The following is a 109,116-nucleotide window of genomic DNA, read 5'->3' on the forward strand; positions in this document are numbered from 1 at the left end:
TCCGGAATCAGCGCGCCCAATCCGGCACCCGACTCGACCACCACGTCGACGCCCTTGGCGATCAACGACGCCACAATTTTCGGCACCAACGCCACTCGACGCTCACCGTCGTTCGACTCCCGAACGACGCCGACCGTCGGGCGCGCAGTGGACGCGCTCTGCGATGTATCCATGTATCGACTTCCTGCGGTAGATGGTGTGTGTGCCGCGACGAGCGGCGATCAACCGATGATGAGCGGAAATATTTCCCCCGACTCGACTGAGTTAGCTGATAGTAGCCAGAGAAAGCGTGACGTAGGGAACAGAGAAGTCCGTGGGTAGGCGTCTGAATCGAGTCCGAACAGTCGTTCTCACAGATCTTTCTGCTCGTTTGTGAACCCGGTCACAGGGTGTTTGGTCGTAGTCTGACGGTAGACAGCCGCAAGGAAGCGGAGGTTCGGCCATGAGCAAACCGAAGGAACGGAGCGCGGAGGACGTCACCGCGGATCCGCCGGTCGTCGTCGAGCGGGTCTACGACCATCCGACCGAGGGCGACGGACTGCGACTGTTCGTGGACCGGCTCTGGCCGCGGGGGCTCCGCAAGGACGCGTTCCATTTCGACGACTGGGCCAAGGACCTCGCTCCGTCGACGGAGTTGCGTCACTGGTACTCGCACGACGTCGCCGCATTCAGTGAGTTCCGCGAGCGGTACGTTCACGAGCTCGATTCGCCGACCGGCCGGAAGGCCGTCGCGCGGGTGCAGGAACTCGCACAGGGTCGGCCGATCGTTCTTCTGACCGCGACGAAGGACGTCAGTCACAGTCACGCCGAGGTGCTCGCCGAATACATGCTGGATCGGTTGTGACCACCGACCGCTACGAGGCCCGGCCGATCGCAGAGCCGGACGACGACCTCGGCGGCGACCCCGTCTGCTGGCTCGACCGCGTATGCCCCGACTGCGGGTTGTTCCTTACCGATCACGCCGCGAGCACCTGCCCGCGCTGCGGTTCGGCGCGGGACTGGTGACGTGCGCGAATTCAGCGGGAATTCATCCGGCATTCAGGTACCGGGCACGGAGTTTGTGCTTGACGAGTTTGCCCGTGGGGGTTCGCGGCAGGTCGTCGGAGAAGTCGATGCTGCGCGGCGCCTTGAAGTGACTCACCCGGTCGCGGACGTAGTCGAGTAACTCGCGGGCGACGGCATCGGACGGCTCCACCCCTTCGACGAGTTGCACGACGGCTTTGACCTGTTCGCCCATCTCCTCGTCGGGCACGCCGATCACCGCGACGTCGAACACCTTGGGATGCATGGTGAGAACGTTCTCCGACTCCTGCGGGTAGATGTTCACCCCACCCGAGATGATCATGAACGCGGCGCGGTCCGTGAGGTAGAGGAAGCGGTCGGAGTCGATGTACCCGATGTCGCCGCTCGTGGTCCACGTCGGATGGTCGGGGTGCGTCGCAGATTCGGTCTTGGCCGGGTCGTTGTGATATTCGAACGGCCGTTCCTCTCTCTCCCAGTAGACGGTTCCGATGTCACCGACGGGTACGTCCGCACCGTTGTCGTCGCAGATGTGCACGATGCCCATGACGCCGTCGTGGCCGACCGATCCCGGCTTCGCGAGGGCCTGGGCGCTGTCGATGAACGTGGCACCGGCACCCTCCGTGGACGCGTAGTACTCGTGGATCACCGGGCCCCACCACTCGATCATCGAACGCTTCACGTCGGGCGGACACGGCGCCGCCGCGTGGATCGCCACCTTCAGACTCGACACGTCGAACTTGTCGCGAACGTCCTTCGGCAGCTTGAGCATCCGGACGAACATCGTCGGCACCCACTGACTGTGGGTCACCCGGTACTCCTCGATGAGCCGCAGCGATTCCTCGGCGTCGAATCGGTCCATCAGGACGATCGTGCCGCCGACGGAGGTGATGGTGCCGCAGAAGCGCAGCGGCGCTGCGTGATACAGGGGTGCGGGACACAGATAGACGGTGTCGGAATCGAATCCGTACATCGGGGCGAACACGGCGGTGTACGGATCCATCGTGGTGTCCACCTCGCCCTCGGGGAGGGCGGGTTTGATCCCCTTCGGCCTGCCGGTGGTACCCGACGAGTACAGCATGTCCTGCCCGCGGGGCTGCGAATCGAGCGGTTCGGCCGACTGCGCCGCCACGGCGTCGTCGTAGCTGTCGAATCCGTCGAGTTCGCCGCCGTACACGAGACGGTGGCGGACGCGGGGAAGCTGGTTCGGGTCGCGCGGCACGGCGCCGCCCGCGTCGGCGGACACGATGAGCACCTCGGCTCCGCAGTCGTCCACGACGTAGCCGGCTTCCTCCGGGGTGAGGTGCCAGTTCACCACCGTGATGTACAGCCCGGATCGCAGCGCCGCCCAGTACACCTCGAGGACCCGGAGGTCGTTGCTCGACACGAGCGCCAGGTGGTCGCCGACCTTCAGGCCGAGCGAGCGCAGGTGCCGCGCGAGGCGGGTGGACCGCTCGTCCAGCTCCCGGTAGGTCAACTGCTCCCCCGTCGAGGGACGAATGACAGCGGGCTTGTCCGGGGTGGTCGCCACGAAGTTTCCAGGAAACATCCGCACTCCTTTGTTAATGGAGATTCTCACCATCGGTCTACCACACCGAACCCGGGACGGGGAGGCCTTCGACGCCGTCACCGGCGCATTCGTCTGCCCGCGGCGAAAACGCTCGGACGCCCCGCCGGGAGGTCCTAGAGTTGAGGCAAAAGGAGGCGTACGACCCGTGAATGCCCTACAGAAGGAACCGATCCTCGACGCATTGTTCGAGGAATGGGACGTACTCGACGAGGTGCTGTCGTCGTTGTCCGGCGACGCGTGGTTCACACCCACCGCGCTGCCCGGGTGGACCGTCCACGACGTGACCGCGCATCTCATCGGCACCGAGTCGCTCCTCGCCGGAATCTCCGCGCCGCACACCAGCATCGACGTCCGTGGCCTCGCGCACGTGCGCAACGAGATCGGTGCGTTCAACGAAGAGTGGGTCGAGGGACTGCGGGGGTGCTCCGGCCCCGAGATGCTCGAGCGTTTCCGGGCGATCGTCGCCCGCAGGCGGTCGGAACTGGGCGAGATGACCGACGAGGCATTCCAGGCCGAGACCACCACACCGGTCGGCCCGGCGCCTTATCTCCGCTTCATGCGGATCCGCATGTTCGACTGCTGGATGCACGAGCTCGACCTCCGGGACGCACTCGCGCTGCCGGGCGACGAGGGAGGCGTCCGCGGGGAGACGGCGTTCGAGGAGATCGCCGGCGCCGTCGCGTTCCTCGTCGGCAAGCGCGGCAAGGCTCCGGACGGGTCGCGGATCACCCTCGAACTCACGGGACCGCTCGCGAGGAACATCCACATCGCCGTCGACGGCAGAGCCGCGGTGGTCGACGAACTGCCGTCCGAGGCCACCACGACCGTGACCCTCGACTCCCGGCTGTTCACCCGGTTGGCGGGCGGCAGGACGACGGCAGTGGATCACCGCGACGAGATCGCGTTGAACGGCGACACCGCCGTGGGCAAGAGGATCGTCGACAACCTCGCGTTCACGATCTGACCGCGGTGCGCCTGTTCCTGTCCTCGTATCGGTTCGGGGCGGATCCCGCGCCGCTGCTGTCGCTCATCGGCCGTCCGGGGCGCGTGGGGGTGATCGCCGCCGCCGCGGACGCGTGGCCGCGGACGGCGCGGACGTCTGCGGTCGTGAGTGACGTGATGCCGCTGACGCGGCTGGGCTTCACCCCGGAGGAGGTGGATCTGCGCGACTACATCGGCAGCGACGGGCATGCGCGTTCCGCCGCGCTGAAGGAGCGGCTGGACGGGTTCGGCATGCTGTGGGTGCGCGGCGGGAACACGTTCGTGTTGCGCGCGCAGATGGCCCGGAGCGGGGCGGACCGGGTGATCCCGGAACTACTGCTGAGCGATTCGCTGGTGTACGCCGGCTACAGCGCGGGGGCGTGTGTGATGACTCCGACGCTGCACGGTCTCGACTCCTCCGATGACCCGGCGGAGGTGGTCGCAACCTGCGGCATGGAGCCGCTCTGGGACGGCCTGGGCGTGGTGAGTTTCGCGATCGTGCCGCATCACCCGCCTGCGGAGCTTCCAGGGGCCGAAGACGCCGTGCCCTTGGAGGACGCGGCAGCCGTTCGGCGCACTGTCAGCGCTTTGAGGCTCGCCGGCATCGAGTACCGCACCTTGACGGACGATCAGGCGATCGTCGTGAACGGAGATTCAACCGAACTCGTGTGACGACGGCGAGCCCTGCGGCGGGAAGGCCTTCAGCCGAAGACGGCGACCGGCACGGACGGAGCGAACGGGGCGACGCGGTCGAGTGCGGCCCAGGTGACCTCGCAGCGCTTGGCGGTGACTTCGTCCGCGTCGGCGAGGAGCGTGTTCAGGAGGGTCTTCGGGTTCAGGCGCCATTCCTGCACCATGGACCGAACTTCCTCGTTGGTGAACAATCCCGAACCGGCCAGTGCGAAGATCCATTCGTCGAACTCGCCACGATGGATCTGTTCGATGGAATCGTAGTCGATGCCACCGTCGAGGAACTCGTACGAGAACATCGCGGAGATGTAGCTGCTGGGATCTCGGTGGAGTGCATTCATCGGTGCGGGTCCTTCCAGGGTCGGTGCGGCAAAACCCGGCCCCAACCGTGTTCTAGCTCACATTTCGTGAGAATCTCCGTTTGGGTGTAACGCCTCGCCGGTGTTTGACGATGCAAGACGCTAACCCGTAGAAGTGAGTTTTTGCATTGCCTGGTCGATACGATCCGGTAACAGAGTGACGAATGTGACCTGTGTTACATCCGATTTGTCCGGGTCTCCACGGTTCTCGGGACGCCCCTACCTGCATTTTCTCCTCCGGACCCGCTTGCATACCCCATCGCCGGGACCCCCGAAAAAATTCACCCCCCTGATCCCACATCGTGAGACTCCTACGCGTAAGTAACTAACAGATGGACTAGTGGGGTCTCGCTTCTGCACCGAACGTCCAGGTTGGAGCGATATCCGAACAACGGGGTCGGAATCGGTTCAGTTGGACGTTTGACCAATTCGAGGACACCCGTGGCCCGCTGGGTTACCGTCGGGGCGCCCGACACCCGCATTTCAGGAGTCACGATGACGGTCACCGACGACGCACTCGCGACGCTCGCCGCCGCGCTCCCCCAAGGGCGCCTCGTCACCGATCCCGACGTCCTGGTCTCCTACCGCCAGGACTGGGCGCGCGATCCCGACGCCGTCCTCCCCCTCGCCGTCGCCCGCCCCACGACCACCGAGGAAGTCCAGGTGGTGATGCGCTGGGCGACCGAGCACCGGGTCCCCGTGATCCCGCGCGGAGCGGGATCCGGGCTCAGCGGCGGCGCCACCGCCGTGGCGGGCTGCGTGGTGGTCAGCACCGAACACATGCGACGGATCGAGGTGGACCCGGTGACGCGGATCGCCGTCGTCGAACCGGGACTGCTCAACGCGGAGGTCAAGGCCGCGGCCGCCGAGCACGGGCTCTGGTACCCACCGGATCCGTCGTCGTTCGAGATGTGCTCGATCGGCGGCAACGTCGCGACCAACGCCGGCGGGCTGTGCTGCGTCAAGTACGGCGTCACCACCGACTACGTCCTCGCGCTGCGCGTCGTCCTCGCGGACGGGACGGACGTACGCCTGGGCGGGCCGCGGCTGAAGGACGTGGCCGGCCTGTCGCTGACCAAGCTGTTCGTCGGGAGCGAGGGAACCCTCGGCATCGTCACTGAGGCGACGCTCAGGCTGATCCCGGCCCAGCCGCCGTCGAGCACCCTCGTCGCATCGTTCGCCTCCGTCCAGGCCGCCGCCGACACGGTGCTGGCCATCACCCGCACGCTGCGGCCGTCGATGCTCGAATTCATGGACCGCGCCTCGATCGGCGCCGTCGAGGACGCGCTGAAGATGGGCCTGGACCGGACGGCGGAGGCGATGCTCATCGCCCGCTCGGATGCGCCCGGTGCGATTGCGGCCGAAGAGATTTCCGTCATGGCCGACGCGTGCACGGTGAACGGCGCATCCGAGGTCTTCACCACCGACGACCCCGAGGAGGGCGAAGCCTTCGCCGCGGCAAGACGATTCGCGATCCCCGCCGTCGAGAGACTCGGCAGCCTGCTCCTCGAGGACGTCGGCGTTCCGCTCCCGAAACTGCCTGCGCTGGTGGAGGGAATAGCGGCCATCTCCCGCGAGCGTGACGTGATGGTCGCGGTGATCGCGCACGCCGGCGACGGAAACACGCACCCGCTCATCGTGTTCGACCCCGAGGACGCCGCGATGGCCGAGCGTGCGCATCTGGCCTTCGGCGAGATCATGGACCTCGCACTCTCTCTCGGCGGCACGATCACCGGCGAGCACGGAGTGGGCCGGTTGAAGAAGGCCTGGCTGCCCGACCAGTTGGGCCCGGACGTCATGGAATTGACGCAGCGGATCAAGAACGCACTGGACCCGCTGGGGATCCTCAACCCCGGAGCGATCCTGTAGCTACCCGTTCCGGGTGCGAGACCCAATGGTTACCCTAGGGACTGGTGTGACAGGTGAGGTATTGCTAGCGTGACCGGACCCGACTCGATTCGTCGCAGAGAGGTGCGCTCGTGACCAGACTCCGCCGTGTCGCCTCCCTGGCGATGCCCGCCTTACTCGCTTCTACCTGCACGTTTTTCACCATGACGCCACCAGTTGCGACGGCGGCGCCGTGCCTCGGCGGAACCGGCAGCCTCGGATCGAGCGGCTCGAACCAGGGCATCAACCCCATTCCCTGGCTCAACGGAAGCGATGGTCGCCTTCCCGAGCTGCGTGGCAAAACTCAGGCTATCGCGCACATCACCGGGCCGCGCAGCTCCAACGACACGATCGGCAGGTTCCGGGTGCTCGGCACCGACCTCGGCATCATGTGGGACAACGGCGGAGGTGAAGTCCTCACCGCGTTCGGTGACACCGTCGGACTGAGCGACAACCCGCTGTGCGGTCTGGTCGGCGACTGGCGCAGCAACATCCTGTTGCGCAGCTCCGACAAGGACCTCACCGACGGGATGGGCATCGACAATTCCCCGATCGATACTCCGAACCATTCCAAGGAGATCATCCAGAGCAAGAAGATCCCGGGTGTGGAGCAGACCGTCATCCCCACCACCGGCATCTCGGTCGGCGAGGGTCCCGGCGCGACGCAGTACATCGACTACATGTCGGTGCGGAGCTGGGGCGCGCCCGGCGAGTGGGACACCAACGCGTCCGGCATCGCGTACTCCGTGGACAACGGCGAGAACTGGGTCGCCGACCCCCTGACGCTGCGACCCAACGTGCCGGGCACGGGCGCCGAGAACTTCCAGATGGGCTCGTACGTCAAGCACGACGGATTCGTCTACGGGTTCGGCACGCCGTCGGGTCGTTCCGGCGACGCCCGGTTGTCGCGGGTGAAGGAAGCGGACATCCGGAATCTCACGCTGTACGAGTACTGGGACGGCAAGGCGTGGGTGAAGGCCAACGCCACCGTCGCCGCACCGGTCATCCCCGGACCCGTCAGCGAGTTGTCGGTGCAGTTCAACCAGTACCTCGGCCAGTTCGTGGCGATGTACACCGATGCCGGCAATTCGGTGGTCATGCGCCGGTCCGACCACCTCGAATCCGGCTGGAGCGAACCCGAGGTGCTGGTGAGCAGCCGGGACGTGCCGGAGCTGTACGGCGCGTACATGCACCCGTGGTCGCAGGGATCCGATCTGTATTTCCTGGCCACCACCTGGTCGGACTACAACGTCATGCTGCTGCGCACCAACCTCGCGGACTGACGGTAATCTGCGAGTGACAGCGTGCGCGGGACAGCGCGCACGCCACACGAGCAGAGGAGCGGTCTGTGGCGGCCACGGTGGAGCACGACGTGTCGGAATCCCGGTTCGAGGTCTACCTCGACGGCCAGCTGGCCGGATACGCCGACTACTTCGAGCGGAACGGTGCCCGCGACTTCCACCACACCGTGACGTACCCGCAGTTCCGCGGTCAGGGTCTGGCCGCGGAAGTGGTGAAGGCCGCCCTCGACGACACGAAGGCCCGCGGACTCACCGTGATTCCCTCGTGCTCGTACGTCGAGAAGTACATCGCCGAGAATCCGAGCTATGCGGAGCTCGTCTGATCCGGTCCTGACCGTCCGTGCGACGTGTCTGGTCGCCGCGGCGGTCGTGCTGGCCGGCTGCGGTTCCGGCGACGGTTCCGAGTCCGATCCGGCGGCGTCCGCGCCGACCACGTCGGTGTCCGCGCAGCCCGGCGCGTTCGTGGGTGAATGCGGCTCGCTGACCGACGCCGAGGTGTACGAGCGGGCCGGGATCACCGGGCTCACCCCGGTATCGCGCAACGGCATCAAGTGCCGGTGGGAAGCGGACGGCGGCGAACGGTACGTGATGTTCACCTGGTACCGCGGCAGCCCCATCGACCGGGAACGGTCGGTGGCCAAGGGCATCGGTCACGAGGTCCACGACCTCGAGATCGCCGGGCACCGCGGGTTCTCCTCGCAGAACGTCGGGTTCTGCGAGGTCGCGCTCGGCACGGGTTCCGACTTCGTGCACTGGCTGGTCCGCTACGGCACCGGCACCGCACCGTCCGATCCGTGCGCGGCCCCGACCGCGCTCGGCCGGCTGACGTTGGAGAAGGTCAAGTGAGCGGCGCACGCCGGCTCGCCGCGGCGGTGGCGTCGGCGGTGGTTCTCGCCGGCTGCGGCACCTCCGTCACCGGCAGTCCGCTGCCCGAGGGCGCGGCCGCCTCCGAAGAAGACGGCTCGCCGCAGTTCGACAAACTCCTCCGCGAGTGCGATGCGGTCCCCAACGACAAGATCGCGGAGACCCTCCACGGCGCCGGCATCGACCAGTACTTCTTCGGCGCGGTGTGCATGTGGACGGTGTCGTCCGCCGCCGGATCGATCGACGTCACGTTCGGCTGGTTCGAGAACAACTCGCTGCAACGGGAGCGAAGTGTGGCGGACCAGCTGGGCTACCAGGTGGAAACCACGTCGATCGCGGGCACGTCGGCGTTCAGCGCCCGGCGTCCTGGTGATTTGGCGACGTGCGGGATCACCGCCGCCTACTCCGGCGTCATCACGTGGTGGGTGCAGCAGCGGTCGGGCACCGGCGACCCGTGCGACGGAGCGCGCACCCTCGCCGAACTGACCCTGCAACGCAACCAGTAGCGGCCGAAATTCGCTCGCGGTGGCCACGACCTCGCTGTTAGCGTCGAAGGACCACCGATCGAGCCGACCAGAGGACCCTTGCCGTGACCGCCACCGAGACGGCTGTGACTCGCCGGTTCGGGCCCCTGATCCTCCTGAACCTCGCGACGCTGTTCTCGTCCACGGGCAACGGCATCGCGATCGTCGTGCTGCCCTGGCTCGTGCTCGAGAGGACCGGTCGCGCGTCCGACGCCGCGATCGTCGCGGGCGCCGCCACCCTCCCGCTGCTGTTGTCGAGCCTGTTCGCGGGCACGTTCGTCGACCTGTTCGGACGTCGCCGCACGTCGATGATCTCCGACTGCCTGTCTGCCCTGTCCGTGGCGGCCATCCCGGTGATCGCGAACACGACGGGCCTCACCGTGACCGTGATCGCCGTCCTCGCCGCGATCGGCGCCGCGTTCGATCCGGCCGGAATCGCGGCGCGGGAGTCGATGCTGCCCGCCGCCACGAAGTCCGCGGGGTGGTCACTCGACCGGATGAACAGCCTCTACGAGGCCAACTACAACATGGCGTATCTCGTCGGACCGGGCATCGGCGGCGTCCTCATCGCCACGGTGGGTGCGGTGAACACGTTGTGGGTCACCGCCGTCGGCTTCGTGCTGTCCGTGGTGACCATCGCGTTCCTGCGACTGGAGAACGCCGGCAGACCCGACACCTCCACGCGCCCGACGTCCATCTGGCACGGCACGCTCGAGGGACTGAAGTTCGTGTGGCACAACCGGCTCCTGCGGACGATCGCTCTCGTGGACATGGCGGTGGTCGCGCTGTACATGCCCGTCGAATCGGTGGTGTTCCCGGTGTACTTCACCGAACTCGACAAGCCCGCGCAACTCGGTTCGGTCCTGATGGCGCTCAGCATCGGCGGTGTGGTGGGCGCCCTCGCGTACGGACCGCTCGCGCCGTTCGTGTCGCGCAGGACGCTGATGGTGGTCGCGGTGACCGTGCTGGGCGCCGCCATGGTCGCGATGGCGTTCCTGCCGCCGCTGTGGGCGATTCTGGCGCTGGCACTCCTCCAGGGTCTCGTGTTCGGTCCGGTCGGCCCGATAGCCAACTACGCCATGCAGACTCGCAGTCCGGAGCACATGCGCGGACGGGTCACCGGGGTCATGACGTCCACCGCGTACGCCGCGGGTCCGTTGGGTTACCTGCTGGCCGGTCCGATCCTCGACAAGTGGGGTATCCAGCCGACGTTCTTCGTGCTCGCGATCCCGGTCCTGATCATCGGGCTGGCCTGCTTCGCGCTGCCCGTGCTGAAGGAACTGGACGACAAGGTGCCCGTCAGTTGAATCCCATGACGTCGTTGCCCCAGGCGATCCGCATCTCGTGGTCCGGGTCCTTCACGAGGGTGTCCGCGCCGTCGATCAGCAGCGTCGAGCGGTTCTCCTCGTCGTAGGGGGCCCAGTGCTTGGACCCGTCCAGCGCGGCGGGGACACCGTGCCGCGCGAACGCGAGCCACCGGCGCTGGATCCGGCCCGACACCTCGAGCGCCGTCTTCCGGCCGCCGAGCCAGAACGTCGGGTCGATGTTGAGGGTGTCGAAATTGCCGAAGACGTACGGGAGTTCGGTGGCGTGCCCGGCTCCGATGCGCGCGGCCTTGAGCATCGGCGTGGCCTGATCGAACCGGTACATCCACGTCGGTGAGTGCCGGCTGTGGGCGTCGGCCACCCACAGGGCGGGCATCCGGAACGCGGCGTCCCGCGACATCGCGAGCGCGCCCTTCGGCTTTCCGCGGTCCGGGTACACCGACAGAATGTCGGCGAGGCGCGCCGCGGGCAGTTCGGGGTGATCGGCCGCGATCGCCCTCAACATCTCCTGCACCGAATCCGACGTGACCGGCAGCAGCGGCGATTTCATGAATTTGAAGATCGACGACTCGTCCTTGTTGGAACCGATGATGAGAGGGATGCGGTGCGAGTAGCCCTTCTGGAAGGCGGCCACCGGGTAGCGGGGCAGGAAGTCGCGGTCGACGACGGGCGCCATCGCGAGCGTGCCCGGGATCCGCGTCGGCACCTCGTTGACGAGTGTGTCGCTGGCCTCGATGACCGTGCGGTACGGAAGGTGCAGCAGGGTGTCGATCTGCGCGGGTTCCACCTCGAGGATGTCGAGGAACTGTTTCGCGACGGTCGCCGCCCGCTCGCTCCCGTAGACCGACGTGGCGGGTGGGCTCTGGGCGATCGCACGGTGGAACAGCCCGTCCGCGCTCGGGCACGTCATCAGCGTGGTGATCGACCCGGCTCCGGACGACTCCCCGAACACCGTCACCTCGTCCGGGTCGCCGCCGAACGACGAGATGTTGTCGCGCACCCACTCGAGGGCGGCGACCTGATCGCGCAGCCCGCAGTTTGTCTCGAACACCCGCCCGGCCGTCGAGAACGACGACAGGTCGAGGAAGCCGAGCGCTCCCACCCGGTAGTTGAACGAGACCAGCACGATGTCGCCGAGGGTGGACAGGATGCGCCCGTTGTAGATGCCCTGAGCTGCGGTTCCCAGGCAGTAGGCACCGCCGTGGATCCACACCATCACCGGCCGGGGGGTGCCGCCGGGTCTCGGGGCCCAGACGTTGACGGACAGGCAGTCCTCGTCCATTTCGAGTCCCGCATCGATGGGGACGGCGGTGCCGTGCCCCTGCGGCGCCATCGGGCCGAAGTCGACGCAGTCGAGCACACCCTCCCACGGTGCGGGCGGGACCGGCGCGCGGAACCGCCGTTCACCGACGGGAGCCGCGGCGAACGGAATGCCCTTCCACGCGTAGACGTCGCCCTCGGGGTAGCCACGCACCTCGCCGTCCCGGGCGCGGACGACGAGCGTGTCGCCGGACTTGTCGACCTCCACGGACGAATCTCCTCACGCAGCACGTACCGGGACTCTCGCCAAACTACCAACGATGAGCAGGCAGGACCGATCGAACGCGATATAGATCAACCGTGCGCTAACATTCGTGCGTGGCCGCATGGACCGATCCCGGGGGCAAGAGCCTCCTCGACTATCCGCGCCCGTCGGTGGCGGTCGACGTCGCCGTTCTCACCGTCGACGGCACGGAACTGAAAGTGCTTGCGGTTCCCCGCCGTTCGGGCCGGATCGCCCTCCCCGGCACCTTCCTCCACGAGGGTGAACGACTGCGGGACGCCGCCGAGCGGTGCCTGCGCATCAAGGCCGGCCTGACCGGCACCGAATTCCATCAGCTGGCGATGCTCGACGATCCCGGCCGCGACGATCGCGGGTGGGTGCTGTCGATGACGCACGGCGCCGCGCTGCCCCGCACGACGCTCCCCCGCGACGCGCTGCTGATCACCGTCGACGACGACCGGGTGACGCAGGAGCTGGCATTCGACCACGCGGACGTCGTCGCCCTCGCCGTCGCCGACCTGAGAGAGCGATACGCGCGGTCCGTCGACCCGTCCGGCCTGGCCGGCGACACGTTCACGGTCCTCGAACTCCGCCGGGTGTACGAGGTGGTGTTCGGACGCCTCCTGCCGAAGGACTCGTTCCGGCGGCACATGATGCCGGCCCTCGAGAACACCGGCGACATGGCCGTCGTCGGGACCGGCCGGCCCGCGGAGATCTACCGGCGCGGCCCCGCGCCCCTCCCGCCGAGCGCAGCCGCGTTCCTCGCCGGCTGAGCCCGTCCACCGACCCGGGCCTTTCCGCCCGCGGCACGGCCGGTGCTAGGGTCGGCTTGTTCTGACACGGGGTGCTCCGCACGGGCGGGGCTGAGAACACACCCGGGAACCTGCTCAGGTAATGCTGACGAAGGGATGTCAACGTTGTGAATAGCTCTGTCCAAGATGCTGCCGGCGCCGGCCAGCACGCCCGATTCACGGACCACTTGTGGGACCGGACCAAGGTGCTGCGCGAGGCGATCGACGAACTCGAGTTCCTGCGCCGACTCGGCGACGGAACGCTGCCGCTGGACGTGTTCCGCACGTACATCGAGCAGGATTTTCTGTACCTGACCGGGTACGCGAAGGCCCTCTCGCTGGTGGCCGCGCACGCGCCGGGCCCGGTCGAGGCCGGCTTCTGGGCGGGCTCGGCCGCCGAGGCCGCCACGGTCGAGGCGACGCTGCACCAGAATCTGCTGACCAGCGGACGACTCCCCGAGTCGGACGTGGAGCCGCTGCATTCGCCGGCCTGCCTGGGGTACATCTCCTACCTGACGGCCGTCGCCGCCACCGAGCCGTATGCGGTGGCCGCGGCGGCGGTACTGCCCTGTTTCTGGATCTACGCCGACGTCGGGCACCGGCTCGCGGCCAGCGCCCGCGACGTGCTCTCCGCGGACCCGTCGCACCCCTACGCGCAGTGGGTGACCACCTATGACGCGGAGGAGTTCCACGCCGCCGTCGCGACGGCCCGCGAACTCGTGGACGCCGCGGCCGAGGCGTCGACCGACGCCCAGCGTGAGGCGATGGCGGAGGCGTTCGTGATCGCCAGCCGCTACGAACTCATGTTCTGGGATACCGCTCTCAACAAGCAGGAATGGCCGGCGTCGTGACACTCTTCTCTCGTACCAAGCGCGCTGCCACCGCAGCCGTCATCCTGGTCTCCGCCCTCTCGCTGCTCACCGGTTGCGCCGGTGACTCGCAGTCCGACGACACCATCCGGTTCGCACTCGACTGGACACCGAACACCAACCACACCGGTCTGTTCGTCGCCCAGCAGGAAGGCTGGTTCGCGGACGCCGGACTCGACGTGCAGGTGCTGCCCTACAACGACACCTCGCCCGACACCCTGGTCGACGCCGGTAACGCGGAGTTCGGGGTGAGCTTCCAGAGTTCCGCGACGTTCTCGAAGGCCGCGGGCGCACAGACCACGTCGGTGATGGCTCCGCTGCAGCACTGGGCGACGGGCATCGCGGTGAAGGCGGATCGCGCCGACATCACCCGCCCCCGGGATCTGGACGGCAAGATCTACGCCGGGTTCGCGGACCCGGACGGCGAGGAGACGCTGAAGCAGATCATCCGGAACGACGGCGGCAAGGGCGAATTCACCACCGTCACGCTCGGCACCTCGGCCTACGAGGCCGTGTACTCCGGCACCGCCGACTTCACCGTCTCCTTCTTCGGCTGGGAGGGTATCGAGGCCGAGCACCAGGGCACCCCGATGCGCTACTTCCACTACACCGACTACGGCTTCCCGGACGCGTACGCGCTCGTCATCGAGGGCAACGAGCAGTGGATGGCCGATCATCCCGAGCAGGCCCGCAAGTTCGTCCAGGCACTGCAGCGCGGATACCAGTTCGCCGCCGACCGGCCGGACGAGGCCGCGCAGATGCTGATCGACGCCAACCCCGGCGCCTTCACGGACGAGTCCCTCGTGCGGGAGAGCCAGCAGATGCTGTCCTCCGAGTACATGAAGGACAGTTCCGGAAAGGTCGGGACACAGACGGCCGAGCAGTGGGCGGGGTACTCCGGTTTCCTGTTCCAGCACGGCCTGCTCACCGGCCCCGACGGGGCACCGCTGACCACGGAACCCGACTGGTCGACATATTTCACCAATGAGTACCTCACTCAGCCCTGACCCGAGTCTCCGCACCACGGCCCCGGGCACGTCCCCGCTGCTGCGGCGGGTGCTGCCCGCGGTCGTGGTCGTGGCACTGCTCGTCGTCGCGTGGCAGGTGTACGTGACGGTCAGCGGGATCCGGCCGCAGGTGCTGCCGTCGCCGCTGCGGGTCGTCCAGCAGGGCTGGCGGGCGCGGGACGCCATCTCCGGTCACGCCTCCGCGACACTGCAGGTGACGCTGATCGGGTTCGCCGTCTCCCTGCTCTGCGCGTGGGTGCTCGCCGTGCTCGTGGACTTCTCGCCGTGGCTGCGACGCGCGTTCGTCCCGCTGTTCGTCGTGTCGCAGACGCTCCCGATCATCGCGATCGCGCCTCTGATGATCATCTGGTTCGGATTCGGTCTGCTGCCGAAGATTCTCGTGATCGCGCTCGCCACGTTCTTCCCGATGACGATCGGACTGATCGAGGGTTTCGCCGCGGCCGACCGTGAGGCGGGCGCGTTGTTGCGCAGCATGGGCGCCTCGCGGTGGCAGGAATTCCGCTACGTGCGGCTTCCGTCTGCGATCCCCCGGTTCTTCACCGCCCTGCGCATCGGCATCACGTACGCAGTGGTGGGTGCCGTGTTCGCCGAATACGTCGGGGCGACGTCCGGTCTCGGCATCTACATGGCGACGCAGAAGAACTCCTTCCGCACCGACCTCGTGCTGGCGGCGGTGCTCGTGACGGCCGTGATCAGCGTCAGCCTCTACCTGCTCACCTTCGCGGTCGAGCGCGTCGTCGCCCCCTGGATCAAGAACGAGAGGGCCCGGCATGAGTGAGACCGCGCGCGTCGCACTGTCCGGTCTGAGCAAGGGATTCCCGGTCCGCGGCGGCATCCGGCCCGTCCTCGACGACGTCTCGTTCACCGTCGAACCGGGTGAGTTCGTGTCGGTGATCGGCCCCAGCGGGTGCGGTAAGAGCACCGCGTTCTCCATGCTCGCCGGTCTCGACCAACCGGACTCCGGCACCGTCACGATCGGCGGCGAACCGGTGCGCCCCGCGGGGAGTGGTCCCGCGAAATGCGCGTACATGCCGCAGAAGGACCTGTTGTTCCCGTGGCGCACCGTCCTCGACAACACCACCCTCGGACTCGAGGTGCAGGGCGTGCCGAAGAAGCAGGCGCGGGACAAGGCCCGGGAATTGTTCTCCGTGTTCGGTCTCGGCGGATTCGAGGACGCCCGTCCCAGTCAGCTGTCCGGCGGGATGCGACAGCGTGCCGCGATGCTGCGGACCGTCGTCCAGGACCGTCCGGTGCTGTTGCTCGACGAGCCGTTCGGCGCCCTGGATTCGTTGACCCGCACCGAGATGCAGACCTGGTTGCAGGACGTGTGGCAGCGCTACCGGTGGACCGTCCTGATGATCACCCACGACATCCGGGAGGCCGTCTACCTGTCGGACCGGGTGGTCGTGCTGTCCGCGCGGCCCGCCACCGTGCGGCGGGAGGTGACGGTGGGCCTGCCCCGTCCCCGCGAACTGTCGATGGTGACGTCGCCCGAGTTCGCGGACGTCGAACACGAATTGCTCGGAGTGCTCCACGAGGAGTCGCGGCGGGCACTCGTCGAGCAGGAGTCGGCTCGGCGCTGAAAAGACTGCGTCTCAGAGCAATGCCGCCTCGAGTTCACCCAGAGCCGTCTCCAGATAGTGGAGGATGCGTTGCAGGCTCGGCACCGAGCGGCGGCACCCGATGACACCGAAATCGAGGTTGCCGCCGTTGGTGGTGAGCGTGATGTTGAGTGCCTGCCCGTCCAGCACCACCGACGTCGGGTAGATGCCGTCCAGCCGGGACCCGTTCCAGTACATGGTCTTCCGCGGCCCCGGGACGTTGGAGATGATCACGTTGAACGGTGGCGGCGTGAAACGGACGAACCCCGGCACCGGTGTCAGGGCGATCGGCGACATGTTGAACGCGGACCACGCCAGCGCCTGCATCGAGGTGAGGCTGCCGAACAGTTCCTTCCCCTGGGACATGGAGGCGGAGATCGCCGTCAGACGCTCGGCCGGGTCGTCGACGTCCGTCGCCAGGTTGCACAACGTGACCCCCACCGCGTTGCCGCCGGCGTCGGCCTTCTGCTCGTCGCGCAGCGACACCGGAACCATCGCGATCAGCGGCTCGTCGGGCAGCGCATTCTGTTCCTCGAGGTACCCACGCAACGCTCCGGCGCACATGGCCATTACGACGTCGTTGACACTGACCCCGGCCGCCTTCCGCACGGCGTGGATCCGTTCGAGCGGCCAGGACTGCGCGGCGAACCGGCGCGCGCCACCGATCGGGACGTTCAGCATGGTGCGGGGCGCCTCGTACGGAAACCGCATGTCGTGCTGCCCCATCGCGGTGCGGGCGATGCGCAGCGACGCCGGCGCGAGACCGGCCACCTCACCGACCGTGCGACGGACCCCGTTCACCACCGACCAGAGGTCGGGGGCGGCTCCGTTGGCCGACGCCCTGCGCGGCAGGTTCCACGGCGGCGGGGCGTCGCGCACGTCCGGGTCGGTCGACAGCGTCCGCATCAGCAGCCGCAACCCGGAGACACCGTCCATCAGCGAGTGGTGCAGCTTGGTGTAGATCGCGAAGCGGCCGTCGCTGAGACCCTCGATCAGATACATCTCCCACAGCGGGCGATGACGGTCCAGGAGCGTGCCGTGCAGCCGGGACGTGAGCGTCAGCAGTTCCCGGACCCGGTACGGGGCCGGAAGGGCCGAATGACGCACGTGGTATTCGAGATCGACGTCCGACTCGTCGGCCCACCACAGGTTCCCGAGAGTGCCCACGGGGCCCGCAGGCTTCTTGCGAAAAGTGGGGTCGACGTCCGTGTGTTTCAGCAGTGTTTCCAGCATCGACTTCACGTAGTCGGGGCCGGCATCCGCCGGCGGTGTGAACAATTCGAGCGATCCCACGTGCATCGGATGCTCTCGCGATTCGCCGAGAAGGAATATCGAATCGGTAACCGGCATGATCCCCACCTGGACGTTCACCCCCGCTCGGTCACTATCCCATTACGACTTCCGCCTGGATGCTACGTCGGGCGTAGCGTCCGTGCGACCAACTTCGATGTAGACCGTACGGCGCAAAGAGGTGGAAGACCTAAAGGCAGCAAGTCGATGGGCACCGAGGCCGGAACGGAGGCAGGCAATGAGCACTGCGACTTACGAATTCTGTCCGTCACCGCTCCCGGTGACGCGGCGGGAGTTCGCCGGAACCAGCCTGCAGTCGACGGCCCTCACCCACACACTCCGTCGTACGGTCCGGCCGTTCCTCGACGGGTGGGCACGCTACCCCGAACTGCCGTGGCCCACCGGAGTCGTCGACCTGTTCGGGTACTCGCTCGGCCCCATTCGCGGAACCCAGCGCAGGCCCATCCGGCTGCCGCACTGCCGCGCCGAATGGATCCGGCCTCCGGGTGAGCTCGGCGACCGGGCGATCCTCTACCTTCACGGTGGGGCGTTCCTGTGCTGCGGGATCAACTCCCACCGCCAGATGGTGTCCCGGATCTCGGCGGAGTCGCAGGCGTCGACGCTGAACGTCGCGTACCGGATGATCCCGCGGAACCCCATCCGGGCGGCCGTCGCGGACGGTGTCGACGGGTACCGGTGGCTGCTCTCCCACGGCTACACCGCGGACCGCATCGTCATCGCCGGCGACTCGGCAGGCGGATTCCTGACGTTCATGGTGACGCTCGAAGCCCTGCGCCAGGGGCTGCCGCGTCCCGCCGCCGACGTCGCGCTGTCGCCGCTGACCGACCTCGACCCGGTCAACAAGCTGGCCCATCCCAACGCCGACCTCTGCGCTGTCTTCCCCAAACGCGCGGTCGGTGCCCTGTCCAGGCTGATCGAAAGACTGGACACCAGGGGCGGGCACGAGCCGTCCACGTCACCCGTGGACGGCTCCCTCGCCTCCATGCCGCCGGCACTGATCCAGACCGGCTCGCAGGAGATGGTGTACGTCGACGCGGAACTGATGTCCGAGCGGCTGTCCCAGGCGGGTGTGCCGTGCGAACTGCAGGTGTGGGAACGTCAGGTGCACGTCTTCCAGGCCGCCGCCGGACTGCTTCCCGAGGGCACCCGCGCCATCCGCGAGATCGGCCGGTTCATCCGCAAGGCCACCCCTGTGAGTACTTCTTAACCGCGGGCGGTTAACAAGTACTCACGGGGTGAAGAGGTGGTTCCGGTCGAGTGTGGACCCCGGCGTGCGCCTGCCACCCCACCCGATCACGGCACGGTAGGCGCCGAGGGCCCCCGACTCCGCCAGGCTCTCGGCGTCGGTGTGCGTCGAGTCCTCGGGAACCGGGGTGTCGAACGGCGCGACGTACAGCGCGTCGGTGGGACAGTTCGCCTCACACATGAAGCACGTCTGACAGTTCTCCTGATGCGCGACGACGGGAACGCCGTCCGCGCCGCGGCGGAAGACGTCCGTCGGGCAGACCTTGATGCAGATGTCGCACTGCACGCAGCGGTCGGCGACGACGACTTCGATCACGACGCGACCGTCCGGACCTCGGCGGTGCCGCGTTCCGGCCGCACCCACACGTCGTCCAGTCCGCCCGACAGCAGTCGACGGGTCTGCGCCGGATCGGTGTCGGGCAGGTCGGTGCGCACGTGCATCCCCCGGGTCTCGGTCCGCGCCAGCGCGGAGTGCGTCGCCCACCGCGCGACGGCGAGCATCGCGGCGGCCGAACGTGCCTGCAGCAGCTCCCGTTCGGAGCCGCCGAGCAGATCCGCTGCACCCGACCAGGCCTCGTCGAGGGCGGTCACGCTGTCCTGCAGGCTCGTCGCGCTGCGCCGGTAGCTGCGGCGCAGCGGCAGGGTGTGCTCCTGCACGAGTCCGACGATGGAGCGCGACGCCTGCCGGCGGGCGGACGGTCCGCGCAGTCCGGCCGCGCCCGCGCCGCGCACCCCGTCGGGGGCGGGACGCGTCCGCGCGAACCGCGCCGCACCCGCACCCGCCCACGTCCCCGAGGAGATCGCCCACGCCCCGTTGTGACTGCCGCCGCCGCTGCGACCACCGGTGATGAGCTCACGGGTGGCGGCGTCACCCGCCACGAACAGGCCGGGAACGTCGCTGGTGCAGTCGGGGCCGGCGACCCGGATGCCTCCGGTTCCCCGCACCGTTCCCTCCAGCACTGCCCGCACGGGATACTTCTGCGTGAACGGGTCGATACCCGCCTTGTCCAGCGGCAGAAAGTAATTCGGTTGCGACGTGCGCATGGCCGCGCGGATATCGGGCCTGGCCCGGTCCAGTCGGGCATACACGGGGCGGCCGGCGGCGAGGTGCGCCATCGCGGCGCCGCGTGCAGAGAAGCCGCCGTCCCCGAGAGTCCGACCGTCCGCGTCGTAGTAGGTGGCGAACTGCATCATCAAACCCTTGGTGTGGCCACTCCACGCCGGTGCCAGCGCGTAGGCCGTCGAGAATTCCATGCCCGAGAACGACGCCCCGACCTCGGCGGCCATCAGCAGTCCGTCGCCGGTGTCGACGTTCGTTCCGAAACTTCCCGACAGGAACGCGCAGCCACCGGTCGCCACGACGACTGCCCCGGCGCGCACCGACCACGCGGCGTATCCGTTCTGCCGTTGCAGACCCGCGGCGCCGGACACGACGCCGTCGCCGGTGGTGAGCAGTTCCAGGGCGGGGCTGTGGTCGAGGATGGCGACCCCGGCGCGGTGCACACGCCTGCGCATCCGGCGCATGTACTCCGGCCCCTGCAGACTGGTGCGCACCTCCCGGCCGTCGTCGCCGGACGGAAACCGGTACCCGGCGCCGGCCAGTTCGTCCACCCGGTGGTGGGTCTCCTCGAGCACCCGGTACATCCACGCGGGCTCGGACAGCCTGCCGCCGTCCTCGAAGCGGGCCTGCACCGACCGTTCGCGTGCAGGGCCGGGCGGGACGTTCCACAGGTTGTTGCCGCCCGACGCGGTGGGGCCGCTGGTGCCGCAGTACCCCTTGTCGGCGAGGACGACCCGCGCGCCTTCGCGGGCCGCCGCCAATGCCGCCCACGTTCCGGCGGGTCCGCCGCCGAGGACGAGGACGTCGGCGTCGATCTCGAGTTGGCTCACGAAGCGAACAGCATCGCCGACGCAGCGAGGGCCGCCCCGGTTCGTTCGGACAGCGGGCGACGGAACAACCAGTCGAGCAGAGACATCGTTACCCCCGGTCGGAGCGGTATGGACACCGTTCGATCGTCGGCTGACCGGCTCGTCCGAACAAGGGTTCTCGTCAGCGTGCGCCGAACCCCGGCAACCATCCAGCGAACGTGCCCGGACGGCTCGCATTTCCGGACACATGCGGCAGCAGACGGAAGCGCCCTCTATGGTGGACGCATTTGCACGCCGAGGACGGGTAACGCATGGACGACAGGACTGTAGCGATCGGGGCACTCGCGATTGCCACCGTGTCGGCGGTCTCCGGCCTGATGATCGGCGCCGCGGGCGGCGCGTTCGGCAGCCGCGGGCCCGCAGTCGTGCCGCCACCGCTGACGTCGGAGGGCCTGCAGTCCGGCGGACCGCACAGCGCCGCACCTGCCACCTTCCAGGTGTTCGTCCCGCCTACCCCCACCTGGCAGATGGCCGACCTCACCACCCCGCGGGCCGTCACGCTCACCACCGAACCGGTGCCCGTGACCACGGCACCGCCACCCGCGCCCTCGACGACCCCCGCCCCGCCTCCGCCGCCGGTCAGGGCCACGGTCGCGCCGCCTCCCCCGACGATCAGTCTGGCCCCGGTCACCACACCCGTGACCAGGCCTCCCGTCGTCACGACGATCGAGCAGACCGCGCCCCGGATCGCGGCCCCGCCGTCCGCGGCACCCGCCGAGCCGACACTGCCGCCGGTCACCACCACCACCACGACGACGCGTCCGGTGATCACCATCCCGCCCGTCACCACCAGACCGCGGGGCTAGAGCCGCTCAGGCCCGTCTGCGCGCGACCAACTGCGCGACTGCCACCCCGGCACCCAGCGCGGCGACCAGCCCGCCGAAGACAATCCCGGCGGTGCGGAGGTCGGTGAACCGTGCGAGGACACCCACCCCGACCGCGGGAACGGCCAGCATCACGTAGATCCCCGCGAAGAATGCCGACGACACTCCGCCGCGGAATTGCTGTTCGACCCGTTCGACGGTGGTCGCGAGCGACGCATTGAGGCACAGGCCGCCGGCGACGCCGAGGACCACCGCGGACGCGAGCAGCGGCTCGAGGACGGTGTACGCCAGTGCGAGCGCCAGCAGCGCGGCGGCGGGGATCAGTCCGAGGCACCCGACGAGCATCGCAGTGGCCGTCGACAGCCGGCGGGCCAGCAGCTGACCGAACGCCATGAACAGGAACGTCAGGAACACGACGAGCCCGGCCATCGTGTGGCTCCTCGACCCCAGATATTCCGTCAGGAACAACGCCGACACCGCGGTCAGCACGCCGGTTACGGCGAATGCTGTTCCGGCGGCGAGCACCGCGGTGACGAACGCGCCGCGGATCGACGCGGGAACCTGCAGGCGGCGGGGTCGGATGCGCCACGTCGGACGGGTTGCCGGTGCGGGCGCGAAGATCCACAGCCCGGCGCCCGCGAGAACGGCGAGCACGAGGTTCACCACATAGGGAATGGTCAGCGGACTCGACGTGATGTCGGCGATCACCCCCGCGCTGAGCGTGCCCAATCCCAGGCCGCCGGTGTTCACCGCGACCGCGAGCATTCCGCCGACCGCCTTGCGGTCGGGTGGGAACAGGTCGATCACCGCGGCCGTGCCCGTGCCGGTCATGAGCCCCGCGGACAGTCCGGAAATGACCCGGGCCACCACGAACACCGGAAGCGTCGACGGCAGCAGGAAGAGCACGGCACTGACCGCGGCGAGGGCGACCGCGATGAACAGCACCGGGCGCCGTCCGACGTCGTCGGACAGCCGCCCGAACAGGGCGAGCGCGGCCACGACCCCGACCGCGTACACGGCGAACAGGATCGTGACGGTGAGGGGGCTGAACGCCAGCTCCTGCGCATAGATGGAGTAGAGCGGGGTGGGCAGTGTCGTTCCCATCATCGTGACGAGAAACGCGAACGACGTGGCCCCGACCGCAAGGGCGGACGACCGGGTGCGCGTTCCGGACACTGCGGGCGAGAACGAAGGCATGGATCCGAGCCTTTCCGAGATCGGGAGCGGTGACAAGTCATATGCAGCAGTCGGTAAGGTGGCTTCCCGCCGGATTGGGGGGTCCACTCCGGGACCGGGAGTGTCCAGCATCGGAGGTCGGGGATGAATGGCGGGGAGAATTTTCGGTCGGGCGAGTGGGATCACCGCGCCATCCGGAGTGCGGTCGACGCGCTGAGGCCCGCCGAGTCCGGTGCGGTCGCCGCGGCCTGGGACGACCTCGGTCGGCGATTCCGTGAGTCGGTCAACGCGTTCCACGACGCGACCCGCGCCGCCGTCGACGCCGGCTGGCGTGGGCCGACCGCGACCGCGGTGGCGGCGGCACTCGACGACTACGCCGCCCGCGCCGGACGGGTCGGCGGCCAGTTCACCGATGTGGGGGATGCGTTGCGGCACGCGACCGCAGGCGCCGAAGCGGTGCGCGGCGCGGTGGGCCGGCCCGGCGACCACCCGACCGACTGGACCCGGGTGCTGCCCGCCAACTGGACCGCGGAAGCCGACGCCGACGCCGCGGAACAGAACGCGAAGGCCGCCATGGACACCTTGTACACGTCGGCCTATTGCGTTGCGGACCAACAACTCCCCGCTGCCGGCCTCGCCGCGACCCACGCCGCGGCAACGGCCCACGGTCAGCCGGTGGGCTTCGACATCGGACCGAACGGGGTGCACGGCATACCCAGCGACCAGCAGGTGGCCGAGCCCGAATCCGATTCCGTCCCGCGCAATGAGCACCGTAGGAGCGACGAGGTGAGGCTCGAGGACCCGCAGGCAACCGCACAGGCTGCGCCGGGTTCGATCGCGGGTGCGGCGTTGGCCGGCGCCGTCGGCGGCGGGGTGGCGCGGTACGCGCACAGCATCGTGTCCTCTCACCGGACGCCCGGCCGCGAGCGGCCGAGCGGTCCGGCCCGGCCCGCCGAGCGGGAGGACGCGGAGGAACCCCCGACCTACCTCGAAAGCATCGACGAGGGAAGCGAACTCGTCGGAAAGCTGCCCCTCGTCACGCCCGCGGTGATCGGCGAATAGTCGTGGGGCACTGGGTGTTGAGCGATTCGCAGTTCTCGGCGTTGTGGGCCCGGACCGGCCAGGACCGCATTCCGTATCCGTTCAAGGTCACGAGCGTGCTGGCCACCGCCGACGAGTACCAGGCGGAGCAGCGCCGGATCCGCGGCGACTTCTCCGGACCCGAACACGACCCGCTCGAGTCGGCGCTGCTGGTGCTCGCCGAACCCGACCTCCGGATCGAGATCTCCGGTTCGGCAGGCGCGGACGGCGGTACCCCGATCCGCATGACGGGAGCCCTCGCACGCGGGCACGGAATCGCGGCGGTGCAGCATCCGGGCGCCGAAGTGGTGATCCGGAGCTGCGAACCGTACGACGTCGGCCGGCAGCTGATCGCTCAGCTCCCCGACACCGACGCGGGCACGGTGGCGGGCATCGTGGTCCCACCGGCACCGGCCGGGAGCGCACGGGCGGCCCGGATCCTCGACCGGCCGTCGACGAGCCAGGGGGTCGTCACCGTCATCCGCGGGTCGCGGCACTCACCACACCCCGTCGGCGGTCTGGCGTGGCGGGACATCGAGGGCGACGGCCGGTACCTCGTGTGGGGCGATACCGCCGTCGCGGTGGAACCGGGCACGTCGTGGGACCTCCTCGACGCCGTCACCCGGCTGACCGGACGGATCGCGGCCGGTCACCCGGTCTGAGCCCGCCGACCCCTCCTGCGCTGCGGTCTCGGCGATCGCCGCTACCGTATAGAGCGGAAGTAGGTGACTTGTGGCCGACCCGGACGGAGCAGACATGCAGGACTTCGATCTGGATTCGAGTGTGAACCGCGACTGGGCCGAGTTCCAGCGGCGCCTCGCGGACTATCTGGCAGCGATGCAGGACGAGGACCTTCTGGTGCTCGAATCGGGATTCGAGGAGCTCGACGAATCCCAGGGGCTGATGCCGTGCATCCAGTTCGTTGTGTGGGACGGTGACACGGTGCGCTGCGAGGTGCCGTCGAACCATTACCTGCACCCCGACCGCGCGCTGACCGAGGCCGAGCAGACGTACCTCACCGAGTTGGGCTGGAACCGGCCGACCCGCGGTCCGGACGACGAACCCGACGACGGCTCCCCCGCGTTCTACGTCGACAAGAAGCTGTCGTGGTCGGATCAGCTGGCCGCGATGACCGTGGCCGCGTTCCGCGACGTCTGGGGAATCACGCATCCCGCGTTCCTGAGTACCGAGACGTCCGGCACAGACCCCGAGGCCACGTTCGACCCGGTTGCGGTGCGGCCGCCGCTGGTCGCGCAGCTCGACCCCGCGACCGCCGTGGTCCCGCGCGACGTCGAGCATCTGCACGAACTGATCACGCTCGCGTTGGTGCCGATGCTCGGGCTGCTGCCCGAACGCGACCCGGACGGGGACGTCCCGATCCGGATGGGCAACACCATCCTGTTCGTCGGCCCGCTCGCCGACACCGTCGACGTGCAACTGTTCGCGCCGCTGGTGCACGACATCAGCGACCGCACCCGGGCGGCCGAAGTCACCGCCGACCTCAACCGCACGTGGTCGCGGATCAAGTTCGTGCTGGTGGACGACCGGTTGTCGGCGTTCCTGGAAGTGTCGGGCAACCCGTTCGTCCCGCAGCACCTGACGGACAGCTGCAAGGCGTTCGCCGATTTCCTGCGCACCGTCGACAACGAGTTCGCGTCGCGGTTCGGTGGCGAACTGTTCTTCAGCCGGGATTCCGGCTCCGACGAGGAACCCGAACCGGAAGCGGCACCTGGCACCGAGGGCCGGATGTCGTCGACCGACCTGCCGAAGGAACTCCAGACGCTGTTCCATCTGGATTCCGGGCCCGATCGCGACACCGATCCGGCTATCGTCGCCGACGTCTGCGGTCACGACCGCGACCGGATCCTCGTGCTCCTGGACACCGGGACCGCCTGGGTGTCCCGGTTGCGGGATACCGATGACGCGTCGGCGGACCAGTGGGAGCGCATCGTGGGTGCCCTGCGCAACGCCCTCCGGACGGTCGTGCTGCCACCGACGACGAGCGCTCCCGACAGCAAGCCGCGGCCCGAGCAGATGGGGCTGTTCAACAATCCCGAGGAGCAGACCCTGTTCGACGATCCGTCGTCCTAGAAGCGGCCCTTTCGACGATCGGTCCGGGTTTCCCGGGATGTGGCGTACTGTCGGCTCTATCGGAGCCGTCCAGGTTCCGCATTCAGGGATGGTCCATGGCTGACAAATCGCCCCGCAATTCCATGTCGAAGAAATCCGGTAAGTCGCTGAAGGAGAAGCGCGCCGACAAGAAGATGAAGACGACCGGGCAGAGCGATCCGGAAATCGTCTCGCACGTCAAGAAGCGCTAGCGCCCGTGCGCCTTTCTGGTAGCAGCAGCAACCACAAAGGCGCACAAGGCGGTCAGGCCACGACGGACCTCTGGGGAACCCCCGAGTACTCGCTGAGCGGGCGGATCAAACTGTTCGACGCGCCCTGCTCGATGATGTGAGCGGTCCACCCGGTGATCCGGCTCATCACGAACATCGGCGTGAACATTTCCACGTCGAATCCCATGAGGTAGTACGCCGGACCGGTCGGGAAGTCGAGGTTCGGCGCGATGCCGGTGGCGCCGGCCATCGTCTTCTCCAGGATGTCGTACATCCGCACCCACTTCTCGCCGCCGGTGTGGGCGGCGATGTCGAGCAGTGCCGCCTTCATCGTCGGCACCCGCGAGTCGCCGTTCTTGTAGACGCGGTGGCCGAAACCCATCACCTTGTCCTTGGCGGCGAGTTTGCTCAGCAGCCACTCCTCGGCGCGGTCCGGCTCGCCGATCTCGAGCATGTCGTGCATGACGGCCTCGTTGGCGCCGCCGTGCAGCGGACCCTTCAACGCCCCGATCGCCGCGGTGACCGCACTGTAGATGTCGGACAGTGTCGACGTCACCACGCGGGCCGCGAACGTGGACGCGTTGAAACTGTGCTCCGCATACAGGATCAGCGACACCTCGAACGACTTGACGACGGCCGGATCGGGCACGTCCCCGAAGCACATGTTCAGGAAGTTCTCCGCGAACCCCAGGTGCGAGTGCGGTGCGATCGGGTCCTGCCCGCGCCTGCGCCGGAAGTCGGCGGCCACGATCGTGGGCAGCACCGCCGTCATGCGCAGCGCCTTCGCGAGGTTCTCGGACGGTGAATTGTCGTCCTCCGCAGGGTCTTCCGCACCGAGGTAGCTGATCGCCGTGCGCACCACGTCCATGGGGTGGCAGTTGTCGGGCATCTTCGCCAGCAGCGACAGCAGGGAGCGGTCGGCCCGGCGCGCCGCCCGCTCACGCTGACCGAGCAGTTCCAGCTGCGCGGGGGTAGGGAGTTCGCCGTACCAGAGCAGGTACGCCACCTCCTCGAAGCTGCAGTGCGCCGCCAGGTCCTGCACCGCGTAGCCGCGGTAGGTCAGCGCATTGGTCTCCGGCACCACCTTGGAGATGGCGGTAGTGTCGACGACGACACCGGCCAGCCCCTTGTAGATGATGGGAATTGCTTCGGTCATGACCCACTCCCCTCGATCCGGAAATTGAAGATTCCGTTGTCGAATTCGTTGTAGCGCTTGTAGTCGAGCAGTTCGTAGAGCCGGCTGCGGTGCTGCATCCGATCGAGCAGACCGGCCTGCGTTCCCTCCGCGGCGATCTGCCGCAGTCCGGCCTCGGCCGCGTACATCGCGAGCCGCAGCGTGGTCACCGGATAGATCACCGCGTTGTACCCGATGTCCTGCAGCGTCGTCGCCGAGATCAGCTCGGATTTACCGAATTCCGTCATGTTCGCGAGCAGCGGGACGGCGATGCCCGCGCGGAACTTCTCGAAGTCCGACTCGTCGGCGAGGGCCTCGGTGAACACGAGGTCGGCGCCGGCGTCGACGTAGGCCTTGGCCCGGTCGATCGCCGCGTCGAGTCCCTCGATTCCGCGAGCATCGGTGCGGGCGCAGATCACGAAGTTCGGATCGCGCCGCGCCGAGACCGCCGCCCGGATCCGCCGCACCATCTCGTCCGTCGGCACCACCGCCTTGCCGTCGAGATGGCCGCAGCGTTTCGGGTTCACCTGGTCCTCGAGGTGGCATCCGGCGATACCGGCGTCCTCGAGGACGGTGACGGTGCGCGCCGCGCTCATCGGTTCCCCGAACCCGGTGTCGGCGTCGATCAGGACCGGCAGGTCGGTGACGCGGGCGATCTGCTGCCCCCGTCCCGCGACCTCGGTCAGGGTGGTCAGCCCGATGTCGGGCAGGGCGAGATCCGCGGAGACGACGGCGCCCGACACGTAGACACCCTCGAAGCCGATCTCCTGGATCAGCTTGGCCACCAACGGGTTGAACGCGCCGGGCAGACGCTGCAGCGCGCCCGAGTCGAGCCCGGCCCGAAACGCTTTCCGCTTGTCCGCCGCCGACGTGGCCGCGGCGATCAGCCCGCTCATCAGAACAGTCCCTTCGGCAGCTTCGGTACGCGGGCGAGCACGTCCTCGGTGACGGTGAACGTCAATTGGTCCAGCTCACCGGGCTTCAGGTCGGCGGCGCCGTACGCGGCGTCGAGGAAGCGGTCCTGCTCGGCAGGTGTGATCACGCCGTCGGCGAGGGTGCGGAACTTGGCGACGTACTGGTCGCGGGCGAACGGCCGGGCACCGAACGGATGCGCGTCCGCGACGGCGAGTTCGTCGACGAGAACCTCCCCACTCTTCAACGTGATCTCGGCGCGCGCACCGAACGCCTTCTCGTCCGGGTCGGTCGAGTGGTAGCGACGCGTCCACTCCGGGTCCTCGGCCGTGGAGATCTTGCGCCACAACTCCACCGTGTCGGGGCGCTGTGCCCGCTCGGGGGCGTAGGAGCGCTCGTGGTGCCACGTTCCGTCCTGCAGCGCGACGGCGAAGATGTACATCACCGAGTGGTCGAGGGTCTCGCGGGAGGCGGTGGGGTCGAACTTCTGCGGGTCGTTCGAACCGGTGCCGATCACGACGTGCGTGTGGTGGCTGGTGTGCAGCACGATCGACGCGATCTGATTCAGATCCCCGATCCGCGCGCGCATCCGGCGCGCGAGGTCGATGGGCGCCTGACTCTGGTATTCGGCCGAGTGTTCCTTGGTGTAGCTGTCGAGGATCGCACGCTTGTCCTCACCCGGGCCGGGCAGCGGAACGTGGTATTCCTTGTCCGGTCCGCCGAGCAGCCACGCGATGACACCGTCCTCACCCTCCCAGATCGGTGACGGAGACCCCTCGCCCCGCATCGCCCGATCCACGGACTCGACGGCCACCTTGCCGGCGAGCGCCGGGGCGTATGCCTTCCAACTGGAGATCTCGCCCTTGCGCGACTGCCGCGTCGCCGTCGTCAGGTGCAGGGCCTGACCGATCGCCTGGTAGACGGTCTCTGTGTCGAGACCGAGTGCGGTGCCGATCCCGGCCGCGGCCGACGGGCCGAGATGCGCGACGTGGTCGATCTTGTGCTCGTGCAGCGAGATTGCGCGCACCAGGTCGATCTGGATCTCGTAGCCGGTGGCGAGGCCGCGGATCAGGTCGCGTCCGCCGAGTCCGGCGTGCTGGGCGACCGCGAGGATCGGCGGAATGTTGTCACCGGGGTGCGAGTACTCGGCGGCGAGGAACGTGTCGTGGAAGTCCAGTTCCCGCACCGCCACACCGTTGGCCCACGCCGCCCACTCCGGCGAGTACGTCCCGCCGACCCCGAACACAGCCGACCCTGGGCTGTAGGGATGCGCCTGCGCCTGCGCCCGGGCGCGTTGGACACCGGGCGGCGGGTCAGGGAGGCCGCGGCGACGGCGGCGTTGTCGATGATCCGGTTGACGATCATCTCCGCCGTCGCTCCGGACACCTCGACGGGGTCGGTGGCCACCTCCGCGATCTTCCAGGCCAGGTGTTCGTCCCTGGGGAACTCCTCCGCCGAGCGTCGCGTGCGTACGAGATGTGTCTTCATCGTTTTCCTCCGTGGTCCTCGTCCTTCCTTTCGCACGCTACGCAGAGGCCTCGGGGGCAAGAAATACCTCGCAAAGGCCTATTCGTGCGTATCGAACCCGGCAAACTTGCGAATGCTGCGAATCATCGTTGGGTACTGTCTGTGGGCGCGGCGATGGAGGAATGGACGCATGAAGAAGATGTACGCCGGCCCCCGGTTGCGGCGCCTGCGGGAGGAACGCCGGCTGTCGCAACTTGCGCTCGCGAAGAGCCTCGGGCTGTCGCCGAGCTACGTCAATCAGCTCGAGAACGATCAGCGCCCGCTCACGGTGCCGGTTCTGCTCAAGCTCAACGAGGTGTTCGATCTCGACGTCCAGTTCTTCGCCTCCGACACCGATGCCCGTCTGGTCGCGGACGTGCACGAGGCGCTGGTGGATACGTCGGAGTCCGGCGAGGTGTCGTTGGCGGAGATCGACGAACTCGTCGCCCGGATGCCCGCCGTGGGGCGAACGCTCGTGACGCTGCACCGACGGTTGCGGGCGACCACCGATCAGCTCGACCAGTTCTCGGCGCAGATCTCCGGGGACGCGACGCCGGACCCGGCGCACGTGCCGATGCCCTACGAGGAGGTGCGGGACTTCTTCTACGATCGGCGCAACCATATCGGCCGCCTCGACGACGCCGCCGAGGAGATGTTCAGGGGCAACACACTGTCGATCGGCGCGCTCGACCTCCAGTTGGCCCGCATCCTCCGCGACCGGCACGGGGTGACGGTCCGCATCCGCACCGACGAACCGGATCAGCTGGGCCCCAAACGACTGTATGACGCAGAGGCGGGCACACTGACGCTCGCCCGTCGGCTCACCGCCGGTCAGCGCGCGTTCCAGATCGCGATGCAGGTGGCGTTCTTCACGCAGTCGGAGACGATCGACGCGATCGTCGCCGGGGACGAATCGCTGACCGCCGAATCCGCCGCGCTCGCGCGAATCGGGTTGGCTCACTACTTCGCCGGGGCGCTGATCCTGCCGTACACGCTGTTCCTGGGTGCCGCCGAATCGCTCCACTACGACATCGACCTGCTGAGCCTGAAGTTCGAGGTGGGGTTCGAGACGATCTGTCACCGACTGTCGACGCTACAACGGCCGGGTCAGCGCGGCGTGCCCTTCTTCTTCGTCCGCACCGACCGCGCCGGGAACATCTCGAAGCGACAGTCCGCCACAGCGTTCCACTTCTCCCGGGTGGGCGGCAGCTGCCCGCTGTGGGTGGTCCACGAGGCGTTCGCGAATCCGGGGAGGATCCTCACGCAGGTATCGAAGATGCCCGACGGGCGCGCCTACCTGTGGATCGCGCGCACCACCCACAGCGGCGGTCTCGGATATCTCGCCCCGGAACGCAATTTCGCGATCGGCCTCGGCTGCGACATCGGGTACGCCGATCGGCTGGTCTATTCGCGCGGAATCCAGACGGACGACCCGAGCACGGTCGTCCCGATCGGCGCGGGCTGCAAGGTGTGCGACCGGCCCGCATGCGCGCAACGCGCCTTCCCGCAACTGGGCCGGGCCGTACTCGTCAACGAGGACAGCAGCGGCCATCTTCCGTATCCGCAGGGCAGGTAGGCGCTCCGCGCCCGTGAGTGGTTGGGGAGTCCAGGGACTCGTTGACCACGCACGGGCGTAACGCTGCCCGCAATCGTGACGAATAGGACTTCGGATGCTCCTCCGTTCGGGGTGAGCGCCTGCGACACGGGTGGGGGCACATGGGCGACGGGGCGGACAGCCGCAAGGACCGCTGGACGACGGGTCTCGTCGTGGTGTCGATCATGGCGTGTGGCGTGATCGTCGCGGGACTGCTCGATACCGGATCCGGCACTGCCACGGTCGAGGACGCCACTGGGCTCCCGTCGTACGTCACCTCGCCGGTCGAATATCCCGTCGACATTCCCGGTTGCGCGACGGTGGAACCGCCGACGGAGGGAGAGTCCTTCGCCATGTTCGTCAGCGGCGAGCAGAGTTACGACAACCCGCGCTACCCGTGGTTCTCGGCACCGAAGGCGTCGTCCATGACTGCCGCGGTCCTCGACGCTCTGCCGGAGGCCGTGGAGATCCCCTTCGTCAGCCCCACCGAGTCGTTGCTGTTCGAGCCGATTCCGGAGTACGACCAGCCGGAGACACCGGACTTCGAGGACGACTTCGGCGGCGTCACCAGCGCTCGGGGACCGCTGCTCCGGGACTCGGCACCCGGGTCGCTGTGGATATCGGTCAGCAAGGCGGACAGGCCGATTCCGCCGTGCGTGGCCGGGGAACTCGACCGTCGCACGACGCTGCCCGACGGCACCGTGCTGGATGCGGACGACACGTGGTCCGAGTACGACGGCCACCGCACGCTGTCCCGGAGCATCGCCGGCTACTTCCCGGACGGCACGTGGATCCATGCCGACGCCACCGACGAGAACTTCGCCGAGGCCGACCAAGGCTCGAAGTACAGCGGCACCATCCCACTGACCCTAGACGAACTCACCGCCATCGTGCTGCGCCCCGAACTGCGGGTGAGTACAGCGGTTCCACCGGGCACCCCGCCTCCCCCGACGGCATGCGGGTCGGGGGGCGGCTCCGAGGACGAGGGACCGGCGCTGACCCGCGCCGATCTGGACCGGTTGAACTCCGTGCTCGACGACGCGTGGCGCGATCAGGGTATCGCCGTGTCGACACCGCTCGGATCACTGCAACTGGCCGAGTACAGCGACAAGGCGGTGTGTGAGAGCGTCGACGTCACCACACCCGGATCCGAAGGGACCCTGCGAATCTCGATCGAGGGCGGCTACATCGTTCCGCCCGAGCCGGACAAGTACGACCCGTCCTACGACCCGCAAGCCGCGAAGGCCACCCGACTGCCCGACGGCTCCGTGTTGGAGCGACGGGACGGGTACACCTCCGCAGCGTCCGAGCCCAGAACACCCGCCGTCGCGGAGGCCGGCCGTTACGTGACGCTGACACGGCCGTCGGGCACCCGGGTTTCGGTCAGCTCGACCTCCACGCTGCCGGCCACTCCGCTCCCCTACGAGCTTCTCGAATCCCTGGCCACGACACCCGGACTGGAGCTGTAGCCGACATGGGCCCCGACAAGAGCAGCCGAAACCTCTGGGCCGCAGCGCTCGTGGCGGTCGTGACTGTCGCCGGCGCCGTCACCACCGTGATCGTGCACGAACCGGAGTACCCGGAGGTGAACATCCCCGGGCTCACCGGCTTTGTGGATCCCGGCGCCCCGGAGGCGTCGCCGGATGCACCGGGCGCCGAGTGGTCGCTGGATGCGGCCGCCACCTACGATCGACAGTTCGCGGTCTTCCGCAACCCGGTGTACGGCAGCGGATTCGACTCGGGCGAGCCGGGATTCGTCGACGGCGGACAGGTGCTGGTCACCATGATCGGGTTGGTGAATCAGCAGACGTCGGGGCTGGACGAGACGAGGTTGGTCGGGGTGGACGCCGACACCGGATCGGTGCGCTGGGAGACGCCGGTCGAGTCGCTGGGCGGGTGCACCGACACCCTCGCCGCCGGGCGGATGGTCTGTTACACGACCCCCTTCGAGGACGCACCGGTCATCCTGGCCGTCGACACCGAGAGCGGCTCCGTGACCCGCACACCCACCGACTGGACGATCCTCGCGATGACGGCCGCCGACGACTGGCTGTACGTGATGGAAGGCGACCCGGAATCCGACGACATCCGGGTGCACGGCGGCATCCCCACCGACCCCGATGCCCGCTGGTCACAGCGGTTCGACCTCGGTTCGGCGTGGGAGGACGCGTTCGGTCACCTCATGAGCACCGAGCACGGTCAGGGTGTGCTCGAACTCGGCGGGGAGGTGGCGGGGTTCGACCTCGCGACCGGGAATCCGACGTTCACGCGCACGCTGCCCGACTGCACGCAGTCCGCCCGGGCCACCGAAGGCGGGGTGGTCGTCCGTGTGCACAGCGACTGCAGTCTCAGCAAGGTGCTGGGCTCGGAGGCCGTCGATCGTACCGGGCGCGTCCTCGCGGCATCGGACGTGGAGGCGGTGCACACCCTTGCCGTCGATCGGCCCGCCGACACCACGATTCCGGTGTTGCTCGGCGACGGTGCCTACGACCGGACGACGGGCGAACTGCTCTGGACGAGCCCCGATCTCGTGTCGACGCCGCGGGTCGACACTCCGCAGTCGTACGGCCCGAACACCACGCAGGGCACCGCCGTCGCCGTCCTGGGGGATGTGGCGTTGCTGCGCGACTACGAGGGCAAGACGGAAGCCGCACTCGACCTGAGGTCCGGGGACCGGTTGTGGCACCGAAGCGCCGAGTCGTACGGCACCGTCGTCGCCGCGGACGGCGACACCGCGGTCTTGCTGGAATCCGATGTCCTGCGCGCCGAGAACGTCCGGTCCGGCGAGGAACTGTGGATGCTCCCCCTGCAGACAGTGATCGACGACGACTCGTGGGACAGCACACAAGTCGTCGCGGCGTCGGATACCCGCCTGGTCTACATGACGTCGGGGACGATGGTCGGGTTGGGCGCGTCCGAGTGAATCACCCCGGGGCTACCCGGCGGGCGAGTCCTGCGCACCGAGCCGCCACAGCGACGTCACTTCCCGCTTGCGCGCGGCGTGCAGAGCATCCGAGCGGTCGGCGACCTTGCCGTGCCGGGGCGCCACGTCCCGGCGCCCGAGGACGGTCAGGCCGGCGTCGTCGATCAGGGTCAGTAATTCCTCGCGGGTCCGCAGTCCGAGGTGCTCGGCGATGTCGGACAGGATGAGCCAGCCCTCTCCCCCGGGCTCGAGGTGCTCGGCCAGGCCGCCCAGGAATCCGCGGAGCATCCGGCTGTCCGGGTCGTAGATCGCGTACTCGATCGGCGAGGTGGGGCGGGCGGGGATCCACGGCGGGTTGCACACGACCAGCGGTGCCCGGCCCTCGGGGAACAGGTCCGTTTCCACGACCTGCACCTGACCGGCGTAGCCGAGCCGGTCCAGATTAGCCCGGGCGCAGGCCAGCGCGTTCGCGTCGAGTTCGGTCGCGATCACCTTCTCGACGCCGCGGTGTGCGAGGACGGCGGCCAGCACACCGGTTCCGGTGCCGATGTCGAACGCCTGCGTGAGCGACGGCAGCGGGGTGTCGGCGACGAGGTCGACGTACTCGCCGCGAATCGGGGAGAACACGCCGTAGCCGGGGTGGATGCGCGCATCCAGGGCCGGGATCTCGACGCCCTTCTTCTGCCACTCATGGGCGCCGATCGCCCCGAGCAGATCCCGCAGGGTGGTGACAGTGGGCTGGTCCGTCGGTCCGTACGCCTCGAGCACCGCCTGCCGCACGTCGGGGGCGCGTCGCAGCGGGACGGTCTGATCGGCGTCGAACGGCACCAGCAGCATCCCCAGGATCCCCGCCCGCCGCGACTGCGTCTGCCGGTGCAGGTGGAACGCGGTGGCGGGGTCGGCGGAGGTCTTACGGGTCTTACGGTCGGTACGGGCGGCGACGGCGGCGCCGAGCTGGCGGGCGTTGTGGAAGTCGCCGCGCCACAGCAGCGCCGTCCCCTCGCACGCCAGGCGGTACGCCTCGTCGGCGGTCATCGAGTCGTCGGCCACCCGGATCTTCTTCGGGGGCGTCGCCCCGCTGGTGGACCGCCACACCGCCGAATGCTCGGTGCCGTCCTCGGTCCAGCGGACGAACTCGGTTTCCATCGCACAACCATAGGCGCTTCGCGCCCGTGCGCCTTTTTGGTAGCTGCAACAACCAGAAAGGCGCACGGGCGGCGGAGCCGCCTCACGGGAGTTCGCGGACGGCCGCCCGGCGTAACTTGCCGACTTCGGTGCGCGGAAGGTCGGGCCGGAAGTCGACGACTTTGGGTGCCGCGTAGGGTCCGACGCGCTGCGCGACGAGGTGTTTGAGTTGCGTGACGAGGTCGCCGTCGTCGGCCCGGGTATCCGCGCGGACGACGACGGCCCGGACCACTCCGCCGCGGATCGGATCGTCGTAGGCGACTGCCGCGGCGTCGGCGACCGCCGGGTGCTGCAACAGCGCGTTCTCGACCTCGACCGGGCTGATGTTGTGCCCCGACGCGATGATCATGTCGTCGTCCCGGCCGAGGATCTGCCACCGGCCGTCGGGGTCTGTGACGGCTCGGTCCTCGGTGAGGAATACGTCGCCGCGCCAGCGGTCGGCCCACAGATCGGGGGTGTTCTCGTAGCCGCTGGACATCTGGTGCCGGGGCCGCCGTACCGCGATCAATCCAGGTTGACCGTCGGCCACCGGTTGACCGTCCCGGTCCGCGAGGAAGGTGTCGAAACCCGGAATCGTGGCGGACATCCAGCCCGGACCGGATCTCGATTCGGTGCCCTGAGTGTCGCCCAGGAGCATGCCGACCTCGGACAGTCCGTACCCGTTGCGCACGGCGGGTGCACCGGTGTCGGCCCAGGCCGCGGCGACCGCTGCGGTGAGCGGTTCACCGGCAGCGGCGACGGTGCGGAGCGACGGCGGCACCCCGTCCTGCGCGAACGTCGCCGTCAGTCGCCGCAACGCGGCCGGCGCGGTAGTGAGGATCGTCGCCTGCTCTTCCCGGATGACGCGATGCCAGGCCTCGGGGACGAACTTCCCGGAGTACATGACGCGCGGCACGCCCAGCGCCATGACGGCGGCACCCGTGCTGTACAGCCCGAACGCCCACGCCGGATCCGACGTCGAGAACACGACGCTGTCGCGGGTCGCCCCGAGAACGCTCTTCGCGTAGGGCATGACCGAGACGAAGGTGGCGTGGGTCATGGTGCACGCCTTCGGTGTTCCGGATGTTCCACTGGTGAACAGGAGGGTGGCGGTGTCCCCGAGTGCCGTGGTCGCGAGCGGGCCGTCGGCGTCGGCCCGGTCGACCTCGGTCCAGAAGGACCTGTCGTCCTCGCCGGCCGCGACGTCGCCGACGACGAACACGGCGGGATCGAGTCCGTGGGTCGCCTGCGCCTCCGCGAGCGCCGGCCGGTACCGCTGATCGACCACGACCGCACGGACTCCCGCCGCGTCGAGGCGCAGGCCGATCGCGTCCGGGGCAAACCCACCGAACAACGGCACGTACACCAGCCCCGAGCGCCACACTGCCAGTGCGGTGATCCAACTCTCGACCTGTCGTGAGAGAAGTCCGCCGACGCGATCTCCCCGCTTCAGCCCGGCTCGCGCGAATACCCGTGCCGCCTTGGCGGAGAGCCGGTCGAGTTCGCGGTAGGTCCAGCGGTCGGCCGAACCGTCCTCGTGCCGGACGGTCAGCGCCACCCGATTCGGGTCGGCCGCATAGCGGGTGCAGATTTCGTGGGCCGTGTTGAAGTCGCCGCCGAACGGGTCGCGGTCCAGCAGGGATTCGATGTCCTGCCATGCACCGGCGAGTGCGGACGATGCGAGTCTGTCGAGAGACATCAGTGATTCACCTTTGCAGTTTTCGTCAGGGTCAGGACCAGGACGGTGATGGCGCACGCGGCGGCGATGTACGCGGCCAGTGCCCACGCACCGTCCGTCTCGGCAGCGATTGCCACCGCGATGAACGGTGCGGGAGCACTGAACACCACACCACCGAACTGATAGGCGACGGAGGCGCCGGTGTACCGGACTTCGGCCGGGAACAGACCGGTGACATACCCGGCCACCGCGGAATAGGTGACGGCGTGACCGATGGTGATGATCAGAATCATCGCCAGCAGAACGGCGACACCGACGCCGGTCGACAGCAACCAGAAGAACGGGTACGCGATCGCCGCCATGTAGAGGGACCCGTAGATCAACATCTTCCGAGCTCCGATCCGGTCCGCGATCATCGACGCGTAGGGCACCGACAGGATGTCGAGGACGCACGCGACGAGGATGCTCAACAGAATCGTCTGCCGCGAGATGCCGAGTTCCTTCGGACCGTACGACAGCACGAAGACGGTGACGAGGTAGAACGGCACGAGGGAGGCGGCCTGGGTGAGAATCCCGACGCCCAGCGCGCGCTTCTCGCCCCGCAGTACCGCGAGGATCGGGAAGTCGGCAATCTTCTTGTTGCGCTTGACGTTCTCGAACTCGGGCGATTCGACGACCTTCAGTCGAACGTACATCCCGACCGCGACCAACCCGGCACTGGCCAGGAACGGAAGCCGCCATCCCCATGCCTGCACCTGGTCTTCCGGAAGCCGCTCGACCAGGAGGAACGCGAGCGTCGCGAGCACCAGTCCGGCAGGAACGCCGGCCTGCGGCCAGCTGCCGTAGAACGCCCGCTTCTCGCGGGGTGCGTGTTCGACCGCCATCAGTACCGCGCCGCCCCATTCTCCGCCGACCGCGAAGCCCTGCGCCAGGCGAGCGAGGACGAGCAGCACGGGCGCCGCGAGACCGATCGCTCCGTAGGTGGGGATGAGTCCGATCGCGACCGTCGACGACCCCATCAGCACCAGGGAGAACACCAGCATTTTCTTGCGGCCGATCCGGTCTCCGAAGTGCCCGAAGACGATCGCGCCTGCGGGACGCGACACGAACGCGACACCGAACGTCGCGAAGGCTGCCAGCGTTCCCGACAGTGGGCTCAACGACGGGAAGAACGCCTTCCCGAATATCAGGGCGGCCGCGGTCCCGAAGATGAAGAAGTCGTACCACTCGATTGCCGTTCCGACGAAGGACGCGAAGGCGACCTTTCGGGGTTTGACCCGGGTGACCTCCAGGTCGTCGATGACTCTCATATCGAATCTCCCATCGCTGCTGATGTGGGGCGGTGCGGCTGCCGTGTCGATCCGGTGCCACCGCGGTTGTGTTCGAGCCGTCGGGCCTCGTCCGGGGTTCGCCGATCGGACATCGCGTCCGCGCCGTCGCCCCGTGTGGCCACGGTCACAGGTCTAGCACATTCCGCACGTCGATCGCAATAGTTTTGTACCGATCGATCCAATGAGTGACCGCGCCTGAAGATCGAGCATATAGGCCATTTACGTGCACTTTCCCACACACCCTGGACTATTCTTGGATCGATCAGTACATTTCCGAGTATGAACGAGAACGATCACGACGACCCACGCGTCGCGCTGGTCTCCGGCGGCTCCCGCGGCATCGGGGCCGCCGTCACCACAGCCCTGACACAGCGCGGCTGCCGGGTGGGATGCACGTACCGAACCGGACGTGACGACGCGGAGAAGCTCGCCGCAGACGCCCCCGAACAGGTACTCCCGATCCGCTTCGACCTGCACGACGACACCACGGCGCCGACGGCGGTGGAGCGCGTCGTCTCCCACTGGGGACACCTCGATTCGTTGATCCTGAACGCGGGTCAGTGGTCGGGCGGCCGGCTCGTCGAGACGGACCCGGACGCCTGGTGGAGCGTGATAGAGACGAACCTCCGCGGCACCGTCGCCCTCGCGCGGGCCGCGCTGCCCCACCTCGTGCACGGCAGGTCACCGAGCATCGTGCTGGTGTCGTCGGTCGTCGGCGTGATCGGTCACGCCGGCGACACCGCGTACGCGGGTGCGAAGTCCGCGATGATCGGCTTCGGTCGCTCACTCGCCAAGGAGGTCGCGCGTGACGGCATCCGGGTCAACGTGCTGGCCCCCGGGTTCGTCACCACCGACATGACCGACGCGGTGCCCGAATCCGCACGCAGGCGCATCGAACGCGAAACCGTCCTCGGCCGATTCGGCACCGTCGACGAAATCGCCAAGGCCGCAGTCTTCCTCAGCGAAGACGCCACATTCTGCACAGGCTCCGTCCTCACCGTCGACGGTGGCTGGGCGCTGTGACACACCACGACCGCAACGACCAACAACGAAGGGAAGCAACACCATGACCGCGACACTCACGCATTCGGTCGGCATTCCGGAGTCGGAGTACCTGGCGCTCCGGGACCGCATTTTCGAGGCGATCTGGTCCGAACTCGATCCGCTCGAACAGCGGATCGAGGACGACGAGCAGGTTCCGCACGACATCGTCATGCCCATCCTCGAGCGGATCGGCGCACTCGGCCTGCTCGTCCCCCGCGAATACGGCGGCAGCGGCCTCTCGATCGCCCAGTACCTGCCGATCATCGCCGAATTCGCAAAGGTGCAGGGCGGGCTCCGGGTCATCGTCCACGTGCACAACTCCTTCGCCCACGCGCTCTCCGAGATCGGCAGCGACCGGCAGAAGGCGGACGTGCTGCCGGGCGCGGCGACGGGCCGGAACTCCGTCGCGTTCGCGCTCACGGAGCCGGGCTTCGGGACGGGCGCGGACCTCGGGTCGACAGCGGTGCGCGAGGGCGACGACTACGTCCTGAACGGCGAGAAGTGGTTGATCACCAACTCGGACATCGCTTCTCACTTCATCGTCTTCGCGAAGACGACCGCCACCGACGTCTCCGCGTTCCTCGTTCCCCGCGAGACCGAAGGTCTCTCGATCGCAGCGCTTCCCGAGACGATGGGGTGTAAGGGCACCGAGCACGGACGCGTCACCCTCGACTCCGTCCGGGTTCCCGCCACCGCGCTCGTCGGCGCCGAAGGGCAGGGGAACGAGCACCTCGAACGCGCACTGGAGATCAGCCGGGTGTTCATCGCGGCAAGTTCCCTCGGCACGTCCGAGCGCGCCCTCGAACTGTCGATCGCCCACGCGAAGAGCCGTGTCACGTTCGGCAAGCCGATCGGCACACGGCAGGCCATCCAGCGCTACCTGGCGGAGATGGCCACCGACGTCTACGCCCTGCGCGGGATCCTGGCCGACGCGGCACAGAAGTGGGATGCCGGCGAACGGATTCCCGCCGAGGCCAGCATGTGCAAGCTGTTCGGCCTCGAGGCCGTCGGCCGGGTGACCGACCGGGCCCTGCTCATCCACGGCGGAATCGGATACACGCGCGCGCATCCGATCGAACGCCTCTACCGGGACGCCCGCCTGAACTGGCTCGAGGAGGGGACCCCGACCATCCAGTACCTGGTCACGGCGGGACGTCTGCTCGACGGATACGCGTTCTCCGACGCCTTCGAGACGTCGCGCAAGAACTGACATCAGCCGTCCTGCGGTCGGAAACGGCCGCAGGACGGCACCACGCTCTCTAAGGAGAAGCACAATGACGAACGCAGACCCCACCGTCCTCATCGCGGGGGCACGAACCCCTTTCGGACGCTTCATGGGATCGCTGTCGAGCCTGAGCGCCCAGGAGCTGGGTGGCCACGCCGTCGGTGGCGCGCTGGAATCCGCCGGCGTCGACGCACGCGCCGTCGACCACGTCGTCATGGGCCAGGTGCTCACGGCAGGCAGCGGCCAATTGCCGGCGCGCGTCGCGGCGGCGGCCGCCGGAATCCCCATGACCACACCGGCACTGAACATCAACCGGATGTGCCTCTCCGGAATCGACGCGATAACGCTGGCTCACCAGATGATCGTCGCCGGCGACGCGGACATCGTGGTCGCCGGCGGTCAGGAATCGATGAGCACTGCGCCGCACCTCCTGAGGAACAGTCGTCGCGGGCACAAGTACGGCGACACGGTTCTGATCGACCACCTCGCGTTCGACGGGCTCCAGGACGCCTTCACCGGGTCGTCGATGGGGGCGCTGACCGAGTCGAGGAATCCCGCGTACGGGATCACCCGGGAGGCCCAGGACGAGTGGGCCGCACGGTCGCACCGTGCGGCGGCACGCGCGCGGAAGGACGGCGTCTTCGCGGCCGAGATCGTTCCCGTTCCGATCACGTCCGGGCGGGGTGAGTCGCACGACGTGAGCCACGACGAGGGCATCCGGGCCGACACCTCGGCAGCGGACCTCGGCGGTCTGCCTCCGGCTTTCGCCGCCGATGGCTCGCTGACGGCGGGCAACTCGTCACCGATCTCCGACGGCGCCTGTGCCGTCGTGGTCACCCGGAAGTCGACGGCCGTCCGGCTCGGCCTGTCGTGGCTGGCCGAGATCGGATCGCGCGCCGTGGTCGCCGGACCCGATTCGGGTCTGCACGAGCAGCCGTCGAACGCCATCCAGGCCGCGTGCAGGCGCGAGGGGATCGCGCCTCGCGAACTCGATCTCGTCGAGATCAACGAGGCGTTCGCCGCGGTCACACTCGTCTCGTCCGAACGCCTCGGTCTCGACGCTGACCGGGTGAACGTCAACGGCGGCGCGATCGCGCTCGGCCACCCGATCGGCGTCTCCGGGGCACGGATCGTCCTGCATCTCGCGCTCGAACTGCGACGCCGCGGCGGTGGCGTCGGCGCAGCGGCGCTGTGCGGGGGCGGCGGGCAGGGGCAGGCCCTGATCGTGCACGTCGAACGGTGATTCGATGAGCACCAAGTACGACCTCAACCGCGCCGAGATTCTGCGCGTGTCCGCCGAGCTGTTCGCGAGGTCGGGCTACCACGGCACCGGGATCGCCGACCTGGGCACGGCGGTGGGGCTCGGCCGCGGGGCCCTGTACCACTACATCGGCAGCAAGGAGGAAGTCTTATTCGCGATCAGCAGCCGGCAGCTCGCGCAGATGAACGACGTGGCCGACGAACTCGCCCTGACCGAACCGGATCCGGAGCTACGCCTCCGCGGTCTCGCCCGTGCCCTGCTCCGCAACATCGCCGAGCACCGTGCGGAGTGGACGGTGTTCTTCCGCGAGTACCACGCCCTGACCGGTGATCGGCGTGCGCGGGTCGTCGCGGCACGCGAACGGTACGAATCGCATTGGCGGCACGCGTTCGACCAGGGCGTCCGGGACGGCGTGTTCACCCTGTTGCCGCCGTTGATGGTCAAGGGTGTGCTCGGCATGTTCAACTACAGCTACCTCTGGCTCACCGCCGACGGGGCCCGCACCCCCGAGGAGATCGCCGACGGCTTTCTCGACGCCCTGATCACCGGGCTGGCCGCGCCGAACCCGTGATCCGGGCCGTCTAGACTCACATCTTCGACCGCCGGGAGACAAAGGGGCCCTTCGATGAGCGACAAGTACGACGCCAACCGGGACCGAGTCCTGCAGGTGGCCGCCGAATTGTTCGCGAAGTCGGGCTACCACGGCACCGGGGTCGCCGAGATCGGTGAGGCCACCGGGCTGGGCCGGGGCGCGCTGTACCACTACATCGGCAGCAAAGAGGCAATCCTCTACGAGATCAGCAGCCGGCAACTCGCGCAGATGAACACGGTCGCCGACGAACTCGCGCTGTCCGAGGCCGATCCGGAGAAACGGCTGCGTGGCCTCGCACGAGCGCTCATGCGGAACATCGCCGAGCACCGCGCGGAGTGGACGGTCTTCTTCCGCGAGTACCACGCCCTGACGGACGAGCGTCGCGACCGGATCATCGCCGAACGTGAACGCTACGAATCCCATTGGCGGAACGCGCTGGAGCAGGGCATTCGCGACGGACAGTTCCGCGCTCTCCCGCGGCTGATGGTCAAGGGCCTGCTGGGCATGTTCAACTACAGCTACCTCTGGATCACCCCCGCGGGCGCCGAGACACCCGAAGAGATCGCGGACGAGTTCCTCGACGCAGTCGTCACCGGGATGCGGGCGTGAGGCGGAGCCGCTGACTTGGACCTGCCAAGCCAGTGAGGACTATCCTCGACGCATGAGTCCGTCGTCGGCCACGCCCGCCCGTTGCTCCATCGCGCGCACCCTCGAAGTCCTGGGCGACAAGTGGACGCTGCTCATCGTCCGCGACGCCTTCTGGGGCAACAGTCGATTCTCGGAGTTCACCCGCAGCCTCGGGGTGGCGTCCGACGTACTCACCGCACGGTTGGCGATGCTCGTCGACGAAGGAATCCTCGAACGCCGCGCCTATCGCAAGGAAGGGTCGCGGGAACGTCAGGAGTATGTGCTGACCGAGAAGGGCAAGCAGCTGCATGTCGTGATCGGGGCACTGGGCCAGTTCGGTCGCGACCAACTGCCGCGTCCGGGTAGCACCTCCCCCGAGTACACCGACGAGACCACCGGCGAGGCCGTGTCCCTCGCCTTCGTCACCGACGACGGTCGACGCGTTCCGGCATCGACTGTGCATGTGCAGCGGGGAACGCCGGCGCCGGCGGGCCATTCGCAGGGTTAGCCGCACCGCCCACCACAACTCCTGAAAACGGGGGCGCTACCTCGTCATATCCATGCTAACTTGGAAATACCAAGTCAGCGAGAGGCAAGGAAACCATGTCTGTACAACACGGAGTTCACGCAGTCGAGAATTTCTGGGCACGGGTGTGGCAGTCACCCCAGGACCCGCACGCGATCGATGAACTCGTCGCCGACGATTTCGTCATCGTCACCGGCGGGGAGGCGATCCGCGGCCGGGACGCCTTCAAAGAATGGGTGCGGAAGTTCCAGGCGACCGTCGAGGATCTGGAATTCATCCCCGTCGAAACGTTCCAGAACGAGGACGGTTCCCGCGTCGCGTCGCTGTGGGAAATGACCGGCCGCAATCGCGGGTTCATGGGCACCGAACCCGATGGGCAGCCCATTCATCTGACGGGCACCGCGGTGTGGAACGTTCGCGCCGACGGGATGCTCGAATCCAACCGCGTCGAGCGCAATGCCTGGGAGTTGCACCGGCGGCTGACAGCCTAGGCGCTTCGCGCCCGTGCGCCTTTCTGGTCGCGGGAGCTACCAAAAAGGCGCACGGGCCCGGAGGGCCTACTTGGCTGCAGCGATCCGGGCCTCAGCGACGGCGTCGGCTGCGGCGCCGGCGAGGATGCCGTCCCGCTTCGCGACGTCGAGGATTTGCACGACGGTGGCGAAGATCTTCTCGACCTGCGCTCGGACGTCGTCTGCGGACGTTCCGAGCCGCTCGCCGGCGACCTGGATGAGCCCGCCGCCGTTGGCGACGTAGTCGGGGACCCAGGTGATGCCGCGTTCGCCGAGGTCGTGCTCGACCGCGGGGTGGGCGAGCTGGTTGTTCGCGGCCCCGCAGATCACCTGGGCGGTGATCGCGGCGACGGACTCGTCGGTGAGCGTGGCGCCCATCGCGCAGGGCGCGTAGACGTCGAGTTCCTGGCCGATGACGCTGGACGCGATCTTGACCTCGGGGAAGTCGCGGGCCACCCGGTCGAGTGCGGCGGCGTTGACGTCGGTGGCGACCACCGACGCGCCGTCGGCGAGCAGCAGCTTGATCAGCTGGTAGCCGACCTTGCCGGTGCCCTCGACGCCGACGGTGCGGCTTGCGAGGCTCGCGGTGCCCCACTTCGCCTGGGCTGCGGCGCGCATGCCCTGGAACACGCCGAGCGCGGTCATCGGGGCGCTGTCGCCGGACCCGCCGGCGGACGTGTTGCGTCCGACGACGTAGTCGGTGGCACGGCCCATCACGTCGAGGTCATCCGAGTTGGTGCCCACGTCGCCGGCGGTGATGTACCGGCCGCCGAGCGTCTGGACGAACCGGGCGTACGCCTCGAGCAGCGCCTCCGACTTTCCGGTGGCGGGGTCGCCGATGATGACGGCCTTGCCGCCGCCGAGGTCGACTCCGGCGATCGCCGATTTGTAGGTCATGCCCCGCGACAGGCGCAGCACGTCCTTGAGGGCGGCGGCCTCGTCGGCGTACGGGTAGAAGCGGGTTCCGCCGAGCGCCGGTCCGAGGGTGGTGTCGTGGATCGCGACGATCGCCTTGAGTCCGGTGGCGGGGTCCTGGAAGAACGTCACCTGCTCGTGGGCGGTGTCGGTGGGGAAATCGGTGCGCTCGAACACTCCAGCGTTTTCGGGCAGTGCGGTGTCGTGACGTTCCGCGGTGAGAGTCATGTCTTCTCAGGACCTTTCCGGAGTGGTGGCAATCGTGATGGTGGAGGTGTCGACGCCGAGTTCGGCGAGACGCTGGAGGTAGACGGTGATGTTGCGCAGCTTCACGTCCTCGTAGCCCCGGACGAGGTCGGGAGTCGCGGCGATCAGCGTTGCGGTGTCGTAGGTGTCGGCGGAGAGGTCGGCGACGAGGCCGGCCACCGTGGTCTCGTAGTGCGCGAGCAGCTGACGCTCGAGGCGACGGACCTTGGCGTAGCCGAACGGGTCGAATGCGGTGCCGCGCAGGAACTTCGCCTTGGCGAGGGTCTTGAGCGCCACGTGCGAGCGGGGGCCGAATCCGATCTTGGTCTTGCGGCCCATGGCCTTGAGGACGGGCGGGTGCAGCTTGTAGGTGAGCTTGCCCGCGCCGGGGACTTCGCCGGCGGCGGCGTCGAGGAACGCCTGGTCGGTGAGCATCCGGGCCACTTCGTACTCGTCCTTGTAGGCGGTGAGCTTGTGCAGGCCTGCGGCAACGGCCTCGCTGAACTCGGTCCGGCTGCCCAGCCGGCGCTCGGCGTCCCATGCCTGCTGCACCAGGGCGAGGTAGCGGGCGGCGACGCGGTCACCCTGGAAGGCAACGAGGTTCGCGGCGCGGCGTTCGGTGAGCTCGAGCGTCGCACCGTCGAGGGTGGACCCGGCGAACAGGTGCGCCGGGACGACGGTGTCGCTGCGCTGAGCCACGGCGGCCGAGCTGGTGGCGGCGAGGAAGGCCGCCCGGTCGGCGACGGCGACGCGTCCCCAGTGGAACGCGGCCTTGTTGGACTCGACGGCCACCCCGTTGATCTCGAGGGCTTCCTCGATGAACCGGGCGGGGACGGGCAGTCCGCCGGCCTGGTAGGCGGCGCCGACCAGCAGGAAGTTGGCGGCGGCGGTGCTGCCGAACAGTGCGGTGGCGGCGGCGAGCCCGTCGATCGCGGTCAGTTCGCGGGCCGAGACGTCGAGGCGCTCGAGCAGCTTGTCCTCGTCGGGGTAGCGGACGGCGGGGTCGTAGACCATGTCGCCGGTCGGGGTCTGGCTCGTCGACGCGACGGTGATGGTGCGGTCGGAGCTGCCGAAGCCGGCGTACTTGGCGTCGGCCGCGGTCAGCAGGTCGAATGCGAGGACGCAGTCGGCGGTCGCGGGGCTGATCCGGTTGGACGGCGCGGAGCTTCCCGACCGCGTCTTCTGGTCGCTGAGCCGCAGGTGCGACGTGACGGGTCCGGCCTTCTGGCTGAGACCGGTCTGGTCGAGTCCCTCGACGTGCAGCCCGGCGCGCAACGCGGCCATGCCGAGCACCTGGTTGACGGTGACGATGCCGGTACCACCGACACCGGCCATGAACAGGTTGTGCGTTCCGGTCCACACGGCGGGATCGGGGTCGCCGACCTCCGGCGGAACCGGGATCTCGCGCAACGTCTTCGGTGCGCCCTCCTCGGGCAGCTCGACCGTCACGAACGACGGGCAGTCGCCCTCGAGGCAGGAGTAGTCGGTGTTGCAGCTGGTCTGGTCGATCTTCGTCTTGCGGCCGAATTCGGTGTCGACGGGCTGCACGGACAGGCAGTTGGACTTGACGCCGCAGTCGCCGCAGCCCTCGCAGACGGCCTCGTTGATGACGACGCGGGTGCGGCGGGCGGGCAGCTTGCCGCGCTTGCGCTTGCGGCGGGCCTCGGCGGCGCACTGCTGGTCGAAGATCAGCACGGTGACGCCCTCGATGTCGCGGAGGACGCGCTGCGCCTCGTCGAGCCGGGTCCGGTCCCACAGCAGCGTGTTGGCGGCGAAGTGCGCGCCCTTGTGCCGCTTGGGATCCTCGGCGCACACGATGATCTGCTTGACGCCCTCGGACGCCAACTTGTGGGTCAGCTGCGGCACGGTCAGCCCAGCCTCGGCGTCCTGGGCGCCGGTCATCGCGACGGCGGAGTTGTAGAGCACCTTGTACGTGATGTTGACGCCGGCGGCGACGCACGCCTGCACGGCGAGCTGGCCGGAGTGGAAGTAGGTGCCGTCGCCGACGTTCTGGAACATGTGCTTGACGTCGCTGAACGGGGCCTGCCCGATCCACTGCGCGCCCTCGCCGCCCATCTGGGTGAGCATCGTGACGGCGCTGTCGGTGCGGCCGGACATCGTGACCAGGGTGTGGCAGCCGATGCCGCCGCCCGCGATCGATCCCTCGGGCACCGCGGTGGAGCGGTTGTGAGGGCAGCCGGAGCAGAAGTACGGGGTGCGCGACGTCGGCAGGACGGTCAGCTCGAGGCGCGGCGGCGGGGCGGGCGTCAGCGCGACCCGGTCCTTGAGGACGCGGCGCAGCGGTCCGGTGAGACGGGCGGCGGTCAGTTCACCGTCGACGGGGATCAGGTTCTTGCCCTGCGCGTTCTTCTTCCCCAGCACGGCGGGCGCGCTGGCGCCGCCGTAGAGGATGGCCTTGAGCTGCGACTCGACGAACGGCATCTTCTCCTCGACGACGAGGACCTGCTCGACGCCGTCGGCGAGTTCGCGAACCTTGTCGGCGCCCAGCGGGTAGGGCATGCCGACGCGGAGGATGCGGATGCCGGCGTCCTCGAGCTGGGAGTCGCCGAGCCCGAGGTCGAGCAGGGCCTGGCGCAGCGAGTCGTACGCGGTGCCGACGGCGGCGATGCCCAGCCACGCGCTGCGCGGGTTCACCTCGATCTTGTCGATCTCGTTGGCGGCGTTGAACGCCTCGACCATCGCCCAGCGCGGCCCGTACAGGTCGGCCTCGGCGTAGACGCTGTCGGGCGGGGACGCGAGCACGCGCTGCCGGTACGACCACGGCTTGCCGTTCCACTCGATCTCGGGGAGCACGATGTCGAGGTCGGCGAAGTTGCGGTCGAGGGTCCACAGTCCGTCGGCCACGTCGGCGACGATCTTCATGCCCGACCAGCAGCCGGAGATCCGCGACAATGCCACACCGTAGAGGCCGAACGTGATGACCTCCTCGGCATTGCGCGGGAAGAACACCGGCATGCCCATCGCGGCCATGGACCGCTCGCTGGCGCAGGGGATGGTGGAGGACTTGGCGTTGGGGTCGTCGCCCACGAGGACGAGAACGCCGCCGCGGGCGTTGGCGCCGTACATGGCGGCGTGCCGGATGGAGTCGCTGGCGCGGTCGAGGCCGGGACCCTTGCCGTACCAGACGCCGACGACGCCGTCGTGGGTGCGCTCGCCCTGCGGGAGGTCGACCTGGCTGCCCCAGACGGACGTCGCGGCGAGTTCCTCGTTCATGCCGGGCACGAACTTCACGTCGTGGTCGGTGCTCAACGTGGGGATGGCGGCGATGGTGCGGTCGAGGCCGGCGAGGGGGCTGCCCTGGTAGCCGGAGACGAACGTCGCGACGTTCAGTCCCGCGCGGCGGTCGCGTTCGTGCTGCTCCACCAGCTGGCGGGCGATGGCCTGCACGCCGGTCATCAACACCGGGCCCGAGTCGGCCCGGTATCGGTCGGCGAGATCAAAGGATGCTGCACTGGTACGAGCGTCGTCTAGCTGAGTCATCTGCGATTCCCGATCCGTCGCGTTGAGCATTTCGTGAGCTTGATCCTGTATCTGGTCTAAGATTTGGTCAACGCAAATCGGATCAACTGATCAGTTCACGCAACAGGTGACGGTCGTCACTTCCCGGAGGTACCCAAAGTGCTCAGCATCGACAAGCTCGACGTGCAGTTGCTCGGACTGCTCGGCAAGGACTCACGCATGAGCGTGGCCGAACTCGCCAACTCGCTGGGCGTCGCCCGCAACACCGTCCAGTCCCGGATGAAGCGGATGGAGACCAGCGGACTGCTCACCGGCTTCCGCCCCAACCTCGACCTCGCCGAGGTCGGGATTCCCATCCAGGCGTTCGTCGGGCTCGAACTCGAGCAGGGCAAGCTCACCGCCGTCGGCAACCGCCTCGTCGACCTACCGGAGGTCATCGAGATCCACGCGACCACCGGCCGGGAAGACCTGCTGGTGCGGGTGGCCACGTCCACTCACGCGGAGTTGCAGAAGTTGCTCGAGAAGATCGCGAATCTGCCCGGCATCACGCACTCGACCACCACCATCGCGCTGACCAGCCCGCTGCCGTACCGGATTCAGCCGCTGCTCGAGCACCTCACCGACGACTCCGGGTGGGGCCGGTCCACGGCACTGCCCCGTTCACAGCATTAGGACCGGTGCAGTAGTTTCAGACCATGAGTGAGAGTCAGGGACGGATCGCGTTCATCCAGGCCACGTGGCACCGCAACATCGTCGACCGCGCACGCGAGGGCTTCACCGACGAGGTGACCACGCTGGGGTATTCGAAGGACGAACTGGACTTCTTCGAGGTGCCGGGCGCGTTCGAGATCCCGCTGCACGCACGCCGCCTCGCCCTCACCGGGCGTTACGACGCCATCGTCGCCGCCGCGCTCGTCGTGGACGGCGGCATCTACCGGCACGAGTTCGTCGCGACCGCGGTGATCGACGGCCTCATGCGCGTGCAACTCGACACGGACGTGCCGGTGTTCTCGGTTGTGCTGACGCCGCACCACTTCCACGAGCACGACGAGCACCTCAACTACTTCCACGACCACTTCGTCAAGAAGGGCGCCGAAGCCGCTCGCGCCTGCGTCGCCACCGTCACATCGCTGAAGTCGCTGCCGACCGCGAACTGAGATTCGCCTACTCCGAATCCACGACGAGAAACCACCGTCAGTGCGTACTGACGGTGGTTTCTCGTATTACCGGTCCTTCGCGTGCCGGTGCTGGACGTAGAGGAGCCAGAACACCGGTGCGCCGACGACGGCGAGGATCGTCGCGAACACCCGCAGCCCGACGTTCCCTTCGCCGAAGGGGGCGATCATGAGGACAATCGAGCAGATGACGGCGCCGAGGAGTTGCCAGTGCGCGCCGAAGAAGCCTGCGACCATCGCCCATGCGTTGCGGGCGACGATGCGCGCCGGCGACTCGGGCTCCGGTGGCGGCGGCGGGGACGGGTCCACCGCAACCGTCGAGTTACGCGCGGCGGCCACCAGTTTCGGGGCGTGGGTGCCGACCGGCGGGGTTTCGCCGTCGGGCTCGCACCGGAACAGGGCGATGCCCACCGTGTCCGCGTAGTCGACGGCCTCGTCGGTGTATCCGGGGCCGGAGAAGTACAGGAGTTTCCGGGCGTGGCTGGTTCCGCGAGTGCCGTAGAGGTTCGCGAGGTCCGACCTGCCTGCCGTGCCGCCACGCCACTTCACCTGCGCGTACGCGCGTGACGAGTAGACGTCGATGCCGCCGTCCGCGCCTCCGAGCAGCGCTGTGGCGTCGCCGTAACCGAGCTTCTGCATCTGCTCGGCGGCATTGATTTCAGCTTCAGCCGCCGTGCGTATGCGTGCCATGCCTCACTCCCCCAGATCGAACCAGTCCTTCCCCTCGAAGATACCCGCGGATCCGGCCAAACCAGCTATCCGCCGGTGAACGTCACACCGGCGCCATCGAATTGCAACACACTGCAACTCTTCCCGCTCCCGGCAGCGCGCCCGTACCGTTCCCCGAATCAGCACGTTCACAACGTAGTGAGGGCGGATTCATGAGGGCAGCACGCTTCCACGGACGACGCGACATCCGGATCGACGACATCCCCGAGCCGGAATTGCGGCCGGGCGCGGTGAAACTCCGGGTCGCGTGGTGCGGCATCTGCGGCACCGACCTCCACGAGTATCTGGAAGGCCCGATCTTCATCTCCCCGCCCGGACATCCGCATCCGCTGTCGCACGAGAACGCGCCGGTGACGATGGGCCACGAGTTCTCCGGGACGGTGAAGGAGGTCGGTGCGGGCGTCACCGATGTCGCCGTGGGCGACAACGTGGTGGTGGAGCCGTACTTCGTGTGCAACGAGTGCGCGTCCTGCAAGGCAGGCAACTATCACCTGTGTACGAAGATGGGTTTCATCGGATTGGCCGGTGGCGGAGGCGGACTCAGCGAGAAGGTGGTGGTGGATCGCCGGTGGGTACACAAGATCGGCGACATCCCGCTCGACGAGGCGGCCCTGATCGAACCTCTGAGCGTCGCGCATCATGCGGTCGTCCGCAGCGGGGCCAAGGCGGGTGACGTCGCGCTCGTCGGCGGTGCCGGGCCGATCGGTCTCCTGGTCGCCGCGGTCCTCAAGGGCATGGGTGTCACCACGATCGTCACCGAACTCAGCGACGCCCGGAAGCAGAAGGCGCTGTCCAGCGGAGTCGCGCATCACGTGATCGACCCGTCGTCGGAGGACGTGAAGGCCCGCGTTCTCGAGCTGACCGACGGTGTCGGCGCCGATCTCGGGTTCGAGTGCGCGGGGGTGAACGCCGTCCTCGACACCATCCTCGACGCCGTCCGGCCCGCAGCCGTGGTGGTGAACGTGTCGATCTGGGGCAAGCCCGCGACGGTCGACATGCAGAAGCTCGTCCTCAAGGAGATCGACCTGCGCGGCACCATCGCCTACGTCCGCGATCACGAGGCGGTGATCGAGATGGTGCGCAGCGGGGTGATCGACCTGGCCCCGTTCATCACCGGCCGGATCGAACTCGACAACCTGGTCTCCGAGGGCCTCACGACGTTGATCGAGCACAACGACACGGCGGTGAAGATCCTGGTCCGGGCGTGACCGTCAGTCGGGTTCGTCCGTCGACGGGGTCACCGCCCTGGCCTTGAGCGCCAGCCACAACTCCATGCGGTCGTCGGCCTGGTCGAGGTTCCGTCCGGTCAGCGCCGCGATCTTGTCGATCCGATTCCGGACGGTATTGCGGTGCACGGAGAGGGCGGCCGCCGCTGGGTCCCACGCCCCGTTGGCTCGCAGCCATTCCTCGAGCGTTCGCTGGAGTTCGACGCGCTCGCGCGGCTCCAGTTGATCGAGCGGTGCGAGGACGGCGGTCGAGAAGCCGCTGAGCACATCGGCCGAGCCGAGACGCAGCAGCAACTGCACGGTCTCGCCCTCCTTGGCGTCGACGGCGCGGCCCAGTCGGGCACTGACCGCGACGAGGGATCGCGCCTGCATCGCCGACACGGCCAGCGCGTCCACGGGGACCAGCGCGCCGATCCCGATCGCACATCCCTCCGCGACCCCCGACAGCAGATCCGCGAGCCGGGCGGACTCGGGGTGCGCGATCTCGATGTCCGAATTGCGCTGCCTCAGGACGGAATCGGGAAGGACCGAACCGATCCGGACGGTCAGGTCGGCCACTGAGTCGGGAGTGGAGCGCACGACGGCGATCTGAAGGGGGTCGCGGGACAGCCCGATGCCGGCGGCGATCTGATGCGCGCGTTCCCGTCGAAGTCCGGGCCGGAGCAACTGCGCCAGCGCCGCCGCCCGCCGCTGCCGCTCGGGTTCGCCGGCCACGTGTCGGCGTTCGAGTTCGAGCGACAGGAGCGAGACGAGAACATTGGACGCGTGCCGCAGCGCGCTGTCCGCCGACCGCTCGAGCACGACGAACGCGAGCGGGTTCTCGAGGCGAACGGGGTGCAGTTCGAGTTCCCGCCGACCGGCGCCGCCGAACGCCGTCCAGCCCCTGGCGCGGGTGGTGTAGCGACCCACCTGGTCCTGGGCGTCCAGCAGGAACGCCGCGTCGACGCCGTCGGAGAGTTGGACGACCCCGCCCGACGCGTCCAGCACCGCGCAGAGGGAGCCGCTGACGGAACGCCACTTGTCGAGCAGGCCGCTCAGGGGCGACGGTCCGGCCGCGACCGCGGTGAGCTGATAACTCAGTTCGATGGCGTCCTCGAGCGCGCGTTTCTCCTCCTCGGCTATCCGGGAGAAGATCCACTTGGTGATGGCGATGAACGGCACCGAGTCGGGGGCGATGAGCAGCGGGACGCCGAATTCACGCGCCGCCTCGACGAGCGGCGCCGGTGGTGCCTGATAGGGCAGCCCGTGCCCCAGACCGAGGCACAGTGCGGCGACCCCGCCCGCGACGCAGTCCCGGACGTAGTCGCGGCATCCGGATTCGGTGGTGGGAAGCATGAGGCCGACGGTCATCAGCAACTCCCCGCCCTGGAGCCAGTCCCGCGGACGCGTCAGTTCGGACACGTGCGCTGCGGTGATGGGGTTGCCGACTCCCGCCGTCCCGCTCATCGACGTGAGCCGCAGCGTGGGAGCGGACAGGACGTCCTGGACGGTGATCACCGGCGACCTCTTGTACGAATTGCCCAACCGTAATAGACGAACTGTACATCTCGCCTCTGGTGCCGGAGCGGCGCAGTGCGCAGAGTAGTGATCAGAGCCACAGCACCTCCTAGGAGTTTCAGTGTCAGATCACTCCGGCGACACCGCCGCGACCCTCGGTGGCACCATCGAGACCCGCTCGATCGACTACGTCCCCGAGGACGAACGTCACGGGAAGGTCCGCGACCAGGGCCCCTTCTGGTTCGTCGGAAACTTCCAGCCCTTCACCGTGGCCATCGGCTTCGTCGGCCCCGCCCTCGGCCTGTCGTTGGGCTGGACGGTCGTCGCGGGCATCCTCGGCATCTTCTTCGGAACGTTGTTCATGGCGTTCCACGCGTCGCAGGGACCGGTCCTCGGACTCCCGCAGATGGTGCAGTCCCGCGCACAGTTCGGCTATCGGGGTGTCGTCCTCGCACTGATCGGGACGTTGTTCACGTACGTCGGGTTCAACGTCGTGGACGTCGTCATCATCAAGGCGGGCCTGCACAGCATCTTCGGCTGGAACGCGGCCGTCATCGCGGTCGTCATCACCGCGGTCGCAACTCTGCTCGCGATCTACGGTCACGATCTGCTGCACCTGTCGTTCCGTGTGCTGTTCTGGCTGTCGCTGCCGCTGTGGGCCATCCTCACGTGGGGCGTCGTGTTCGGGCACGCCGGCGGCGACGCGGGCGCCACGACCGGCGGGTTCACCCTGCTGGCATTCATCGCCCAGTTCAGTGTCGCGGCCTCCTACAACATCACCTACGCGCCGTACGTGTCGGACTACTCGCGGTACCTTCCGCGCAACACGCGAACGTCGGCCATCGTGTCGGCCGTGTTCCTCGGCGCGTCCGCATCACCGGTCTGGCTGATCCCGGTGGGCGCATGGATGGCCACCCGGCTCGGAGCCACGGATGCGCTCGCCGGCATCCACGACGCCGGCAACGCGGTGGTCCCGTTCCTCGGTAGCGTGCTCGCCCTCGTCGCGACGCTCGTGCTGGTGGCCACCATGGGCCTGAACGCGTACAGCGGCATGCTGACCGTGATCACCGGCATCGACTCCTTCCGGAAGGTCACCCCCTCCCGCCGGATCCGGGTGGTGACCGTCCTCGCACTGGCCGCGGTCTGGCTGGTGCTGAGTCTGCTGTTCACCGATTCGACGACCGTCCTGAACACGACGCTGCTGATCATGCTGTACCTCCTCGTGCCGTGGACCGCCGTCAATCTCACCGACTTCTTCTTCGTGCGCCGCGGGCACTACGCCATCACCGACCTGTTCACGCCGGACGGGCTGTACGGAATGTGGTCGTGGCGGGGCATGACGGCCTTCTTCGCCGGCATCGTCGCGTCCGTTCCGTTCATGGTGCTGCCGTTCTACGTCGGACCGATCGCCGCGGCGCTCGGTGACGTCGACGTAGCGTTCGCGGTCGGACTCGCCGTGTCCGGGATCGTGTACTGGGTCCTGTCCCGGTCGCTGGACCTCGACACCGAGGAACGGTTCATCGAAGACAGCGAGGCGGCACTCGCAGTCGAGGAGACCCACGCTCATGGCTGACACGACGACGGCAGACGTCCAGCACGCGATCGACGCTCTGATCCGGGCATTCGGCGAGCACGACACGACCGCCTACTTCGAGGCGTTCAGCCCGGACGCGACGTTCGTCTTCTACACCCACCCGGTGCCGCTGCCCAGTCGCGAGGCCTACCGCGACCTGTGGACCGAGTGGGAATCGGACGGGTTCCGCGTCCTGGCGTGCCGTTCCAGCGAGCAGAACGTCACGTTCCCGGCCCCGGATGTCGCGGTGCTGACCCACCGTGTCGGCACCACCGTGCGGGATTCGACGGGAACGGTCGAGCTCGACGAACGGGAGACCATCCTGTTCCGGCGTCGCGAAGGCTCGGGCTGGATCGCCGTCCACGAGCATCTGTCGCCCCAGTCCGGGTCAGCGTAATAGCTGACAGATAGCTGGTTCGGCGTGGACCGCGTCACATCAGGACCCCGCCGGGTTGCGGAGACGGACGCCCAACGGTGTACTGGTGAGTAACTCTGCCCGGCTCGGCCTATCGCGAAGGTGCACAGATGACGGACGAACGGCCCGGCAAGAAGCAGACCCCACCGGAGAAGGCGACGAGACCGACACCGAAGGAGGCGACCCCGGACGTCTCCAAGACCGATCTCGCGGCCGTCGTCGACGCGCTCACCGCGACGAACGAGAAGAATTTCGACTTCTGACCTCGCGCCTCAGCCCCGCTCCCGGTGCGGCACGAACTCGAACGTCAGGCACGCGAACGCCACGGGCAGCAGGTAGCGGAAGCGCAGGAGCACGTATCGTCGATTCCCGATGGAATGGAACTTGCCGAGGTAGCGGTACAGCGATTCGAGCGAGATCAGCACGTCGCCGAGGTGCAGGACACGACGGAAGAGCCGGGCCCCCGCGCCGGGTGCAACGGGGTCGAGGAGTTCGGGGAATGCCGCGAACGACAACGAGACGTATCGCGCACCGGTCTGCTCGGCGTACCGGATGACGTCGACGGTCATGCGTTCGTCGGTGCCGTTCGGCGCGCCGTCGCCGCGCCACGGAACGTCGAGGCTCAGTTCGCGGGCGGAATCGGCGGTGCCGTAACGCTGGAAGGCCACGGCGCGACCGGTGCAGTCGCGGGCGACGACGAGGAGAAGACCGGGGAGCGTGCCGTCCAGCAGGTGGTCGAGGATCATCGAGAATCCGCGGTGCTGATGTCCGGCACGCGTGTCCTCGACGATGTCCGTCAACTCCCGCCGCGTCGGTTCGCCGAGCGCGGCTTCGGGAACGATCTCAGTGGTGAGTCCGGCGTTGTGGGTGCGTTGCACGGCCTGCCGGAGGTTGCGGAACTTTCTGCCGTGCAGGGTGAAGTGTCCGACGTCGATCACGACGTCGCGGCCGATCGGGACCGCTGTCAACGGCTTTCGGGTGTCGCCACCGATCTCCCACAGCCTGCAGGCGCGCTCCCCCGCGCCGAGCACGGCGACGCGCCAACCACGTTCGGCCGCGAACTCGGAGAACTCGTCGAGGAGGGCGCCGAATTCGAACGCGTTGCCGATGGGATCGCCGGAGACGACCGCTATTCCGGACCGCGCCCGGTAGGCGATCGCCGCGGTGCCCGACGCGTTGAAGTAATACGACTTCGCCGAATTGAGCGCGAACGGCGACAGTGGATCGTCCGTGGTCTGCTGGATCAGCGAGAAGACGCGGGCACGGTCCTCGGGCTGCGGCACACTGCGCACCGGCAGCATCAGGACGGGTCCGGTGGCCACGAGGAGGAGGAACCCCGGAGTCGAATGTGCGCTCGTGTACGCCACATCCGCGGCCGCCACGAACAGCACTGCAGCCACCGAATGCGTCATGGTGACGGGCCGCCGCAGGTGCAGTCCCCGGGCCACCAGCAGGACGGCGATTCCGGCGGCCACCATCCACGTGCGAACGGGACCCGGCCGCCCTGCCATCCACATGAGCACGAGACCGACCACGACAGTCGCGCCGACGAGCGCCATCCGCGCCGCGGGCGATTCGGGCCGGTACACCCGCAGCCCGGGCACGGTCATCGGTGTCGACTTCGAATTCTGCATCCGCACCCCTGCACCAGGTAACGACTGTTCCGGTACCTCCAATCTAGCGGCTCCGACGCCCGTGAGTGGTTGACGAGTCCCTGGACTCGCTACGCACTCACGGGCGAAGCCTTGGCGGCGGCGCCCCGTGCGGCAGGGACGGCCCGACAGCCGTGAGTGAGCCCGCGGCACGCCCCTTCCCCCAGCCGAGCTTCTCGCGATACCGGCCGATGTGGTCCTGCGGGATGTCCTGCCCGTCGACGAGCGGCGTGGACTGCGGATCCACGTAGAGCGCGTCGACCGGGCAGTACGCCTCGCACATGAAGCACGTCTGGCAGTCCGATTGCCGCGCGATCACGGGGATCCCGGTGTCGGTGCGGTCGAACACGTTGGTGGGGCACGCGTCGACGCACTTGTCGCAGCCGATGCACGCGTCGGCCAGCAGCACCTCGATCACGAGGCCACCCGCAACAGCCCACTGCGCGCCGCGCCGGTCGTGGTCCAGACCTCGCCCAGCCCACCGGTGAGCACGTGGTGGTGCTGCGCGGGGTCGAGGTCGGGGTAGTCCGCGCGCTTGCTCATGCCACGGGTTTCCGTCCGCGCGAGCGTCGAGTGGTACATCCACCGGCCCACCGCGGTGATCGCCGCGGCCTGACGGGCCCGGACGCGGTCGTCGCCGGACTCGCCGCCGAGCCCCAGCGACAGTGCCGTCCACAACGACTCCAGTTCGTCGAGCGCACCCTGCACCCGCGCACCGTCCCGCAGGTAATTCTTCTCGTACGGGATGAGTTCCGCCTGCGCGGCCGCTACGACGGCGGACGCCTCCAGCCCCGACCGCTGTGTGGGCCGCAGTCCGGCCCTGCCGGCGGGACGCAGATCGCCCGCCCGGACCCGACGTTCGGTTCGCGCGAAGCGCGCGGCCCCCGTGCCCGCCCAGCTGCCGGACGACATCGCCCACGCCGAGTTGTGGCTGCCGCCGCCGGTGAAGCCGCCGCAGATGCGCTCGCGGGTCGCGGCGTCGCCCGCCGCGAACAGGCCGGGGACGGACGTGGCGCAGGCGTCGTCCACCACGTCGATGCCGCCGGTTCCGCGCACCGTCCCCTCGGCGAGCATGCTGACCTCGAAGCGGTCGGTGAACGGGTTGATGCCGCGACGGTCGAACTGCAGGAAGAAGTTGGGCTGGCCGAGTCGCATCTGGCGCTGCACGTCGTCGTCGGCGCGGTCCAGCTGCGCGAACACCGGCTCGGACAGCAGCGTTTTCGCGATCACCGAACGCCCCTTGGTGGAGCCGGCGCCCTCGAGGACGCGTCCGTCGGCGTGGAAGAACGTGGCGTAGCCGTAGTAGGCGGTCTTGGTGATGGTGGAGTTGGCGGGGACGATCGCGTACGCGTTGGAGAACTCCATGCCGGAGAACGTCGCACCCACCTCGGCGGCCATCAGCGCGCCGTCGCCGGTGTCGACGTTGGTGCCCAGTGCGCGGGACAGGAACGCGCAACCGCCGCTCGCGATCACGACGGCGCCGGCGGTGATCCGGTAGTCACGGTCGTCCTGGCGCAGGTAGCCCGCCGCACCGCGCACCTGCCCGTCGGTGTCGACGAGCAGTTCGAGGGCCGGCGAGTGGTCGAGAATCCGGACCCCGGCCTTCTTGACCCACGCCCGCATCCGTCGCATGTATTCGGGCCCTTGGAGTCCGGTGCGGATCTGCCCGCCGGTGTCGGGGTCGACGGGGAACGGGTACCGGCCTTCCTCTCCGAGGAGGTTCATGTTCGCGTACGTCTGGTCGAGGACGCGGTCCATCCAGTGGTGGTCGGCGAGATGTCCGCCGAGCGTTTCGCGGCTGGCCTTGGCATTCGCCCGCGCGGTCGGATCGGGGTCGACGTACCAGACGCCGGTGCCCGAAGGCGCGGTGGCGCCGCTGGTTCCGCAGTACCCCTTGTCGACGAGGACGACGGCCGCCCCGGATTGCCGTGCGCGTAGGGCGGCCCACGTTCCTGCGGGGCCGCCGCCGATGACGAGGACGTCGGTGCTCAGGTCGAGAAGTTCGGTCATGAAGGGCGCTCCTGTCGAGGCGGAACAACTGCCCTTCAACGCTTCCGCACATCGGCCCACACCGCCATCGTCAGAATCAGCGTGAGCTGAACGCCCGTGCGCCTTTCTGGTTGTCCCAGCTACCAAAAAGGCGCACGGGCGCTACGCGCCTCTCCCGTAGTCGACGCTCAGCCAGTGCTCCGGCCGCATGCGGATGACGATCGCGTTGTCGTCGTACGCCTGCTCGACGAACCCGTCGACCTCGTCGGCGGGCAGGTAGCGGGCGGCGAGTCCGCGGACGGCGTCTGCGGTGGGTGATTCGTCGAATTCCGCGGGACCTTCGACGCTGACGTACCGGTACGGGGGCTTCTCGTCCTGGGCGACGAGGCTGAAGCGGCCGGCGGCGCGGATCAGCCGCTCCTTCAGCGACCCGCGACCGGTCCAGACGTATACGTCGCCGCCGGGTTCGTAGCCGTACCAGATGGGCACGGTGAGCGGGGCCCGTCCGTCGCGGTCGACGGCGATCACCCCCACGTGCACGTCGGCGAGGAACTTCTCGCGCTGTTCACTGGTCATCGACAACTGCGACATTTCAGTCTCCGCTCTGAGGTTCGGGTTTCGACGGTGGTGCGGGGTCGAGCAGCTGGGCGAGGTGTTGCGACGATCGGGACGGGTCGAGTTGCCGCACCTGCATGTGGCAGCTGAATCCGTCGGTCAGCACGACTGCGTCTTCGGGACTGTCGCGCAGTGCGGGGGCGAGTGCCTGTTCCGCCACCTGCATGCTGAGGTCGTAGTGGTCGGCCTCGAACCCGAAGTTTCCTGCGACGCCGCAGCATCCGGTGGCCTCCCGCACGCGTTGGACGCCGACGGCCTGCAGGGCCTTCCGCTGGCCGGCGGCGCCGAACACGGCGTATTCGTGGCAGTGGGTCTGCACGGTGACGTCGTCGGGCAGAGTCACGCTCGGGGTCCAGCCTGCCTGTGCGCGCTCGAGGACCGCGCCGGCGAAGCTCTGCACGCGGGCGGCGACGCGTCGGGCGGCGTCGGTATGGACGAGTTCGGGCAGGTCCTTGCGGAACGCGGCGGCGCAGCTCGGTTCGAGGACGACGATGGGACGATCGGTGCCGTCGTCGAGGAGTTCGGCCGCCTTGGCGAGGGTCTTCTTGGCTTGCTTCAGCTGTCCGGTGGAGATCCACGTCAACCCGCAGCACACGTCACTGCGGCACTGCGAGCTCAGGCCCGCCTCGGCGAGTACCCGCGACGCGGCACCGACCACCTCGGGACGGAACCCGCGGGTGAACGTGTCGGCGAGCACCACGACGTCCGCGGTGCCGTACTGCGACGTCTCCCCGACCTCACGGCGGATCTGCTTGCGGGACGCGAACTCCGGCATCGACCGGTGCGGGGTGAGCCCGCCCAGTTTGGCCGCGACCTTCGCCAGCCGGCCCGCGGTGAGCCGATTCACCACGGGGGCCGAGCGTTCGGCGATCTTCAGCCAGACCGGCAGCCAGCCGAGGGAGTAGTGCGACAGCGGACGCACCCGGCCGCGGTAGTGGTGGTCGAGAAATTCGGACTTGTACGTGGCCATGTCGACGCCCACCGGGCAGTCGGTGGAGCACGCCTTGCAGGACAGGCAGAGGTCGAGGGATTCCTTCACGTCCTCGGAGCGCCATCCGTCGGCGACGGTCGGCGAATTACGGACCATCTCCTGCAGGGCGCGGGCCCGGCCGCGGGTGGAGTCCTTCTCGTCGCCTGTCGCGCGGAAGCTGGGGCACATCACCCCGCCGGTCGACGCCCGGCAGCGGCCCACCCCGATGCAGCCCTGGACGGCGTGGACGAACGCTGCGACGGGGACGTCGCTGGTGGGGGTGAGGTCGAAAGTGGTCTGCCACGACCGCGGGTTCACGCCGTCGAGAGCGAGGCTGCCCAGCAGCGGTTCGGGGTCGACGATGCTGCCCGGGTTCAGCACGGCCGCCGGATCCCAGAGCCGTTTGAACGTCGCGAACGCCGCCATCATGGTGGGGGTGTACATGATCGGCAGCAGCGCCGACCGTGCGCGACCGTCACCGTGCTCCCCCGACATCGATCCCCCGAACCGCACGCACAGTTCCGCGGCGCGGTGGATGAACCGCGACATCACGTCCCGGCCCTCGTCGGTACGCTGGTCGAAGTTGATGCGGATGTGCATGCAGCCGGCGCCGAAGTGCCCGTACATCACGCCGGTGAGCCCGAATTCGGCGAGCAGTGCCTTGATGTCGACGAGGTAGTCGGCCAGCTGGTCGGGTGCGACGGCGGAATCCTCCCAGCCCGTCCAGGATTCGCCGCCCTCGACGAGTCGGGCCGACAGTCCGGCGCCGTCCTCGCGCACCCGCCACAGCGACGCGCGTTCCGCCGGGTCCCCGACCACCCGCGAGTCGACGAGCCGTCCGGCCGCCCGCAGCTTCGAGACCAGTTCGGCCCCGCGCAGTTTCACCTCGGCGAGATCCTCGCCGTCGAGGTCGACGTACAGCCAGGCCTCGCCGTCGGGCAGCCCGACAACGGAGTCGGCGCCGCGCAGGTGCCGCATGGTGTCGACGATCGCCGAGTCGATGCCCTCGATCGCGGCGGGCGAGTACGCGAGGATCAGCGCGTTGTCGCGGGCCGCGTCCACCAGGTCGCGGTAGCCGAGGCACAGCAGCATCGCCGCGGGCGGCACCGGCACCAGCGCGACGGTCGCGGCGACGATCACCGCGCACGTCCCCTCACTTCCCACCAGTGCGCGGGCGACGTCGAAGCCGTTCTCGGGCAACAGGTTCGCCAGGTGAAATCCCGACACCTGTCGCGGGATGCGGCCGAGTTCGAGCCGGAAGTCGCCGAGATGCTCCTGCGTCAGCTCGTCGAGTCCAGCGGCGATCCGTTCGGCCTCGCTCACCGCAGATTTGTCTTCCGGATCGGTCGCGCGCAGCCCGTCGCGGGTGGCGGTCAGCCGGTGCCCGTTCGCCGTCACCAGATCGAGTGCGACGACGTGATCGGACGTGCGGCCGTATCGCACGGAGTGGTTGCCGCAGGCGTCGTTGCCGATCGCACCGCCGACGGTCGCGCGGGACTTGCTGGACGGGTCGGGCGCGAAGGTGAACGCGCCGTCCGTCGCCAGTTGCACGTCTTTCTGCAGGTCCGTGAGGACGATGCCGGGTTCGACAACGGCGGTTCGGGCGGACGCGTCCACGGCCCGCACCTGATTCATGTGCCGGGAGAAGTCGAGTACCACTCCCCTGCCGATCGCGTTGCCCGCGAGTGACGTACCGCCACCCCGACTGGTGATGGGGATGCCGCGGTCGGTGCAGGCCCGGACGATCGCCACCACGTCGCCGGCGCTGCGCGGAAATGCGACGGCCAGCGGCGGCACCCGGTAATTGGAGGCGTCGAAGGAGTATTCGGCGCGCCGCCGCGATCCGGTGTCGAGGTCGATGCCCAGCTCGGCGAGCTCGGCGTGCAGGTCGGCGGCGGGACGTGTCAGCTCAGCCACGCGTCGATCTGTCCCGTCTCTGCGGAGTCAGCTACCGGAATTCTCGTCAACGGGGCCATGGCTACATGGTCGAGCCGCTCCCGAAAATTGTCAACAATCCACTCCGTGAGCCGGTACGGTACGGAGAGGTGAGCGTCGTGCGAACGTCTGCACCCGCCCGGCGACAGCTGGCCGTGCGGGTGGGCGGCGCTGCGTGGGTGCTGATCGCACTGTATTTCCTCGCGGAGGTCGTGACCGCGCGCGCCTGGCCGCGGCCGTACCGGGTGCGGACGAGTTCCGTCAGCAATCTGGGTGTCACAGGCTGCGACGGGTCTGCAGCCACCAGACTCTCCTCACCGCTGCACGCGGTGATCAACAGCGCCTTCGTGCTGACCGGGGTGCTCATCCTCGTGGGCGCGGTGTGCCTGCGCGACTTCCTCCCGCCCGGCCTCCTCCGACGCACCGCGCTGGCCCTGTTCAGTATCGCCGCTATCAGCGCCGCACTGACGGGTTTCGTCCCGATCGACGTGGACGCACACCTCCACCAGGTCGTCGCGACCCCGACGTTCGTCGCGCGCAACGCCGCCATGATCGTCGTCGCGGTCGGGCTGTACAAACGGTGGCGCGCCTTCACACTGTGGACCGGTTTCTGCGGACTCGCCGGGATCGTCGGGATGGCGGCGATCCTCCTCCGCGAGGGACCGTTCGGGATCACCGAACGCCTGGCTCTCTACCCCTTCACTTTGTGGGTCGTGACCGCCGGGTTCAGTGCGCTTCGCGCCCGTGCGTGGTTGACGAGTCCAGAGACTCCTTAACCGCGCACGGGGCGCCGAAGGCGCACCATGGAGTGATGTCCACAGCCCTCACGCATGCCGCCGCTTCTCAGCAGGTCGCGGAGAACGGCCGCATCTCGATCGAACCCATTGACGTCCTCTCGGCAGTGAACGACCGAGATTCCCCTCGTGACTCGCGTCCCGAGGTTCCTGTTTCACAGACAGTTGCCTCCCCGCACTTTATGTGCGGGGCGGTCTCACACCATCTCCGCAGGCTGCCACCGTCAGTCCGACGGCCAAAATGTTCTTCGCCGCGTTCACATCCCGATCATGGACGACGCCGCATCGGCACGCCCACTCCCGCACCGTCAGCGGCATCGTCGACGCGACCTCCCCGCACCCCGAGCAGGTCTTCGACGACGGATGGAACCGGTCGATCGCCACCACTCGCCGCCCGTACCAGTCAGCCTTGTATTCGAGCATCGACCGGAACTCCGACCAACTCGCATCCGAGATCGCCCGAGACAACGACCGATTCTTGACCATGTTCCGCACACTCAGATCCTCGATAGCGATTACTTGATTTTCGCGCACCAGCCGAGTGGAGAGTTTGTGCAGATAATCGCGGCGCCGATCGGCGATCCGGCCATGAATCTTCGCGACCTTCAGTCGGGCCTTGGCCCGGTTACGGGATCCCTTCTCCTTCTTGGCCAGCACCCGCTGCGCCTTCGCCAGCCGCTCACGGTCCGTGCGCTCATGACGCGGGTTGGTGATCTTCTCCCCCGTCGAGAGCGTGTAGAGGCTCGTGATCCCCGCATCGAGCCCGACCACCCGATCGGTCGACGGGTGCTCGGTGATCGTGTCCTCGACGAGAATCGAAATGTGGTACTGACCACGAGCATTACGCGACACCGTCACCTGCGACGGTGTCGCCCCCTCCGGTAGCGGCCTCGACCACCGGATATCCAGAGGTTCGGACTGCTTGGCCAACCGGATCTGCCCGCCGCGGTAGGTGAAGCAGTTCGAATAGTAGGTCGCCGAATCCTTCGACTGGCCCTTCTTCTTGAACTGCGGGTAACGGGATTGCTTGCGCCAGAACCTGTCGAACGCACCCTGCAACTGCCGCAGCGACTCCTGCAACGGCCCCTTCGACGGCTCCGACAACCACTCCGTCTCCGCGTCCCGCTTCCATCCGGTGAGCATCTTCGAGGTGTCGCTATAAGTGATCCGTCGCTGCTCCTGCGACCACGCCCGCGTCCGCTCGGCCAACGCCCGGTTGTAGACATACCGGGTGCACCCGAACGTCCGAGCAAGCTGTTCCGCCTGCACCGCAGTCGGATAGAAACGATACTTGAACGCCCGCTTCACCAGCCTCCCCGCCATAACTCAGACAATAACCACACAGTCCGACAGAACCAGATCGGCCATCCCGGACCTGAAGAACCGGGTTTGCGCCGAAAGACTCACGGATCACAAACGCATCCGGGTGTTCTTCGGCGGTCAGGCGGTCGCCGACACCACCCGTTCGGTGTACCTGTTCGAGAAGGGGCTCCTGCCCGTCTACTACATTCCCCGCGAGGACGTGAACTTCGACCTCCTCGAGCCCGTCGACGCGACGACGACCTGCCCGTGGAAGGGCAAGGCTCGGTACTGGGATCTCGTCGTCGGCGACCGTCGCGCCGAGCAATCGGTGTGGGGTTACGACGTAAAACTGGAGGATTCCCTCGACCTCAGCCCGTACGTCGCGTTCTACTGGCACAGGATGGATGCCTGGTACGAGGAGGATCAGCAGGTGTTCGTCCATGCCCGCGACCCGTATGTCCGCGTCGACGTGCTGCCGTCGTCCCGGCGCGTCGAGGTGTTCATCGGTGACACGCTCGTCGCCGACACCGTCCGCCCGCGGCTGCTGTTCGAGACGTCGCTGCCGGTGCGCTACTACGTTCCCCGTCTCGACGTGCGGTCCGAGTTCTTCACCGCCTCCGACACCAGGACGTCCTGCCCGTACAAGGGGACGGCGTCGTATCTGTCGTTCACCGGGTCGGACGGCTCCGAGCCCGTCGAGGACGCCGCCTGATTCTACCCGTTCACCACCGCGGAGGCGTCGGGCATCGACGACCACGTGTCGTTCTACCCCGACCGCGTGCGGATCGTCGTCGACGGCACGACCCTGGAGAGCTGACACCGTCAGTCCCGAGGGGGCAGCGGGGGTAGTTCCAGATTGTCCCGGAACGTGCCGCCCACGTAGTCGTTGCCGACGATTCCGCGACGCCGCAGTTCGGGCAGCAGCCCGTTGACGACGAAGTCCCGGGTCCGTTCCTCGGCGAGCCCGCCAAGGGAGATGACGTCGAGGACACCCGCGTCATACCGTTCCTGGACGGCGTCGGCGAGTTGTTCGGGTGTTCCCGCGACCGCCCAGTGGCCGGTGTCCTTGGACGCGATGATCAGCTCCCGCAGGGTCCGCCCGGACGCGGCGAGTCGGCTGAAGATTTCGACCCTGCCGCGGCGGCGGTTCACCGACCGCACGTCGGGCAGGACGTCGGCCGGGATCGGCTTGTCGAGCGCCAGTCCGGACAGGTCGAGGTCGCCACCGAGCATGTCTTCCAGCCGAATCCGGCCGGTGTCGAGGTCCGTCGCCTCCTCCTGTTCCCGCACCAGCCGGCGCACTTCTTCCTCGGACGCACCGTAGGTGGCGTGGAACGAACTCATGATCAGTGGCAGCCCGTCGGCGCGGCCCAGTTCGGCGGCCCGCGCCCGGATCCCCTTGGTGTAGGTGACGGCGTCCTCGAGGGTGGGCAGCGACGTGAACACGACCTCCGCGAATCGGGCCCCGAGTTCCACCCCGGCCGCGGATTGGCCGGCCTGGAATTGCACGGGACGACGCTGCGGCAGCGGCGGGATGTTCAACGGACCCTTCACCGTGAAGTACGTGCCCGCGTGGTCGATCGGACGCACTCGATCGGCGTCGAGCGTGGTTCCCTCGGCACCGTCGGCGGTGAGCGCTCCGGGTTGCCAGCTGTCGAACAGCGCGTTGATGACTTCGAGGGATTCCGTGGCGCGGGCGTAGCGTTCCTCGGGGCTCGGCAGGTCCAGGTCGCTGTAGTTCTCCTCACCCAATGACGATGTCACCGCGTTCCAGGCGGCGCGGCCGTTGCTGACGTGGTCGAGGGTCCCGAACAGCCGCGCGAGGTTGTAGGGGTGGTGGAACGTGGTGGTCACCGTTGCGATCAGCCCGACATGCGTGGTCACGGCGCTGAGCGCCGACAGGAATATCAGCGGTTCCTGCGCGCCGATCGCGCCCTGCGCCCCGAAACTCAGCAGGTCGGCGGCGAACAGCGCGTCGAACTTGTTCGCCTCGGCGATCTTCGCGATCTCGATCGACGACGCGACGGTCGACTGCTGCGGATCGATGGCGGCGGCATAGGTGCTCACGGCGCCGCTGACTCCCGTGACCGTCTTCAGCGGCCGGCGACGTGGGGTGCTCATCGTCGATAGCCTAGGAACGACCGTCCGGTCCGCCCAGCGTTTCGATCAGGCGGATTCTGACCGCCCACGGGACGTTCCGGTTACCGTCGGGGTGTGCTGTTCTCGCAGATCGTCGCGACGTCCCGGGACGTGGGGGCCACGCGGTCGCGGAAGGTGAAGGTCGCGGCGCTGCGTGAGGTCCTCACCCAACTGGAGCCGGCGGAGGTGGAACCGGTGGTGGCGTGGCTGTCCGGGGAGCTTCGGCAGGGCCGGATCGGGATCGGCTGGCGGACACTCGCCGACATTCCCGCCACCCCGGCCGACGTCCCGTCCGTGACGGTGTCGGAACTCGACGGGACCGTCACCGCCGTCGCCGGGATCTCCGGTTCCGGATCCGCCGCCCGCCGACGCGAACTGCTCGCGGACCTCTTCGCCCGCACCACCGCCGACGAGCGGGACTTCCTGCTGCGACTGCTCACCGGCGACCTTCGCCAGGGCGCGCTCGAGGGGGTGATGACCGACGCGATCGCGGCGGCCGCCGACCTGCCCGTCGAACCGGTGCGCCGGGCGTTCATGCTGTCGGGGCGCCTGCCCGCAACGGCGGTCGCGGCGTTCGACGGCGGTGTCGACGCCCTCACCGCGTTCCGGCTGGAGGTGGGTCGTCCGGTCCGGCCGATGCTGGCGTCCCCCGCCGAATCACTCGCCGACGCGTGGACCGAACTCGGCGGCGACGTCAGCGTCGAATACAAACTCGACGGGGCGCGGATCCAGGTGCACCGCAACGGCGACGAGGTGCGCATCTTCACCCGCACCCTCCGTGAGATAACCGGCAGCGTGCCGGAACTCGTCGCACTCGTCGCCGGCCTGCCCTGCACGTCGGCGGTGTTCGACGGGGAAACGCTGGCACTCACCGACAGCGGCCGTCCCCGACCGTTCCAGGAAACGATGAGCCGCTTCGGCGCCGAGTCCGCCCGCGACCTGCTGCTGCACCCCTACTTCTTCGACTGCCTGCACCTCGACGGCGTCGATCTGCTGGACGCGCCCCTGGAGGAGCGGCTGGGGGCCCTGGAACGCGTTGCCCCGCAACACCGCATTCCCGGACTCATCCGCCCCGACAGCGACAGCGCCGCAACCCATTTCGACAACGCGCTGGCCGCCGGCCACGAAGGAGTGATGGTCAAATCGCTCACCGCACCCTATGCGGCGGGACGACGCGGCCGCGCCTGGCAGAAGGTGAAACCGGAGCACACACTCGACCTGGTGGTGCTCGGCGCCGAATGGGGTTACGGGCGGCGCACCGGCTACCTGTCCAACCTGCACCTCGGGGCGCGCGATCCGGACGGCGGCGAACCGATCATGGTGGGCAAGACGTTCAAGGGCCTCACCGACGCGCTTCTACAGTGGCAGACGGACGAATTCCCGCGCCACGAACGCAGCCGCGACGATCACACCGTGTACCTGCACCCCGACCTCGTCGTGGAGATCGAACTCGACGGCGTCCAGGTCAGCAGTCGCTACTCCGGCGGCCTCGCGCTGCGGTTCGCGCGGGTCCTGCGCTACCGCCCCGACAAGACGGCCGCCGACGCCGACACCATCGACGCCGTGCGGGCCCTGCTGCCGGGCTGACGCCGCTCGCTCGTCCTGCGGGGCGAGCGTGTGCGCGGTAACCTCCCCGGCACAGGTAGGACGCCGCACTGTGAGGGGGTCGGCTGGTGACGTTCGTTTTTCGCTTCGTGCCGTCCCCCGTCGAGCGCACCGTCCGGAAGGCGGCCTCGGCCGCCGAGGGACCCGTCCGCGTCGCCGTGTGCGCCGTGACCGTGCCGATCGAGGTCGCGAAGACGTCGTTCCACATCCTCCGGCTCACCGAGGAACTGCTCGAGGAGGTCGTGTTCCTGCTGCGGACGATGCGGCCGGTGGTCGAGGCGGTGAGCACCACCCAGCGGTCCGACAATTTCGACACGGTGTTCCGGACGCTCGAACAGATCCAGCAATCGGCCGACGCGATTGCCCGCACGCCGATCGGTGTCGTCCGGAGCGTGTTCGCGCCGGCCCGTCCGTCGCCCGAGCAGGTCGACTATCACCCCACGATCATCGACGCCGAGCCGACGAAGCCCTCCGGCGTGGCGGTCCGGATCGCGTCCGTCACCGTGACGGCGCCGAGCATCACGTTCGGCAGGCCGAACCGCTGACCCGGGCTATCGTCCTGGGAAGAAGTCCGCGCTCTGCACGTATTCCATTGCGGCGGTGAAGGTCGGGTCGCTCATGCGCCCGGTCATCTCCGCCTCGTCGACGTCCTCGATGTGGGTCTGGACCCACCAGAGGTTGCCGAACGGGTCGCGGACGCGTCCCACGAGGTCGCCCCAGAACAGGTGCGTCGCCGTCGTCACCAGCGTGCCGCCGGCGGTGACGGCCTGCGCGAGCACCGCCTCCGCGTCGTCGACGTACAGGCGGAGGAACCCGGCGTCGGCGGCCAGTCCGGTCGCGCGTCGAACATCATCACGACGGCGTTCCCGATCCTCACCTCGGCGTGCCCGATGGTGCCGCCCTCGCCCACCATCCGACCGAGTTCCTCGCCGTCGAATGCCGCCTTCACGTAGTCGATGAGCGCGGCGGTGTCGCGGGAGATGATCCACGGCGTGACGGTGGTGTAGCCGTCGGGGATCGGATTGACGGTCATGCGGTCCTCCTGCGTCGGCGTATCGGTTTCACTCACCGTAAAACCGATAGCGGTCAGTTTTGGTCCGCATTTGATCACCCGGATACGCTCGTATCGTGTCCGAACACATCCTCGTCACCGGCGGATCCCGCGGCATCGGCGCAGCGGTGGTGCGCCTCGCCGTCCATCGCGGTTATCAGGTGACGTTCACGTTCCAGAACGACGACGAGGCCGCCGAGCAACTCGTCCACCACTGCGGCGTCCGCGCCACGGCGGTGCGGGCAGACGTCCGCGACGCGGAACAGGCCGCCGCCGTCGTCGATGCGGCCGACCAGCGCGGCCAGCTGGTCGCGCTGGTCAACAACGCGGGGACCACCGGCCCGCTCGGCACGTTCCTCTCCACCCCGGACGAGGTGGTGCGGGAGGTGTTCGACACCAACGTCTTCGGGGCGATGGCCTACGCCCGCGCGGCGGCCGAGCATTGGATCCGGACAGGGCGCCCCGGCGTCATCGTCAACCTCAGCTCGATCGCGGCCCGCACCGGCGCCCCCGGCGAATACGTCGGCTACGCGGCGTCCAAGGCGGCCGTGGACAGTTTCACGACGGGACTCGGACGGGAGCTGGCGAGCGCGAACATCCGCGTCGTCGGTATCGCTCCCGGTACGACGGACACCGACATCCACGCCGCTGCCGGCGACCCGGGACGACCCGGGCGAGTGGCCGGGAAGGTGCCACTCGGCCGGGTCGCGGAGCCCGAGGAGATCGCCGAAGCGGTGCTGTGGGCGCTGTCCCACCAGGCGTCCTACGTCACCGCCACGACCATCGACGTCGCCGGCGGTCTGTGACGCTACCGCCCTCGCGAGCCGACCCTCGGGACGAGCATCGGCACCCGCGAGCGGTAGGTGCGGTAGTCGTCGCCGAACGTGTCGACCAGGTCGTGCTCCTCGAAGCGCACCGCCACCAGGATGAAGCCGGTGGTCCCGACGGCGAACAGCAACCGTCCCCAGGTCATCGTCGGCGCCACCCAGAAGGCGATGATGAAGCCTGCATACAGCGGGTGCCGGATCACCCGGTACAGCACCGGCGTCCGAAAGTGACTGGACAGAGCCGACTTTCCGCTCTGGTTCCGCAGTACCTGGCGCAGACCGAACAGATCGAAGTGGTCGATGGCGAACGTCGCCGCCAGCACGAGGGCCCACCCGCCGAGCGACACGACGTAGATCGCGGCGCGGACCCAGCTCGTCTCCACGTCCCAGATCTGCTCGGGCAGCGGACGCCATTGCCACATCATCAGCGCCAGCGCGGCCGTGGCGAACAGTACGTAGGTCGAGCGCTCCATCGGTTCGGGGACGATCCTGGTCCAGCGTTTCTTGAACCAGGGCCTGGCCATCACCGAGTGCTGCATCGCGAAGACCGTCAGTAGTGCCACGTCGATGACCACGGCGACGACTACTGGGGCGTCGGGACCGTCGTTGATCGTGTGAGGCACCACGAGGCCCTCGACCCATCCCATCGCGTACAGGAATACGACCAGGAACGTGACGTACACGACCGTTCCGTACGCGGTGATCAGTGTTCGCGCGACTCCACCGGTGCGGTGTGTCTGGTGTGCTTCGACCATCTCGGCCATGGTGTTCTCTCCGATCGCTGGGTTTCCCCCGACGCACCGAAGTCTGCGATCGGGTGAGGCGCGGAACAAGGAACCCTGGGGTGGGAGTCACCGCACCCCGGGGACCTGTCGGATCGGTTGGCTACTCTGTGGCCATGCTTCCCGGGGAATTGCGCGACATCGACGTGGCGTCGATCAAGGCGGTCCTCGGCACCACCACATACAGCCGCGGCGACCAGTACGCCCGCGACAACGCGGTAATCCAGATGTCGTGGGATCCGGCGGCCAAGGAGCTGTGGGGCGAGGTGGCGGGAACGGCGAGGGAGCCTTACTCCGCGTCGGCGTTCATCGTCTCCAGCAGTGGCCGCACCGTGTACCGGTACGGGATCTGCACGTGTCCGGTCGGCATGAACTGCAAGCACGTCGCCGCCCTGCTGATCACCGCGATGTCTCAGGCGAGGTCCGAGGCCCAGGCGGCGATCGCGCCCACGTGGGAACGCTCCCTCGGTTCCCTGCTCACCGCCGATCCGTTCGGCGATTCCGGCGGGCGTTCGCCGCTCGCCATCCAGTTCCGGGTGCAGGCGTCGGCCGCCGGTGCGGCACCTCAGTTGCTGGTGCGGCCCGTCCAGCCGGGCAGCAAGGGCTGGATCGTCGGCGGGCTGGCGTGGAACAAGCTGGGCAGCCAGTTCCAGCATCCGGCCGAGCAGATCCGGGTGCTGCACGAGATCCACCTGCTGTCCGTCGGGGGTCTGACCTACCGCCGCCAGAACCACACCGATCTCGACCTCGGCGTCTTCGCCAGCCGCCAGCTGTGGTCGCTGCTCGACGAGGCGGCCCGGGTCGGTGTCGAGCTCATCCACTCCTCCAAGCGTCTGGGCGCGCTCGCCCCCTACCGCTCGGCCGAGGTCTGCCTCGACGCCACCCGCGACGACGCCACCGGCGCGCTCGTCGTGCGGCCGGTGGTCCGCGTCGACGGCGAGCCTGTCGACGCAGTGACCGTCGGCTTCATCGGCGTCCGGGCCCACGGCCTGTTCTACGTCGACGCGGACGACCGCATTCACCTCGCCCCGCTCGACGCAACCGTTCCCGCTCCCCTGCAGGATCTGGTGCGCCGCCGCACACCCATCGAGGTTCCCGCCGCCGAAGAGTCCCGTTTCCTGACGGACTTCCTGCCCAAGCTGCGCAACCTGGCCGCGGTCATCTCCTCGGACGGCTCGTTCGTCCCACCCGAGATCTCCGAGCCCACCCTGGTGATGCGGGCGTCGTATCTCCCCGACCACGAGGTCACCGTCGACTGGGAATGGCTGTACACCGTCGGGGACGACGAGCATCGCGCGCCGCTCACGGTCCGGACCCCTGGCGACGAGTACCGGGACGACGCCCGCGAACGCGCACTGCTCGACGAGCTCGACATCGCCTGGGACAGATACGGGTTGGGGTCGAGCGGCCCGGAATCGACGGCACTGCGCGGACTCGACACGATGCGGTTCACCACCGAGGTCCTGCCCCTGCTCCACGGCAAGTCCGACATGGCGATCGACGTCGTGGGCGAAGCGGCCGACTACCGGGAGGCCGGCGATTCCCTGGCCATCGGGGTGTCCGTCACCGCATCGGAGGGCGGCACCGACTGGTTCGATCTCGGCGTCACCTTCACGGTGGAGGGCCGGGACGTACCGTTCGACCAGGTCTTCTCGGCTCTGGCCGCGGGGAAGTCCGAGTTGCTGCTGCCCGACGGCGCCTATTTCTCCCTCGACAAGCCCGAACTCCACACGTTGCGGAAGCTGATCGACGAGGCGCGCGCCCTTCGCGACCGCGCCGACGGGACGTTGCGGCTGAGCCGCTTCCAGGCGAGCCTGTGGGACGAGTTCGCCGCGCTCGGCACCGTCGAACGTCAGGCGACGCAGTGGCGGCAGCAGGTGGACGGTCTGATGGCGCCGACCACCGTCGGGCCCGCGGACGTCCCGAGCACGCTCGATGCCCGGCTGCGTCCGTACCAGGTGGAGGGGTTCCGCTGGCTGGCCTTCCTGTGGGAGCACGGGCTCGGCGGCATCCTCGCCGACGACATGGGGCTCGGCAAGACGCTGCAGGCGCTGGCGTTGATCTGCCATGCGCGGCAGTCGAACCCGGACGCGCCGCCGTTCCTCATCATCGCCCCCACCAGTGTCGTGTCGAACTGGGAGTCCGAATCGGCCCGCTTCGCCCCGGGCGCGAACGTCGTCGCGATCTCCGACACCCGCTCCCGCCGGCGCGTCCCCCTCGACGAACTGGTCCGGGGCGCCGACATCGTCGTCACGTCGTACACCCTGTTCCGCCTGGAGTTCGAGGCCTACGCGGAGTCCGCGTGGTCGGGGTTGATCCTCGACGAGGCCCAGTTCACCAAGAACCATCAGTCCAAGATCTACCAGTGCGTTCGCCGGCTCGAGACTCCGTTCAAGCTCGCGATCACCGGCACGCCGATGGAGAACAACCTGATGGAGCTGTGGTCACTACTGTCGATCACCGCCCCGGGATTGTTCCCGAATCCGGCCCGGTTCACCGACTACTACCGCAAGCCGATCGAGAAGCAGGGCGACACCGAACTACTGGCGCAGCTGCGCCGACGTGTGAAACCACTGATGCTGCGCCGCACCAAAGAGCAAGTGGTGAAGGATCTTCCGGCCAAGCAGGAGCAGGTGCTCGATGTCGATCTGCACCCGCGGCACCGCAAGGTCTACGACACTCACCTGCAGCGTGAGCGGCAAAAGATCCTCGGCCTGCTCGCCGACGTCGACAAGAACCGCTTCACGATCCTGCAGTCGCTCACCCTGCTGCGGCAGCTGAGCCTCGACGCCGGCCTGGTGGACGCCGAGTATCACGACATCCCGTCCGCGAAGGTGGACGCCCTGCTCGAGCAGCTCGCCGACGTCGTCGCGGGCGGTCACCGGGCGCTGGTGTTCAGCCAGTTCACCGGGTTCCTCGGCAAGATCCGCGACCGGCTCGCGGACGCCGGGATCGCGCACAGCTACCTCGACGGCAGTACCCGTCGTCGCGGGGACGTGCTCCGCGAGTTCAAGGAGGGCGCCGCCCCGGTGTTCCTCATCAGCCTCAAGGCGGGCGGCTTCGGGCTGAACCTCACCGAGGCCGATTACTGCTTCATCCTCGACCCGTGGTGGAACCCGGCCACCGAGGCCCAGGCCGTGGACCGGGCTCATCGTATCGGGCAGACGCGGAACGTGATGGTGTATCGGCTGATCGCGAAGGACACGATCGAAGACAAGGTGATGGCGCTGAAGGCGAAGAAGTCGGCGCTGTTCGCGAGCGTGATGGACGCCGACTCCCTGCTGAGCTCCAGCCTCGACGCCGACGACCTCCGCGGGTTGTTCGAGTGACGCGGGCCGACGGGCCTCGCCTCGGACCCCCGATGCTGTCGGGGAGTTCTGATAGGAATGTGCTCGCCCCCCGAGAACCGATTCGCATCGAGGAGACCTCGTGAGCGAGTATCAATACTTCGAGTTCCTCGCAGTCGACAAGCCGCTGAATGCGCGGATGCAGTCCGAGGTACGCAAGCTGTCGACCAGGGCGGTGATAACGCCGACCAGCTTCACCAATACGTATCATTTCGGCGATTTCCGCGGCGATCCACGCGTGATGATGCACAAGTGCTACGACCTGCATATCCACGTCACGAATTGGGGCACCCGCCGTCTGATGGTGAAAGTACCGGCTGAGGCGCTCTCGGGAGTTGCGGACGACTACACGGTCGACCCTTACCTCACGGCTGAGGCGACCGGAAAGCACTTCGTCTTCGACTTCACCAGCGAGGACGACTCGGCCGACTTCACCGAAGAGGCGGAGGGCTGGATGGCGTCCCTCGCGCGCGTGCGCGACGAGATCACGATGGGTGACCTGCGTCCGCTGTACCTCGGATGGTTGGCTGCGATCGGGACGGCGCAACGCAACGAATACGCGTTCGAGACCGAGTCGGAGCACGAACTCGAGCCCGCAGTGCCCGCCGGTCTCGGTGACCTCACCGGACCACAACAGGCGCTCGCCGATTATCTTCGGATCGACACCCATCTGCTGGCCGCGGCGCGCGAGGCCAGTTCGGCCTTGCCCTCGAAGGCCCAGGCGACCGCGGCACTGCGCAAGCACATCGCGAAGTTGCCCGAATCGACCAAGAACAGGCTTCTGCTCGCTGTCGCCCAGGGCCGGTATGCGGCGGTGCAAGCGGAGTTAGCGCGCGTGACCGGCGATGTTCGACGGAGCGACCACCAGCCCCGTACCGTCGTCGCGCTGCTCGACCACGCCGACCGGGCGCGTGAAGCAGCCCACCGGTCGCGCGGCCGGTCCGCTGCCCGATGACGTAGGACAGAGTTCACCCCGAGTGAGGAGTCGCTGTGAGCCGCAACAGCCAGCAGAACCGGGCCGCACGCAAGCGTAAGAAGCAGCAACGTGACGGCGCCCGGCAACATCGTGAGTTCCGTCCCGAGATCGACGCCGAATCGTTGATCTTCGCGGGGATCGAGTTCGCGTTCGGGCCGTCGACGAATGCGGAGTCGCTGCGCCGGACGGTCGACAACCTGGCGGAGCTCGAGAGTTCCCCCGTTTCCGGTGCTGCCCTGGACCGGGTCTCACAATTACTCGACGCGTCGATGGACCACGCGTTCGCCTCGGGGTGGCAGCCGGCCGAGTTGGTGCACGCGGTGCGCCGGGAATTCGGTGCGCGCACCGCCCGGCTGACGGTCGCTGCGATCGGCTCCCATGCCAGCCGCACCTCGGCACACAAGAGCGCCCCCGAGCCGTGGCGCGAGCAGCTCGACGAGCTGAACATCGGCGCCGACGACGCACCTGCCCGCGGTCGACTGTCCGCCTGGCGTGCGGCAGAGAACGCTGAGCCGACGGCCACCTGGACGGCGATCCTTTCGCTCCTCGGCTTCTGCAACTACCTGGTCCCCATCACGCCACTGATGGCCACCGCACCCGACTGGGTGACGGGGGCGGCGGCGTCACGGCCCGCCAAGCGCGGGGCCGAGCCCAAGGTGCTCTCCCGCATCCGCGGCCTGCTGGCCAAGGCCGAAGCGACCACGTTCGCCGAGGAAGCGGAGACCCTTTCGGCGAAGGCGCAGGATCTGATGACCCGGTATGCGATCGACAGCGCCGTGATCGACGCGCATGCACACACCTCGCTGAGCGATCAGGTGGTCACCCGCCGGTTGCTCGTCGACAATCCGTACCCCGAAGCGAAGGTGCAGTTGCTGCACTGTGTGGCGAAGACCAACAATGTGCGCGTGCTCTGGCACCAACGATTCGGCCTCGTCAGCATGGTCGGGATGCCCGTCGATCTGGATCTCAGCGAGATGCTGTTCACCTCGCTGCTCGTTCAGGCCTCCCACGCGTTGAGCGAGGCGGGCGGTGACCGGGTGAAACGCTCACCCAGCTTCCGCCGCTCGTTCCTCCTCGCGTTTGCCACCCGGATCGGGGAACGACTGGTGATCGCCCGGGAACAAGCCGGCCGTGACGCGTCCAGTCAGTACGGCAAGGAGTTGGTGCCAATCATGGCCGAGCGCAGCGAGGCGGTGGGTTCGGTGTTCGAGAAGCAGTTCCCCTCGGTCGTCACGACCTCGCATTCGGTGACAAATGCGCATGGCTGGCAGGCGGGCCGGGTGGCGGCAGAGTTGGCGGACCTCAGTGGCGGGCGGGAACGAATCGCCGAATGAGTCGATTACGCGGCCTGCGCGGGTTGATCGTCAGCCCGTCACCCATGACAGCATGGTCGCCACCACGAAAGGAGTTCGATGTCCATCACCGCCGACGTCCATCGGCTTCTTCGCCTGCGCCAGGACCACGCTGCGTGGACATTGCTGCGCGCCGATACCGCACCGGCAATTCTGGCTCTGTTGGGCCGGCACTTCGACCATCGGACCCGCCGCCTCCCGGCTCCGGAACTCTTCGCACTCTTGGACTCCGACCTTCAGACCATGCGCGACGAGGGTCTCGACTTCCCGCGAACCGGTCAGGCGTACTGCACCGAATGGGTGCGGTCCGGTTATCTGCTCCGACGAGCAGCGGCCGGTACCCGTGAGGAGACTCTGGAACCGACCGAGGGGGCCTTCGCCGCGATGGCATTCGTCGCGAATTTCACCAGTCAGGCGAGTTCCGCGACCGAATCCCGCCTGACCACGCTCTCCACCCAGTTGCAGGCACTCGCACGTGATTCCGATCCCCGCACGGAGACTCGTCTCACCGCGCTGCTGACCGAACGCGCATCCGTCGACCAGCAGATCGCAGCAGTGGAGTCGGGAGTCTTCCCGGTCCTCGACGGCGACCGCGCCGTCGAGCGTTCTGCCGAGATTCTCGCGCTGGCCTCCGAGGTACCCGCGGACTTCGCCCGGGTCCGCGCCGAACTCGAGGAACTCAACCGCGATCTGCGGGCCCGAATCCTCGATGACGAGGGTGACCGTGGCGACACCCTGGGAGACGTGTTCCGCGGGGTCGACCTGATCGGAGATTCCGATGCCGGCCGCAGCTTCACCGCGTTCTACGACATGATTCTCGATCCGGCCCGGTCGTCTCAGATGGACGAGTGGATCGATGCAGTGTTGCAGCGGCCGTTTGCCGCCAGGTTGACCAACGATCAGAAACGGCGGTTCAGGGCGTTGTTGACGGAGATGGAAACCGCTGGCTCCGAAGTGCATTCGACGATGACGTCCCTGTCTCGGTCCTTGCGCCACTTCGTCCAGTCACGTCATTACGAGGAACACCGCCGGCTGCAGCGGTTGCTGCGCAGCGCGCAGCAGAGTGCTGTCGCCGTGGCCACGCGTCGCCGACCTTACGACGTGCTCGACCTCGAGCTGGTGCGCGTGGGTATGAGCCTCGAATCGGTCGCGGCTCTTCGCCTGCACAACCCCGCCGACAACCTCGTCACCGAACCGGTGCTCACCAACGACGCCGGCACCGTCGATCTCGACGAACTGCGAAGACTCGTCCGAGAATCCGAGATCGATATGGACGAATTGACCGACAACGTCGCGGCAACGCTGCGCGCGCACGGTCGCGCCACGATCGGGGATGTCCTGCGCGACTATCCGGCGACTCAAGGACTCGCGAGCGCGGTTGGATTGATCGTCCTCGCCACCCACCACGGGCACACGATCGACGGCACCGAAGACATCGAGTGGATCTCGGGAGCCGGAGTTCCACGGCGGGCGACGATTCGACGCCGCCTGTTCGATCCGGCCGACGACGAGTTCACCAGCCGTCCGGCGTTCGAACCGACGGGGAGCCCGACATGAACGACGAGCCGACGACCCGCGGCCACTTCCCTGGAGACACCGGCGAACTCGACCTCGAGACGCGCCGCGCGTTCGTGCAGTTACTCAAGGGTCCTCTCGTCACCGCGGCGCGGCATCCCGAGGTGTGGCGCGCGGTGATCCGGGACGAGCGCATCCTGCGGTCCCGCCTCGCCGACGTCTTTCTCGATCTCGTCATCGACGACGAGAACGAGCTGGCGTTCACCCGCCCCGCCGAGACCGGTGACCCCAATACTCCCACCGTGCTCCGCACCGAGCGTCTGACATTCATGGACACGGTCATGCTGCTCGCCTTGCGGCAACGACTGCTGCGTGCGCAACCTGGTGAACGGGTGATCGTCGATCTCGACGAACTGCGCGAACAGCTCGAGATGTATCGCGCGGCCGGCGACACCGACCCAGCCGGTTACGCGAAGCGCGTCAACGCATCGTGGAAGAAGCTCGACAAGTACTCGCTGCTCACCAAGACGTCGACCGACGACCGGATGGAGGTCTCCCCCGTGTTGCGGCAGCTGTTCGACGCGGAACAGGTCGCTCTCGTCGAGGTGGAGTTCCGGCGCATTCTCGAGGAGGACACACAGTGATCCATCCCGGTCAGCGCCGTCTCGCGCGTGTACAAGTCGTCAACTGGGGCACGTTGCACGGCCACCACGATCTTTCCGTGGCCCGCAAGGGTTTCCTGATCACCGGCAATTCCGGCTCCGGCAAGTCCACGCTCATCGACGCCATCTCGGCTGTGCTCGTCCCGGGCAATCAACTCCGCTTCAATGCGGCCGCGCAGGAGGCCACAAACTCGGGACGCAACTTCGTCACGTACATTCGTGGCGCGTGGCGACGCGAGGCGGGCGCCGATACCGACGGTCTGGTCGCCTCCTACCTGCGCACCGGCGCGACGTGGAGCGGCATCGCCCTGACCTACCGCGCCGACACCGACGATCCGCCGATCACCCTCGTCAAGCTCATGCATCTGGGGCGGGGGCAGAACGCCGCGGCGGACGTCAGTCACGTCCATCTCATTCTCGAGCACGAACTCGACCTGACCGACTTCGCGTCGTTCATGACCCGCGGTATCGACACGAGGGCCATCAGGAAACGGTGGCCGGCGGCAACCGTCAGCCCAGCCTATGGGCCGTTCGCCCGGAGTTTCCGTTCCCGCCTCGGCATCTCGTCGGAAGGGGCTCAGCGCCTGCTGCACCGCACCTTGTCGGCGAAAAGCCTCGGTAGCCTCGACCAGTTGTTCCGCGACTACATGCTCGACACCCCGAATACCTTCGCGATGGCCGAACGCGCGGTCAACCAATTCCACGACCTGCAGGAGGCGCACCGCGTCGTCGTGGACGCGCGCCGGCAGGTGGAGATGCTCGCACCCTTGGTCGATCTCGCCGATACCCGGCGGCGCGGGCTTCAGTCCCTTCGCGACACAGACGAGGAGAACGCACATCTCGGCGCGGTGCATGCCGAGATGACCCTGTCTCTCCTGCGCGGGGAACTCACCGAACGCCACGCCCTGACGCCACTGCTGGAGGCGGGTGCGAGCGAAGCCACCGCCGCAGCGGAACGTGCACGGCAGGAAACCCTCGATCTGACCGTGAAACTCGAAGGCGTCGGGGGCGGCCGACTGGCGACCCTGCACGCGCAACGAGACGCAGAAATGAAAATGCTGGCGCGTGTGCGGACCAGGCGAGATCAGATCGCCGAGGCGGTGTCGGCCTGGGACGGAACCGTTCCGGAGACCGCGGAGGAGTTCACGCGACTGCGCGGGCAACTCGAGGACCAGTTACGGCAGGCAACCACCGCACACGAGGACCGGCTCGGTGACCGCTACACGCTCGCCGAACAGCGCGGCACCGCACAGAGGGAGCGCGCCGAGCTGATCACCGATCGTGAGATCGTCGCCCGCAGACGCTCAAATATCGATCCGGGTCTGCTACGTGCCCGCGAGTCGATTTGTTCCACCGCCGGCATATCGGACGACGCTGTGCCGTTCGCCGGCGAGTTGATCGCGGTGCGGGACGAGCATTCCGAGTGGACCGGACCCATAGAGCGAGTCCTCGGCGGCCTCGGCCGCACCCTGCTCGTCCCGGAAGAGGTGTATCCGGCGGTTGCCGCTGCCGTCGATGCCACCCACCTCGGCGCACGCCTCGTGTACCGCAGAGTGCGGGTCGGCGCCATATCGCCGACGGTGCCGAAGACCGGAGCGCTGTCGCTGGTGCGACGAATAGATGTCGCCGACGGTCCGCTCGCCGCGTGGATCCACCACCATCTCGCCGACCGCTACGACTATGCATGCGTCGACACCGCGGCCGGCTTCGCGGACCACCCCCGGGCCGTGACACGTGCCGGGCAGGTCAAGCACTCCGCGGAGCGGCACGAGAAGGATGATCGCAACCGCATCGACGACCGACGGCGGTGGGTCCTCGGATTCGACAACGAAGCCAAACTCGAAGACATCCGCCGACGAATTGCAGATCTCGACGTCACGATCGCAGGTGCGACGAGCCGACTCGACGCGCTGGACCGTGAGGATCAGCGGATCTCCCTGCAGAATCGCGCTGCACAGACCATCCTCGATGCGCAGTGGACGGATGTCGACGTCCGCGCTGCGCAGGCTGCCGTCGATGCAGTGGACAACCGTCTCGACTCCTGGCAGCAGGACAACCCGGAGCATTCTGCGTTGTCGGCTGCCCTCGAACTCGCGGAGAAGGCGGAAAACGAGGCCGACGCGGCCCGACGTCAGGCCGATACCGCCCTGACGGTGCATCGGACGGCGGTGACGGAACTCGAGACGAGGATCGAGCAGGCCGAACTCGACGCGAACGATGCGGCTCCCGCGGCTGTTGCCGCGCGGATCAAGGCGCGATTCCGGAAGTTCGCTCGGCGGGTCACGTCGGACAACATCGACAAGGCCCTGTTCGAGGTCAGCCAGGGCATCAATAGGGACGGGGCCGAGGCGCAGAACGCGGTGTCCGCCGCCGGCGCGTCGATCATCAAGATCCTGTCCCAGTATCTGGCGCGATGGGAGGCCCGCGGCGGTGAGTTGAGGGTTGATGCCGAATATGTCGACGATGCGTTGACAATCCTCCAACGCCTGCGCTCCGACGGTCTTCCCCGGTACGAGGATCGGTTCTTCCAGCTGCTGCACGACCAGTCGCACCGCAACATCGGCGAACTCGCTCGCACGATCCGTAAGGCGCCCGCCGAGATCCGTTCCCGCATCGATCCGGTCAACGACTCGCTGCACCGCTCCGCGTTCGACACCGACCGGTGGTTGCGCATCGACGTCCGCGAGCGACGCTCGCCGGCGGCGGCCGACTTCCTGGATGACCTGACCCGGATCACGAGTGGTGGATGGGACATCGAGCAGCGCCCCGCGGCCGAGGAACGATTCGGGCGGATGGCGGCTGCGCTGGAACGTTTGGCATCGAAGGAGCCCGCGGATCAGCGATGGCAGCGTCAGGTTCTGGACACTCGCCTGCACGTCGGATTCATCGGCGTCGAGGTCGACGGCGCCGGAGAAGCTCGCAACTACCACGATTCGAGCTCAGGGTTGTCCGGCGGTCAGGCCCAGAAACTCGTGTTCTTCTGCCTGGCGGCGGCGTTGCGGTATCAGCTCGCTCCCGACGGCGCGGACCTTCCCCGTTACGGCACCGTCATCCTGGACGAGGCGTTCGACCGCGCCGATTCCGCCTACACACGTCGAGCCTTGGACGTGTTCGCGCAGTTCGGTTTTCACATGGTGTTGGCGACCCCGCTCAAGTTGCTCGGCACACTCGAGGAGTACATCGGCGGCGCTGCGACCGTGAGCATCCGCGACCGGATGCACACCGAACTCAGCCTCATCGAATTCGACGACGCGACTGGTACATGAGCACACGGTGCGTTCTGCCGCCCGCAGCCGCGACGAAGGCACGGACCGCCTACAACAGTCGCCGCCGTCGCTGGCTGGCCGACCCCTCACTCGCCGAACAGGATTCGCTGACGGTTGCGCTGCATCCGCCGTCCGAGCCGCAGATTGCCGAGGATCCTGACACGGTTGTCGCCTGGGTACGTGCCTGGCGCGCCTATACCGGCGCCGGCCTTGTGGAGTGGGCGACGCGGCGATGGCCGAGTTTCGGCACCCAGGAGGTGCCGGTGCGGCTGACACTGGCCGGGGCTGGCCAGATTGCGTCCGCGGGTGGCCGCGAAACCGAATGGCGCGCCCTGGTGATGCGACGTGATGCACTTGTCCACGGCCTCGGTCCCGGCTCCCCGACGTTGTCGGCCGCGGTTGCCGCGACCGCGGCGAAATGGCTCGACCTGGACGGCGACGACTTCGTCAGGCTGACCACCATTGCGCGATGGTTGAGCGACCATCCGAACTCCGGGTATCTCATTCGTCAGCTTCCCGTTCCGGGGGTGGACACGAAATGGCTCTCGCGGCATCGCGGAACGGTGGAGAGTCTGATCGACGGCGTTCGAGGCCACCGGGATCTCGGTATCCGGAGCCTGCCGAACCTGCGCGACGTCGCACTGTGCGATCCCGACCTCCTGATCGGAACTCCGCGGCGCTTCGCGACCTCGCTGGAGGAACTCGCCGCGTTGCCGCTGGCTCCGGCGCGCATCCTGATTCTCGAGAACAAAGAAGGGCTGTATGCGCTGCCTCGGCTGGCGGGAACCGTGGCACTGCACGGCGGCGGCTACACGGTTCACGAATTGGCCGGAATCCCGTGGGTTGTCGGCTCGGAAGTCTGGTACTGGGGAGACCTCGACAGTCACGGATTCGCCATCCTCGACCGTCTGCGCCGACATCTTCCGCACGTGCGGAGTCTGTTGATGGATACGGCTACTCTGGATCGGTGGCGGGATCTCGCCGTCCGGGAACAGTCGCCCACATTGAACGACGCATCCCATCTCACCGCGTCCGAAACCGCCGCCCTGCTGTCGCTGCGCGACGGCGATCTCCGGCTGGAGCAGGAGCGCATACCCTGGCCGTACGTGCTGGAGCGCCTCCTCGCTGCTTTCGGTGCAGGTCGGTAGTCCAGCGACTACCACCTGCTCTGCGCGCCCGGAAAGCAAGTGCGTCCGGACAGCAAGTAATGTCCGATCCATGCCTCGTTACACGATGTCCCTGCGGAACAACGCCCGGCCGGACGCACCGGCGTCGGTGAGCCGCCATGTGCCGTTCTACTGCGCGCACGAGGCGGCGGGCGCGGCGTGGAGCCGGGCGCTCGTCGAGGCGTGCGGTGACCTGCTCGACCCGGTCACCCAGATCGCCGTCGTCAACGTCGTCAGCAACTTCGGGCGCGAACTGTTCACCGGCGACGCGGACGTCGTCGTCACCCTGGACCGGATCGGCACCACCTCGCTGACTTTCCTGATCACCATCCACCAGGACGGCGTGCAGGCCGCGGAGCTGACCGTCGTACTCGTGCACCTCGATTCGAGTCGGGTGAACTCGACGCAATGGTCGGCGGCGCAGATCGCGGCGCTCGAGACGTTGCGGAGCGCTCCGGCCGTCGCCTGACCTCGATCGATCGAAGTTTCAACGACGCCTGATCTGGGCATTTGATGCGTATGAGTATCGAAGACGGGCCCGGTGACACGCTGAGCCCCAGCGAGAGCCTGGACTCCGACGACGTGCGCAACAACGACGGCGATGACGTCGTCGATCCGCCCGACGGGTGGAGTGAGGCCGACAAGTTCGGCACCACGGCGCGCGAGGAGCGGGAGGGTGAGTCCCTCGACGAGAAGTTGTCCGAGGAAGAGCCCGATGTGATGCTCGAGGAGCAGAGCGAGGTGTCGTTGGCGGATCTCCCCGACGACCAGCTGACCGAGGACGTCGACCGGGTCATCGACGACGAGGAGATCGACATTCCGGTGTTCGGAACCAAGCACGCCGACGTGGTCGAAGGCGTCATCGTGCAGGATTCGCGCACCGACCGGGGGCAGATCGACGGGTCGGCGGAGGACGGCGACTCGTTCTTCACCGTCCTGGACTGACGGCAGTGCGTCAGTCGCGTTGTGTTCCCCGGCCGTAGCGCAGGTAGAGAAAGTCGTCGTTCGTCAGAGCATGTTCGAGTGAAAGTGTGCGCGGCGCTTGCACTGTCGGACCGGACGATGCGGGCAGTGTTTGCGGACCGGCCAGTCGTGGGGCGAGGGTCAGGCACATTTCGTCCACCAGATCGTGTGTGACGAGATCGTGGAGGAGGGTGGGGCCGCCCTCGCACAGGATTCGGCCGAGCCCGCGCTCCCGCAGAGCGGCGATGAGGGCGGGCATCTCGACGCTACCGTCACCGGCAACGACGATGTCCGCGGATTCCCTGAGCGCTGCCCCACGGGCTTCTGCGACTCGTCGTGTGGTGACGACGATCGGCCTGACACGACCGGCAAACAATGGTGAATCGGGCGGCAGATTGCCCGTTCGTGTGACGACGGCGATCGGTGGTGGTGTGTCGAGTCCCCACCGGTCGAGTCGATAACGAGCCTGTTCTTCCGTCAACCGCACCGGTCCGTACGTCTCGGCGCGGACGGTGCCGGCCCCGACCAGCACCACGTCGGCATACGCACGCATCGCGCGCAGGAGTTGGTGATCCACCGGGTCGGACAGGGGTCGGACGCGTCCACCGAAGGCGGCCGCACCGTCCAGGCTGGCAACCATGTTCACCCGCACCCCGTCCGGTGGGTCGCGGTAGAACTCTTCCGCCGACACCTCGTCGGCAGCGCTGCTCAGCTTGCGCATCTGCGGCATCACGCCTCGTGCCCGGGTTCGAGGTCGCGCACGTCCGAGAAGGTGACCACCTGACCGAGGTCGGCCGGGGCGGATCCGGTCTCCGGGGCGAGGAGGAACGCGACGTGGTCACCCAGTTCGAGTCGTTCGAGGATTCGGCCGCTGAACCACGCCGGTGAATCGTCCAGGATCGGCAGCCCGTGGGGGCCGGGATGCCAGTCGCATCGGGCGAACTTGTCGATCTCGTCCCCGGTCTGCTCGCCGAAGAGCGTCGCGAGAGCGACGTGGTCACGGGTGAGAAGGTGAACCGCCAAACGCTCCGCGTGCGAGGCGACCGAGAAGGTGTGATTCTTGTTGGACAGTCCGACCAGGAAGCGCGGCGGGTTGATGCTGACCTGCGACGCGAACCCGACGAGGCACCCCGACATCTCGTCGTCCGACCGCGTGGTCACCACGAACATCGGATAGTTCAGGAGCGCGACGACGTCCTCGAAAGCCTGACAGGTATCCCGTTTCGGTGCATCGATGTCCCCGGTGCTCTCGGCCATCTGTCCTTCCTAACAGATTCTGGCCGGGAACCGTCCGACGTGGGACTTCGCGTCGGACGCTTCCTCGCAGCGGTAGCCGCACCGGAGCGCCTAGACTGGGCACGATCGCACTCGCGACAACCACCGAAAGGCCCGACATTACGCAATCCTCCGCTCCGCATGACGTCTACTTCGTACCCCCGGAGCAGGAGACCGCGGACGCCGTCGCCCACGCCTCCGCCGCTGCGGCGTCGAGATTGCGCGACCGCGCCGACGTGGTCCGGTTCAAGGGCCGCTTCGCGCTGCCGATCACGCACACCACGCCGCACGAGGCGATGGTCGAGGACCTGCTGTTCGTCCGCGACGTCCTCGACGGCGCCGGGGTCGAGTATCTGCTGGTGCGGGGCAACGACGAACGCCCGGTCATCGCGGTCAACTGGGCGCAGCGCAAGGCGTTGCGCGGCGCCCTGGTCGCCGCGTGTGAGGATCGTCCGTTCTATTCCAAGACCGTCGACGCCAAGGGGCCGGCGGTCCTGGTCTCCGACGGCAGCCTGTCCGCGACGTCGAAGGCCCGCATCTTCCGGCTGTTCCGTCCGCGCGTGCACCTGGCCAGCGGCCTGAGTTACGGGGCGTCGACGGGGGTGCAGATCGAACTGTGGTCCATCAGCGACGACGAGATCGTGCTGCCGATGGAGAACTCACTGACCCGGCGCGTGGTGCGCTCGGAGGAGGCGGTCCGAGGCACCGTCGAGCGGTTCGGACGGGTGTGGCCCACCATCGAGAACATGTTCGCAGACCACGCGTCGGACATCAATTTCGACGTCGACCTGGTGTTCTCCTGGGTGGACGGATCGTCCGCGGAGTTCCAGGCGCAGCGCGCCAAGCGGATGCAGAACTACGTCGTCGGCGAGGGTGACGACTCCGCCGCCCGGTTCCGGCAGATCGACGAACTCAAGTACGCCCTCCGCTCGGTCCACATGTATGCGCCGTGGATCCGACGCATCTTCGTCGCCACCGACTCCGATCGTCCCGCGTGGCTCGCCGACGACCCGCGGGTCACGTTCATGCCGAGCGAGGAGTTCTTCGCCGACCCGTCGGTGCTGCCCACCCACAACTCGCAGGCCGTCGAGAGCCAGCTGCACCACATCCCCGGCCTCGCCGAGCATTTCCTGTATTCCAACGACGACATGTTCTTCGGCCGCTCGGTGGGTCCGCAGATGTTCTTCTCCCCCGGCGGGATCACCATGTTCATCGAGGCGACCACCCGAATCGGTTTGGGCCACAACGACGACGAGCGCAGCGGCTTCGAGAACGCGGCCCGCGTGAACCGCCGGCTGCTGCAGGACCGCTTCGGGCTGATGACCACCCGGCACCTCGAACACGCCGCCACCCCGCTCCGCAAGAGCGTGATGGAGGAGATGGAGAAGGAGTTCCCCGACGAGTTCGCCGCCACGGCCGCAAGCACTTTCCGCGCCAGCTCCAACATCTCGGTGACGAACTCGCTGTATCACTACTACGCGTTGATGAGTGGTCGCGCAGTGGTGCAGACGGCGGCGCGGGTGAAGTACGTCGACACCACCATGAAGTCGGGGCTCCGCGACATGGACTCGCTGCTCGCGAAGCGGTCGATGGACTTCTTCTGCCTCAACGACGGCAGCGCACCCGAGATCGACCTGGAGTTGCGGACCAAAAAGGTGACGCAGTTCCTGGAGAACTACTTCCCGATCCCGGCACCGTGGGAGACCGGGCTCTGATCAGATGGCGGGGAACGAATCGGCGGGGCGCTCGCCCTCGTCGTAGACCGTTGCGGGAGAACCGATGAGGAGAGAGTCAGGCTTGCCGACGACGCGATCGTCCTTGCCGGTGTAGTCGAACCGGTCGAGGATCCAACGGATCGCCTCGAGGCGGGCCCGCTTCTTGTCGTTCGATTTCACGACCGTCCACGGCGCGTGCGGGGTGTCGGTGTAGAACAGCATGGCCTCTTTGGCCTCGGTGTAGGCATCCCACTTGTCGAGGCTCGCGAGGTCGGTGGGTGAGAGCTTCCACTGCTTGACGGGGTCGGTGCTGCGGGAGACGAACCGGGCGTGCTGCTCCTCCCGGCCCACCGAGAACCAGAACTTCACGATGTGGATGCCCGACTGCACGAGCATCCGCTCGAACTCCGGCGCAGACCGGGTGAACTCCAGGTACTCGTTGGGGGTGCAGTAGCCCATGACGCGTTCGACGCCGGCCCGGTTGTACCAGGAGCGGTCCATCATCACGATCTCCCCGCCCGCCGGCAGGTGCTGCACGTACCGCTGGAAGTACCACTGGGTGCGTTCGCGTTCGGTGGGCTTCTCCAGCGCCACCACCCGCGCGCCACGAGGGTTGAGGTGTTCGGTGAACCGCTTGATGGCGCCACCCTTGCCGGCCGCGTCCCGGCCCTCGAAGATGATGACCATCTTCTCGCCGTGCTCCTTGACCCACGCCTGGAACTTGAGCAGTTCGATCTGCAGTTTCCGCTTCCGGTTCTCGTACTGCCGGCGCGTCATCTTCGTGTCGTACGGGTATCCGTGCCGCCAGGGCTCGTCCTCGTCGTCGACCGCGTGTTTACGGCCGGACTTGCGCAGCAGCTCACCGATCTCGTCGATCTCCGGCGTCACGTCGATCTGGTCGGCACGCGCGAGTTCGAAGGCGTCAGGGTCGTGCAACTCGTCCATCTGAAAATGCTACCGCTCCGAGGCGTCGCCCGTCCGGGCTCATGAGATCGTGGACCCATGAGCATCGACCACATCGTTTCCGCGCTCGGCCCGAAGGTCGCCGCCGAACTCGGGACCGCCCTCGCTGCGTCTCCGGTCGTCACGCTCGACGGAATGGTGCTGCCCGACCCGGCGCGCGACGCCGTGATCGAACTGCTCACGCTCCTCGCGAATGGTCAGAGTGTGGCACTGGGCGCGGTGGCGGACCTGCTCACCACGTCGCAGGCCGCGGAGATCCTCGGCGTCTCCGACACCTATGTGCGCCGGCTCGCCGACACGAACGCACTGCCCCTCGAGATGCGCGGCACCCACCGCCGGTTCCGGCTCTCCGACGTCATGGCGTACCGGGAGAAGTTCCCGCGCAGGGGCTGATCACACCCGGACGGGCTTCACGGCCCGCTCCCCGGTGTCCGGGATCCGCACGCCCTCGGCCGCGAGCCGCTGCTCGGTTTCCTCGGCGGTGACGTATTCGCCGACGGTGTCGTAGCTGCCCATCGGGACCACCGAATGCACGATCGTCTCCGGGTACACGTGCACGAGGTTGTAGCCCTGGGCGCCGTCGCGTCCACGCAGCGCTCCGGCCGGGACGTTGAGGTCCTGGGTGTAGCAGGTGGCCGACGCCACGGAGACGGGGATGCCCGCGAACGTCGCCGTCGTCGAGTAGTGCAGATGTCCCGCGAGGATCGACCGGACGTCGCTGCCGCGGAGCACGTCGGCGAGGCGCGGCTGATCACGCAGTTCCACCAGCACCGCCAGGTCGAGCACGCACGGCACCGGCGGATGATGCAGCGCCAGGATCGTCCCGTGGGGTGCCGGAACCGCGAGCTGCTGTGCCAGCCAGATCAATTGGCTCTCGGAGATCTCCCCGTGGTGATGTCCGGGGACTGTCGTGTCGAGGGTGACGATGCGCAGCCCGTCGACGTCGTAGACGTGATCGATCGGCTCGTACGACGGTTCCTGCCCGAGCAGTTCCGTCCTGAAGTGGCCGCGGTCGTCGTGGTTGCCCATCGCCCAGATCACCTGCGCACCGAGCGACGCGGCGACCGGTTCGACGATTGCCCGCAGCTTCTCGTAGGCCCCCGGCTGACCGCGGTCGGTGAGGTCGCCGGTGAACACCAGCGCGTCCGGGCGGGCGTGCGACGACTCGATCTCGGTGAAGATCTGCCGCAGGGTGGCCTCGCTGTCGACGGCCCCGTACAGCAGGTCGTCGTCGACGAGATGGGTGTCGCTGAGGTGCAGCACGAAATGCGACGGTCGCGGATACTCGGCCGTCCGTATGTCGGCTGCCTCTGTGCCGCTCATCGGTCTCTCGCTTCCGCTCGCCCCGACGGGGGCAGGTGCCCGGGTGGACGCCACTGTGTGTCCACCCTAGCCAAGCGCACTCCGGTCACCTCCCGGGGCACGCGCGGTGGCCGGAGGGTGAACGGTGGGGCACGACGTCAGTTTCGTGCGTGGTGCGGTGCGCGCGCCTCCGGGCCGGCGGGCGGGATCATCGCGGCGAGGTTGGCCTGGGCCTCGAACCGGGCGCGCTCGTCGCCGTCGTCCGTCGCTGCCGAGTCCTTGGCCGCGGTGAGGAACGGGCGGACCAGGTCGAGCGGCATCGGGAAGACGACGGTGGAGTTGTTCTCGCCGCCCATGGCGCTCAGGGTCTGCAGGTAACGCAGCTGCAGGGTGGTCGGGTTGCGGCTGATGACGTCAGCGGCCTCGGCGAGTTTCGCGGAGGCCTGGAACTCGGCTTCGGCGTTGATGATCTTGGCGCGACGCTCCCGCTCGGCCTCGGCCTGCCGGGCGATGGCCCGTTGCATGTTGGCGGGGATCTCGACGTCCTTGATCTCGACGGTGGTGACCTTCACGCCCCACGGTTCGGTCTGCTGATCGATGACCTTCTGCAGGTCCTCGTTGAGGCGTTCCCGCTCGCCGAGGAGTGAGTCGAGGTCGGCCTTGCCGAGGATCGAGCGCAGGGTCGTCTGGGCGATCTGCAGGGTGGCGGCCAGGAAGTCTTCGACCTCGACGATCGCGCGGTCGGCGTCGACCACCCGGAAGTAGGCGACGGCGGTGACCTTGGCAGGCACGTTGTCGTGGGTGATCACTTCCTGGACGGGGATCTTGAGGGTCACGGTCCGCAAGCTGACCCGTTCCATGCGGTCGATCGCCGGGATCAGCAGCACGAGCCCCGGGCCCTTCAGGTCGACCAGCCGGCCCAGCCGGAACACGACGGCCCGCTCGTACTCGCGCAGCACCCGAATCGAGCTGCTCGCCAGGACGGCGAGGAGGGTGATGACGACGCACAGGATGACGATGATGGTGGTCATAATTCGATCTCCCATGGTTCGCGGCGGCGCACGGTGAGGGTGAGTCCGCGGATCTGCTCGACGATGACGCAATCGCCCGCGGTCGGCGTCTCGTCGTCCCCGAACAAGGTTTGCGCCTTCCACAGGCTTCCGGCGGCCTCGACCTGACCTTGCCGTCCCTTCCAATTGCGGACGGTGGCGTCGGATCCGATGAGGGATTGCATTCCGGTGCGCACGGGCGCGTGCCCGGCGGCGAGCGCCTTCCGGCCGCCCACCACCGCGAGACCCACACCCACCACCGCGACACCCGCGGCCGCCGGGATAGCGATCATCTGCGCGGTGTCGCTGGACGTGAACAGCAGCCATACCCCGGCCCCGACGAACAGTGCCCCGAGCCCGCCGAGCACACCCGCGGTCGGTGCGTGTGCCTCCACGACGATCAACAGCACACCCAGCACCAGCGCCAGCACGCCCAACGCGGTCATCTCGCATCACCCACGATCACGCTTCGCGAGGACCCGGCCGCACTCGCATAGCCACTCGGCGATCGAGCCCTCAGTTCAACGGTAAGCGCAGGTCGACGGCAATGCCACCGGCAATTTCCGGCGGGGTACCGTTCACGAATGACGAACGTAGATCACGGAGATCCCGGTGATGCCCCGACCGTGCCGCCGCCGTTGGAGGAGGTCGCCAATCCGGCCCGCCCGTCCGCTGCCGAGGAGGCCCGGACAGTCGCGGCCACGACGAACGTAGGCACCCTCGCGAGCCTGACCAGGGACGGCGACCCGTGGGCGTCGTTCGTCACCTACGGCCTGCTCGACGGCTCGCCCGTGCTGTGCGTGTCGCAGATGGCCGAGCACGGCCGCAACCTCGCGCACGACCCCCGCGCCAGCATCGCGATCGTCGCACCGAACCCGCCCTCCGATCCGCTGGCCAGCACCCGCATCACGCTCGCCGGGTACGTCTATCGCCCGGAAGGCGAGGAGCTCGCCGCCGCGCGCGAGGCACACCTCGCGGCCGTCCCGGCAGCGCACGTCTACATCGACTTCAGCGACTTCTCGCTATGGGTGCTGCGCGTCCAGCGTGTGCGGTGGGTCGGCGGCTACGGGCGAATGGACTCGGCGAGCGAAGAGTCCTACGCCGCCGCGACAGCTGATCCGGTCACCCCACATGCCGGCCGGGCGATCGAGCACCTCAACGCCGACCACGCGGACGCATTGCGCGCGATGGCCCAGGCGCTCGGTGGTTTCCCTGATGCGAAGTCGGTCACCTGTGAAGGAGCCGACCGCTACGGACTGGACCTGCGCGTCACCACCCCCCGCGGCGTGGCCGTGACCCGCGTCGGATACGCAGAGCCACTCGACTCCGTCGACCAGTTGCGCGCGGCGACAGTGGCTTTGACAGATCAGGCCCGGGCGCTCACCGGTCGGTGAGCTCGTGACCGCGGCGACCGGGCTGCACGGTCCGGTCGCCGCGGAACAGCTCGCGGGTGGTGATCAGGTTCCCTCCTGGGGTTAATACCGCCGATGGCGCGTGCCCGGCAAGCTTCTTGTTGTCAGCAAAACCCCCTCTCAACAAGGAGATTCACATGTCGAACACCATCAAGCGCACGGTAGCCGCTCTCGCCATCTCGGGGTCGCCCTCGCCGCCGGGTCGGGCGTCGCCTCCGCCGGCCCCGGAGGTCCCGGTGGGTGGTTCAACTCAAATGTCGGCGGCGCTCAGATCGGCAACGGAAACAGCCAGGGCTCCCAGAATGCGGGCAACGGCGGCAACAGCAGCTTTTGCTTCAACGGCGTCTTCTGCTGATCGCATGTGAGGGGCCGGCCTGTGGTTGCCCACCAATGCCGGCCCTTCGCTGCGACTTCCCCGCTGAACCCATCCCCGAAAGGCCCCTGATGTCCACTCACACCACGTTCATGAATCGCACCGCCACCACGTTCCTCGCCGCAGCGTTCGTCCTCGCCGCGGGTGCCGGCATCGCGTCCGCGGAGTCGAATGGCGGTAGCGCCATCGCTCCCGACCCCAGCTTCTCCGCGAACATCGGCGGCGCGGCCGTCGGCCCCCTCTCGGTCCCCGGTGTGCAGGCCGGTCCGAGCGGCGTCGACGTCGGCGGATTGCGGGTTCCCACTCCGTCCCCCTTCGGGCCGAACTCGCCCGGGTGAGCGGGGTGAGCTTCACGCTCGCTCCATTACCCGACTGGGTGACCACGTAGCGGACCACGTGGTCACCCGCCTGTGCGCAGCTCGCGGACCGACCACAAGATCAAACTACGGAGGCAGCCCTCGCGGTGAGTTGCACCGTCCAGCATCGCCCCGACTGACGCGGAGAAATTGCATCGATCAGCCGACAGATCCGTCTCCGCCATGGCTCTAATGTTTTCGGCATGAGCAACACGGATGCGGCAGCGGCCTGGGCAGACAAGCGTGGGTTCCTTCCCGAGGTTCCCTTCGGCGACGTCCGGTCGACGGCATTACCGGCGAACGGTCCCCGTCAGAGCGGCTACTACCTCCTCCGCTTCGACAACGACACGTACTACGTCGGCGAATCCGTCGACCTGCGATCACGCATGGGAGGTCATGCGGCCAAGTGGGGCTCGGAGATCACCTCGGTACGCCTCCTACCGGAGACGGCATCCAAGCAGGAGCTCAAGAAGCACGAGCGATTCCTCACACACGAACTCGAGAGCAAGAAGGTCCGGCTCCGCAACATTCTCAACGCCAGCATCACAGCGGGACGCGATGCGCTCGACGAGTTGCTGTCCGACGAGGAACAGGCCCGCTGGATTCTGAACCCTGGTGAGTACAACGGTGGGGATCAGACTCCGTTGAAGGCAATCCCCGAGCAGGAGATTCGTTACTCGACAGCTGCTCGGCGCTACACGGACGCACCACATTCGACGGCGGTCACCGAGGTGTTGCGAATGTACCTGGAGTCGTGCGTGCCTGTACCTCGCGCAACCGAATTTCAGTACTGGGGTGTCAGCGCTGGGACGTTCTCGGGCACACACTCACCACGCCGGTTTTGCGTGAATGTCGGAAAAATGGAAACCTTCGTCGTACACGAAGACAAGCGGGTTCCCGGCGAACTCTTCGGGTTCGTCAATGTTCGTGAAAGCGTGCTGTTCCCGAACACGCGAGCCAAGTGGGGGCTCCGGCGGCGTCACCCCAAGTTGCGTATCAGGACGGTCCAGTACGACGATGCGGGTAGCGACATGGTGCGATTGCAGGTCCGCGGACTCACAGAGCTGGAACGACTCCTCGCGGATCCACAGGTCACTGCCGCCGCGGCGAGGTTGGTGTTGGACGTCATGCGCAAGCACTTCTGCGTCTACACCAGATATCACTGCCCGCAGGTCGTGCAATTCGCCTATCCCGAGTACCCCCGCCCCGCCACTCCCGCAGCGTCCGACACGGCGTCAGTTGACAACTCACCCGAACCGACCACCAACGACGATGCCGAAATCACCGGAAAGATCATGCCGCACACGGAATCCGACGACGTTGCCCAGCTCGAGGAAGACGAGTGCTACTGGATCGTCGGAAGCGGCAGCAAGCGATCAGGCCGCAACCAGGTGGAGGACTTCATGGCGTCCGGCGAGTGGCGAATGGATCCCGATCCCCGTTACGAACCCAAGGTACTCGACATGCGGGTTGGCGAACGAATCGTCGTGCGGACACGGAAGAACGTGACGGACGACGTGCCGTTCGACCGCCGAGACAATTCAGTGTCGGTGATGGACTTCCATCTTCGCGGTGTCATCACCGGCAACCCCGGCGATGGTTGCTCGGTCAAAGTGAATTGGGAGGACACCGCTCCTGGGCCGCGGCGGTACTACCTGTACACCAGCCAGGACACGGTGTGGCCGGTCGCCCGCAACGTGCGACCCGAGTGGGACGACCTCATCGCCTTCGCGTTCGACGATCAAGACCAGGACATCGACTACTTCCGCAACCTGCCGTTCTGGGCGCCGCGCTTCGGGGACAGGTGACACGCTCGCGGCCCTTGTGGGAACAGGTGATGCGGTACAAAATCGCATACTCCCCGGGCGAATGCCGCGAGACCGACGGATGGATGCAGGTCGGGGCGACACACATCGAACGGCACGGGGAACGGCGGCTTGTAGGCGAGCTGCACCCAGGCGTCCTCGTCGTCGAGGGGGGCCGCGTCCAGACGATGCTGTCATTCGGCGACGAGGTCGAACCGCTACCGGATGACATGCATGAGGCATTCACCATTCCCGGGACACAGGCTCAGATTGCTGCCGACCGATTCGGCGACCTGGTCGATTTCGCTGCGCTCAGCCGCTACTTCGACGGGCCGCACAGGATCCGAAACGAACTGCCTCGTGGCGCCTGGGCCCGGCCGACCTGGACCGCGTGCGTTGTCGCGGGACGGCCCGTGCTCGCGGTGAGGGCCACACACTTCACGACCGAACCCGGGTCGCGGACTCTGGTCTGCGAGCTGTACCCGGGAATTCTGGTCCTCGAAAAGTACGGGGTCTGTTCCGTGCTGACCTACGGAAATTCGGTCGAGTTGCTTCCGCCACGCAGTGACGAGCGATTGGCAATGGCCGGTGGCCAGGCTGTTTCCGCCGCCATCGAGTTCGGCAGGCATATGTCGAGTCAACCAGGGGCGTGGCCGCCACCGCGGTGGGCCCGCGGGCGGACCTAAGAAGCAGGTGACCCGTCGCCCACACGGCGATTCTCACGCCGTGTGACCGCGGCAACCCAGGACAGTCGACCGGCGAGCTTCACGCTCGCCGCATTACCCGACCGGGTGACCACGTAGTGGACCACGTGGTCACCCGCCTGTGTGCAACGCGCGAACAGACCATTGTGATTCAGGTCATACCGCGATCTCGTCCCCGCCCAACCGTGCGGTGGACGACGACCCGAGTTGCATACCAGGAAGGTCATTTCCATGACGCAAACCGTTGATCGAGCAGTGTCCGCCCTCGCCGATCGGGAGCCTGTCGACTACCTCGCCCGGGCGAAGGCTGTCGCTCGCATCGTCGAGCAGGAAGCGGATGCGATCGAGCGTGACGCGACGATCACCAGGCCGGTGTACGAGGCCCTCGCCGAGGCGGAGCTGTTCTGGACCCTCGTCCCGACGGAGTTCGGTGGCGGCGGGCTGGGCATCGTTCAGGCACTCGAAGTGATCGAGGAGATCTCGCGGGCCGACGCGTCGACGGGTTGGGCGCTGATGGCCAATTCCTTCAGCACCGGCATCGCCGCCGGATTCATGAACGACGAGGGCGCCCGCGAGATGTTCAGCGGTGCCACTCCGCGACCACTCGGCAGGCCTCGTCCATGTTCCCGGGCAGGTGTTCGTCCACGACGTGACCGACGACCGCCAGTTCGTCGGGGAACGATGCCAGCGCGTCCGGTGACTGCGCGAGCACGACAGCCGTGGCCTCGGGCAGGGCGTCGTGCAGTGCGGGATTCGCGACCACGGCCATGGCGAGCGGCCAGGCGCCGGCGAGGTCGCGGTCCCCCACGGCGGCGGCCAGGGTGTCCTGGTGGTCGAGTGCGCGTCGGGCGCTGTCGGGATCGACGAGCACGGTCTGCGCGAGCACCGACCACGCCGTGACCGGCACCAGCTGCCCCGTCGCCGTTCGGTGCGGTTCCCCGCCCCATTCACCGAGGTCGGGGGTGTCGGTCTCACTGAGGACGACGCAGCCGTCCACAGCGTCCACGGCGTCCACGGCGTCGCGCGCCGGCACGCATGCCAGGTGCACGCCCCGGGACAAGGTGTCGACGACGGTCGAGCTGCGGTCGAAGGTCGACCAGCCGAATGTCTGCGCCGCACCGGGCGACATTAAATGCGAGACCGCACCGATCCACCGGGCCGCGTTCTCCGCGTCGGCGCACCCCAGCACGACGCCGGGACCGCCGTGCATCGCCTGGTCGACCGCGTCGAGGAGAACTCCGAGCACACCGACGCGCCACGTTCCGGGATCGAGCAGGAACTCGAGAACGGCGGCGCGATCGAGGATTCCGCCGGGTGCGGGCGCGCTGTCGGGGAGTTCGGCGGCTGCGACCGCGTCCGCGCCATACGGTGCGAGCCAGTCGGGCGAACCCCACCGTTCGATGGGGCGGACGGCGTCGTCCGCCGCCCGGTCGACGACGACGTGCGCGAAGACGTTGCCGGGACGTCCCGACGCATCGGCACCGGCGGGCGCCGTGTGCCAGTAGCAGCCGCCGGTCTCGGTCGGTGCGTAGACCAGGCGCCGCGGTCGGGCCGCGATGTCGGCCGGTGTCGGGAACTGCGGAAGTGCCTGCACGGAGTCGAACCGGGTCGCGACACCGGCGCGCATGAATTCCTGCTCGGCAGCGCTGACGCCGTCGCTGACGTCCTTGACTTGCCAGCCGCCGCCCGCCCGGCCTCGCTCGGGAGCGTCGAACGACGTGTAGGTGAGTTGACCGAACCGCGGCGGTTCGGGTGTCTGCTGCGGTGCGCTCATTCCACCGGTCCGGGCGGAAGGTCGAGCAGGCGAAGCTGATCGACCGGCGGGTCGATCAGCGCGAGAGTCCGGTTGGTCTCCGGCCGCACATCGGCGAAGACGCGCAGGAATCCCACCTTGCCGGTGACGTCCGCGGTCCAGGGCTGCCCGAATTCCTTGCGCAGACCGCGCGGGTGGAAGCTCCGGGCACCGGCCGTGGTCTGGCCCTCGCCGCGGACCTCGAGGGGCTCGCCGTCGCGGGCGCTGAGCGGGAGCCGCCCGGCGTTGAACACCACGACGAACGGCGGTGCGGTCGGCAGCTCGAGTTCGGACGCGAGCCGGATGACGGCGGTGGCGGCGTTACCGGTCGGTGAGCGCTTGGTCTCCAGCCGGTACTCGATGCGCAGCAGTCCCGGGTACTCCACGGTGGCCGGGATCCCGACGATTCGTTCACCCGCCGTGTAGGCGACGGAGACGACGTGGACGGAACATCCCCGCGGCGGCAGCGGTTCGGGCAGATGCAGTCCGCCGTCGCGGTCATACGTCGAGCGGGAGATCTCGGCCATCGGACGCTGCTCGATGGCGTGCTCGGCGGAAATCTCCGGCGCACTGAGGTATACGGATACCGACGCCGCACCCTCCGGCCACGGGAACGTGAGCACCTGCTCGGAGCAGCGTTCGACGATCCGGACATCACGCAGCGGCGGCAGCGGACGCGTCGCGATGAACGTGCGGCCCACCTGAACCTGCCCGTCGAGCGCCGTCACCGGGGTGAAGTACACGCGCACCCAGCCCCGCGGCCACGACACATCCGTCATCCGGTGCGTGCCGTCCTCGCCCGCGACGGCCGGGTGCACCAGCCGCGCGGAACCGGGAAGTCCACCCGACAACTCCAACGCGTCCGCGGCGAGTACCGCGCCGTCGAGACCAGCCCGCGGCGCCGACTCCGTGCGATACAGCACCACGGAGCCGATACCGGGCGGGGTCCACTGCAGATCGAAGCGCAGGTTGTCGCTGTCCCCGTGGGTGGTGACGTGCAGATCCTCGACCTCCTCGAGCACCGCCGACACCGCGATCTCGGCCTGCGCGACCGCCGACAGGCGGGTGTGCCCATCCACCTCCACCTCGCAGATCGCGCGGTAGAGGTAGCGCTGCCCGCGGCGGGCGTCGCGATCGACGAACCCGCCGAGATTCGCCTGGTCCGCGAGGATGCGGTGCCGCTGGTCGTTGTCGACGCGGACGCTGCCGTCCAGCGGGATGCGCAGCACGCGCACGGTGCTGACGGTGGGCCAGGCACTCCACTGGCCGATGACGGCGCCCTCGTCCTCCATCACGACGACATCGGTGACCGGGCTGAGGATCTGGCCCTCGGCGATCAGGACGGGCTGCCGGCGGACGGCGCCCCGCTCGTCGCGTCCGACGTGGCACCAGACCTGCAGGTGCCGCACCGCGGCGGCCGGGGGCTCGGTGTCGACGAGCAGCGTGCCCCGGGTGACGCCGACGAGCCGGCCCGCCTCCGGCTTGTAGGCGCGATGGTTCTCGCCGGACACGACCCGGTACAGCACCGTCTGCCCCGCCTGCACCGGCAGGGGCTCCCACTCGAGCAGGTGCCCACCGGTGGGCTCGGTGCTGATCGTCATCGCGCCGACGGGGTGATCCGAGTCGGCGTGCAGGAATTCGCAGAAGTCCTCAGTGCACAACGACACTACGTCCTCGCTGCCCGGCGCGGGTGCGGCCACCGGCGGCGGTGATGCCACGGGTTCGGTCGCGCGGCCGGCGGTCGCCGCTGTCGGTGCCGACGTCAGCACGGCGACGACGTCGTCGACGAACACCTTCGCCTGCCGGGGCAGCATCGGCTCGATCTCCTCGGCGGTGCGCCGGTTCGATCGGAGGATCTGCTGCAGATGCGTGTCCTTGACCACGCCGGGGCGCAACCGGCCGTCGGCGATCTGCTGCTGTCGCCACTGCTGCAACGCCGCCAGGGCGCCATCGGACACTGCGGGGGAGGCAACCTCGGTCACGGTTCCACTCACTTTCAGAAGTTGAGGCCGTCGACGACCGGGACAACGAACGGAGTTCGCGCGACGCTGTCGTGGCTGGTGGAAGTCTGCCGGGCCGGACGCAACTCGAACTCGGGAATCTTCTGCATCTCCACCACATCGACGCGATGCCCGTGGGCAGAACGCAGATCCTCGTCGGACAGTCCGTCGGTGTACTGGGTCGTGACGGCGACGAGCCCGCAGCCGACGCGCACGCGGGTCACCGTCTCACCCGACACGGCGGACAGGCCCTTCGTCGACGCCGTGTCACTGAAGATCGACCGGTCGAAGAACGCGACCCCATCCGACCTCGTGCCGATCCCGGCGACGAACTCGTCGACCCCGACCCTGCGCGGCGCTCCCCCGTCGAAGTACTCGACGGTCTCGAGGAGGCCGTGGACGAGTTCTTCTCGGGTGCCGGTCAATTCGGCGAGTGCCCGCTGCCACAGCACGGCGGCACCGGTCGCGCGGATCTTGCCCTGATCGAAGCGCAGCGACCATTCGTCGAGCGCCGAACCGGAACCGGCGCCGGGCTTTGCCGCCAGCAGTCCCGGGTCCCGGTCGATGTCGTGGCCGGCGGTGCCGAGCGCGGCGCCTGCCGAGCCCAGCACCGTGTCCCAGGGATCGGTCAGCCAGCCGACCGTGAACAGGTCGCGGCGCAGGGCCTCGGCCACCCGTTCCACCTGCTCGGGGCTGGGTGTCCCGGATGCGATCGCGGTGTGCCGGGGCAACCCCCAGCCCACGGTCCGGGACGTCGTTCGAGTCTGCTCACTGGCACCGAGCGGCTCGGCAAGGAACGCGCCGAGGGCGCGGCTCCACGACAGGAACTGCCGGTAGGCCCCGGTGAGGTGCTCGATCTCCCGCAGTGCGACACGCAGATTGGCCCGATCCGCGGCGTCGGCCCGCGCGGCCGCGTCCCGCTCGACCAACAGCCGTTCGAGGAATTGCTGGGTGCGCTGGCACACGATGGCCACCACCGCGGCCCACGCCAGCACGCACACGGCGATCGCCGGGCCACCCCACCACCAGGAGATGATCTCCCGCCACGCGAACACTCCGGCGGCAACCGCGAGCAGCAGGAAGAGCACGGTCGCGATACGCACGCGACGGAACATGTGCGCCTGCTGCTCGGCACACGCCTCGGCGAGGTCCTGACGCTGCTCCGACGTGTCGAGGCGCTCGAGCAGCACCCGGGACTCGTTGACGGTGGCGTCGAGGCGGCTCGTCAGGATCGACCCGAACGACACCGCGAAACTGCGCTGCTTCCGGCTCCACCACGCAGCCAGGGCCGAACTCGTCCGGCGGGCGTCCAGCCCGATCGTCGGGTCCTGCTCCAGTTCCCGCAGACGATCACGGGTCTCGGTGACCCCGAGAATGTCTGCCGGCTCGACCGCGTGCAGGCTCAGCGTCGCCGACACCATGCCCGGGATGTCCGTGAACCGATCACCCGGGCCGGGAATGACATCCGCCGCGGTCCGCAGGATGGCCCGATGCGCGCCCACCTGCACCGGCGGGAGGCCCGCGGAACGCTCACTGGCGTCCGACAGCGTGAGGGCCGCGCGGGCGTAGTCGCGCCACAGCGCCGACAGGTCCGGAGTCACCGGCTGCGGGGTGGCACCGGCAGCATCGAGCATCGCGCCGATCTGCTTGGACGCCGCCTCGTAGTCGGTCCACGCGACCTTGTGTCCGTCCGCGTCGACACCGCCCACGACAACCCGATAGGCACCCCGCGTCGAGGATCCGAACAGGGTGGTCTGCGTTGCCGACGCCACCGACGCCGACGCCCGGTTGGCCACCCGCGCGACCCACTGGGCCGGCGCATTCCGCAGCACCGCGAACAGGAAGGAGAAGAACATCCGCAGGGCCTGCACGAACCGGATGGTGCGCGGCTCGACCGGGCCCGGTGCTTCCGCGCGTTCACCGCTGAGCAGCGCACTGTGCTTGCGCCACAACGCCCGAGCCATCGTCGACGTGGCCAACGCGACGTCGTCGGCATACAGCACGTTGGTGCCGGCGTCGTGCGGCAGCGGCATCAGCCCGCCGAAATCGAGCAGCTCCGAGCGGAGGTCGTGCTCGGCCCGGGCCGTGTCCAGGCGCCGGTAATAGGACCGGACCACGCGCAGCGCATTGCCGGGGAGCACGGGTTCGTCGTCGAACGGGGCGTGCTGCGCGTCGTTCCACAGTCCGGTCACACCCGCGATCACCGGGGCGGCGTGCCGCCCGACGGCGAGGGGATCCGCTGTCGGCGCGAGAGATTCGTGCCCCATGCCCGGTCCACGCGAGTCCTCCGGGGCGATCAGCAGGTTGTGCCAGCCGGCGAGCGTCGTCGCGCCCCCGTCCTCGGCCCCGGGTCGGCGCAACAGCAGTCGCAACCGGCTGGACCGCGCTCCCCCGGAGTTGGACGTGAGCAGCTCGGAGACGAACCGCACCGACTCCGGATCGACCTGGGTGGCGCCGGCAACCAGAACGCAGATACGCACCCGGTCGATGCGCCGCGAGGCCAGCACGTCCTGCAGGACCACCGCCGTGTCGGTACCCGCGTCGGCTTCCCGCGCCCGCAGGCGGGTGCTGTCGGCGACCACCGCGGAGTCGTCGATCCACAGGAACGGCGACACCAGTCCGGCCGCGGACAGATCACGGAGCACATCCCGCACACCCTGCGCCGGACCGTCCGCGGCGAGGAACACCGTCAACACGCTCATGTCAGAACTGACCGGCGTCGGGGAGGACGAGGGCATGCGCCATCGCGGTCGGCGCCGCGGCGTGCACCGGAGCGTGGTTCGGCTGCTCCGGTCGCTCCGCGCGCGCCTTGCACTCCTCGATCAGGGCGATCAATTCGCCCGTCGCCCAATACACGTCCGGTGCGATGTCGCGGAAGATCGGTGTCTGCGAGGCGTGTTCCCGCAACCCGACGACCGACAGGGCGCCACCTCCGGGTGCCCCGTCCTGACCGGGCTCCATGTAGTGCTCGCCGACGAGGTCACGGATCTTGGACAGCCATGCGACGGCGTTGCCGGCGCGCTCGGCCACGGAAACGTCCGGTCCGGTGTTCTCCACCTGCGACTGCCATCCCGTGACCGGCACACCCGTGCGCAGCCAGGCGGTCAGCCGTGCCTTCGCGGACACCTCGTGGATGCCGCTGACCGGGTCTTCCGCGGACGAGTCGTAGACCGCCCGCAACGCCCGATAGGGCAGCATCGAGTGCATGACCGGCGGCTCGTGCGACTGCGCCATCGCCAGCAACACCGATTCGAGCACCGCAGGCAGCCAGTCGTTGCTGACCGTGAACCGCGACGGCGGGGTGAGCAGCGGGTTCGGGAAGTCCACCCAGTCACCGATGCCGGCGTCCCACACCCGGACCGGTTCGTCGTACGGGGCCGCGGGCAACCGCACCTGTCCGATCGCCAACCCGAGGAACCACCCGGCGGTCATCGCGCGCCGTTCGTCGCGGTGCATCGGCAGCGAGGCGGCCAGCGGACGCGACCGGCGCCACCGCCAGAACGATTCCTGCTGCGCCGGGGTCGAATCCGCCCACTGCTTCGCGGCGGGCCCGAGCACGGAGTCGTACGCCAGCGGGGAGTAATTGGGGTACGAGCCGAAGATGTCGATGCGGGTGAGCCGGTCCTCGTCGGACAGCAGTCGCGCGAACTCCCCCTTCGTCTCGTGATCGATCATCGGGTCCTTCTGCAGCACCTGCGACAGCGTGTCCGCCACCGGCAGGTTGAGGAACGGCACCGACGTGAACTTGTAGCGGTACTCCACCTGCTGTCCCGGGTGCAGCGCCTCGAGCGCCTGCTGATTGACGCTGGCCAGCGGCCGGGCCAGCGAGAGCGCCTCGGTGAACTTGCACTGCAGACGTTCCCGCCGCTCCTCGATCGCATACGCGGGCACGGTGTGATCCTCGATGTACTCGCGGAGCGACACCCGGCAGAACCGGTCGAACGATTCGCCGGTGCGTCCGACGAACTTCCGCGCCCGATCGAGCAACTCGACGGGACGGACGTGCACGTCATAGCGCGCCGAGGACGGCACCAGCGCCTCACGCGTGTTCGGGTCGATCGGGAACGCCCGCGACCGCCAGGCCGCCGTGCGCTCGACGAGGGAGTGGTCCTCCCCCGGCGCCCGGGTGCCGTCGACCGTCGTCCACAGCCCCGTCACGACGCTCGCGACCGCTTGCTCGACCGCCGCCGCGAACGGCGGCGTCCCGGTCTCGGAGGCCGTGACGGCAAGCGGCAGATCTCCCCGGTACTGATCCATGAAGTCCGCCGACGGGGTGAGCATCACCTCGTTGTTGGCTTCCGCGAACCGCTTCGGCACCCGATCGGCCTTGTCGGCGGGCCACGCGCCGTACTGATCCGTCGCCAGCCGGGCGAGCCCGACATCGCTCGCGGGCTTGTTGCGGGCGCGGCGCAGCGCGGTCTGCTCCTCGTTCAACGCGTCGAGAAGCGGCCGCAGGACCTCCGGCACCAGCGCCGCGATCACCTCGGCGACCTTGCCGGACAGCGACGCATACAGCTGGCGGTAGACGTTGTCGCGGCAGTCGGCGACGATCCGATCGAGGATCTCCGCGTCACTCTCGATGCTGCCCTTGAGGTTGGTGAGCACCTGCGTGGCTTCGGCGGTCTGTGCCGTGATGTCCTCGGGCGCCCGGCGAGACAGGTCCTCGGCACCGGTCCGCACCGAGTCCTTGCAGTACGTGAGCAGACGGCTGACCAGCGCGGTGGCATACGGGAGACCCAGCTGGGCGATCGACCTGCCGACCGTCCCCTCGATCCGGTCCACCAGACCCTTGTGCCACACGTACGCGTGCGCGACCGCATGCTGCTCGGCCGAACTCGTCAGCGCCTGACGTCGGCGTCCCAGCGCCTGCCGGATCTCCGGAACCCACTGTCCCGCCACCAGGCCGGAGCCCGACGGGAGGTGCCCGCGCAGTTCGAGTTCCACCGTCTGACCGGCCATCCGATTGGCATCCGTGGACGGCAGCACCACGGACGTGAGCCAGGCGCCCACCCCCATCTGCGCGCCCCGCGCGTCCGCGTGCGCGATCGGGAGTCCCATCGCCGCGAGCAGGCTGTTCCACTGACCGTCGAGAATCGAGTTGACCTGATCCTCGTCGGACACCGGACTGCCCGGTGAGCGGTGGCCGTCGAGCAGGCGGTCGACGGCGCTGCGAGCCAGCCGCTGCGCGGAGTACTCGGCGTACCGGTCGCGGCCCATGCTCAAGCTGGAGAACCCATAGGTTCCCCACGGCAGGTTGTCCCACTGACCGCCCCACCCGATGTTCTCCCGCTGGCCCGGCAGTCCCGCACCGTTGGTCAGGTCGTACTGCACGAACTGACGAGTCGCCGCGCCGCTCATCATCATCCCGGCGAGGCCGCGGGCCAGGCCACGGTAGATCGCCTTCTGCGAGCCGTCACCGAACGGTGCGCCCTCCACACCGACCTTGCGGCCCACCGGGAACACCCGCGCGAACGGAACCTTCTCGCCCGCCCCGTACTGCTGCCCGAGTGCGCGCAGGATCTCCACGTCGTGCTCGCGCGCCGAACCGAGCTGGCTGGCGACGATCTCGCCGAGCATCGCCAGCGCGTTGGCCCGGACACCAGTGGTCGCGCTCTTGCCGAGACCGTCGAAGATGTCCGGGGCCACCATGAACACGCCCATCAGACGCGGGTCGAGTCCCGGGATCAGCGTGAGCAGACGGCACACGTCGAGGGCCATCGACGCGCCGGCGCCGCCTGCCATCGACGACACCACGAGCACGATCGGCGACTCGCCCTGCTCGAAGGAACCGCCGCCGGGCACGTTCAGCGAAGACATCTGGCTGGCCGTCTCGACCGTCGACAGCTGATCCCACGCCCGCTGCAGTATGTCGCGGATGCCGCCGGCCTTGCTCAGCGTGATCATGCGGCCGAGTGAGCGGTACTGGCCTGCACCGGATCCGATGGGCACCGTCACCGACGACGGGTCACGAGGTGCCCACGTGGCGATCTCGTCGAGGCTCTGCTTCGCGGTGAGCTGGTTGGTCAGCGCATTGTCCAGCACCGCGTACGAATCACCCTGAGGGCCGCTACCCGAAGTAGAAGCCGCCCTGATCGCGGACGTTGTCGAGGCCGTCCGGTCCCGCCTCGGGTGCCGTCGGCACGTCGATGCTGACGAACTGCCACCCGCCGGGGATCCGGTCGATGCCCGCCGCAGCGAGATCCGAGCGAAGCTGATCCATCATGTACGCGAGGGTGACAGCGCCGGAACCACCGCAACCGACTACGAGAAACCGCCTCATTACGGTCCTTTCACAGAAGAGAGAGCTTGAAGTCGAGGACGATCCATGTCAGGACCCGGGTGGCCGGAACGGATCGAAGGGATCGCCGGCGGACGAGCGGGACGGGACCGACGAGCCGCTCGGCGCCGTCCCGCCGAACGTCGGGGTCGCGTCCCAGGTGGGTGCCGCACCGAACGTCGGGGCGGACGGAGCACCGAAGGGGTCGGACGCCGACGGCACACGCGGGGGCGTCGCGGCCCGGGTCGTGCCGGGGTGATCGGCCCTCAGGTCGGCCACCCGGCCCGGCACCTTGCGCACCAGATCGGCGACCAGTCGGCGGTTGCTCTCGTCCGTGGCGTCACCGCCGACGAGCAGCAGCACGGTCGCCAGGTTCGCCGGTCCGTCCGGATCGTGCAGCACGACCCAGTTGTTGTGGATGGCCAGGGGAAGTCGCGCACCGCCCGTGAGCCGGTCGACGCCCGGTTCGGCTCCCGAAGCCGCGACGAGGCCGGGCTGTTGCGCGACCACGTATCCCGGCCCGAACGGCGACAGACCGATCCGCGTCCGCAACTCCACACCCTCGACATCCAGGCCGCGAGCGGGTTTGTTGAGCCCCCGCACGAGCTGACTCAGGTCGCTCTCCCGGATCCCGAACTCGACACCGTCCCGCAGAACCTGCCCGCCCTCGATGGTGACTCCGACGCGCATCGCCTTGAGCGTCTTCGCCGGAATCCGGGCGGTCCACCACTTGATGCCGTAGAGCACGAGCGGCGGCACTGCGATGCTGACCAGGAGCACCAGCACGAACACGAGCCAGAACCGCCCGCTGTTGAGCGGCTTCTGCAGTTCGGCGGTGAACGCGACGGTGATCGGCAGGGCGCGGTCGGGCTCACCGGGAGGGGACATCATCAGCGGAATCGACCCGTTGAGGGAGCCGTTGCCGGCTGCCGGAACAGACAGGTCGACGGGAAGATTCGCCTGCTGGCCCTCACCGACCTCGAGGCAGTCCGCGGCGGACGGCGCGGTGCCGGCGGAGACACCGACGTCACCGACTCCGTCGGGCACGGCGTCGAGCGCGACCGGTGCGGCCTGGTCGAACCACACGCAACCGGGCCCGGTGATCGGGATAGTCGCGGCGAACTGGCCGGCGCCCTCGACGGTGCCGAAATCGACCTTCGGCGGCACGGCGGGGTAACCGATCGGCGGAGACACCGTGAGCGGGACATCGACGAACTGCGGTGTCAACGCCGTGCCCGGGGCGATGACGTCACCGGACGCGGATCGGGCGTCGGCCGTCGTCACATCCAGTGTGAGCCGCAGCGTCGCCCCACCCGGCGGAACCTCGGTGAAATCGAGTTCGACAGGATCGCCGATACGCTCCTTGGCAATCCGATCGACCAACGGGTGATCGACGTTCCCCGCATCGGTCAGCGACACCGACAGGGCGGCGCTACCCAGCAGGTCCGCGGGGTCGATCTCGTTCCGATCGGAGTCGACGATTCCCAGGCGGATGGCGGACGTCTTCTCGCCGCTGTGCACGGCCGTCGTATCCATGCCGAGCCAGGCCGGGAACAGATTGCCCGAGATATGGATGTTCGTCTTGGAGCGGGCCAGCGGGCTGGAGCCGTCGGGATCGACGAACACGAGCGCCCACATGCCCTGCCACTGGGCGGAATCGGTGGACTTGCTCATCGTGAAACTGACCGAACGGGGCGACATCCACCGATACGCCACCTGGGCGCCGTCCAGTGCCGCGGTCGTGGGCGCGCCGCCGCGGTCGAGTGCGAGTTGCGCCCCGCTCGGAGCGACCAGGGTCGGGATCAGCCCTTCCGCGTCGGCCGAGCCGAGCACCGTGACCGAACTGATCGAGTCGTCGAGCACGAAACGGTGCTGCGCCTCCTCACACACACTCACGACACAGACACCGGTCTCGCCCTCGATCGGCGCCTGACCGGGTGTGCTGAACGCGTCGAACGCGAACAACAGGTCGTCGATATTTTGCGCAAGGTAGAAGTCACCGGGCGACGATGACGTGGCCTTTCCGCACGCCCCGTCGCCGCCCGTGGCGATCGACCGCATCAGGTCGAATTCGCTGGGCTGTGCGGTGCCCGCGGCGAGGCCCACCGCGAACGTGACGATTCCCGACGAGCGCAGCTGATCGGCGATGCCGGCGGGGCGACAAATCGACTCCCGGGCGGCCTCCACCACCTGCTGGACGCCCTGATCGCTGCCCAGGGAAACTCCCTGCGCGTAGGGCTTCTCGGCGTCGCGGACGGTGAAGTCGAGTTTTCCGTCGGAGAACCACGCCACCGCCTGGCAGCGGTTGGACGCCAATTGGCCGTCGCGTTCCGCGAGCGTGCGGCGGGCACCGTCGAGCGCGTTCCAGTAGTCGGTGTCGATGCCGTCGGTACGCGTGCGGAACCTCTCGACCTCACCCTGCAGGGCGGGCAGCGAACCGTTGTCGAGTCGGGTCCACGGTGCGTGGACGGTGAAGTCGTCGGAGAATCCGGCGATCGCCACGTTGAGTTCCACACCCGCGGACCCACCGAACGTGTTGAGTTGCTCGAGCAGGTAGTTGGCGGCGGACACGCGCGCCGCGTCGGGGTCGGACCCCTGGAGGCTGCCGGACTGATCGACCATGAGCAGCAGGTCGCCCTGTTGCTGGGCTGCCAGGCAGCCACCGAAATCACCGACCGCAGCGGTCGTCGGGGCCGCGGATGCCGATGGGATCGCCAGCATAAGCCTGGATGCGCCGATCCAATAGCAGTCGAGCGCGGGTCGTAGACGCGAAATGCCCTGCCGTAGTGAAAGAATGAGATTTCTTGAGGATCGCATTCGGCCACAACGAAGGGCATCTCGCAGGTGCAACTATCTCACACCCGACCCGTTGCTGCGGCAAGGTTCGACGACCCGAATCTCGTGGCGACCGCCGGCCTGGTCCCGGTGATGGCATTGGCGCAGGCCAGCGGCCTGCTCACCCTCGCCGATCAGCACCTGAGCGTGCCGACCGACAAAGGATCCCATGCCGGCCGCAAGATCGGGTCCCTGATCGGTGGGATGGTCGCCGGCGCCGACAGCATCGCCGACCTGGCCATTGTGCGGCACGGGGCGATGGGGACCGTCTTCGACCGCCCGTACGCACCGTCGACACTGGGATCGTTCCTTCGCCAGTTCACCTTCGGGCACGTCCGCCAACTCGACGCCGTCGCCTCGCGGTTCCTGGGCGCTCTCGCCGCGAAGACCCCGCTGGTCACCGGCATCGACACCGGGCGGGTACTGGTCGATATCGACGATACGATCATCGAGGTCCACGGCCACGGCAAACAAGGCTCCGGCTACGGCTACTCCGGGATCCGCGGGCTGAACGCCCTGCTCACCACCGTCACCACCGAGACCTGTGCGCCGGTGATCCTCACCCAACGCCTGCGCCGCGGAGCCTGCGGCTCCGCACGCGGGGCCGCCCGGATGGTCTCCGACGCCCTGACCACCGTAGACCGGCTGCGCACCCAGGCTGCAGGAACCAGCGGCAACGGCGCGCCGAAGGTTCTGGTCCGCGGCGACTCCGCCTTCTACGGCCATCCCACCATCAGTGCCGCGATTCGTGCCGGCGCCGATGTGTCGGTC

The 109,116-nt window shown here is 68.1% G+C and carries 94 protein-coding genes, 5 pseudogenes and 1 riboswitch; of the genes and pseudogenes, 59 read left to right on the forward strand and 40 right to left on the reverse strand.

The genetic code is table 11. The features are described from left to right. Nucleotides 1–173, reverse strand: a pseudogene (locus ACFWAY_RS21380) (NAD(P)(+) transhydrogenase (Re/Si-specific) subunit alpha); the annotation flags it as partial. Between the two features lie 269 nt (nucleotides 174–442). Between ACFWAY_RS21380 and ACFWAY_RS21385 the strand changes: the two are divergent. Further along, on the forward strand, nucleotides 443–844 hold the full coding sequence (locus tag ACFWAY_RS21385; RefSeq protein ID WP_378455397.1) for a DUF488 domain-containing protein: 402 nt from the start codon (nucleotides 443–445) through the stop codon (nucleotides 842–844). Further along, complete coding sequence (locus tag ACFWAY_RS21390) at nucleotides 841–1,005, forward strand: hypothetical protein (protein WP_378455398.1); 165 nt, start codon at nucleotides 841–843, stop codon at nucleotides 1,003–1,005. The genes ACFWAY_RS21385 and ACFWAY_RS21390 overlap by 4 nt, the downstream gene beginning before the upstream one ends. A 22-nt stretch (nucleotides 1,006–1,027) precedes the next feature. Here the strand turns inward: ACFWAY_RS21390 and ACFWAY_RS21395 are convergent, their stop codons facing one another. Continuing rightward, a complete protein-coding gene (locus tag ACFWAY_RS21395) occupies nucleotides 1,028–2,569 on the reverse strand; it encodes an AMP-binding protein (RefSeq protein ID WP_378512037.1) in 1,542 nt (513 codons plus the stop codon). 166 nt (nucleotides 2,570–2,735) lie between these two features. On the opposite strand from ACFWAY_RS21395, the gene ACFWAY_RS21400 reads away from it, so the two are divergent. Together ACFWAY_RS21400 and ACFWAY_RS21405 are read left to right on the forward strand one after the other, a co-directional pair. Continuing rightward, nucleotides 2,736–3,554: a maleylpyruvate isomerase family mycothiol-dependent enzyme gene (locus ACFWAY_RS21400; RefSeq protein WP_378512038.1), complete on the forward strand. Its 819-nt coding sequence runs from the start codon at nucleotides 2,736–2,738 to the stop codon at nucleotides 3,552–3,554. 5 nt (nucleotides 3,555–3,559) lie between these two features. After that, entirely contained in the window at nucleotides 3,560–4,243 is a 684-nt protein-coding gene (locus ACFWAY_RS21405) for a Type 1 glutamine amidotransferase-like domain-containing protein (RefSeq protein WP_378512039.1), read from the forward strand. Between the two features lie 29 nt (nucleotides 4,244–4,272). On the opposite strand, the gene ACFWAY_RS21410 is transcribed toward ACFWAY_RS21405, so the two are convergent. Continuing rightward, nucleotides 4,273–4,602 (reverse strand): hypothetical protein, encoded by a 330-nt coding sequence (locus ACFWAY_RS21410; RefSeq protein ID WP_005254150.1) that lies wholly within the window; start codon nucleotides 4,600–4,602, stop codon nucleotides 4,273–4,275. 513 nt (nucleotides 4,603–5,115) lie between these two features. Here ACFWAY_RS21410 and ACFWAY_RS21415 point away from each other — a divergent pair. The 6 genes from ACFWAY_RS21415 to ACFWAY_RS21440 all read left to right on the forward strand — a co-directional run bounded on the left by ACFWAY_RS21415 (nucleotide 5,116) and on the right by ACFWAY_RS21440 (nucleotide 10,503). Next, nucleotides 5,116–6,489 (forward strand): FAD-binding oxidoreductase, encoded by a 1,374-nt coding sequence (locus tag ACFWAY_RS21415; protein WP_378512040.1) that lies wholly within the window; start codon nucleotides 5,116–5,118, stop codon nucleotides 6,487–6,489. A gap of 182 nt (nucleotides 6,490–6,671) precedes the next feature. Further along, complete coding sequence (locus tag ACFWAY_RS21420) at nucleotides 6,672–7,790, forward strand: DUF4185 domain-containing protein (RefSeq protein WP_378455403.1); 1,119 nt, start codon at nucleotides 6,672–6,674, stop codon at nucleotides 7,788–7,790. A 65-nt stretch (nucleotides 7,791–7,855) separates the two neighbouring features. After that, nucleotides 7,856–8,131: a GNAT family N-acetyltransferase gene (locus ACFWAY_RS21425; RefSeq protein WP_378455404.1), complete on the forward strand. Its 276-nt coding sequence runs from the start codon at nucleotides 7,856–7,858 to the stop codon at nucleotides 8,129–8,131. Next, nucleotides 8,115–8,654 (forward strand): DUF3558 domain-containing protein, encoded by a 540-nt coding sequence (locus ACFWAY_RS21430; RefSeq protein WP_378455405.1) that lies wholly within the window; start codon nucleotides 8,115–8,117, stop codon nucleotides 8,652–8,654. The genes ACFWAY_RS21425 and ACFWAY_RS21430 overlap by 17 nt, the downstream gene beginning before the upstream one ends. Next, the gene (locus ACFWAY_RS21435) at nucleotides 8,651–9,178 is read left to right on the forward strand and encodes a DUF3558 domain-containing protein (RefSeq protein WP_378512041.1); all 528 of its coding nucleotides are present in this window, start codon (nucleotides 8,651–8,653) and stop codon (nucleotides 9,176–9,178) included. Before ACFWAY_RS21430 ends, ACFWAY_RS21435 begins: the two co-directional genes overlap by 4 nt. Before the next feature lie 83 nt (nucleotides 9,179–9,261). After that, nucleotides 9,262–10,503, forward strand: a complete 1,242-nt coding sequence (locus tag ACFWAY_RS21440) for an MFS transporter (protein ID WP_005252784.1) — start codon at nucleotides 9,262–9,264, stop codon at nucleotides 10,501–10,503. Here the strand turns inward: ACFWAY_RS21440 and ACFWAY_RS21445 are convergent. After that, on the reverse strand, nucleotides 10,496–12,049 hold the full coding sequence (locus ACFWAY_RS21445) for a carboxylesterase/lipase family protein (protein ID WP_378512042.1): 1,554 nt from the start codon (nucleotides 12,047–12,049) through the stop codon (nucleotides 10,496–10,498). The two genes, ACFWAY_RS21440 and ACFWAY_RS21445, sit on opposite strands and share 8 nt — an antisense overlap. 110 nt (nucleotides 12,050–12,159) lie before the next feature. On the opposite strand from ACFWAY_RS21445, the gene ACFWAY_RS21450 reads away from it, so the two are divergent. The 5 genes from ACFWAY_RS21450 (at nucleotide 12,160) to ACFWAY_RS21470 (ending at nucleotide 16,335) form a co-directional block, all read left to right on the forward strand. Further along, on the forward strand, nucleotides 12,160–12,837 hold the full coding sequence (locus tag ACFWAY_RS21450) for an NUDIX hydrolase (RefSeq protein ID WP_378512043.1): 678 nt from the start codon (nucleotides 12,160–12,162) through the stop codon (nucleotides 12,835–12,837). 57 nt (nucleotides 12,838–12,894) lie between these two features. Further along, nucleotides 12,895–12,990: riboswitch (TPP riboswitch) on the forward strand. Next, the gene (locus ACFWAY_RS21455; RefSeq protein ID WP_378455409.1) at nucleotides 12,984–13,706 is read left to right on the forward strand and encodes a TenA family protein; all 723 of its coding nucleotides are present in this window, start codon (nucleotides 12,984–12,986) and stop codon (nucleotides 13,704–13,706) included. It overlaps the preceding riboswitch by 7 nt. After that, a complete protein-coding gene (locus tag ACFWAY_RS21460) occupies nucleotides 13,691–14,731 on the forward strand; it encodes an ABC transporter substrate-binding protein (protein WP_378455410.1) in 1,041 nt (346 codons plus the stop codon). The genes ACFWAY_RS21455 and ACFWAY_RS21460 overlap by 16 nt, the downstream gene beginning before the upstream one ends. Then, entirely contained in the window at nucleotides 14,709–15,530 is an 822-nt protein-coding gene (locus ACFWAY_RS21465) for an ABC transporter permease (protein ID WP_378512044.1), read from the forward strand. Before ACFWAY_RS21460 ends, ACFWAY_RS21465 begins: the two co-directional genes overlap by 23 nt. Continuing rightward, entirely contained in the window at nucleotides 15,523–16,335 is an 813-nt protein-coding gene (locus ACFWAY_RS21470; RefSeq protein ID WP_378512045.1) for an ABC transporter ATP-binding protein, read from the forward strand. Before ACFWAY_RS21465 ends, ACFWAY_RS21470 begins: the two co-directional genes overlap by 8 nt. Before the next feature lie 12 nt (nucleotides 16,336–16,347). Here ACFWAY_RS21470 and ACFWAY_RS21475 read toward each other — a convergent pair whose 3' ends face one another. Next, a complete protein-coding gene (locus ACFWAY_RS21475; protein WP_378455413.1) occupies nucleotides 16,348–17,703 on the reverse strand; it encodes a wax ester/triacylglycerol synthase family O-acyltransferase in 1,356 nt (451 codons plus the stop codon). Nucleotides 17,704–17,881: 178 nt separating this feature from the next. Between ACFWAY_RS21475 and ACFWAY_RS21480 the strand changes: the two genes are divergently transcribed. Continuing rightward, the gene (locus ACFWAY_RS21480) at nucleotides 17,882–18,871 is read left to right on the forward strand and encodes an alpha/beta hydrolase (protein WP_378455414.1); all 990 of its coding nucleotides are present in this window, start codon (nucleotides 17,882–17,884) and stop codon (nucleotides 18,869–18,871) included. 21 nt (nucleotides 18,872–18,892) lie between these two features. Here the strand turns inward: ACFWAY_RS21480 and ACFWAY_RS21485 are convergent, their stop codons facing one another. Then, a complete protein-coding gene (locus ACFWAY_RS21485) occupies nucleotides 18,893–19,225 on the reverse strand; it encodes a ferredoxin family protein (RefSeq protein ID WP_378512046.1) in 333 nt (110 codons plus the stop codon). After that, a complete protein-coding gene (locus ACFWAY_RS21490; protein WP_378455416.1) occupies nucleotides 19,222–20,799 on the reverse strand; it encodes an FAD-binding protein in 1,578 nt (525 codons plus the stop codon). The genes ACFWAY_RS21485 and ACFWAY_RS21490 overlap by 4 nt, the downstream gene beginning before the upstream one ends. Nucleotides 20,800–21,089: 290 nt before the next feature. On the opposite strand from ACFWAY_RS21490, the gene ACFWAY_RS21495 reads away from it, so the two are divergent. Beyond that, nucleotides 21,090–21,644, forward strand: a complete 555-nt coding sequence (locus ACFWAY_RS21495; RefSeq protein ID WP_378512047.1) for a hypothetical protein — start codon at nucleotides 21,090–21,092, stop codon at nucleotides 21,642–21,644. Between the two features lie 6 nt (nucleotides 21,645–21,650). Here ACFWAY_RS21495 and ACFWAY_RS21500 read toward each other — a convergent pair whose 3' ends face one another. Then, complete coding sequence (locus ACFWAY_RS21500; protein WP_378512048.1) at nucleotides 21,651–22,859, reverse strand: MFS transporter; 1,209 nt, start codon at nucleotides 22,857–22,859, stop codon at nucleotides 21,651–21,653. 123 nt (nucleotides 22,860–22,982) lie between these two features. Here ACFWAY_RS21500 and ACFWAY_RS21505 point away from each other — a divergent pair, with 123 nt between their 5' ends. The 4 genes from ACFWAY_RS21505 (at nucleotide 22,983) to ACFWAY_RS21520 (ending at nucleotide 26,239) form a co-directional block, all read left to right on the forward strand. Continuing rightward, entirely contained in the window at nucleotides 22,983–23,900 is a 918-nt protein-coding gene (locus ACFWAY_RS21505; protein ID WP_378512049.1) for a hypothetical protein, read from the forward strand. 14 nt (nucleotides 23,901–23,914) lie between these two features. After that, entirely contained in the window at nucleotides 23,915–24,580 is a 666-nt protein-coding gene (locus ACFWAY_RS21510; RefSeq protein ID WP_378512050.1) for an ESX secretion-associated protein EspG, read from the forward strand. 70 nt (nucleotides 24,581–24,650) lie between these two features. After that, nucleotides 24,651–26,009 carry a hypothetical protein gene (locus ACFWAY_RS21515; protein ID WP_378512051.1) on the forward strand — a complete coding sequence of 453 codons (1,359 nt, stop codon included), beginning with the start codon at nucleotides 24,651–24,653 and terminating at the stop codon, nucleotides 26,007–26,009. 95 nt (nucleotides 26,010–26,104) lie between these two features. Beyond that, nucleotides 26,105–26,239 carry a hypothetical protein gene (locus ACFWAY_RS21520; protein WP_378455422.1) on the forward strand — a complete coding sequence of 45 codons (135 nt, stop codon included), beginning with the start codon at nucleotides 26,105–26,107 and terminating at the stop codon, nucleotides 26,237–26,239. Between the two features lie 52 nt (nucleotides 26,240–26,291). On the opposite strand, the gene ACFWAY_RS21525 is transcribed toward ACFWAY_RS21520, so the two are convergent. The 3 genes and pseudogenes from ACFWAY_RS21525 to prpD form a co-directional block, all read right to left on the reverse strand. After that, nucleotides 26,292–27,413 carry a bifunctional 2-methylcitrate synthase/citrate synthase gene (locus tag ACFWAY_RS21525; RefSeq protein ID WP_378512052.1) on the reverse strand — a complete coding sequence of 374 codons (1,122 nt, stop codon included), beginning with the start codon at nucleotides 27,411–27,413 and terminating at the stop codon, nucleotides 26,292–26,294. After that, nucleotides 27,410–28,327, reverse strand: coding sequence for a methylisocitrate lyase (gene prpB / locus ACFWAY_RS21530; protein WP_378512053.1), 918 nt, complete (start codon nucleotides 28,325–28,327; stop codon nucleotides 27,410–27,412). Before prpB ends, ACFWAY_RS21525 begins: the two co-directional genes overlap by 4 nt. Next, nucleotides 28,327–29,831, reverse strand: a pseudogene (gene prpD / locus ACFWAY_RS21535) (2-methylcitrate dehydratase PrpD). Before prpD ends, prpB begins: the two are co-directional and overlap by 1 nt. A gap of 169 nt (nucleotides 29,832–30,000) precedes the next feature. Between prpD and ACFWAY_RS21540 the strand changes: the two are divergent. The 3 genes from ACFWAY_RS21540 (at nucleotide 30,001) to ACFWAY_RS21550 (ending at nucleotide 34,366) form a co-directional block, all read left to right on the forward strand. Beyond that, on the forward strand, nucleotides 30,001–31,425 hold the full coding sequence (locus tag ACFWAY_RS21540) for a short-chain fatty acyl-CoA regulator family protein (RefSeq protein WP_378455426.1): 1,425 nt from the start codon (nucleotides 30,001–30,003) through the stop codon (nucleotides 31,423–31,425). A gap of 140 nt (nucleotides 31,426–31,565) precedes the next feature. Next, entirely contained in the window at nucleotides 31,566–32,912 is a 1,347-nt protein-coding gene (locus ACFWAY_RS21545) for a hypothetical protein (RefSeq protein ID WP_378455427.1), read from the forward strand. A 5-nt stretch (nucleotides 32,913–32,917) separates the two neighbouring features. Continuing rightward, the gene (locus tag ACFWAY_RS21550; RefSeq protein WP_378512054.1) at nucleotides 32,918–34,366 is read left to right on the forward strand and encodes a PQQ-binding-like beta-propeller repeat protein; all 1,449 of its coding nucleotides are present in this window, start codon (nucleotides 32,918–32,920) and stop codon (nucleotides 34,364–34,366) included. Between the two features lie 12 nt (nucleotides 34,367–34,378). Here ACFWAY_RS21550 and ACFWAY_RS21555 read toward each other — a convergent pair whose 3' ends face one another. The 3 genes from ACFWAY_RS21555 to ACFWAY_RS21565 form a co-directional block, all read right to left on the reverse strand. Beyond that, a complete protein-coding gene (locus tag ACFWAY_RS21555; RefSeq protein ID WP_378512055.1) occupies nucleotides 34,379–35,512 on the reverse strand; it encodes a methyltransferase in 1,134 nt (377 codons plus the stop codon). 82 nt (nucleotides 35,513–35,594) lie between these two features. Beyond that, entirely contained in the window at nucleotides 35,595–37,229 is a 1,635-nt protein-coding gene (locus ACFWAY_RS21560) for an AMP-binding protein (RefSeq protein ID WP_378455430.1), read from the reverse strand. Further along, on the reverse strand, nucleotides 37,229–38,518 hold the full coding sequence (locus tag ACFWAY_RS21565) for an MFS transporter (protein WP_378512056.1): 1,290 nt from the start codon (nucleotides 38,516–38,518) through the stop codon (nucleotides 37,229–37,231). The genes ACFWAY_RS21560 and ACFWAY_RS21565 overlap by 1 nt, the downstream gene beginning before the upstream one ends. A 300-nt stretch (nucleotides 38,519–38,818) precedes the next feature. On the opposite strand from ACFWAY_RS21565, the gene ACFWAY_RS21570 reads away from it, so the two are divergent. The 7 genes from ACFWAY_RS21570 to ACFWAY_RS21600 all read left to right on the forward strand — a co-directional run bounded on the left by ACFWAY_RS21570 (nucleotide 38,819) and on the right by ACFWAY_RS21600 (nucleotide 44,305). Next, entirely contained in the window at nucleotides 38,819–39,562 is a 744-nt protein-coding gene (locus ACFWAY_RS21570) for an SDR family NAD(P)-dependent oxidoreductase (protein WP_378455432.1), read from the forward strand. 43 nt (nucleotides 39,563–39,605) lie between these two features. Then, nucleotides 39,606–40,793, forward strand: coding sequence for an acyl-CoA dehydrogenase family protein (locus ACFWAY_RS21575; RefSeq protein WP_378455433.1), 1,188 nt, complete (start codon nucleotides 39,606–39,608; stop codon nucleotides 40,791–40,793). Between the two features lie 64 nt (nucleotides 40,794–40,857). Further along, nucleotides 40,858–42,051 (forward strand): acetyl-CoA C-acyltransferase, encoded by a 1,194-nt coding sequence (locus tag ACFWAY_RS21580; protein ID WP_378512057.1) that lies wholly within the window; start codon nucleotides 40,858–40,860, stop codon nucleotides 42,049–42,051. A gap of 4 nt (nucleotides 42,052–42,055) precedes the next feature. Continuing rightward, nucleotides 42,056–42,640 carry a TetR/AcrR family transcriptional regulator gene (locus ACFWAY_RS21585; RefSeq protein WP_378512058.1) on the forward strand — a complete coding sequence of 195 codons (585 nt, stop codon included), beginning with the start codon at nucleotides 42,056–42,058 and terminating at the stop codon, nucleotides 42,638–42,640. A 54-nt stretch (nucleotides 42,641–42,694) separates the two neighbouring features. Continuing rightward, nucleotides 42,695–43,270 carry a TetR/AcrR family transcriptional regulator gene (locus tag ACFWAY_RS21590; protein WP_005252730.1) on the forward strand — a complete coding sequence of 192 codons (576 nt, stop codon included), beginning with the start codon at nucleotides 42,695–42,697 and terminating at the stop codon, nucleotides 43,268–43,270. 52 nt (nucleotides 43,271–43,322) lie between these two features. Continuing rightward, a complete protein-coding gene (locus ACFWAY_RS21595; protein ID WP_378455435.1) occupies nucleotides 43,323–43,796 on the forward strand; it encodes a winged helix-turn-helix transcriptional regulator in 474 nt (157 codons plus the stop codon). A 95-nt stretch (nucleotides 43,797–43,891) separates the two neighbouring features. Beyond that, complete coding sequence (locus tag ACFWAY_RS21600) at nucleotides 43,892–44,305, forward strand: ester cyclase (protein WP_378455436.1); 414 nt, start codon at nucleotides 43,892–43,894, stop codon at nucleotides 44,303–44,305. Nucleotides 44,306–44,371: 66 nt separating this feature from the next. Here ACFWAY_RS21600 and ACFWAY_RS21605 read toward each other — a convergent pair whose 3' ends face one another. Together ACFWAY_RS21605 and ACFWAY_RS21610 are read right to left on the reverse strand one after the other, a co-directional pair. Next, a complete protein-coding gene (locus ACFWAY_RS21605; RefSeq protein ID WP_378455437.1) occupies nucleotides 44,372–45,466 on the reverse strand; it encodes a Glu/Leu/Phe/Val dehydrogenase in 1,095 nt (364 codons plus the stop codon). A 6-nt stretch (nucleotides 45,467–45,472) separates the two neighbouring features. Continuing rightward, nucleotides 45,473–48,985, reverse strand: coding sequence for an indolepyruvate ferredoxin oxidoreductase family protein (locus tag ACFWAY_RS21610; RefSeq protein WP_378512059.1), 3,513 nt, complete (start codon nucleotides 48,983–48,985; stop codon nucleotides 45,473–45,475). Between the two features lie 138 nt (nucleotides 48,986–49,123). Between ACFWAY_RS21610 and ACFWAY_RS21615 the strand changes: the two genes are divergently transcribed. Both ACFWAY_RS21615 and ACFWAY_RS21620 read left to right on the forward strand, forming a co-directional pair. Next, the gene (locus ACFWAY_RS21615; RefSeq protein WP_073360678.1) at nucleotides 49,124–49,636 is read left to right on the forward strand and encodes an Lrp/AsnC family transcriptional regulator; all 513 of its coding nucleotides are present in this window, start codon (nucleotides 49,124–49,126) and stop codon (nucleotides 49,634–49,636) included. 23 nt (nucleotides 49,637–49,659) lie between these two features. After that, a complete protein-coding gene (locus tag ACFWAY_RS21620; protein WP_009474315.1) occupies nucleotides 49,660–50,121 on the forward strand; it encodes a 6,7-dimethyl-8-ribityllumazine synthase in 462 nt (153 codons plus the stop codon). Nucleotides 50,122–50,187: 66 nt separating this feature from the next. Here the strand turns inward: ACFWAY_RS21620 and ACFWAY_RS21625 are convergent, their stop codons facing one another. Further along, nucleotides 50,188–50,829 carry a restriction endonuclease gene (locus ACFWAY_RS21625; protein ID WP_378512060.1) on the reverse strand — a complete coding sequence of 214 codons (642 nt, stop codon included), beginning with the start codon at nucleotides 50,827–50,829 and terminating at the stop codon, nucleotides 50,188–50,190. 191 nt (nucleotides 50,830–51,020) lie between these two features. Here ACFWAY_RS21625 and ACFWAY_RS21630 point away from each other — a divergent pair, with 191 nt between their 5' ends. Continuing rightward, on the forward strand, nucleotides 51,021–52,076 hold the full coding sequence (locus ACFWAY_RS21630; RefSeq protein ID WP_378512061.1) for a 2,3-butanediol dehydrogenase: 1,056 nt from the start codon (nucleotides 51,021–51,023) through the stop codon (nucleotides 52,074–52,076). 3 nt (nucleotides 52,077–52,079) lie between these two features. Here ACFWAY_RS21630 and ACFWAY_RS21635 read toward each other — a convergent pair whose 3' ends face one another. Next, complete coding sequence (locus ACFWAY_RS21635) at nucleotides 52,080–53,591, reverse strand: PucR family transcriptional regulator (protein ID WP_378512062.1); 1,512 nt, start codon at nucleotides 53,589–53,591, stop codon at nucleotides 52,080–52,082. A gap of 121 nt (nucleotides 53,592–53,712) precedes the next feature. Here ACFWAY_RS21635 and ACFWAY_RS21640 point away from each other — a divergent pair, with 121 nt between their 5' ends. The 3 genes from ACFWAY_RS21640 (at nucleotide 53,713) to ACFWAY_RS21650 (ending at nucleotide 55,842) form a co-directional block, all read left to right on the forward strand. After that, nucleotides 53,713–55,164, forward strand: coding sequence for a purine-cytosine permease family protein (locus ACFWAY_RS21640; RefSeq protein ID WP_378455443.1), 1,452 nt, complete (start codon nucleotides 53,713–53,715; stop codon nucleotides 55,162–55,164). Beyond that, on the forward strand, nucleotides 55,157–55,561 hold the full coding sequence (locus ACFWAY_RS21645) for a YybH family protein (RefSeq protein WP_378455444.1): 405 nt from the start codon (nucleotides 55,157–55,159) through the stop codon (nucleotides 55,559–55,561). Before ACFWAY_RS21640 ends, ACFWAY_RS21645 begins: the two co-directional genes overlap by 8 nt. Nucleotides 55,562–55,689: 128 nt before the next feature. After that, nucleotides 55,690–55,842 (forward strand): hypothetical protein, encoded by a 153-nt coding sequence (locus tag ACFWAY_RS21650; protein ID WP_167344011.1) that lies wholly within the window; start codon nucleotides 55,690–55,692, stop codon nucleotides 55,840–55,842. Between the two features lie 9 nt (nucleotides 55,843–55,851). Here the strand turns inward: ACFWAY_RS21650 and ACFWAY_RS21655 are convergent, their stop codons facing one another. The 5 genes from ACFWAY_RS21655 to ACFWAY_RS21675 form a co-directional block, all read right to left on the reverse strand. Continuing rightward, complete coding sequence (locus ACFWAY_RS21655; protein WP_378512063.1) at nucleotides 55,852–57,213, reverse strand: bifunctional lysylphosphatidylglycerol flippase/synthetase MprF; 1,362 nt, start codon at nucleotides 57,211–57,213, stop codon at nucleotides 55,852–55,854. A 97-nt stretch (nucleotides 57,214–57,310) separates the two neighbouring features. Further along, complete coding sequence (locus ACFWAY_RS21660) at nucleotides 57,311–57,649, reverse strand: 4Fe-4S dicluster domain-containing protein (protein ID WP_378512064.1); 339 nt, start codon at nucleotides 57,647–57,649, stop codon at nucleotides 57,311–57,313. Beyond that, nucleotides 57,646–59,241: an FAD-dependent oxidoreductase gene (locus ACFWAY_RS21665; RefSeq protein WP_378512065.1), complete on the reverse strand. Its 1,596-nt coding sequence runs from the start codon at nucleotides 59,239–59,241 to the stop codon at nucleotides 57,646–57,648. Before ACFWAY_RS21665 ends, ACFWAY_RS21660 begins: the two co-directional genes overlap by 4 nt. A 141-nt stretch (nucleotides 59,242–59,382) precedes the next feature. Continuing rightward, complete coding sequence (locus tag ACFWAY_RS21670) at nucleotides 59,383–59,811, reverse strand: pyridoxamine 5'-phosphate oxidase family protein (protein WP_378455449.1); 429 nt, start codon at nucleotides 59,809–59,811, stop codon at nucleotides 59,383–59,385. A 1-nt stretch (nucleotide 59,812) separates the two neighbouring features. Further along, nucleotides 59,813–62,722, reverse strand: a complete 2,910-nt coding sequence (locus tag ACFWAY_RS21675) for an FAD-binding and (Fe-S)-binding domain-containing protein (protein WP_378512066.1) — start codon at nucleotides 62,720–62,722, stop codon at nucleotides 59,813–59,815. Nucleotides 62,723–62,859: 137 nt separating this feature from the next. Here ACFWAY_RS21675 and ACFWAY_RS21680 point away from each other — a divergent pair, with 137 nt between their 5' ends. Beyond that, nucleotides 62,860–63,516: a DUF998 domain-containing protein gene (locus ACFWAY_RS21680; protein WP_378512067.1), complete on the forward strand. Its 657-nt coding sequence runs from the start codon at nucleotides 62,860–62,862 to the stop codon at nucleotides 63,514–63,516. Between the two features lie 198 nt (nucleotides 63,517–63,714). On the opposite strand, the gene ACFWAY_RS21685 is transcribed toward ACFWAY_RS21680, so the two are convergent. Further along, nucleotides 63,715–64,857: an RNA-guided endonuclease InsQ/TnpB family protein gene (locus ACFWAY_RS21685; protein WP_378512068.1), complete on the reverse strand. Its 1,143-nt coding sequence runs from the start codon at nucleotides 64,855–64,857 to the stop codon at nucleotides 63,715–63,717. Nucleotides 64,858–64,942: 85 nt separating this feature from the next. Here ACFWAY_RS21685 and ACFWAY_RS21690 point away from each other — a divergent pair. Further along, nucleotides 64,943–65,653: pseudogene (locus ACFWAY_RS21690) on the forward strand (DUF427 domain-containing protein); the annotation flags it as partial. A 5-nt stretch (nucleotides 65,654–65,658) separates the two neighbouring features. On the opposite strand, the gene ACFWAY_RS21695 reads toward ACFWAY_RS21690, so the two are convergent. Then, complete coding sequence (locus tag ACFWAY_RS21695) at nucleotides 65,659–66,957, reverse strand: NtaA/DmoA family FMN-dependent monooxygenase (protein WP_378512069.1); 1,299 nt, start codon at nucleotides 66,955–66,957, stop codon at nucleotides 65,659–65,661. Between the two features lie 93 nt (nucleotides 66,958–67,050). Between ACFWAY_RS21695 and ACFWAY_RS21700 the strand changes: the two genes are divergently transcribed. Both ACFWAY_RS21700 and ACFWAY_RS21705 read left to right on the forward strand, forming a co-directional pair. Beyond that, on the forward strand, nucleotides 67,051–68,562 hold the full coding sequence (locus tag ACFWAY_RS21700) for an ATP-dependent DNA ligase (RefSeq protein WP_378512070.1): 1,512 nt from the start codon (nucleotides 67,051–67,053) through the stop codon (nucleotides 68,560–68,562). 86 nt (nucleotides 68,563–68,648) lie between these two features. After that, entirely contained in the window at nucleotides 68,649–69,125 is a 477-nt protein-coding gene (locus ACFWAY_RS21705) for a hypothetical protein (protein ID WP_378512071.1), read from the forward strand. Nucleotides 69,126–69,131: 6 nt separating this feature from the next. Here the strand turns inward: ACFWAY_RS21705 and ACFWAY_RS21710 are convergent, their stop codons facing one another. Next, the gene (locus tag ACFWAY_RS21710) at nucleotides 69,132–69,410 is read right to left on the reverse strand and encodes a VOC family protein (protein ID WP_378512095.1); all 279 of its coding nucleotides are present in this window, start codon (nucleotides 69,408–69,410) and stop codon (nucleotides 69,132–69,134) included. Continuing rightward, nucleotides 69,320–69,613, reverse strand: a complete 294-nt coding sequence (locus tag ACFWAY_RS21715; protein WP_378512097.1) for a hypothetical protein — start codon at nucleotides 69,611–69,613, stop codon at nucleotides 69,320–69,322. The genes ACFWAY_RS21710 and ACFWAY_RS21715 overlap by 91 nt, the downstream gene beginning before the upstream one ends. A 95-nt stretch (nucleotides 69,614–69,708) precedes the next feature. On the opposite strand from ACFWAY_RS21715, the gene ACFWAY_RS21720 reads away from it, so the two are divergent. Beyond that, entirely contained in the window at nucleotides 69,709–70,437 is a 729-nt protein-coding gene (locus ACFWAY_RS21720; protein WP_378512072.1) for an SDR family oxidoreductase, read from the forward strand. A gap of 2 nt (nucleotides 70,438–70,439) precedes the next feature. Here the strand turns inward: ACFWAY_RS21720 and mddA are convergent, their stop codons facing one another. After that, nucleotides 70,440–71,222, reverse strand: a complete 783-nt coding sequence (gene mddA, locus ACFWAY_RS21725) for a methanethiol S-methyltransferase (RefSeq protein ID WP_378512073.1) — start codon at nucleotides 71,220–71,222, stop codon at nucleotides 70,440–70,442. A gap of 134 nt (nucleotides 71,223–71,356) precedes the next feature. On the opposite strand from mddA, the gene ACFWAY_RS21730 reads away from it, so the two are divergent. The 9 genes from ACFWAY_RS21730 (at nucleotide 71,357) to ACFWAY_RS21770 (ending at nucleotide 84,469) form a co-directional block, all read left to right on the forward strand. Next, nucleotides 71,357–74,569: an SNF2-related protein gene (locus tag ACFWAY_RS21730; protein WP_378512074.1), complete on the forward strand. Its 3,213-nt coding sequence runs from the start codon at nucleotides 71,357–71,359 to the stop codon at nucleotides 74,567–74,569. Between the two features lie 100 nt (nucleotides 74,570–74,669). After that, on the forward strand, nucleotides 74,670–75,542 hold the full coding sequence (locus ACFWAY_RS21735; RefSeq protein WP_378512075.1) for a hypothetical protein: 873 nt from the start codon (nucleotides 74,670–74,672) through the stop codon (nucleotides 75,540–75,542). Nucleotides 75,543–75,577: 35 nt separating this feature from the next. Further along, nucleotides 75,578–76,897 carry a DUF2786 domain-containing protein gene (locus ACFWAY_RS21740; protein ID WP_378512076.1) on the forward strand — a complete coding sequence of 440 codons (1,320 nt, stop codon included), beginning with the start codon at nucleotides 75,578–75,580 and terminating at the stop codon, nucleotides 76,895–76,897. A gap of 78 nt (nucleotides 76,898–76,975) precedes the next feature. After that, complete coding sequence (locus tag ACFWAY_RS21745) at nucleotides 76,976–78,472, forward strand: DUF3375 domain-containing protein (RefSeq protein WP_378512077.1); 1,497 nt, start codon at nucleotides 76,976–76,978, stop codon at nucleotides 78,470–78,472. Continuing rightward, entirely contained in the window at nucleotides 78,469–79,074 is a 606-nt protein-coding gene (locus ACFWAY_RS21750) for a DUF4194 domain-containing protein (protein ID WP_378512078.1), read from the forward strand. Before ACFWAY_RS21745 ends, ACFWAY_RS21750 begins: the two co-directional genes overlap by 4 nt. Continuing rightward, nucleotides 79,071–82,358: an ATP-binding protein gene (locus ACFWAY_RS21755; RefSeq protein ID WP_378512079.1), complete on the forward strand. Its 3,288-nt coding sequence runs from the start codon at nucleotides 79,071–79,073 to the stop codon at nucleotides 82,356–82,358. The genes ACFWAY_RS21750 and ACFWAY_RS21755 overlap by 4 nt, the downstream gene beginning before the upstream one ends. Beyond that, nucleotides 82,355–83,506, forward strand: a complete 1,152-nt coding sequence (locus tag ACFWAY_RS21760) for a DUF3322 domain-containing protein (protein ID WP_378512080.1) — start codon at nucleotides 82,355–82,357, stop codon at nucleotides 83,504–83,506. The genes ACFWAY_RS21755 and ACFWAY_RS21760 overlap by 4 nt, the downstream gene beginning before the upstream one ends. A gap of 70 nt (nucleotides 83,507–83,576) precedes the next feature. Next, nucleotides 83,577–83,993, forward strand: a complete 417-nt coding sequence (locus ACFWAY_RS21765; protein WP_378512081.1) for an acyl-CoA thioesterase — start codon at nucleotides 83,577–83,579, stop codon at nucleotides 83,991–83,993. A gap of 44 nt (nucleotides 83,994–84,037) precedes the next feature. Next, entirely contained in the window at nucleotides 84,038–84,469 is a 432-nt protein-coding gene (locus ACFWAY_RS21770) for a hypothetical protein (RefSeq protein WP_378455466.1), read from the forward strand. A gap of 10 nt (nucleotides 84,470–84,479) precedes the next feature. Here the strand turns inward: ACFWAY_RS21770 and ACFWAY_RS21775 are convergent, their stop codons facing one another. Together ACFWAY_RS21775 and ACFWAY_RS21780 are read right to left on the reverse strand one after the other, a co-directional pair. Further along, complete coding sequence (locus tag ACFWAY_RS21775) at nucleotides 84,480–85,217, reverse strand: pyrimidine reductase family protein (protein WP_378512082.1); 738 nt, start codon at nucleotides 85,215–85,217, stop codon at nucleotides 84,480–84,482. Next, nucleotides 85,217–85,744: a flavin reductase family protein gene (locus ACFWAY_RS21780; RefSeq protein ID WP_378512083.1), complete on the reverse strand. Its 528-nt coding sequence runs from the start codon at nucleotides 85,742–85,744 to the stop codon at nucleotides 85,217–85,219. The genes ACFWAY_RS21775 and ACFWAY_RS21780 overlap by 1 nt, the downstream gene beginning before the upstream one ends. Before the next feature lie 236 nt (nucleotides 85,745–85,980). On the opposite strand from ACFWAY_RS21780, the gene ACFWAY_RS21785 reads away from it, so the two are divergent. Continuing rightward, the gene (locus ACFWAY_RS21785) at nucleotides 85,981–87,477 is read left to right on the forward strand and encodes a stealth family protein (protein ID WP_378512084.1); all 1,497 of its coding nucleotides are present in this window, start codon (nucleotides 85,981–85,983) and stop codon (nucleotides 87,475–87,477) included. On the opposite strand, the gene ppk2 is transcribed toward ACFWAY_RS21785, so the two are convergent. Then, the gene (gene ppk2 / locus ACFWAY_RS21790) at nucleotides 87,478–88,422 is read right to left on the reverse strand and encodes a polyphosphate kinase 2 (protein ID WP_378455470.1); all 945 of its coding nucleotides are present in this window, start codon (nucleotides 88,420–88,422) and stop codon (nucleotides 87,478–87,480) included. Nucleotides 88,423–88,479: 57 nt separating this feature from the next. Between ppk2 and ACFWAY_RS21795 the strand changes: the two genes are divergently transcribed. Then, the gene (locus ACFWAY_RS21795) at nucleotides 88,480–88,833 is read left to right on the forward strand and encodes a helix-turn-helix domain-containing protein (RefSeq protein ID WP_378455471.1); all 354 of its coding nucleotides are present in this window, start codon (nucleotides 88,480–88,482) and stop codon (nucleotides 88,831–88,833) included. On the opposite strand, the gene ACFWAY_RS21800 is transcribed toward ACFWAY_RS21795, so the two are convergent. The 3 genes from ACFWAY_RS21800 to ACFWAY_RS21810 all read right to left on the reverse strand — a co-directional run bounded on the left by ACFWAY_RS21800 (nucleotide 88,834) and on the right by ACFWAY_RS21810 (nucleotide 91,237). Then, nucleotides 88,834–89,763: a phosphodiesterase gene (locus ACFWAY_RS21800; RefSeq protein ID WP_378455472.1), complete on the reverse strand. Its 930-nt coding sequence runs from the start codon at nucleotides 89,761–89,763 to the stop codon at nucleotides 88,834–88,836. It abuts the gene before it with no gap. Between the two features lie 137 nt (nucleotides 89,764–89,900). Continuing rightward, the gene (locus tag ACFWAY_RS21805; protein ID WP_378455473.1) at nucleotides 89,901–90,773 is read right to left on the reverse strand and encodes a slipin family protein; all 873 of its coding nucleotides are present in this window, start codon (nucleotides 90,771–90,773) and stop codon (nucleotides 89,901–89,903) included. Next, nucleotides 90,770–91,237 (reverse strand): NfeD family protein, encoded by a 468-nt coding sequence (locus ACFWAY_RS21810; RefSeq protein ID WP_378512085.1) that lies wholly within the window; start codon nucleotides 91,235–91,237, stop codon nucleotides 90,770–90,772. Before ACFWAY_RS21810 ends, ACFWAY_RS21805 begins: the two co-directional genes overlap by 4 nt. 138 nt (nucleotides 91,238–91,375) lie before the next feature. Here ACFWAY_RS21810 and ACFWAY_RS21815 point away from each other — a divergent pair, with 138 nt between their 5' ends. The 5 genes and pseudogenes from ACFWAY_RS21815 to ACFWAY_RS21835 form a co-directional block, all read left to right on the forward strand. Then, a complete protein-coding gene (locus ACFWAY_RS21815; RefSeq protein WP_378512086.1) occupies nucleotides 91,376–92,185 on the forward strand; it encodes a HugZ family protein in 810 nt (269 codons plus the stop codon). A gap of 462 nt (nucleotides 92,186–92,647) precedes the next feature. Beyond that, the gene (locus ACFWAY_RS21820; protein WP_378512087.1) at nucleotides 92,648–92,914 is read left to right on the forward strand and encodes a hypothetical protein; all 267 of its coding nucleotides are present in this window, start codon (nucleotides 92,648–92,650) and stop codon (nucleotides 92,912–92,914) included. 221 nt (nucleotides 92,915–93,135) lie between these two features. Next, nucleotides 93,136–94,740, forward strand: a complete 1,605-nt coding sequence (locus ACFWAY_RS21825) for a GIY-YIG nuclease family protein (RefSeq protein WP_378512088.1) — start codon at nucleotides 93,136–93,138, stop codon at nucleotides 94,738–94,740. A 29-nt stretch (nucleotides 94,741–94,769) separates the two neighbouring features. Further along, nucleotides 94,770–95,423: a hypothetical protein gene (locus ACFWAY_RS21830; protein ID WP_378512089.1), complete on the forward strand. Its 654-nt coding sequence runs from the start codon at nucleotides 94,770–94,772 to the stop codon at nucleotides 95,421–95,423. 249 nt (nucleotides 95,424–95,672) lie between these two features. Continuing rightward, nucleotides 95,673–95,909 (forward strand): annotated as a pseudogene (locus tag ACFWAY_RS21835) (acyl-CoA dehydrogenase family protein); the annotation flags it as partial. Here the strand turns inward: ACFWAY_RS21835 and ACFWAY_RS21840 are convergent. From ACFWAY_RS21840 to ACFWAY_RS21865, 6 genes and pseudogenes are all read right to left on the reverse strand, one after another. Next, on the reverse strand, nucleotides 95,894–96,034 hold the full coding sequence (locus ACFWAY_RS21840; RefSeq protein ID WP_378512090.1) for a hypothetical protein: 141 nt from the start codon (nucleotides 96,032–96,034) through the stop codon (nucleotides 95,894–95,896). The pseudogene ACFWAY_RS21835 and the gene ACFWAY_RS21840 overlap by 16 nt on opposite strands. Further along, entirely contained in the window at nucleotides 96,022–97,215 is a 1,194-nt protein-coding gene (locus tag ACFWAY_RS21845) for a hypothetical protein (protein ID WP_378512091.1), read from the reverse strand. Before ACFWAY_RS21845 ends, ACFWAY_RS21840 begins: the two co-directional genes overlap by 13 nt. Beyond that, nucleotides 97,212–99,191, reverse strand: a complete 1,980-nt coding sequence (locus ACFWAY_RS21850) for a hypothetical protein (RefSeq protein ID WP_378512096.1) — start codon at nucleotides 99,189–99,191, stop codon at nucleotides 97,212–97,214. Before ACFWAY_RS21850 ends, ACFWAY_RS21845 begins: the two co-directional genes overlap by 4 nt. Before the next feature lie 38 nt (nucleotides 99,192–99,229). Continuing rightward, nucleotides 99,230–101,935: a magnesium transporter gene (locus ACFWAY_RS21855; protein WP_378512092.1), complete on the reverse strand. Its 2,706-nt coding sequence runs from the start codon at nucleotides 101,933–101,935 to the stop codon at nucleotides 99,230–99,232. Nucleotide 101,936: 1 nt separating this feature from the next. Next, nucleotides 101,937–105,513 (reverse strand): annotated as a pseudogene (locus ACFWAY_RS21860) (tubulin-like doman-containing protein). 48 nt (nucleotides 105,514–105,561) lie between these two features. Then, nucleotides 105,562–108,231 (reverse strand): VWA domain-containing protein, encoded by a 2,670-nt coding sequence (locus ACFWAY_RS21865; RefSeq protein ID WP_378512093.1) that lies wholly within the window; start codon nucleotides 108,229–108,231, stop codon nucleotides 105,562–105,564. A 123-nt stretch (nucleotides 108,232–108,354) separates the two neighbouring features. Here ACFWAY_RS21865 and ACFWAY_RS21870 point away from each other — a divergent pair. Further along, nucleotides 108,355–109,116, forward strand: a 762-nt coding sequence (locus ACFWAY_RS21870; RefSeq protein WP_378512094.1) for an IS1380 family transposase, incomplete at its 3' end; no start/stop codon positions are given.

It is taken from the genome of Rhodococcus sp. NPDC059968 (assembly GCF_042738615.1).
GTDB lineage: Bacteria > Actinomycetota > Actinomycetes > Mycobacteriales > Mycobacteriaceae > Rhodococcus_F.

What these genes read in the sequence shown, in the direction of transcription:
- ACFWAY_RS21385 (WP_378455397.1), top strand. Translation starts at nt 443, where the DNA reads ATGAGCAAACCGAAGGAACGGAGCGCGGAGGACGTCACCGCGGATCCG.
- ACFWAY_RS21395 (WP_378512037.1), bottom strand. Translation starts at nt 2,569, where the DNA reads ATGTTTCCTGGAAACTTCGTGGCGACCACCCCGGACAAGCCCGCTGTC.
- ACFWAY_RS21410 (WP_005254150.1), bottom strand. Translation starts at nt 4,602, where the DNA reads ATGAATGCACTCCACCGAGATCCCAGCAGCTACATCTCCGCGATGTTC.
- ACFWAY_RS21415 (WP_378512040.1), top strand. Translation starts at nt 5,116, where the DNA reads ATGACGGTCACCGACGACGCACTCGCGACGCTCGCCGCCGCGCTCCCC.
- ACFWAY_RS21420 (WP_378455403.1), top strand. Translation starts at nt 6,672, where the DNA reads ATGACGCCACCAGTTGCGACGGCGGCGCCGTGCCTCGGCGGAACCGGC.
- ACFWAY_RS21430 (WP_378455405.1), top strand. Translation starts at nt 8,115, where the DNA reads ATGCGGAGCTCGTCTGATCCGGTCCTGACCGTCCGTGCGACGTGTCTG.
- ACFWAY_RS21460 (WP_378455410.1), top strand. Translation starts at nt 13,691, where the DNA reads ATGGCCGGCGTCGTGACACTCTTCTCTCGTACCAAGCGCGCTGCCACC.
- ACFWAY_RS21465 (WP_378512044.1), top strand. Translation starts at nt 14,709, where the DNA reads ATGAGTACCTCACTCAGCCCTGACCCGAGTCTCCGCACCACGGCCCCG.
- ACFWAY_RS21470 (WP_378512045.1), top strand. Translation starts at nt 15,523, where the DNA reads ATGAGTGAGACCGCGCGCGTCGCACTGTCCGGTCTGAGCAAGGGATTC.
- ACFWAY_RS21475 (WP_378455413.1), bottom strand. Translation starts at nt 17,703, where the DNA reads ATGCCGGTTACCGATTCGATATTCCTTCTCGGCGAATCGCGAGAGCAT.
- ACFWAY_RS21480 (WP_378455414.1), top strand. Translation starts at nt 17,882, where the DNA reads ATGAGCACTGCGACTTACGAATTCTGTCCGTCACCGCTCCCGGTGACG.
- ACFWAY_RS21495 (WP_378512047.1), top strand. Translation starts at nt 21,090, where the DNA reads ATGGACGACAGGACTGTAGCGATCGGGGCACTCGCGATTGCCACCGTG.
- ACFWAY_RS21500 (WP_378512048.1), bottom strand. Translation starts at nt 22,859, where the DNA reads ATGCCTTCGTTCTCGCCCGCAGTGTCCGGAACGCGCACCCGGTCGTCC.
- ACFWAY_RS21505 (WP_378512049.1), top strand. Translation starts at nt 22,983, where the DNA reads ATGAATGGCGGGGAGAATTTTCGGTCGGGCGAGTGGGATCACCGCGCC.
- ACFWAY_RS21520 (WP_378455422.1), top strand. Translation starts at nt 26,105, where the DNA reads ATGGCTGACAAATCGCCCCGCAATTCCATGTCGAAGAAATCCGGTAAG.
- ACFWAY_RS21525 (WP_378512052.1), bottom strand. Translation starts at nt 27,413, where the DNA reads ATGACCGAAGCAATTCCCATCATCTACAAGGGGCTGGCCGGTGTCGTC.
- prpB (WP_378512053.1), bottom strand. Translation starts at nt 28,327, where the DNA reads ATGAGCGGGCTGATCGCCGCGGCCACGTCGGCGGCGGACAAGCGGAAA.
- ACFWAY_RS21540 (WP_378455426.1), top strand. Translation starts at nt 30,001, where the DNA reads ATGAAGAAGATGTACGCCGGCCCCCGGTTGCGGCGCCTGCGGGAGGAA.
- ACFWAY_RS21545 (WP_378455427.1), top strand. Translation starts at nt 31,566, where the DNA reads ATGGGCGACGGGGCGGACAGCCGCAAGGACCGCTGGACGACGGGTCTC.
- ACFWAY_RS21550 (WP_378512054.1), top strand. Translation starts at nt 32,918, where the DNA reads ATGGGCCCCGACAAGAGCAGCCGAAACCTCTGGGCCGCAGCGCTCGTG.
- ACFWAY_RS21555 (WP_378512055.1), bottom strand. Translation starts at nt 35,512, where the DNA reads ATGGAAACCGAGTTCGTCCGCTGGACCGAGGACGGCACCGAGCATTCG.
- ACFWAY_RS21560 (WP_378455430.1), bottom strand. Translation starts at nt 37,229, where the DNA reads ATGTCTCTCGACAGACTCGCATCGTCCGCACTCGCCGGTGCATGGCAG.
- ACFWAY_RS21565 (WP_378512056.1), bottom strand. Translation starts at nt 38,518, where the DNA reads ATGAGAGTCATCGACGACCTGGAGGTCACCCGGGTCAAACCCCGAAAG.
- ACFWAY_RS21570 (WP_378455432.1), top strand. Translation starts at nt 38,819, where the DNA reads ATGAACGAGAACGATCACGACGACCCACGCGTCGCGCTGGTCTCCGGC.
- ACFWAY_RS21575 (WP_378455433.1), top strand. Translation starts at nt 39,606, where the DNA reads ATGACCGCGACACTCACGCATTCGGTCGGCATTCCGGAGTCGGAGTAC.
- ACFWAY_RS21580 (WP_378512057.1), top strand. Translation starts at nt 40,858, where the DNA reads ATGACGAACGCAGACCCCACCGTCCTCATCGCGGGGGCACGAACCCCT.
- ACFWAY_RS21585 (WP_378512058.1), top strand. Translation starts at nt 42,056, where the DNA reads ATGAGCACCAAGTACGACCTCAACCGCGCCGAGATTCTGCGCGTGTCC.
- ACFWAY_RS21590 (WP_005252730.1), top strand. Translation starts at nt 42,695, where the DNA reads ATGAGCGACAAGTACGACGCCAACCGGGACCGAGTCCTGCAGGTGGCC.
- ACFWAY_RS21595 (WP_378455435.1), top strand. Translation starts at nt 43,323, where the DNA reads ATGAGTCCGTCGTCGGCCACGCCCGCCCGTTGCTCCATCGCGCGCACC.
- ACFWAY_RS21600 (WP_378455436.1), top strand. Translation starts at nt 43,892, where the DNA reads ATGTCTGTACAACACGGAGTTCACGCAGTCGAGAATTTCTGGGCACGG.
- ACFWAY_RS21605 (WP_378455437.1), bottom strand. Translation starts at nt 45,466, where the DNA reads ATGACTCTCACCGCGGAACGTCACGACACCGCACTGCCCGAAAACGCT.
- ACFWAY_RS21610 (WP_378512059.1), bottom strand. Translation starts at nt 48,985, where the DNA reads ATGACTCAGCTAGACGACGCTCGTACCAGTGCAGCATCCTTTGATCTC.
- ACFWAY_RS21620 (WP_009474315.1), top strand. Translation starts at nt 49,660, where the DNA reads ATGAGTGAGAGTCAGGGACGGATCGCGTTCATCCAGGCCACGTGGCAC.
- ACFWAY_RS21625 (WP_378512060.1), bottom strand. Translation starts at nt 50,829, where the DNA reads ATGGCACGCATACGCACGGCGGCTGAAGCTGAAATCAATGCCGCCGAG.
- ACFWAY_RS21630 (WP_378512061.1), top strand. Translation starts at nt 51,021, where the DNA reads ATGAGGGCAGCACGCTTCCACGGACGACGCGACATCCGGATCGACGAC.
- ACFWAY_RS21645 (WP_378455444.1), top strand. Translation starts at nt 55,157, where the DNA reads ATGGCTGACACGACGACGGCAGACGTCCAGCACGCGATCGACGCTCTG.
- ACFWAY_RS21650 (WP_167344011.1), top strand. Translation starts at nt 55,690, where the DNA reads ATGACGGACGAACGGCCCGGCAAGAAGCAGACCCCACCGGAGAAGGCG.
- ACFWAY_RS21655 (WP_378512063.1), bottom strand. Translation starts at nt 57,213, where the DNA reads ATGCAGAATTCGAAGTCGACACCGATGACCGTGCCCGGGCTGCGGGTG.
- ACFWAY_RS21665 (WP_378512065.1), bottom strand. Translation starts at nt 59,241, where the DNA reads ATGACCGAACTTCTCGACCTGAGCACCGACGTCCTCGTCATCGGCGGC.
- ACFWAY_RS21670 (WP_378455449.1), bottom strand. Translation starts at nt 59,811, where the DNA reads ATGTCGCAGTTGTCGATGACCAGTGAACAGCGCGAGAAGTTCCTCGCC.
- ACFWAY_RS21685 (WP_378512068.1), bottom strand. Translation starts at nt 64,857, where the DNA reads ATGGCGGGGAGGCTGGTGAAGCGGGCGTTCAAGTATCGTTTCTATCCG.
- ACFWAY_RS21695 (WP_378512069.1), bottom strand. Translation starts at nt 66,957, where the DNA reads ATGAGCACCCCACGTCGCCGGCCGCTGAAGACGGTCACGGGAGTCAGC.
- ACFWAY_RS21715 (WP_378512097.1), bottom strand. Translation starts at nt 69,613, where the DNA reads ATGACCGTCAATCCGATCCCCGACGGCTACACCACCGTCACGCCGTGG.
- mddA (WP_378512073.1), bottom strand. Translation starts at nt 71,222, where the DNA reads ATGGCCGAGATGGTCGAAGCACACCAGACACACCGCACCGGTGGAGTC.
- ACFWAY_RS21730 (WP_378512074.1), top strand. Translation starts at nt 71,357, where the DNA reads ATGCTTCCCGGGGAATTGCGCGACATCGACGTGGCGTCGATCAAGGCG.
- ACFWAY_RS21745 (WP_378512077.1), top strand. Translation starts at nt 76,976, where the DNA reads ATGTCCATCACCGCCGACGTCCATCGGCTTCTTCGCCTGCGCCAGGAC.
- ACFWAY_RS21750 (WP_378512078.1), top strand. Translation starts at nt 78,469, where the DNA reads ATGAACGACGAGCCGACGACCCGCGGCCACTTCCCTGGAGACACCGGC.
- ACFWAY_RS21760 (WP_378512080.1), top strand. Translation starts at nt 82,355, where the DNA reads ATGAGCACACGGTGCGTTCTGCCGCCCGCAGCCGCGACGAAGGCACGG.
- ACFWAY_RS21765 (WP_378512081.1), top strand. Translation starts at nt 83,577, where the DNA reads ATGCCTCGTTACACGATGTCCCTGCGGAACAACGCCCGGCCGGACGCA.
- ACFWAY_RS21770 (WP_378455466.1), top strand. Translation starts at nt 84,038, where the DNA reads ATGCGTATGAGTATCGAAGACGGGCCCGGTGACACGCTGAGCCCCAGC.
- ACFWAY_RS21775 (WP_378512082.1), bottom strand. Translation starts at nt 85,217, where the DNA reads ATGCCGCAGATGCGCAAGCTGAGCAGCGCTGCCGACGAGGTGTCGGCG.
- ACFWAY_RS21780 (WP_378512083.1), bottom strand. Translation starts at nt 85,744, where the DNA reads ATGGCCGAGAGCACCGGGGACATCGATGCACCGAAACGGGATACCTGT.
- ppk2 (WP_378455470.1), bottom strand. Translation starts at nt 88,422, where the DNA reads ATGGACGAGTTGCACGACCCTGACGCCTTCGAACTCGCGCGTGCCGAC.
- ACFWAY_RS21795 (WP_378455471.1), top strand. Translation starts at nt 88,480, where the DNA reads ATGAGCATCGACCACATCGTTTCCGCGCTCGGCCCGAAGGTCGCCGCC.
- ACFWAY_RS21800 (WP_378455472.1), bottom strand. Translation starts at nt 89,763, where the DNA reads ATGAGCGGCACAGAGGCAGCCGACATACGGACGGCCGAGTATCCGCGA.
- ACFWAY_RS21805 (WP_378455473.1), bottom strand. Translation starts at nt 90,773, where the DNA reads ATGACCACCATCATCGTCATCCTGTGCGTCGTCATCACCCTCCTCGCC.
- ACFWAY_RS21810 (WP_378512085.1), bottom strand. Translation starts at nt 91,237, where the DNA reads ATGACCGCGTTGGGCGTGCTGGCGCTGGTGCTGGGTGTGCTGTTGATC.
- ACFWAY_RS21815 (WP_378512086.1), top strand. Translation starts at nt 91,376, where the DNA reads ATGACGAACGTAGATCACGGAGATCCCGGTGATGCCCCGACCGTGCCG.
- ACFWAY_RS21820 (WP_378512087.1), top strand. Translation starts at nt 92,648, where the DNA reads ATGTCCACTCACACCACGTTCATGAATCGCACCGCCACCACGTTCCTC.
- ACFWAY_RS21825 (WP_378512088.1), top strand. Translation starts at nt 93,136, where the DNA reads ATGAGCAACACGGATGCGGCAGCGGCCTGGGCAGACAAGCGTGGGTTC.
- ACFWAY_RS21830 (WP_378512089.1), top strand. Translation starts at nt 94,770, where the DNA reads ATGCGGTACAAAATCGCATACTCCCCGGGCGAATGCCGCGAGACCGAC.
- ACFWAY_RS21845 (WP_378512091.1), bottom strand. Translation starts at nt 97,215, where the DNA reads ATGAGCGCACCGCAGCAGACACCCGAACCGCCGCGGTTCGGTCAACTC.
- ACFWAY_RS21855 (WP_378512092.1), bottom strand. Translation starts at nt 101,935, where the DNA reads ATGAGCGTGTTGACGGTGTTCCTCGCCGCGGACGGTCCGGCGCAGGGT.
- ACFWAY_RS21865 (WP_378512093.1), bottom strand. Translation starts at nt 108,231, where the DNA reads ATGCTGGCGATCCCATCGGCATCCGCGGCCCCGACGACCGCTGCGGTC.